We start from the raw sequence: 112,991 nt of genomic DNA, 5'->3' as shown, positions 1-112,991 counted from the left end.
GCGCGCGCATCCGCCGCATGCAGGAGGTCGTGTCGCGCCGGCGCGACACCGACGCACCCCTGCTCGCGGTCTGCCTCAGTCACCAGATCCTCGCCGACCGGCTCGGCATCGAGCTGGCTCCGCTCGATGCGCCCCACCAGGGGCTGCAGAAGACAGTGGACATCTTCGGGACACCCGCATCCATCGGCTTCTACAACACGTTCACCGCGCGCGTGGCCCCCGGAACCAGTCACGTCGCCGATGCCGAGGTGGCAGCCGACGCCGCTGGCGACGTGTATGCGCTGCGCGGCCCGCACTACGCGTCTGTGCAGGGGCACCTCGAGTCGATCCTGTCACGCGACGGCATGGACACTCTCGAACGCCTGGTCACGCACGCCCTGGCGTGATCACCGCGCCGCGCGTCGAGAGCCTCCGATGAGCCCTCACGCCGCGAGTTCGAGGTAGGGCTCCCAGCGCGGATCGGTGCGCTCAGTGCCGCGCACGGTCCAGTGCGCGCCCTGCGGCGGGCGGGGTGTCAGCCGCAGGTCCCACCCCATCTCCTGCGGCGTCTTATCGCCCTTCACGTTGTTGCAGCGCAGGCAGCACGCGACGAGGTTCTCCCACGAGTCGGCACCGCCGCGCGAACGTGGCAGGACGTGGTCGATCGTCGCCGCGGCCTTGCCGCAGTATCCGCAGCGGTGGGCATCGCGACGCAGCACACCGCGCCGTGTGACCGGCACCCGGCGTCCGCCGGGCAGTCGCACGTAGCGGGTGAGCAGGATGACGACGGGTCTGTCGTAGGAGCGTTGGGTGCCCCAGACGGGGTCCTCCTCCATGCGCTCGACGATCGTCGCCTTGTCGTTCATGACGAGCACGAGGGCTCGTTTGAAGGAGACGATCGCGAGCGGCTCGTAGCCCGCATTCAGCACCAATGTGCGCATTCCTCTGTCCTCTCGAATGGCCGGGACGGCTTCGCGGTATTCGATGTGGAAGCGCTGTCGAGCGCGTGAGGGCATGAAAAAAGGCGCTGTCTACAGACAGCGCCTCGGCGCCGCGGACATGCCGCGGCATCCGCTCGTGCAATGCCGAAGGACGAGCAATCCGAGCGCATCCATGGTGCGGATGCGTGGTGTGCTGCCCATCGGCTCTCCCTCGCTCTCTCAAGCGTTCCGGGTTCAGGCTAACGCACACGCCACCTGATGAGGCCCGCGAGCGGGCGAAACATCAGGTGGCGTGTCGAAGAACGGATGCCGCCGAGCGACGCGTGCGGTCTACGGAACGGGACCCGCGTTGGCGACGATCCACTGCAGCGGGTCGATCGTGACGCCGTTGAGGTGCACCTCGAAGTGGAGGTGGTTGGCGGTCGAGCGGCCGGTGCTGCCGACTGCGCCGATCTGCTGGCCGGCGGCGACGGTCTGGCCGACCTGGACCAGGCGGCTGCCGTAGATCATGTGGCCGTAGACCGTCGTGATGCGCTGGCCGTTGATGATCGAGTCGATGTAGATGCACACGCCGTATCCGCCGACGCTGTCGGCAGAGGTGCGGACCACACCGGCCGCCGCCGCGAAGATGGGGGTGCCTGCCGGGTCGAGCAGGTCGACGCCCTGGTGCTCGCCGCCGCGGGCGAGGTAGCCGTCGCCGATCTTCTGGACGTGGGCGAGCGGCCAGCGAACGGTACCGCTGCCGGGTGCGACCAGACCATAGTTGTAGTTCTTCGTCGCGGCGGGCGCTGCCGCCTTGGCCTTTGCGCGCGCGGCGGCCGCGGCTTCGGCCTTCGCCTTGGCGAGCTCCTCGGGAGTCGTCGCGGTGTAGGTGTCGCGCTGGACCGACGCCTCGGTCGCATTTGACGCGACGACCAGCGTCTGCGCGTCGCCCGCCGCGACCTGCTGCAGCGTCTTCGCGCTGGCGGTCGGCGTGAGTGCGCCGAAAGCGGGGATCGCCACCGTGGCGACGAGTCCGCCCACCATGGCGAGGACGAACACCGCCTTCAGCGGCTTTCGGACCCGACCCTTGCGCGGCGGGACCGCCGCGGCGGTCGCGCGCTCCGGCAGTCGGCTCGAGGGACGGTGCGCGGTCGTGCGCTCCGTCCGTCGGGTTCGGGTCAGACCGGTCTGGGAGTCTGCGTTCTCGTTCGACGGCGCTTGGATGTGCTCAGCCAAATTGTCCTCCGGCGCCTCTGCGCCGGAGCGCTGGCTCGTCAGCACTGTTGTGTCGGGGCACGAGGTGCGGGCTTCACCGCGCAGACGACGAGCCGGAGAGGCAATCCGTGCGGAGTCCGTCGGCGGGCTTCTCGCCTGTGGACTTCTTCACGCTACCCGATGGTAACGAATATGTCACGCTGGCGCCGATGATTGAGACGATCCAATACCGAACCGTGCTCAGTTCCTGTCATCCACGAGGAAGATGTGCGACGCGACCTCCACCGGAAGCTCGAGTGCCTCGTCGTTGTCGTCCATCTGGACGAGGACGTAACCCTCGCTGAACCGGAAGTCGCCGCGGGCCCCCGGCACGACCCCGGCGGATTTGAGCTGCTGCAGGAGCTCGGGGTCGACCTGAGCGGGCTCGGCGAGGCGTCGGACGACGCCCTCGATGGGCTCTCCGGCCTCGTTGAGCCGCCGCACGAGTCCGACGACCGCCGTGTGGTCGAACGGCAGCACGTCGTCGCCCAGCTGCTCGAGGCCGGGGATGGGATTGCCGTACGGGGACTCGGTCGGATGACCGAGCAGCTCGACGAGCCGGAGCTCGACCTGCTCGCTCATCACATGCTCCCAGCGGCACGCCTCTTCGTGCACGTAGGCCCAGTCCAGCCCGATGACGTCGCTGAGCAGCCGCTCCGCGAGCCGGTGCTTGCGCATGACGTCGACCGCCTTGTGGCGGCCGGAGGCGGTCAGTTCCAGCGTGCGGTCGTCGGACACGATGACGAGACCGTCACGCTCCATGCGTCCGACCGTCTGCGACACGGTCGGCCCCGAGTGGCCGAGGCGCTCCGAGATACGTGCGCGCAGCGGCACGATGTTCTCCTCCTCGAGCTCGAGGATCGTGCGGAGGTACATCTCGGTCGTGTCGATGAGATCGGTCATGGGGGCGGGGTCCTCCGCTCGCGGAACAGGCGCTCCCAGCCTATTCGACGCGCCACGCCCGGAGCTCTCGCCGGCGAGGCGTGCACCCCGTCACGAGCCGTCACGCGGACGGGGGGCCGGCATCCCTCGCTTTAGACTCGGGCCATGCCTGACGTGGAGATCCCCCTCGACCTGCTGCCCGCCGACGGACGCTTCGGGTGCGGCCCGTCGAAGATCCGCCCCGCCCAGCTCGAGGCGCTCGTGCGCCGCGCGGCGATCCTCGGCACCTCGCACCGGCAGGCGCCGGTGAAGGATCTCGTCGGCAGTGTCCGCGCGCGCCTGGCCGAGCTCTTCCGCGCTCCGGAGGGCTACGAGATCATCCTCGGCGACGGCGGATCGACCGCGTTCTGGGATGCCGCAGCCTTCGGCCTCATCGAGAAGCGCGCGCAGAACCTCGTCTCGGGCGAGTTCGGCGGCAAGTTCGCCGCCGCGGCCGCCGCCCCGTGGCTCGAGGCGCCGGACGTGCGCAAGGCCGAGCCGGGCACCCGCGCATCGGCCGACCCCGTCGAGGGCGTCGACGTGTACGCGTGGCCGCACAACGAGACTTCCACCGGCGTCGCCTCCCCGATCGTCCGGGTGCGGGGGGATGCGGGCGCCCTGACGGTCATCGACGGCACGAGTGCCGCGGGCGGCATCGACTTCGACGCGACCCAGATCGACGCCTACTACTTCGCGCCGCAGAAGAACCTCGGCTCCGACGGCGGCCTGTGGTTCGCGCTCGTCTCCCCCGCGGCGATCGAGCGCATCGAGCGCATCGCCGCGTCGGGCCGCTACATCCCGGACTTCCTCAGCCTCAAGAACGCGCTCGACAACTCGCGACTGAACCAGACGTTGAACACGCCGGCGCTCGCCACACTGCTCCTGCTCGACGACCAGCTCGAGTGGATCAACGGCAACGGCGGCCTCACGTGGGCGGACGCCCGCACGCACGAGTCGTCGCAGGCGATCTACGACTGGGCCGAGGCGTCCGCCGTCGCAACGCCCTTCGTCGCCGACCCGGGCGACCGCTCCCCCGTCGTCGCAACGATCGACTTCGACGACAGCGTTGATGCCGCCGCAGTCGCGAAGATCCTCCGCGCGAACGGCGTCGTCGACACGGAGCCGTACCGCAAGCTCGGCCGCAACCAGCTGCGCATCGCGACGTTCGTCTCGATCGAGCCGGACGACGTGCGGCAGCTCCTGCGCTCGCTGGACTACGTGCTCGACAACCGCTGAGCCCTGTGCGCGAGCGCCCGACGAGTCGATGACCGGCGGGTGCTCGCCCCGTTCTGCGCGCGGTGGTCCGGCCCATCGACGAGCCCGTCGATCACCTGCGGACGGAACGCACCGCGGCTTCCGCGCCCGGCGGCAGGCTGAGGAGCCTCAGTCCTCGTCGGGCTCTTCGTCCTCGTCGGACTCCTCGTCGTCGGACTCGTCCTCGTCGGATTCGTCGTCGTCGGACTCGTCCTCGTCGGATTCGTCGTCGTCGGACTCGTCCTCGTCGTCGAATACGTCCTCGTCCTCATCCTCGGCCACGAGATCGATGTCGACGCCGTCGATATCGCCGCCGTGCACATGCATGCCGGCGTCGACGGAGTCGTCGACATCCAGATCACCGTCGTCGTCCGAGTCGTCGATGTCCTCGTCGTCGGACTCGTCATCCTCGACGCCCGCGGCCACGCGCTCCGCCTCGAGGATCGCCTGCTGCGCCTGATAGTCGGCGAGCCGCACGGCCCACGGCACCCAGTCGGGCGCCAGCAGAGCGTCGTCGCCCGGAAGGAGTTCGACCTCGAGGACGGTCGGCTCCTCGTCCTCGACACGAGCGAGGCTCACGGTCCAGAACCAGCCGGGGTAGCCCGCAAGGCGGTTCGCGAAGCGCAGCGAGACCACGCCGTCGTCCTCGAGCGTGTAGCCCGCGGCATCCCCGACCGTCTCGGCCGGGGTGATCTCACGGAGGGCAGCAAGCGCGAGGTCGTGCGCGGCGAGCAGGCGCTCGTCGGCCACCCCGGGCTCAGGCCTCGAAGTCATCCGCGACCTTGCGCAGCACCGCCGCGATCTTCTTCGCCTGCCCGCTGTTGGGGTAGCGACCGCGACGCAGGTCTCCGCCGATGCCGTCGAGCAGCTTGACGAGGTCCTCCACGATGACGGCCATGTCGTCGGCCGAGGTGCGAGCGCGCTTAGCGAGGCTCACGGGGGCCTCCAGTACGCGCACCGACAGCGCCTGCGGACCGCGCTTGCCGTCGGCGATGCCGAATTCGACGCGCATGCCGGTCTTCACGGCCGAACCGGCGGGCAGGGCGGAGGCGTGCAGGAAGACGTCCTGGCCGTCATCCGAAGCGATGAAGCCGAACCCCTTCTCGTCGTCGTAGAACCTGACCTTGCCGGTGGGCATGCGAAACCTCGCTCGTGTCGGCCCGATGTGCGGGCAAAACGGGTAGGGGGAGTCCCACCCCGGGAAACCACAAGCCTACGGCACAGCACGCCCTCATCGCCCGCCACGGCGAGGCGTCGTGCAGAGGCGGGCACGCTAGGCTGATGCGGATGAGCACTGGCACCGGCGACAACGGACAGCGCGGCGGAGATCTCCCGGTCCGGCGCATAGACCGCATCCTCGCGTTCATGGCGCTCGGGCTCACCGTGCTCTCGATCGTCTGCTTCTTCGCCGTGATCCTCGCGCGGCCCGCAGGCGTCGTCGACTTCTCGCAAGGCCTCTGGCCGACCATCATCGTGATGCCGCTCATCGCCCTCCCGATCGCGTTCGTCCTGATCGTGGTGCTGCTCGTCATGAGCTTCGTGCGGCGCGCGCGTGCGAACAAGGCAGGCGGTCCTTCGGGCGGCTCCCGCGCGGGTCGGTGAGCGGACGGGCGTGGCGACGTGAACGACACGACCGACGCGCGCGCGCTCGCCACGTGGCTGTCCGAGAGGGATGATGCGGCTCTCGCAGAGCTGTTCCACCTCCGCGGCGTATCGACCACCTCCCCCTGGCACGACTTCTTCGATGCCGCCGAGGGCCTGCTGGACCCGGCATCCATCGATCGCGCCCTGGCCGCCGCTCCCCGCGACGAGCTCGTCTCGCTCGCAGCCGGCGGTGCCCCCGACCTCACCGCGCGCGCGCTGACACGATCGGACGGCGTTCCCTATGCCGCGGTCGCCGCGCGCGTCGCGGAGGCTCGCCGGGGCGCGCCGGACGCATTCGAGCCCGTGCCCCCGGCGACGGATCCCGCGCCGGCATCGGAACGGGATGCGGCGGCCGCCGCCGAGCGCATCTTCACGTCGCTCAGCGCCCTGACCGACATCGTCGCGGCGAGCCTCGACGCACCCGTCTCGACGACGGCCGCGGGCACAGTCAGCGCCACCGCTCGTCGGGCGCTCGTCGAAGGTCACGTCGTGGACGACGGCGACGCCCTCGACGACCTGCTGGCGCTCGCCGCCGATGCCGGCCTGATGCGCCCCGTCGAACGGGAGTGGCGGGTCACCGAGCGCGGCGAGCGCTGGCTCTCCCTTCCGGCTCTCGAACGCTGGGATGCGGGGGCCCGAGCGTACGCGGTGCAGCTGCCCCGCGGCCTCCGGTCCGTGAGGGGGTACCTGCCGTACGGCGGATGGACGGGCACCTACCCGCTCGACCCGACGTGGCCGCTGCGGGCTGCGACCCTCCGGCGCCGCGCCCAGCGCTGGGGCCTGCTCGCGGGCGACGCCGAGCCCGCGTGGGCGCGAGCCCTCCGACTCGAGGGGTCTCCCGACACCGCAGCGCTCGCGACGCTGCTCCCCGCCGAGATCGACAAGATCTACCTCCAGGCCGATCTCACCGCCATCGCCCCCGGCCCGCTGCGCTCCGACCTCGATCTGCGTCTGCGCGGCATGGCGGCCCGCGAGTCGCGGGCGCAGGCCTCGACGTACCGCTTCACCGAGGAGACCGTGGGCGGAGCCGTCGCCGCGGGCGAGACGGAGTCGTCGATCCGCGAGTTCCTCGGCGACCTCTCCCTGACCGGCATCCCGCAGCCCCTCGCGTACCTCGTCGAGCGCACCGCCGCACGGCACGGACTCGTCCGCATCGGAACAGACGCCGAGACCGGCCGGACCCGCATCGACAGCGCGGATGACGCGCTCCTGCGCGCGCTCGCGGTGGATCAGTCGGTGCGCTCCATCGGACTCGTCGAGACCGAGGACGGGCTCGAGACGCGCGTGCCCCGCGATGCCGTGTACTGGACCCTCGCGGACGCGCGCTACCCGGTCGTCGCGCTGGACGCCACGGGCTGTCCGGAACCGCTGCGCCGTCGCCGGCCCCTGCTGCCGGACGAGGCCGCAGAGCCCCTGGCGCACGCCTCGCTCGTCGCCGCCCTCCGGAAGAGCGCCGACACCGGCTCGGATGCGGCGTGGCTCGAGCGCGAGCTGGAACAGGCGGTGCGCGCGCGTGCGATCGTGATCGTCGACGTGCGCCTGCCCGACGGCTCCACTCGCGCCCTCACGATGGAGGCCTCCGGCCTCGGCGGCGGCCGCTTCCGCGGCCTGGACCGCGCGGCCGACGTCGAGCGCACACTCCCGGTGAGCAGCATCGCCGCCGTGCGCCACGCCCCTGTCGTCGAGAGCCCCGGCCGCTGAGCCGGTTCCGCTCCAACGCCAGGCGATCGGTGGGCCGGAGAGCCCGGCACAGCGGCCACCGGTAAACTCGGACGCTATGGCTGACGGACCGCTGATCGTGCAGAGCGACCGAACCGTGCTGCTCGAGGTGGCGCACCCCGATGCCGCGAGCGCGCGGCACGAGCTGGCGATCTTCGCCGAGCTCGAGCGCGCGCCCGAGCACATCCACACCTACCGCATCACGCGGCTGGGCCTGTGGAACGCCCGCGCGGCGGGACACGACGCGGAGGACATGCTCGCGACGCTCGACCGCTGGTCGCGCTTCCCGGTGCCGCCGTCGGTGTCGATCGACATCCGCGAAACCGTGAACCGGTACGGCCGGCTGGTGATGGAGCGTCTTCCCAAGAACGAGGACGGCTCGGGCGGCGAGCTCGTGCTGCGAGCGACGGATGCCGCGGTCCTGGCCGAAGTCTCCAAGAACAAGCGGATCCAGCCCCTCCTCATCGGGCACCCCTCCCCCGAGACGTATGTCGTGGATGCCTGGGCACGCGGCGCCATCAAGCAGGAGCTCCTGAAGATCGGCTGGCCGGCCGAGGACCTCGCGGGCTACACGCCGGGGACCCCGCATCCCATCGATCTGGACGAGGACGGGTGGCATCTGCGCCCGTACCAGCGCAAGGCGGTGGACACGTTCACCGAGGGCGGCTCGGGTGTCGTCGTGCTCCCCTGCGGCGCGGGCAAGACGCTCGTCGGCGCGGCCGCGATGGCCGACACGAAGACGACGACGCTCATCCTGGTCACCAACACGGTGAGCGCACGCCAGTGGCGCGACGAGCTGCTCAAGCGGACGTCGCTGACACCCGAGGAGGTCGGCGAGTACTCCGGGCAGACCAAGGAGATCAAGCCGGTCACCATCGCGACCTACCAGATCCTCACCGCGAAGCGTAAGGGCCAGTATGCGCACCTCGCCCTGCTCGACGCGCTCGACTGGGGTCTCGTGGTCTACGACGAGGTGCACCTCCTGCCGGCGCCGGTGTTCAAGCTCACCGCGGACCTGCAGGCGCGCCGCCGACTGGGCCTCACGGCGACGCTCGTGCGCGAAGACGGGCGCGAGGGCGACGTCTTCAGCCTCATCGGGCCGAAGCGGTTCGACGCGCCCTGGAAGGAGATCGAGGCGCAGGGCTTCATCTCCCCCGCCGCCTGCTACGAAGTGCGCGTCGACCTCCCGGACGGCGAGCGCCTGGAGTACGCGGCCGCGGCCGACGATGAGCGCTACCGGCTGGCGGCGACGGCACCGGCCAAGATCGACGTCGTGCGTCGCCTGGTGGAGCGGCACAAGGGTGAGCAGATCCTCGTCATCGGGCAGTACCTCGACCAGATCGACATCCTCGCTGAGGCGCTCGACGCGCCGAAGATCACGGGCTCGACCCCCGTCGACGAGCGCGAACAGCTGTACCACGCGTTCCGTGCGGGGACGGTCGACGTTCTCGTCGTGTCGAAGGTCGCGAACTTCTCGATCGATCTGCCCGAGGCATCCGTCGCCATCCAGGTGTCCGGATCGTTCGGGTCGCGCCAGGAGGAGGCGCAGCGACTGGGCCGGCTCCTTCGCCCGAAGCAGTCGAACCACACCGCGAGCTTCTACACGCTCATCGCCCGCGACACCGTCGATCAGGACTTCGCCCAGAACCGCCAGCGGTTCCTCGCCGAGCAGGGGTACGCGTACACGATCCTCGATGCCGATCGGATCACTGCGAGCGATGCACGCGTCGCGGTCGGGGTCAAGGCCGATCCCGCATAGCGAGTCGACACCCGACCTGCGGGAATGACGGACGGCCCGGCGCCGCAGCGCCGGGCCGTCCGCATCCATTCGGCCCTACTGCCCGGTGATGCGATCGAGCGGCACCGGCGAGTACGGGCTGTGGGCGGACAGGTACGCGGCGAACGCGTCGATGTCCAACCCGCCGTAGTAGACGTTCTTCGCACCGAGGAAGGTGCCGAAGTTGTCCCCGCCGCCGGCCAGGAAGTTGTTCGTCACAACCCGGTACGTGTCGCCGTCGACGAGCGGCTGCCCGTTCAGCATCACTGCGCTGTATTGGCCGGTCGCCGCCGAATACGTGTACGAGAAGCCGCCGCTCACCTGGAGGACCTTGCTCTGGGAGCCGGCATTCTTGCCGGTCCTCTGCTCGGTCAGCAGCTGCTTGATCTGCGCTCCGGTGAGGTCGAGCGAGACCAGGTAGTTGTTGAACGGCTGCACGGTGAACGCCTCCTCGAACGTCACGTCACCGGGAGCCTCACCCCACTTCGACTGCGCGTAGACCAGGTCGGCACGCACGCCGCCCGGGTTCATCAGAGCGATGACCGGCTTGGCGAACGAGCCCACGACGCTGGGATCCGCCAGCTGAGCGTCGGCGATGAGGTCGCCGAGCGGGGTCTCGCCGCCCGCGTTCGCCGTGCGCGTGACGTCGGTCGTGATGTGACCGATGACCTTGCTCGCAATGGGCTTCACGAGCTCGTTGTACTGATTGATGATCGCCGTCTCGGCCGCGTCCTTCGCGACGTTGCGCGTGACGAGCACGTTCTCGCTCTTCACCGACGTGCGCACGATGTCCTGTGTGCGACGGTCATACGTGAGGGTGGTGTCCGTGAAGAGGCGCCCGAACGAGGACGCCGACGTCACCATGCGGTCGTTGCCGGCAGGGTCCTTGATGTCGCACACGTACGGCTGGTGGGTGTGACCGGAGATCACCATGTCGATCGCGGGGTCGAGACCCTTCGCGATCGGGATGATCGGGCTCGTCGGGTCGAGCTCCGCGCCGTTCGCGCAGGCGGCGTCGTACGACGGGTTCACCGTGTAGGGCTTGTCGTCCGGCCCGTACCAGGTCTGCTGACCCGGCGTGCCGCCCTGGTGGATGAGCACCACGATCGCGTTGACGCCCTGGGCCTTGAGCACCGGCACGAGCGCGTTCGCCGTGGCAACCTCGTCCGCGAACTCGAGGCCCGCGACGCCGGAGGCCGTCACGATCGTCGGCGTGTCCTTCAGCGTCATGCCGATGAACCCGATCTTGGCGCCCTTGATGTTCTTGACGGTGTAGGCGGGGAGGATGGTCTGGTCCGTGCCGGCCTTGAAGACGTTGGCGGCGAGGTAGGTGAAGCTCGCGCCCGGGAACGAGCCGGTCGGGCACGAGTTCTGGTTGTTCATGCCGTCGCCGTCGTCGATGCAGCCGCCGTGGGCCATGCGCTGCAGCTCCTGGTAGCCCTCGTCGAACTCGTGGTTTCCGACGGCGGACGCGTCGAGCTTGAGCGCGTTCATCGCAAGGATCGTCGGCTCGTCGTGGAAGGCCCCGGACAGCAGCGGCGACGCACCGATCAGGTCGCCCGCCGCGACGGTCAGTGAGTACGGGTGCCCCACGCGCGCCTGAGCGAGATGCGTCGCGAGATACTCCACGCCCCCGACGCCGGGAGGGGTGAGCGAGTCGGTCGTGATGTCCGTCGGCTTGGTCGCGCCGGCCGGCAGGGCATGACCGGTGATCAATCGGCCGCTGGATCCGGTCGGCGCCTCCAGGTTGCCGTGGAAGTCGTTGAACGACAGCAGCTGGATGTCCATCGTCGGACCGTTCGGGGTGTTCGGCGGCTCCGGGGCGGCGGTCGCGGGCGAACCCGGGCCGGCGACTGCGAGGGCGACCGCGGTGGCCGCGACGACGGCGGCTCCGGCCAGTCTCATGGCCGATGTCTTGCGTGTGCGCACAGACTCATCTCCTTCTGCGAGCGGGGTGGCTCGCGGCATCCATGCACCTCTTATGGCGCATTCAGCAAAAACATAATCGACGGTGGGTGGCCGCGACAGGGGGGATGTGCTGACTGCGGGTGAACAGCGCGTCGCGGGTCAGCGCGGGGACCGCCGGTAGCGCAGGAACAGCTCGTCGCCGACGCGCCGCACATCGGCGAGCGCCATCCGCCGCTGGACCTCCAGTGCATGGTCATCGTGACCGATGCGCGGAGCCCGCCCCGCCACCAGCATCGGGCTGAGCGTCAGGCAGACCTCATCGACGAGATCCTCCCGCGCGAGTTCTCCGAACAGCGACGGGCCGCCCTCGCACAGGATGCGCCGACCCGCCGATTGCGCGAGCTGCTCGATCGCGTCGGCCAGATGGATGCCTTGGATGACGTCGGCGACCTCTGCGAGTGCTCGCACCCGGGCCGGCAGCGAATCGCGCATGGTCACGACGATCGGGCGCACGACGGCGCCCGTGAAGACGGGATGCTGCGCCGATATGCCCGCTGACGCCGTGAACACGGCGATCCGCGGCTGAGGCGCGAATCCCGAGGCCACGCGCCAGGCGGCATCCTCGTCGTCCACTCGCATGCCGCGGTATCCCTCCGCGATGACGGTGCGGGCGCCCACTGCCACGACATCCGCATGGGCGCGAAGCGCCTGCATCGTCCGCGTGTCGGCGTCGTCGCCGAGTCCACCGCTCCGACCGCCGACGGTTGCCGCACCGTCGATGCTCGCGATCATGTTCATCCGCAGATGAGGGCGAGAGCCGTCGGGCACGTCGTACATCTCCCGCAGGGCTTGGGCGGACGGACCTTCGGGCTCGTGGCTCACGAATTCCCCTCCGGGCGCGTGTTGTGCAGCAGGTACGCCGGCTCGCGCCATCCCTGGATCGCCTCGACCATGCGCATCGCGTCGACCGTCTCGCGCACGTTGTGCGCCCGGATGATGCGAGCCCCTCGCGTGGCGCACCACACGGCTGCGGCCAGCGACCCCGCCAGGCGGTCGCCACGCTCGCGGTCGAGGGTCTCGCCGACGAAGTCCTTGTTCGAGAGGGCGACGAGCAGCGGGTGTCCGAGGGATGCGAGCTCCCCGAGCCGACGCGTGAGCTCCAGTGAGTGCAGCGTGTTCTTGTTGAGGTCGTGGCCGGGATCGACGATGATGCGATCCTCCGCGACGCCGCGCGACACCGCGAGCGCGACCCGCTCTCGGAGGAACTCGGCGATCTCCGCGACGACGTCCTCGTAGTGGGGCTGGGGCAGCTGTGTCCGCGGGACCGCGCGGCTGTGCGCCACGATGAGCGCGACGTCCCCCGCGGCGACGACGTCCGCCATCCGGGGGTCCCTGACGCCGGTCGTGTCGTTGATGATCGCCGCGCCGGCCTCGATCGCCGCCTCGGCGACCTCGGGGTGGAACGTGTCCACGCTGACGAGCCCCCGCGGTGCGAGCGCGCGCACCACCGGGATGACGCGTGCGCACTCCTCCGCCACCGCAACGGGCGGGCCCGGGGCGAACTTCACCCCGCCGACGTCGACGATCTCGGCGCCGGCCCCGAATGCCGCCGCCCCGGCGGCCACGGCCGCTTCGAGGGCGAAAGTCGCGCCGCGGTCGTAGAACGAGTCGGGTGTGCGGTTCACGATCGCCATGACCGCGATGTGCCGGGTGAGATCGAGCTCGCGCCCGCCTCCTGCGCGCAGCACGAGGGCCGGGTCGGCGTCCCGCGTGCCGCCGACGGCGGCGAGAGGAGAGGTGGCGGGAGCCGTCATGCGACGAGCGTACCGAGCGGCACGGACGGATCGGCGAGGGCCGTGGCATCCAGCCTCTTCCCCGAGCGGATGAGCTCCTGCACGGTCTCGTTGACGTCCCACACGTTGACGTTCATTCCGCCGACCACGCGATCGTCGTCGACCCAGAACGCGATGAACTCGCGGCGCTCGAGGTCGCCGCGGATGACGAGGCGCGCCTGCGACATGAGCGGCGGGTAGCCGGACAGCTCCATCCCGAGGTCGTACTGATCGGTGTAGAAGTACGGGATGTGATCGAAGACGGCGTTCTGTCCGAGCATCGACCGCGCCGCCACAGGCCCCGCGTGCAGCGCGTTGGCCCAGTGCTCGCTGCGCAGGTGCTGCTGGATGACGGGGTGGTACGCGTTCGCCACGTCACCGGCGGCGAAGACGTCCGGAGCGCTCGTGCGCAGATTCGCGTCGACGAGGATGCCGTTCTGCACGTCGATGCCAGCGGCCTCTGCGAGTCCCGTGTTGGGCACCGCTCCGACGCCGACGAGCACGAGATCCGCGGGCACGATCTCACCGTCGACGACGACGCCGTCGGCCCGCGCCTCGCCCACGACGCGCTCCACGTTCACCGACATGCGCAGGTCGACGCCGTGCTCGCGATGCATGCGGGCGAAGACCTCGCCGAGTTCGGCGCCGAGGGCCGCGGCCAGCGGTACCGGGTCCCGCTCGAGCACTGTGACCTCGTTGCCGAGCCCCCGCGCGCTCGCTGCGACCTCCAGTCCGATCCAGCCGGAGCCGATGAGCACGAGCCGCCTCCCGCCGCCGCGCAGCTGCTCCGCCAGCGCCTTCGAGTCGTCGAGCCTGCGCAGGGTCATCACGCCGGGCAGGTTCGCCCCGGCGATGGGCAGGCGACGCGGGCTGGCTCCCGTCGCCAGCAGCACGGCGTCGTAGGTCAGCGCCTCGCCGCCGGCGAGCCCGAGCCTGTGCTCGGCGGGGTCGAGGACGATCGCGGGGGTCGATGTGCGCAGCGCGATGTCGTTGTCGGCGTACCACTCCGCGGGATGCAGGATGACGGCATCCAGCCCCTCTTCTCCCTGCAGGTAGCCCTTCGACAGCGGCGGGCGCTGGTACGGCGGATGCTGCTCGTCGGCGACGATCGTGACATCGCCGTCGAAGCCCTCTTCGCGCAACGTCTCGGCGGCGGATGCGGCGGCCAGCCCGCCGCCGACGATGACCAGATGGGTCACGATCTTCTCCCCTCGTCCAGGATCCTCCGGCGCAGCCCGTCATCCGTCGCGAGCGCGCCGCGGAACGCGGCGGTCTCGGTGACGGACTCCGCTGCCCGCACTCCGCGGATCGACATGCACAGGTGCTCCGCCCGCAGCACGACGCCGACGCCGCGCGGCAGGAGGACCGACTCGAGCTCGTCCGCGATCTGCGTCGTGAAGCTCTCCTGCACCTGAAGACCGCGCGCGTAGCGGTCGACGACCCGCGCGAGCTTGGACAGGCCGACGAGCCGCTCGTCCGGCACGTAGGCGACATCGGCCTCGCCGCGGAACGGCAGGAGGTGATGGGCGCACAGGGACGTGAACCGGATGCCGCGCACCACGACCAGATCGTCGTAGCCGGTGTCGTTGGCGAAGGTCGTCATGGCGAACGGCTCGGGCGTCGTGAGCTCGAGCAGGCCTTCGACCACTCTGCGCGGCGTGTCGCTGAGGTGCTCGCGGGCGATGTCGTGGCCGAGGGCGGTGAGGAGCTCGGCGACCGCCGCTTCGGCGCGATCGCGATCGATCGGGTCGTCGTCCAGCGCGTGGAGTGCGGTCGGTGTGGTCATGTCGCGTCCTCTCGTCCGTCCCAAGACTCCTGCCGTTTTCCTGACGCTAGGCCCTTCTGAAATTATTGTCAAGCATCTTGTTTTTAGAGTGGTACACTCCGGATATGCGTCTCCGCAACGATCTGGATGCGATCGGCGCCCTCGGCGATCCGGTTCGCCGACGGCTGTACCGGCTCGCCGCAGAGTCGGCCGAGCCGCTCACCCGGGACGCCGCCGCCGAGGCTCTCGGCATCCCGCGCAGCACGGTCGCCTTCCACCTCGGCCGCTTGGTCGACGCGGGCGTCCTCGAGGTCGACAGCAGACGGCCATCCGGTCGCAGCGGACCGGGAGCGGGGCGTCCCGCGCACGTCTACACGCCGGCGGCGGATGAGCTCATCGGATCGCTCCCCGAGCGCCACTACGAGCTGGCGGGCGAGCTGCTGGCCGCCGCCGCCGATCGCGCGGACGCCGAGGGGACCACTGTGCGCCGGGCGCTGGGCCAGGTGGCCCGCCGGGCAGGCGCCCGCTTGGGTGCGGCATCCGACGATCTCGAGGACGCCCTCACGATGTGCGGCTACGAGCCGCGCGACGACGGGGCCGGCGGGCTGACGCTCGAGAACTGTCCCTTCCATGTGCTCGCCCAGCGCTACACCGACCTCATCTGCACCGCGAATCTCACACTCGTCGAGGGGATGGCGGCGGGCGTCGGCGACGAGCGGACGCCCGTGCTCGAACCGCGGCCGACCCATTGCTGCGTCGCGATCCGCACCGCGCAGGCCACGGCATCCTGATCGGGGCGCACCGCACACGCTCCGGCGATGAGAGAGTGGACGCATGCGCATCGCCGTCACCGGTTCATCCGGAAAACTCGGGTCCGTCGTCGTCCGGGAGCTCCGTGCCTCCGGCCATGAGGTCATCGGATTGGATGTCGCGGGCCGGCGCGGACCCGGCTTCGTCCAGGTCGACCTCACCGACTACGGGCAGGTCGTCGACGCCCTCACCGCGGTGAACGACCGGCACGACGGCTTCGACGCCCTCGTTCACCTCGCGGCGATCCCCGCGCCCGGCATCCGTGCCGACGTCGCGACGTTCCACAACAACATGCCGGCGACCTTCAACGCGATGTGGGCCGCGGTGCGGCTCGGCATCCGTCGCATCGTCTACGCCTCGAGCGAGACGGTCCTGGGCCTTCCGTTCGACGTGCCACCGCCGTACATCCCGGTCGACGAGGAGTATCCGCCGCGTCCCGAGTCCGTCTACTCGCTCGTGAAGGTGCTCGAGGAGCGCATGGCGACCGAGCTCGTGCGCTGGCACCCAGACCTGTCGATCACCGCCCTGCGATTCTCGAACGTCATGTGGCCCGAAGACTACGACGCCTTCCCGTCGTACGACTCCGATGCGTTCCTGCGCAAGTGGAACCTGTGGGGCTACATCGACGCGCGCGACGGCGCGCAGGCGATCGAGCGGGCGCTGGATGCGGCCATCCCCGGGTTCGAGGCATACATCATCGCGGCCGCCGACACCGTCATGTCACGGCCCAATGCCGAGCTCGTCGCCGAGGTCTTCCCGGGCGTGCCGGTCCAGGGCGACCTCGGCGTGAACGCCACGCTGCTGTCGATCGAGAAGGCCCGCCGTCTCCTCGGCTACTCGCCGCAGCACTCCTGGCGCGACGATCGCGCGGAATAGTCCGCACGGGCCCGCGCGGCGCGCATCCTCCCTTCTCCTGCCCGGACCTGGCATATTGGGTCCATGACCGCTCCGCGCATCCTCGTCGTCGACGACGAACCGAACATCCGCGACCTGCTGATCACCAGCCTGAGATTCGCCGGCTATCAGGTTCGCGCCGTCTCGAACGGCGCCCAGACGATCTCCGCCGTCCTCGAGGAGGAGCCGGACCTGATCATCCTCGACGTCATGCTGCCCGACATGAACGGGTTCAGCGTGACCAAGCGGCTCCGCGGCGCCGGCTACACGGCGCCGATCCTCTTCCTCACGGCGAAGGACGAGACCGAGGACAAGGTCGCGGGCCTCAACGCGGGCGGCGACGACTACGTCACGAAGCCGTTCAGCCTGGACGAGATCGTGGCCCGCATCCAGGCGATCCTGCGCCGCACGATGCAGGCGGATGAGGAGTCGGTCATCCGCGCGGGCGAGCTGACGATGGATCAGGACACGCACGACGTCTTCGTCGGCGACGCCTCGATCGACCTCAGTCCGACGGAGTTCAAGCTGCTGCGCTACCTGATGCTGAACCCGAACCGCGTGCTGTCGAAGGCCCAGATCCTCGACCATGTGTGGGAGTACGACTTCAACGGCGATGCGGGCATCGTCGAGAGCTACATCTCATATCTGCGACGTAAGATCGATCCCCTGTCGACCGAGCCGCTCATTCAGACGAAGCGCGGCTTCGGCTACATGCTGAAGGCGGGCAAGACCGCCTGAGACCTTGGGAGCGGAGTCGGTGGCTGCCGGATCGGATGCGGTCACCCGCGGGTGGCGCGGCGTCAGCCTGCGCGCCAAGGTCACCGGGGTCACCGTCGGCATCCTCACCATCGGCCTGCTCGTCGCGGGCACCGGCACGCTGTTCTTCCTTCGCAGTGCGCTGCTGAGCGGGATCGACACCTCGCTCAAGCCACTCGCGAGCGCCAACGCGCTTGCACCGCTCGTGAAGGTCAACACCAGCACGACGCCGCCGACCTTCACTCCCGCATCGTCCGTCTCGGGCATCGACTACTTCGTCGCGCTCTACGACGCGCAGGGCATCCTCAGGATCACCGCGGGCGGCAACGGCCAGCCCGAGCCGGTCTTCCCGGACACCTACCCGCTCGACAAGGCGTACATCAATCAAGAGGACGTCTTCACGCTGCAGAGCTCCTCCGGCGGTCCTGACTACCGGGCGATGGTGTCGGTGCAGGAGATCGGGGACTCACGCTCGCTGTACACCCAGCTGGTGGCGCTGCCCACGGCGCCGGTCACGAAGGTCGTGACGTCCTTCCTCGGGATCTATACGCTGCTCGCCTTCGTGATCCTCATCGCCGGTGCCCTCGCGACCCGATGGCTCGTGACACTCACCTTCCGAAGTCTCGGTCAGGTCGAGGCGGCCGCCGACTCCATCGCGGCGGGAGACTTCAGCCAGCGCCTCACCGACATCGAGCCGAGCACGACGGAGGTCGGCCGCCTGAAGATCGCCTTGAACGCGATGCTCGTGCACGTCGACGACGCGATCTCGCAGCGGGACTCCTCGGTGCGTCAGATGCGGCGGTTCATCGGCGACGCGAGCCATGAGCTGCGCACGCCGCTCGTGACCGTCCGCGGCTATGCCGAGCTGTATCGCATCGGTGCGATCGACGGTGAGGAGGCCACCGGCCAGGCGATGGAGCGCATCGAGAAGGAGGCGATCCGCATGGGCGTCCTCGTCGAGGACCTCCTCGCCCTCGCCCGCCTGGACGAGACGCGCGACGTCGTCATCACCGCCGTCGACCTGCGCCCGATCGCGCGCGACGCGGCCATGGACATCCACGCGACATCGCCCGCGCGCGTGGTCACCGTCACGGATTCCACGGCGGCGGCATCCGGATCGTCCGCGCCCAGTGCGACCGAATCGGTCGAGATTCCTTCGGTGCCGCCCCGCGGCGCGACAGCCCGGGCGCGTGCCGGCGCCACGCTGTCGCGTCTGCGCCGTCGTGGGCGCCCGACACCGTTCGCACCGGAGCCGGCCGAGCTCGTCGCTCCGTCGCAGGAGCCCATCGTGCTCGCCGACGAGAACCAGGTGCGCCAGGTCGTCGCGAACCTCCTCGGCAACGCCCGCCGCTACAGCGCCGACGATTCTCCCCTCGAACTGCGAGTGGGTGTGGATGCGGCGGACGGCACGGGCTGGATCGAGGTCATCGACCACGGCGACGGCATCCCCGAGCAGATCCGGGAGCAGATCTTCCAGCGCTTCTGGCGCGCCGACACCTCGCGCACGCGCGAGACCGGCGGCTCGGGGCTCGGTCTGTCGATCGTGGCCTCGATCGTCGAGACGCTGCACGGCACGGTGTCGGTGGACGACACGCCAGGTGGCGGGGCGACGTTCCGCGTGGCCCTGCCGCTCGCCCCGGTCGCCCCCGAGGCGCACGCCGACATCGACACGCAGCCGGTCACGCAGCCGGCGGTCGACCGCGCCTGAGTCTCCTCCCCCGGCAGGAGACTCGCGCCACTGCTCCCCAGGGCCCCTTCCGGCGAGTGGATGCCGCATCCCCCCGCCTAGCGTGGGGGAACTGCATCCCCATCCTGAAGGAGCCTGAAGTGATCTTCTCCGTCGACAGCGAGCAGGTGCTCGCCGCTACCACCGCCGCTCGCGGCACAGCCGACCGCCTCGAGGCCGAGGCCTCGGCGATGCTCGTGCAGCTGACGCAGCTGCAGGGGTCGTGGACCGGCGTCGCCGCGGCGGCGTTCCAGGACGTCATCGACCAGTGGCGCGTCACGCAGCGGCAGGTGGAGACATCCCTCGCCGCCATCACGCAGGCGCTCGCCGCTGCCGGCCGGCAGTACGCCGACACCGAGCAGGCGGCGGTGGGGCTGTTCCGGTAGGCGCGACCCGACGCTCACCCGGAAACGACGGATGCCCCGACCCGGAAGGGTCGGGGCATCCGTGCGAGTGGATCAGAAGTCCATGCCACCGGTCGGGTCGGCCGCCATGGCGGCAGCCTTCTCCGGCTTCTCCGCGACGACCGCCTCGGTCGTCAGGAACAGGCCCGCGATCGATGCGGCGTTCTGCAGCGCCGAACGGGTGACCTTCGCCGGGTCGATGATGCCCTGCGCGAACATGTCGCCGTACTCGCCAGTGGCTGCGTTCAGGCCGTGACCCGTCGGAAGCTCAGCGACCTTGTGCGCCACGACGCCCGGCTCGAGGCCGGCATTGAGAGCGATCTGCTTGAGCGGAGCCTCGATCGCGACGCGGACGATGTTCGCACCGGTCGCCTCGTCGCCCGACAGCTCGAGCGAGTCGAGGGCCTTCTTGCCCGACTGGATCAGCGCGACGCCACCGCCGGGGACGATGCCCTCCTCGACGGCCGCCTTCGCGTTGCGGACGGCGTCCTCGATGCGGTGCTTGCGCTCCTTGAGCTCGACCTCGGTCGCCGCACCCGCCTTGATGACGGCCACGCCGCCGGCGAGCTTGGCGAGACGCTCCTGGAGCTTCTCGCGGTCGTAGTCGCTGTCGGTGTTCTCGATCTCGCGGCGGATCTGGGTCACGCGACCCTCGATCTGAGCGACGTCACCGGCACCCTCGATGATCGTGGTCTCATCCTTGGTGATGATGACCTTGCGCGCCCGGCCGAGCAGGTCGAGGGTGGTGTTCTCGAGCTTGAGACCCACCTCCTCGCTGATGACCTGGCCGCCCGTGAGGATCGCGATGTCCTGCAGCTGCGCCTTGCGGCGGTCGCCGAAGCCGGGAGCCTTGACGGCGACCGACTTGAAGATGCCGCGGATCTTGTTCAGCACGAGAGTCGCGAGCGCCTCGCCCTCGACGTCCTCGGCGATGATGACGAGCTCCTTGCCGTCCTGGATCACCTTGTCGACGACGGGCAGAAGATCCTTGATGTTCGAGATCTTCGAGTTCGCGATGAGGATGTACGGGTCCTCGAACACCGCCTCCTGGCGGTCGGGGTCCGTGACGAAGTAGGGGTTGATGAAGCCCTTGTCGAAGCGCATGCCCTCGGTGAGCTCGAGCTCGGTGCCGAAGGTCTGCGACTCCTCGACGGTGACGACGCCCTCCTTGCCGACCTTGTCGATCGCCTCGGCGATGAGCTCGCCGATGGTGGGGTCTGCGGCCGAGATCGAAGCCGTGGCAGCGATCTCCTCCTTGGACTCGACCTCCTTGGCGCTTGCGAGCAGCTCGGCGGTGATGGCCGCGACGGCCTTCTCGATGCCCTTCTTGAGCGAGATCGGGTCGGCCCCGGCGGCGACGTTGCGCAGACCCTCGCGAACGAGCGCCTGAGCGAGGACCGTCGCGGTCGTGGTTCCGTCACCGGCCACGTCGTCGGTCTTCTTGGCGACCTCCTTGACGAGCTCGGCGCCGATCTTCTCGTACGGGTCGTCGAGCTCGATCTCCTTGGCGATCGAGACGCCGTCGTTCGTGATCGTGGGGGCGCCCCACTTCTTCTCCAGCACGACGTTGCGGCCGCGCGGGCCCAGGGTCACCTTGACCGCGTCGGCCAGGGTGTTCAGGCCGCGCTCGAGGCCGCGACGGGCCTCCTCATCGAAAGCGATGATCTTTGCCATGTGTGTGTCGTCCCTCCCGGACGGTGGCTTGCGATTTAGCACTCCCAGAACGCGAGTGCTAAACCTCATTCTGGCACTCGACCCATCCGAGTGCAAGCCAACGCCGGGCGTCACGCCACGCGGCGACTCAGGGGGCGTCAGGCGACGACGCGCACCGCTTCCGCCTGCGGGCCACGCTGACCGGAGCCGACGGAGAACTCGACCGCCTGCCCCTCCTCGAGCACGCGGTATCCGCTCATCTCGATGTTCGAGTAGTGGACGAATACGTCCTGGCCGTCGGGGATGGTGATGAATCCATATCCCTTCTCGGCGTTGAACCACTTCACGGTGCCCTGGGTCATGCGCTTCTCCTTGCTGGCAGAACCCGTTCATCGTATGAGCGCGCGGATGCCGCGAACCGCCGACCTGCGCCTTGTTGACGCGCCGGAAGCCAACTGTTCACAGGCCCGAAACAAAGGACTACTTCGAGGGACTGGCCTTCGCGCCCGATGCCCGGTCCATGCCGACGACGACCGCGAGCTGTTTCGCCTCCGGGTCGTTCGCGGGCTGGTACGTGTCGCTCTGCGCGACCTGTGCGCCGCCGATCGCCTGCGCGAGCCCGCGGGCAGCGCCCTCGTCGGCCGGGAGCGCGTAGTACACGGTCGTCTTCTCGAACCCGGTGGTGCCGGCGTCCCCCGCCTGAACGTTCTCGGGCTTCCAGCCGGCGGCGACCACCTGCTGCTTGACCGACGCGGCCAGGCCTGCCTGGCCGGTGGCGTTGAGCACGAGCACCGTGTACGACGGGTCGACCACAGGCGTCACACTGGGTGCGGCGACAGCGGTCGGCGACGGAGACGGCCCGAAGCTGATCTTGCCCGAGGCGATCAGCGTGCCGAAGATGCCCGCCCCCACCAGGACGACCGTCGCGAGGGCGGCCCACGTGAAGACGAGCCAGCCGCTCATGTGGGGGTTCTCCGCGCGGTGCGCACCTACCCGGCCGGTGTCGTCGGGGAGCGAGTCGAAGCGGTCCCGCGGCTGGCTCGGATTGGGCATCCCACGATGCTAACCGAACCGCCGATGGAGGCGTGCTCAGGGATGCGTGTCAGCCCGCGCCGCCGACGCGGGCGGCGCGAGAGTCGCGTCGGGCGTCCCGCAGCCGCCGGAGTCGCTTGACCAGCAGGGGGTCGTGGGCCAGCGCGTCGGCGGACTCGATCAGGTGGCCCAGCAGCTGGTAGTAGCGTGCGGGCGTCAGATCCAGCTCGGTTCGGATCGCCTCCTCCTTCGCGCCGCCGTGTCGCTGCCACGAGGCCTCGAAGGCCAGCAGATCGCGATCGCTGTCGGGAAGGGGCATCCCCATACGGTAGCCGCGGGATGCGCGGACCCTCGGCAGAGCGCGCCGCTACCCCGAGACTCGCCACTCGACGAATCCGCCGAGGGGATCCACGGCCGCCACCGCCTCGCCGTCGAGCGCCAGCACGAAGGACTCGGACGGCCACGTCGCCATCTCGATGGGGGCGCTCCACCCGTCGTGCAGGGCGGGCGCGTCCAGCGTGATCCAGCGGCCGGCCGCCCGCGCCGATTCGATGATCCGACGGCGACCGGTGAACGGCACGTGCGCGAGCACGCCCGGGGTGGTGACGACGAGTGTCGCGTGCGCCGGAGCCTGCGCGGCCGCCGCGCCGAGGATCTCCGCGGCGTCGCCCTCGAAGAGGAGCGGCGGCTCGCTCGCCGCGATGTCGAGGGCGTCGCGGATGCGGTCCGCCCTGCCCGTCTCGCCCGGCCACACCAGCGTCTCGAGCCAGCGTCGGTCGTCGCGATCCCTCGCGTCCAGAGGCGAGAGGTCGATTCCGGCGCGCCACACGACCTCGGGCAGGCGCAACTCCGGTCGACCCGGGCCGCGCAGGCGGGATTCCAGGACGACGCTCGAGCCGCCGGGCGGCTCGAGGGCGATCACCTCGCCGTCATCGAGCCGGAAGGCGTACGCGTACCGATCGGGATACAGGCACAGGCCGGCGCTCGCGCCGACCTCGAGCAGCGCGATCGGCCCCTCGATGAGCGAGAGCGCGGGCAGCAGCGCGGCGCACCGCAAAGGCTCGTTCGTCTGGACGCTGCGGCGCTCGCATTCCACGACGACGGCGTCCGCATGCGCGATGACCCAATCCCGCCAGGCCGTCGTGTCGGTCTCGGGCGCTCCGAGCAGGCGCATGACGGCGAACACCAGGGGCGGCTGGCGCCGGGTGTCCGGGATGCGGGCGAGGACGACGGCGAGGGCGGGATCGGATGCCACGGCCTCCGCCCAGCGGGCGTACAGCGCTGACCGCCCCGGCGCCTCATCCCGGGCGAACCGCGCATACCTTTCGGCGACCGCATCCCTCACACTCACGGCACCATTCTGGCGAACGCTCGGAACACTCCCCTGCCGACTCGGGTTGAATGGGTATGGCTGAAGGGATTGCCATGACCTACGACGTGACCAAGTCCGACGCGCAGTGGCGCGAGGAGCTCTCACCCGAGCAGTTCGCGGTGCTGCGCCAGGCGGCGACCGAGCGCCCGTGGACCGGGGAGCTGCTCGACGAGAGCCGCGACGGCTTCTACACCTGTGCCGCCTGCGGCGCCGAGCTCTTCAAGAGCGGCACCAAGTTCGACTCGCACTGCGGGTGGCCCAGCTTCTACGAGTCGGTGCGGCCGGAGGCCGTCGAGCTCATCGAGGACCGCACTGCCGGGATGGTGCGCACCGAGGTGCGCTGCGCGAGCTGCGGCTCGCACCTCGGCCATGTCTTCCCCGACGGGTTCGGCACACCCACGGGCGACCGGTACTGCATGAACTCCCTCGCCCTCGAGTTCACCCCCGAGTCCTGAGCCTGCGGGGTCCGAGTGACAGGCGCTGAACCACCCCGCACCGTCGTCGTCACCGGCGCCGGCACCGGGATCGGCCGCGCGACGGCGCGCGCGTTCCTCGACGCCGGCTGGGCGGTGGCCTTGGCGGGCCGCACCGTGGAGACCCTGGTCGAGGCAGGGGCGCAGCATCCACTCGCCCTTCCCGTCGTCGCGGACGTGACGGATGTCGACTCCGTCCGCAGGCTGTTCGCCTCGGTCGTCGAGCGCTTCGGCCGGGTCGACGTCGTCTTCAACAACGCCGGAGTCCCGGGACCGACCGGCGCGGTCGACGAGATCGATCCCACCGCGTGGGAGCGCACGCTGGCGGTCAACGTCACGGGTGCGATGCTCGTGGCCGCCGAGGCGGTGCGCACGATGAAGGCGCAGACGCCGCAGGGCGGGCGCATCGTGAACAACGGCTCGATCGCCGCCCACCGTCCGCGTCCGCGCACCGTCGCCTACGCCGTCTCCAAGCACGCCCTGGCGGGCCTCACGCGGTCGATCGCACTCGACGGACGCCCGTTCGGCATCACGTGCGGGCAGATCGACATCGGGAACGCGGCCACCGACCTGCTGGCGGATCTCGGCGAGGGCCGCGGCTTCACGCAGCCGGACGGCAGCATCCGTCCCGAGCCCGTGTTCGACGTCGCCGACGCCGCGCGCGCGGTCGTCCTGATGGCCGAGCTGCCTGCCGACGCGGTGATCGGCTCGCTGATTCTCACCGCGGCCGGGATGCCCTTCGACGGCCGCGGCTGACGGCCGGGCGCGACCGATCAGCTCGGGTGCACCCCGAACGCGACGGCGAGCTTCTCGATCTTCTGCGCGCGACCGAGGCGGGGCAGGTCGCTGCCGTCGCGGATGACGCGGCCGCGGCTCTCGAAGTCGGCGAGGAAATCGAGCGCCCAGGCGACCTCGCTCGGCGTCGGGCTGATGACCTCGTTGATGACGGGCGCCTGATCCGCGGAAAGGCAGAGCTTGCCGGTCATCCCCATCGAGACCGTGATCGCGGAGTGCTCGCGCAGCGTCGGCATGCTGTTGCCCACGGTCGGCCCGTCGATCGGGCCCGGGAGGCCGCCGACGCGGCTCGCGATCACGAGGCGTGCCCGCGGGTACGCCATGGCCTCGGCGTCGGCGCTCATGCCGGTGTCACGTCGGAAGTCGCCGCTGCCGAAGGCGAGGCGGAAGGCGCCGCGCGCCTTGGCGATGTGCGCGGCATCCTCCATGCCCACCGCCGACTCGATGAGGGCGACGACGGGCACCGTGCCGCCGAGACGGTCGAAGGACGAGGTGACCTGGTCGGGCGTCTCGGTCTTGGCGAGCATGATGCCGAGCAGGGACGGGATGCCGGCGAGCACGGCGAGGTCGTCGCTCCAGAACGGGCTCGACACGTCGTTGACACGGACCCACGCGCGGCCGCCGGCGCGCAGCCAGTCGGCCACATCCCGGCGGGCCTTGGGCTTGTTAGAGGGGTCGACGGCGTCCTCGATGTCGAGCACGACGGCATCGGCGCGGGACGCCGCATTCTCGTCGAACAGGTCGACGCGTGTGCCGGGGACGAGCAGCCAGGAGCGGGCGATCGCGGGGTCTACAGGCCGATGCGGCGCCGTCGGCCGCGTCGCTGAGACGAGCGTCCTCAGGTCGTCGGAGCTGTCGAGCCTCTCGGGGCCGCTGCCGTAGGGGTCTGCCGACATCACTCACTGCTTCCGTCTGGTGGAATAAGAATTCTGTATACCGAACTACGGTACCACTCGGCGAATTTCGGGATCAGGACTCGCCGGATCCACGCGCCCGTACCCGCCTACAGCGGGCGCTCGCGAGAGCGCATCGCGAGTTCCGCGCCGGGAGGCGCATCGGTCGCCTCGTCATGCGAGCGTCTGCCAGCCTAACGCGGGCACCCCGCCCGGCGAATCCCCGCGCCTCATGGATGGTATCGGCCGCCCCTCACCCGATGGTCGCGCCGCCGGAGGTCACCCCGCGCCGAGCGCGGCCGGTCCCCCGGCGCCGCCGACGACCTGGAACTCGCGGCCGCACTGCGCGCACACCCATCCGCCTTCGACGTCGCGCAGCACAGTGTCGTCGTCCGGACAGCGCGGGTGGACAGCCTCGCCGAGCTGGATGGGGGTGTCGAACATCGCGGGACCTCCGTCAGGTTCGGTGGTTCAACTATGCGGGCGGCCGGACGTGCGCCGAGATGTATGAGAGCACTCTCACCGAGCGTCCGCGGACGGGGACTTCGGGACCAGGTCCGCCGACGCTCTAGACTCGATCCCTGGAGTCCGGATCTCCGGGCCTCGCCGACTTGGCGCAATTGGTAGCGCACCGTACTTGTAATACGGGGGTTACGGGTTCGAGTCCCGTAGTCGGCTCAGATCACGGCGTCGGAGTCGACGTGGGCGTCGGCGTCGGAGTCGGCGCCGTCGACTTGTAGTAGCTGTTGCTCGCGATCGTCAGCACGAACTGCGCGAACTCGGCTGGGTCGTCCAGTGCACCCATGTACGGCGTGCCGTTGACGAGCACGAGCGGCGTCCCCGTGAGGGTGACGCCCTTCGTGTCGGGGACGCCGGACACCGCGCGGTCGGTCACTGCCTTGACCCACCCGGCATAGGCCTCGTTCTGGATGCACGATCGCACGGCCTTGGGGTCACTCGCGCCGGACGCCGCCGCGAGGTCGGCGAGCGCCGCATCCGTCAGTCCGTCCGAGTCGGCGGACGGCTGCTTCACGAGCAGCTCGTTCGCATAGGCGAAGAACGAGTCCGGCGAGTGCGTCGCGACGCAGGCCGCCGCGCTCGCGGAGCGCAGGGAGTACTTGGTGCCGTTCGACTTCGCGGTCAGCATCGCCACGGGGTAGTACGTGAGCTTCGCCGCGTCCTCGGTGACCCATTTCTTGAGCTGCTGGACGTTGGCCACCTGGAACTCGCGTGCACCGGCCGACAGGAAGTCGACGTAGACGCGGATGTCGACAGGGGCGGCCGCGGAGGCGGAGGGCGACGACGTCGGTGTCGGCGTGTCTGCCGCCGCCGGTGTGGGGGTCGGGGTGGGCGTGGCGCCGGAACCCACCTGGCCGGCCGTGCTCGCGATGCCCGCGACACTCGTGATGTGGAATCCGTCGTTGCTGAGGTTCTGCGGCTGCGCCTGCGGCTTGGCGGCGGTGGACGCGAACGCCCAGGTCACGGATGCGGCGAGAGCGGCGACGAGGACGACGATGCCGGTGACGATCCAGGCGCGCCGCGCTCGGCGTGCACGAGTCTGCTTGGCCTGGACCTGCTGCGCCTTCTCGCGCACCGCCTCTCGGCGCTGGCTCGAGGGGGTGTTCGAAGAACCGTCGCTCGACATGAAACCTCTTGAGATGCGGGCGCCGGGGCTGTCCCGGCGAGGGTCGCGCACGGGCGGGCGACCGACGTCGATGCTAGTAAGACAGGCTGAGAAATGCCCAGACGTGAGGTGCGAAGGGCCGCAGTCCGCCACGCTCAGCCGGACGTGCCATAATGACGCAACGCCCGAAGACGGGCGCGCGGGCAGCGCCCCGCCTCATCCTCACTACGGATCGTCCGGCACGTACCTGCCGGTGAAGGAGAAGAAAATGGCCACGGTCACGTTCGACAACGCAACCCGCCTCTATCCGGGCGGCAACCGTCCCGCGGTCGACAAGATCAGCCTCGAGGTCGGAGACGGCGAGTTCCTCGTCCTCGTCGGTCCCTCCGGCTGCGGCAAGTCGACCACCCTGCGCATGCTCGCCGGCCTCGAAGAGGTCAACTCGGGCCGCATCCTCATCGGCGACCGTGACGTCACGGACATTCCGCCGAAGGACCGCGACATCGCGATGGTGTTCCAGAACTACGCGCTGTACCCGCACATGACCGTCGCCGAGAACATGGGCTTCGCTCTGAAGATCGCCGGCGTCGGCAAGGAGGAGCGCGCCGCGCGCGTCCTCGAGGCCGCCAAGCTCCTCGACCTCGAGCAGTACCTGACACGCAAGCCGAAGGCCCTCTCGGGCGGCCAGCGTCAGCGCGTCGCCATGGGCCGTGCGATCGTCCGCAACCCGCAGGTCTTCCTCATGGACGAGCCGCTGTCGAACCTCGACGCCAAGCTGCGCGTCCAGACCCGGACTCAGATCGCGTCCCTCACGCGCCGCCTCGGCGTCACCACGGTCTACGTCACGCACGACCAGACCGAGGCGCTCACCATGGGCGACCGCATCGCGGTGCTGAAGGACGGCGTCCTGCAGCAGGTCGGCAACCCGCGCGAGCTGTACGCAGCCCCGAAGAACGTGTTCGTCGCCGGCTTCATCGGCTCGCCCGCCATGAACCTCTTCACGACCGACGTCGTCGACGGCGGCGTGAAGTTCGGCCAGTCGACCGTCGCGGTCGAGCGCGAGGCTCTGGCGAACGCCGGGTCGCAGGTCACGATCGGCGTCCGCCCCGAGGACATCCAGGTCTCGACCTCGCCGGTCGAGGGCCTCGAGGTCGTGGTCGACCTCGTCGAGGAGCTCGGCGCCGACGGCTACCTCTACGGCCACTCGGAGATCAACGGCAAGCGCACCGACATCGTCGCGCGTGTCGACGGCCGCAACCACCCGAACGCCGGCGAGACGGTCCACCTGACGCCGACGCCGCACCACATCCACCTGTTCGACCTCGAGTCGGGCGAGCGCCTCGGCACGAAGGCCGTCGCCTCGGCGTGACACGCGAACGACTCGGCGCGGGCGGGATTCACGGATCCCCCCGCGTCGTGTCGTTTCCGCCCGCCCCCACGGAGCCCCCATGCCGGACGCCCTGAGCATCACCGCAAGCGCCATCGATCCCGGCCTCCTCGCCCTCCCGTGGTCGACGACGCTCGCCGACTGGCCGAAGCGCGACATCGTCTACCTGCCCAAGGGCATCTCGCGCCACCTCGTCCGGTTCGCGAACCTGTCAGGCCACGTCGTCGCCATCAAGGAGACCACGGAGGAGATGGCGCGTCGCGAGTACGAGATGCTCGGCAATCTGCATCGCCTCGCCGTCCCGTGCGTCGAGCGGGTGGCGGTGATCGCAGGGCGGACGGATGTCGAGGGAGAGCCGCTGGCCGCCGCCCTCGTCACCGCACACCTGCGCTTCTCGCTCCCCTATCGCGCCCTGTTCACCCAGGTCCTGCGTCCCGACACCGCGACCCGCCTCGTCGACGCCCTCGCCGTGCTCCTCGTCCGGCTGCACAACGTCGGGTTCTTCTGGGGCGACGTGTCGCTGTCCAACACGCTCTTCCGACGGGATGCCGGCGCCTTCGCCGCCTACCTCGTCGACGCCGAGACCGGCGAGCTGCACGAGACCGGCCTGACCAAGGGCCAGCGGGCCCACGACCTCGAGATCGCGCGCACGAACATCGCCGGCGAGATCATGGACCTCGAAGCCGGGGGGCGCCTGGAGCGCGGCGTCGACGCGATCGAGATCGCTGACGGCATCATGTCCGCGTACCACTCGCTGTGGGCTGCGCTCACCGATCAGGAGACGTTCGCGGCGAACGAGGCGTGGCGCATCACCGAGCGTGTGCAGCGCCTCAACGACCTCGGCTTCGACATCGGCGAGATGTCGATCCAGGCGACACCCGATGGCACGAGGGTCTCCATTCAGCCGAAGGTGGTGGATGCGGGGCACCACCAGCGGCGCCTCCTCCGCCTGACGGGACTCGACGTCGAGGAGAACCAGGCGCGGAGGCTGCTGAACGACCTGGACGAGTATCGCGCCCGCGCGGGACGCCGCGGCGACGACGAGGAGATGGTCGCGCACGAATGGCTGAGCCGCGTGTTCGAGCCGATCGTGCGCGCCATCCCCTTCGATCTGCGCGCGAAGCTCGAGCCAGCCGAGGTGTTCCACCAGATGCTCGAGCACCGCTGGTACATGTCGCAGGCCCAGGGCCGCTCCGTGCCTCTGGCGGAGGCGCTCACGAGCTACATCGACGAGGTGCTGCGCCACCGGCGCGACGAGGCGACGATCATGGGGCCGCCGACCGAGACGGTGACGATCCCCGTCGTCGGCGGCGACCAGCTCGGGGCGGACGACGACGACGAGGATGCGATCGACTGGCGCGACCTCGTCTGAGTGCTCCAGCCAGTCGGGTCAGTAGCCGACGGTGAACCGTTCGCGGCGGTGCGCGCCGTTCTCGATCTCGTCGACGACCGCGATGGCGAAGTCGGCGCCGGAGATGTAGGACGTGCCTTCGGAGTCCTCGACGACGACCTCGCCGCCGTCGCGGTACGAGCCCGTGCGTTCGCCCGGCTCCCACGAGCCGAAGACCTTCGGCGGGTGCACGAGGAACCAGTCCAGGCCCGGCTCCGACGCCTGCAGCAGCTCGAGGGATGCGATGCCGACCTCCGCCTCGTGCTTGTACTGCTCCGGCACGCCCAGGTCGTAGAGGCGCGGGCCATCGGGCGCGGACAGGCTGCCCATGGCGCCGCCCACCACGCCGAGCCGGGTCGTGGTACCGGTGAGGCGCTCAGCGAGGGCCTGCAGCGCATCCGGCACGGCATCCGCCATGTCTCCGCGGGGTGCGACGGTCGAGATGACCGCGTCCGCCCCGTCGAGCTGATCGGCGATGCCGTCGAGGTCCAGGATCGATCCCTCGACGTACTCGACGCCGGCCGTCCTCTCGACGGGCGGGTTCCGTGCGATCGAGACCACCTCGTGTCCGCGCGCGGCCGCCTCAGCGGCGATGTGACTTCCGGCGTATCCGGTGCCCCCCAGGACGATGATGCGTGCCATGGTGTGTCTCCTCCCGCCGCCCGGGTGGCGGCATCCTGAGGAGTCAACGCGTGCGCGTGGCCGGCATTCCGCGTATTGCGCTCTGTGTCAGAAGGCCGTGCGGACGCGGACAGGATTCACGCGCTGCGAGCGCTCCGCGGCTTCTCGATCTCATCGACGACGGCCACCTCCAGATCGATCCCGCTGATCGACCTCTGGCCCGACGCATCCGTGATCGTCCAGCCGTTCTCGGACGACGTGGGCTCGTCCGCAACCCAGCCCTCGAATCCGCCGGACGGGTGGACGTGGAACCAGTCCAGCGACGTGCCCATGGACTGCAGGTCGTCGAGGATGCCGAGCGACTCCAGCGCCTCGGGCAGGTAGTCGCCGGCGACCGACGGCAGGTCGACGATGCGCTCGCCGCTTCCGGTGACGAGGCTGCTCACGGCGCCCCCGACGACGCCGAGGCGCACGTCCTCCGGCAGCGTCGAGACGAGTGCGGCGATGTTGGGACGGACGAGCCCCGCCATGTCTCCGCGCGCCGGAACAGCGGACACGACGACGTCGACTCCCACGATCTGAGCGAGCAGATCGGGGACATCGGTCAGCGACCCCTCGATGTACATCGCCCCGTGCAGACGCTCCGATGGGACGCGGCGGGCGATCGAGAGGACCGTGTGCCCGCGGCGCACCGCTTCGGCGACGATCTGGCGCCCCGCGTACCCCGATCCTCCGATGACGGCGATGCGTGCCATGTCCTGCCTTTCGACGTGTGGCGACTCAGCTCGCGCGCATCGTCGACACCTGGTACAGGGCGACGGATGCGGCGATGCCGGCGTTGAGCGATTCGGTGACGGCGGAGATCGGGATGGACACGATCTGGTCGCACGTCTCGGTGACGAGCCGCGACAGGCCCTTTCCTTCCGAGCCGACGACGATCACGACGGGACGATCGGCCAGCTCGAGGCTCGGCAGCGAGACGTCGCCGCCGCCGTCGAGCCCGAGGACGAACACGCCCTGCTTCTTGAGCTCCTTGAGGGTCGTCGTGAGATTGGCCGCCATGGCGACCGGGATGCGGGCGGCTGCGCCGGCGCTGGTCTTCCAGGCTGCCGAGGTCACGCCCGCGGACCGGCGCTGCGGAACGATCACGCCCTGCCCGCCGAAGGCGGCGGTCGAGCGGATGATCGCACCGAGGTTGCGCGGATCGGTCACACCGTCGAGCGCGACGAGGAGTGGCGTCTCCCCCGTGTCGACGATCTTCTCGAGGAGGTCCTGCGGGTGCGCGTACTCGTACGGCGGCACCTTCAACGCGACACCCTGGTGGACGCCGTCGAAGCCGGCCATCCGATCGAGCTCGGGCCGGGTCACCTCGAGCACCGGGATCTCGCGATGGCTCGCGATCGACAGCATCTCCCTGACGCGGTCGTCCATCTCCACACGCTGCGCGACGTAGAGCGCCGTGGCGGGGATGCGGGCGCGCAGCGCCTCGAGCACCGAGTTGCGGCCCGTCACCGTCTCGGTGTCGTCGGCCGCCTTCGAGCGCGGCGTGCGGTTCACGTCGCCGCTCTTCAGTCCTCGACCCTGTCGAGCGGTGCCACCCGCCGCGACGTAGCGCTCCTGGGCGGCCTTCCGCTTGCCGGCGACGTGCCAGCCGCGATCCTCCGCCTTCGGGGTCGGCCCCTTGCCCTCGAGCGCCTTGCGGCCGTTGCCGCCGCTGCCCTTGGTGGCACCCTTCTTCTTGCTGTTGCCCGCTCCGGGGCGTCCAGGCTTAGTCATTCAATAAGCTCCAATGCGTTCCGTCGGGGGTGTCCTCCAGCGCGATGCCCGCCAATGCGAGAGCATCGCGGACTCGGTCGGCAGCCGCCCAGTCCTTCGAGGCGCGCGCCTCGGCGCGGAGGACGATCATCGTCTGCACGAGCGCGTCGAGAGCGGATGCCTCGGCATCCGACCCCTCCGTCTGCCACTGCTCGTCCGCGGGATCGAGTGCCAACACGCTGAGCATCGCCGTGACGTCACGGAACGCGGCATCCGCCTCGTCCCGGTCGCCCACGTCGAGCGCCGTGTTGCCGGCGCGCACCCGCTCGTGCACCACCGCGAGCGCCTGCGGCACATTGAGGTCGTCGTCGAGCGCGGCGGCGAAGGCATCCGGCACGGTCGCGACGAACTCGACCTCGTCCGACGCCGCCGTGATCGCGCGGCCCGCGCGCTCGAGGAAGGTGCCGATGCGGTCGAGTGCCGCTTCGGCCTCGTCGAAGGTCGTGGGCGTGATGTCCAGGCTCGAGCGGTAGTGCGCGGCGCCCAGGGCGTAGCGCACCACGAGCGGGTCACGCTCGGCGAGAAGCTCATCGGCGAGGATGAAGTTGAACAGCGACTTGGACATCTTCTGCCCGCCGACCGTCACGAGGCCGTTGTGCACCCAGTAGCGCGCGAACGCGTCGCCCGCCGCCGTCGATTGAGCCAGTTCGTTCTCGTGGTGCGGGAAGCGCAGGTCGAGTCCGCCGCCGTGGATGTCGAATTCGGGGCCGAGGTAGCGGCGGCTCATCGCCGAGCACTCGATGTGCCAGCCGGGGCGTCCCGCGCCCCAAGGCGACTCCCACGTCGCGGAGTCGGGCTCGTCGGCCTTCGCGCCCTTCCACAGCGCGAAGTCGCGGGGGTCGCGCTTGCCCCGAGGATCGGCGTCGCCCGCGGGCTCCATCGCATCCACCGACTGGTTCGTGAGCTCGCCGTAGGACGGCCAGGCGCGGACGTCGAAGTAGACGTCTCCGGAGCCGTCCGGGGCGACGTAGGCGCGTCCCGCCTCGATGAGGCGGGCGATCAGCTGCTGCATCTGCGGGATGGATGCCGTGGCCCGCGGCTCGTACGTGGGAGCCGCGATGCCGATCGCGGCATACGCGCGCGAGAACTCGAGCTCCATGCGATACGCCAGAGCCCACCACGGCTCCGTATCGGTGGCGTTGGCGAGCACCTTGTCGTCGATGTCCGTGACGTTGCGGACGAACGTCACGCGTCCGAAGCGGTACTCGAGCCAGCGACGCAGCAGGTCGAACCCCAGCGCACCGCGGAGGTGCCCGATGTGCGGCCCCGACTGCACCGTTGGCCCGCAGACGTACATGCTCACGTTCTCCGCGTCGAGCGGCACGAACTCGCGCAGCTCCTGCGCTTTGGTGTCGTAGAGGCGGAGAGTCACCGCACCAGCCTACCGGCGGCACGTGCCGCCGCCCGGGTGTTTCCTGGGCGGTATCCTCCCGGTTGTGACCGAAAGACCGCCGATCGTGATCCGCGTCGACGACCTGTCCAGCCAGGACGTGCGTGCGCTCGTCGCCGCCCACCTCGACGGCATGCACGCGTCGTCGCCCGTGGAGAGCGTCCATGCGCTCGGCCTCGACGCGCTGCGCGGCCCCGGCGTGACCGTCTGGTCCGCGTGGATCGACGGCGAGCTCGCCGGCATAGGTGCGGTCAAGACACTCGACCGGGAGCGGGCCGAGCTGAAGTCGATGCGCGTCGAGGACGCCTTCCTGGGGCGGGGCGTCGGCCGGGCGGTGCTGCGGCACATCATGGCGGATGCGGCGGCGCGCGGCATCCGGTCGCTGTGGCTCGAGACCGGGACGACGCCGGACTTCGATCCGGCACGGCGGCTGTACGAGAGCGAGGGCTTCGCGTACTGCGGACCCTTCGAGGGCTATGTGGAGGACCCGTTCTCGGCCTTCATGACCCGCGCCCTCTGAGTCAGGCCGGGAGCACCAACGCCACGGCGAAGACCGACACGCCCTCGCCGCGGCCCGGGAACCCGAGTCCGTCGGTGGTGGTCGCCGCGACGCTGACCGGTGCGCCGAGCGCCTCGGAGAGCACCTGCTCCGCCTCGGCGCGCCGCGCCGAGAACCGCGGCCGGTTCGCCTGCACCTGCACGGCGACATTGCCGATCCGCCACCCCGCCTCGCCGAGGAGCGCCCGCGTGCGAGCCAGGAACACGTCCGCGTGCGCACCGGCGTAGTCGGGGTGATCGGTGCCGAAGTGCATCCCGATGTCGCCGAGCCCCGAGGCCGACAGCAGCGCGTCGACGATCGCGTGGCCGATCGCGTCTCCGTCCGAGTGTCCCGACAGCGCCCGCTCCCCCGGCCACTCCAGGCCCCCGAGCCACAGCGCGCCGTCGCCGCCGTAGGCGTGCACATCGGTGCCGACGCCGACGCGGGGCACGTGCGGCATCGGAACGGCACGGGCGGGCAGCGGCTCGCCCACGAGCCCCCGCGCCCGCTCGAGATCCTCGGGCGTCGTGATCTTGAACGACCGCGCGTCGCCCTCGACGGTCCGGACGCGATGACCGGATGCGGCGACCACCGCGGCGTCGTCGGTGTAGTCCTCTCGCGCCGCGCGGTATGCGGCAACCAGGATGTCGCGGCGGAAACCCTGCGGCGTCTGGGCGGCTGCCAGTTCGGAGCGATCGACGCCCTCGACGATCGCGTCCGCATCCACGCGCTTGATGGTGTCGACGACGGGCAGGACAGGCACGGCACCCCAGCCCGTCGCATCCACGGCGGCGATCACGCGCGCGAAGACGTCCGGCGGGGTGAGGGCGCGGGCGGCATCGTGCACCAGCACGACCTCGACGTCGCCCCAGACAGCGCCCAGGCCCGCGGCGACCGACTCCTGCCGCGTCGCCCCGCCCGTCACGACCGTTACGAGCTCACGTGGGCCGGCGGCCTCGGCATCCGTCAGGGCATCGCCCTCACGACCCGCGGGCGCGACGACCACGACCTGCGCCGTCGGCGCCGCGAACACGTTGTGAAGCGCATGACGGAGGATCGTGTGCCGGCCGAGACCGACGAACGCCTTCGGCGCCTCAGCGCCGAGGCGCGTCCCAGAGCCTGCCGCCACGACGATGACCGCGATGCGCGGCACGGGAGTGATGCTCACACCCCGAATCTAGGGCACGAGGGTCGCGGGGTCCGGTTCGGATCCACGCAGCGTCGGCATCCGTTCATGGCAGAGACATAGGCTTCCCTGCCCATCTCCACGGCGCCTCCTGGGGCCGTGCATCGGATCGGCCGAGCGTTCGCTGGGGCCGCGCGTGTGCACTGGTCCCATCGCAGAGTCCTAGGACAGGGGGCACCACTTTGAACACCGCACATCGCCGGCTCGCCGGCTGGATCGCCGGAGGCGTCGCCGCGGCCGTGCTGTGCACCGGAGGCATCGCCATCGGCACCACGGCCGCGCAGGCGGCCAGCGCATCCGCATCGGCCACCGCATCGGTCGCGAGCGCCGACTACTGGTGGTACGGCGGCCAGGCCTCGAACGCCGGCGACAACGGGTACGGGTACGGCTACGGCGACAACGGGTACGGGTACGGCGGATTCGGAGGGTACGGCGGAGGCTCGTCATCCGGCGGCTCGTCCGGTACCACCACGACCACGGCGACGGCCGCCCAGCAGACAGGCGTCGTCGTCATCGACACCGTGCTCGCCTACGACCAGGCCCAGGCTGCCGGGACCGGCATCGTGCTCTCCGGCGACGGCGAGATCCTCACCAACAATCACGTCATCGCAGGGGCCACGAGCATCCAGGTCACCGTCCCGTCGACGGGCGCCACGTACACCGCCACGGTCGTCGGCACGGATGCGACCGACGACATCGCCGTCCTCAAGCTGCAGAACGCGTCGGGCCTCGCCACCGCGAAGCTCGACAGCGGCGGCGGCGTCTCGACCGGCGAGGCCGTGACCGCCGTCGGCAACGCGGGCGGCACCGGCACGCTCGTGCAGGCGAGCGGATCGGTCACCGGCACGGGCGCGTCCATCACGACCCAGGCCGAGGGATCGGCTCCCTCCGAGAACCTCACGGGTCTCATCGAGACGGATGCGGGCATCCAGGCGGGCGACTCCGGCGGCCCGCTGTACGACAGCCAGGGCGAGGTGGTCGGCATCGACACCGCCGCATCCTCGAACACTGCGGTCCCGGACGGCTACGCCATCCCGATCGCCACGGCGCTGTCCATCGCGCGCGAGATCGAGGCCGGCCACTCCAGCTCGACGATCACGATCGGCACACGCGCATTCCTGGGCATCGGCCTGTCGGACCAGGGCGGCTCCTCGCCGGCGTCGGGTGCGGAGATCGCGCAGGTCTACGACGGCACACCGGCCGCGGATGCGGGGCTCGCCGCGGGCGATGTCGTCACGGCCGTCGACGGTGCGACGATCTCGTCGAACGACGACCTCTCGAGCGCGCTGGCCCGGCACCGGCCCGGCGACACGGTGACCATCGTGTGGGTCGACCAAAGCGGCGCATCGAAGAGCGCCCCGGTCAGGCTGGCCAGCGGGCCGGCCGCCTGAGCGTCGGCGGCAGAGCTCCGACGGCGCGCAGGCGCACGAAAGGGCGCCAGGAGGATCGACCTCCTGGCGCCTTCGTCGTCTTAAGAGGCGAGGACCTCATCGAGGACCAGGCCGGCCTGCTCCTCGTCGGTCTTCTCAGCCAGAGCCAGCTCCGACACGAGGATCTGACGTGCCTTTGCGAGCATGCGCTTCTCACCCGCGGACAGTCCGCGGTCCTGGTCGCGACGCCACAGGTCGCGGACCACTTCGCTCACCTTGATGACGTCACCCGACGCGAGCTTCTCGAGGTTCGCCTTGTAGCGGCGCGACCAGTTGGTCGGCTCCTCGGTGAACGGCGCGCGCAGCACGTCGAAGACCCGCTCGAGCCCCTCTTTGCCGATCACGTCGCGAACCCCGACAAGATCGACGTTGTCGGCCGGAACCTCGATGGTGAGATCGCCCTGAGTGACTCTGAGCTTGAGATAGACCTTCTCTTCGCCCTTGATGACGCGAGTCTTCACTTCGGCGATCGTTGCGGCACCGTGATGCGGATAGACGACCGTCTCGCCAACCTCAAAAAGCATGGAGTTATGTCCCTTCGGCTAATCAAGATTACCACAGGGCTCATGCGCTAAGGTTCGCGGCCGCACCCTCAGCGCCTGCACGGTGCTGGATGCCGCGTGCCCCTAGAATGCTTCTGAAGCCGTGAGTCCGCTAGGAGGAACCGTGAAATCGCGCCTCATCGCGTCCATCGCCGTCGGCGCAGCAGTCATCCTCGGAGCAACGGGCTGCAGCATGATCTCGCCGCAGACGACGACGGTCCCCTACTCGCCGTCGGACGGCATCAACGTGCCCGATGTGCCGGGCGCTCCGCTGCTGGTGCGCAACGCGCTCGTGATCACCAACGCGGGCGCCGCAGGCAACCTCGTGGCCGCGATCGTGAATCAGACCGACCGTGACGAGACGCTCACGATCAACATCTCCGACACCTCGGTCTCGAAGACCGTCGATGTCCCCGCGAACTCCACGGTGAGTCTCGGCGCGCAGGACACGCCGGCCCTGACGCTGGCCGTCCGCACGAAGCCGGGCGCCACTGTGCTCATGGAGTTCCAGTCGGGCGACGCCCAGGGCGTGAAGGTCCACGTGCCGGTCCTCAACGGCACTCTGCCGTACTACTCGACGCTGGTGCCCACGCTGCCGCGTCCGTCCGCCTCGGGCACGGCGAGCCAGGCTGCAACGCCCAGCCCCTCCCCGACTCCGTAGTCGTCCCGGTTCGTGCACGAAGGCCCGCGCTGCCGCGCGGGCCTTCGTACATGAACGGGACTGTCAGCCTTCGAAGCGGTACCCGAGGCCGCGCACGGTCACGAGGAGCACCGGCTCGCCGGGGTTCTGCTCGATGCGGGAGCGGATGCGCTTGATGTGCACGTCGAGGGTCTTCGTGTCGCCGAAGTAGTCGGTCCCCCACACCCGGTCGATCAGCTGACCGCGTGTGAGCACCCGACCGGCATTGCGCATCAGCACCTCGAGCAGCTCGAATTCCTTCAGCGGCATGGCGATCTCCTCGCCCTCGACGGCGACCGTGTGGCGATCGATGTCGAGCGTCACACGACCCCCCGACAGCACCCGCTCGTCGAGATCGGCCTCGAGGCTCGCACTGCGGCGCAGCACCGCCCGCATGCGCGCGAGCAGCTCTCGGGCCGAGTACGGCTTCGTGACGTAGTCGTCCGCGCCGAGCTCGAGCCCCACGACGATGTCCACCTCGGAGTCCTTGGCGGTGAGCATGATGATCGGCGTGCTCGAGGTCGCACGGATCTGCCGGCACACCTCGGTGCCCGGCATCCCGGGCAGCATGAGGTCGAGCAGGACGATGTCGGCGCCGCGCTCGCCGAACGCGTGGAGGGCGGTGGGGCCGTCATCGGCGATCTCGACCTCGAACCCCTCACGTCGGAGGAGGTAGGCGAGCGGGTCGGCGAGGTCTGGCTCGTCCTCGACGAGAAGAACGCGGGTCATACGGTATCTCCCTGTGCGGTGGTGCTGTCGGCCGTCGGGCGGGACATCTCGGCTGCGCCCTTCGCCTTGGCGGGGCTCTTCACCGAGCCGGCGTTCTTGCCCATGGCGGACGTGCCGGCGCCGGACTTTCCGCGCTTGCGATGCGTCGCGTCGCTGTCGGGGGCGTCGATCCGCGGCAGGCGGATCGTGAACGTGGATCCACGACCCGGACGCGACCAGAGAACGACCTCGCCCCCGTGGCGCTGCGCCGCGTACTTCACGATCGACAGGCCGAGGCCGGTGCCGCCGGTGCGGCGCGAACGCGCCTGGTCGGCGCGGTAGAAGCGCTCGAACACGCGCTGCTGGTCGGCCTCGGCGATGCCGATGCCACGGTCGGTGATCGCGATCTCGACGATGCCGTCGACCGAGCGAACGCCGACTCCCACCGTGGAACCGTGCGGCGAGTACGCGATCGCGTTGGCGATCAGGTTTCCCACCGCCTCGCTCAGCACCTGGGCGTCGCCGCGGACGTAGAGGCCGCGTTCACCGCCGCGATGCACGTCGACGCCGGCGGACGCCGCCTGCACGGCGTGCGCCTCGACGGCCGAGGCCACGACCTCGTCGACGGCGAGGTCGCGGGCGTCGGTGAGGTCGTCCGAAGCCTGCAGGCGCGAGAGATTCATGATGCGGGACGTGAGAAGCCCCAGGCGCGCCGCCTCGGCCGTCAGCCGCGAGGCGAAGATCCGCACCTGCTCGGGGTCGTCGGAGGCGGACTCGATCGCCTCCGCCAGCAGGCTCACGGCTCCTACCGGCGTCTTCAGCTCATGGCTCGTGTTGGCGACGAAGTCGCGGCGCATCTCCGCAACGCGCTCCCGCTCGGTGATATCGCGCAGGACGGCCAGGACGAGCTTGGGCGAGATCTCCATCATCCGCACCGCCACGAGCCGCGCCTCGCCGAGCGAGTTGCCCCGCCGGAGGCGCAGCGTGCCTGTCACCGCGAGGTGGGTGTCCCGAGCCTCCCGCGCGAGCGCGCGCAGCTCGTCGGAGGGAAGGAGGGCGGCCTCGGTGACGCCGAACTCCCGGGTCGCGGCTGAGGATGCGCGCACGGTGCCCGACGCGTCGACGAGAGCGGCCGCGTCATCCATCGCCGCGATGATCTCCCGCGCGCCCTCCGGCACGAGCTGGGAGATCTGGGCCTTGGCGCGATCGCGCGCACGCAGCAGCGCGACGATCGCAGCCACGATGCCACCCCCGACGAGGAGCCCCGTGACCAGGGCGAGCAGCGTGAGCTGCGTCGAATCCATGCCTCCAGCGTAGGGGTCGGCATCCGTCGCACCCGCCCCGCGCAGCCGATGCCGAGGCCGCCCGGCGACTGTTCACCGGCGCGGCACCGTACGTTAACCTTGGGCGGCGAGGATCGCCCTCGCGCGCGGTGCATCCGTGCGCAGAGCCAGAAGGGTGCCGCAATGCGCGAAGTCTTCCACCAGTCCCTCGAAGATGTCCAGAGCCGCCTGGTCGAGATCGCCGAACTCGTGACGGTGGCGATGGAGAAGGCCACCGAGGCCTTCAGCACGGGGGATGTGGCTCTCGCCGAGGAGGTCATCGACGAGGACAGCATCATCGACGAGAAGGCCGTCGAGCTGGACGAGCTCGCGATCGAGATCCTCGCCCGCCAGCAGCCGGTCGCCCGCGACCTGCGCATCGTCGTGACCACGCTCCGTGTCAGCGCCTCGCTCGAGCGCATGGGCGACATCGCCGAGCACATCGCCCAGCTGACGCGCATGCGCTTCCCCGAGCGCGCCATCCCGAAGGGGCTCAAGGGCACGTTCCGGCGGATGGGCGAGCTGGACGTGGAGGTGGCGCGCACGCTCACGCAGCTGCTGCGCACCCAGGACCTGGAGCTCACCGAGACGATCCGCAACAGCGACGACCAGATCGACGAGCTGCATATCTCCGTGTTCGAGAAGGTGCTCAGCGACAGCTGGAGCGGAGAGGCGGGTGCGACGGTCGACGCGACCCTGGCCAGCCGCTACCACGAGCGCTTCGCCGACCACGCGGTGAACATCGCGAAGAAGGTCGTCTACCTCGCGACCGGCGAATGGAACCCGGACACGGACACGATCACGATCATCACCGAGCAGAGCGGCGCCCCGAGCGCGCCCGGTGACGCCGCCCAGACAGCCGACGAGGGCTCGCGGCCGGGCGTCTGATCCCGAGCACGCGACGAGGCGCCGCATCCCACGGGATGCGGCGCCTCGCGCTTGGTCGGGTTACTTGGCGCCCTGTGCCGCGACGGCGGCCGCACCGGCGGCGGCGGCCTCGGGGTCGAGGTACTCGCCCGCGCCGATGGCGTTGAGGTCCTCATCCAGGCGATAGACGAGCGGGATGCCGGTCGGGATGTTGAGCTCCGCGATGTCGTCGTCGCTGATGCCCTCGAGGTGCTTGACGAGCCCGCGCAGCGAGTTGCCGTGCGCGGTCACGAGGACCGTCTTGCCGGCGCGCAGGTCGGGGACGATCTCGCCCTCCCAGTAGGGCAGCAGCCGGTCGATGACGAGCTTGAGCGACTCGGTGCGCGGGATCTCGCCGTCGATGTCGGCATAGCGCGGGTCGTTCACCTGGCTGAACTCGCTGTCGTCCGGCAGCGGAGGCGGCGGCACGTCGAAGGACCGGCGCCACAGCTTGAACTGCTCGGGACCGAACTCCTCGAGGGTCTGCGCCTTGTCCTTGCCCTGCAGGGCGCCGTAGTGACGCTCGTTGAGGCGCCACGAGCGCTTCACCGGGATCCACAGCCGGTCGGCGGCGTCGAGTGCGATGTCCGCGGTCTGGATCGCACGGCTGAGCACGGACGTGTGCAGGATGTCGGGGTGCAGCCCGGACTCGGCGAGCAGCTGCCCGCCGCGCGCGGCCTCGGCCTTGCCCTGCTCGGTGAGTCGCACATCGACCCACCCCGTGAACAGGTTCAGCTGGTTCCATTCGCTCTGCCCGTGACGCAGCAGGATCAGGGTGTGGGTCATGCGATCCATGCTAGCGACGAGGGATGCCGCGCCCCTGCCGGCCCGTCACGGCCTGACATGATGGGCGCATGGGTTCGGGACCGGTCGGGCGCGTCACGCGCGGCACGACCGGCACCAATCGCCTGCGCCGCGTGGACCGCTGGATCGCCCGGCATCCCGCATTCCGCCGCGCGGAGCCGCGGCCGCTCGTCGTGGATCTCGGCTTCGGTGCGAGCGCTGTGACGGCGCTCGAGCTCGAGGCGCGCCTGCGTGCTGTGCGCGACGACGTCGAGGTGCTCGGGCTGGAGATCGAGCCCGAGCGCGTCGCCCGCGCCCGCGCGCAGCTCGACGAGGTGCGCGCCGGCAGCACGCCCTTCGCCCGGGATGCGCACGTCTCGTTCGCGCTCGGCGGCTTCGAGGTGCCCGCGTCCCAGCCGCCGCTCGTCGTCCGCGCCCTCAATGTCCTGCGCCAGTACGACGAGCAGGACGTCCCCGATGCGTGGCGCCGGATGTCGTCCCGGCTCACGGCCGAGGGGATCCTCGTGGACGGTACGTGCGACGAGATCGGTCGCGTCTCGACGTGGATCGAGGTGGGAGCGGATGCGGCCCCCCGCACGCTGTCGGTCTCGCTCCGCCTCGCGGGGCTCGAGCATCCGTCCATCGCCGCGGAGCGACTGCCGAAGGCCCTCATCCACCGGAACGTCCCGGGCGAGCGGGTCCACACGTTCCTGTCGGCGCTCGACCGCGAGTGGGACCGCGCGGCCGCCGTTGCGCCGTTCGGACCGGTGCACCGGTGGCGCACGGCGCTCGGCGCTCTCGTCGCGGACGGATGGCCGCTGCGCGATCGCGCGCGCTGGCGCCTCGGAGAGGTCACCGTGCCGTGGGACGCGGTGGCGCCCGCCTGATCCTCGCCGTCCGCGAACCCGCATCCATTTCCCGAGCCCGCATCCGATTCCCGCGAATCGAGTGCGGGCTGGGGATTCGAATGCGGGCTCGCGGACGACGGGGGTCAGATGTGCGGGAGGACTGCGCGGGCCTCGGCGCCCGGCATCCCTGTCGCGGTCAGGAGGTCGACCGCCATCGGGCGCAGGGCCGTGATGAGGTTCTGGTCGCCGACCGGCCCATCCGGGAGGATCGCGACGGGGTCCAGCCGCGATGCCACGGCGATCACGGCCTCGCGCGCCGCCGGCTGCTGCGCGATGTCGTCGAGGCTCTCGTCGACGATCGCCGTCGCCCGCATGAGCTCCGCCACGAGGTCCGCGAGCAGTGGGCGCGGCTGCCCGTCCTCGCACGAATACACCGCGCGGCGGGCGACGACGCGCAGGTTGCGGGTGGCGAAGTCCATCGACTGCAGCATCACCCGATGTCGCTGCAGCTCCGGACGGTGGGGGCGCAGCCACGGCGAGAACGCGGCGACGGCCAGACCGGAGTCGAGGGACGTCCGCCAGTCGTCGACGCGAGGGGCGATCGCCCGCGCCTTCTCGAGGGCACGACCGGCGCGCAGGACGTCACCGCGGCGGAGTGCCTGCACGAGCGTCGAGGCCGCGCCTCCGGCCGCGGCGAAGACGGCGTGGCCGTCCCGCACCTCCTCCCGGCGCGGATTGCGCGGGATGAGCGCCGTCGCCACGAGGGCCGCGATGCCGCCGACGATCCCGTCGATCAGACGCGAGAAGGGCTGGGTCGTCGGCAGCGTCATGACGATGACGGCCTGCATCCCGGCCATGATCGCGAAGGGCGGATACGCAGAGAGGAACCGCGCGACCACGAGCGTCACGGCGAGAGTCAGTGCGAGCTGCCACCATCCCGGCCCGGCGACCAGCACGAAGGCGTCGGCGATGAGGACGCCGAGGAGCATCCCGATCACCGTCTGCAGCACCCGCTTGGGCCGGGCGTCCCGGACCAGTCCGAGGCTCGAGATCGTCACGGTGGCCGCGAGCAGCGGCGCCGGGTGACCGAGCACATACCGCGAGAACGCCCACGCCGCCGTCGCGGCGACGGTGATCTGCACGATCGCGATCGCCGAGTCGCGCAGCCGCAGCGCGTTCGGGCGCAGGTCGAGCCGCGCGCGCCAGCCGGTCGGCACCGCAGCCGTCAGCGGCGCCGTCTCGTTCCCTCCCCCGCTCACCGGCCCACGGCGGTCACGCGCGGCGGCCGAGTCTCGGGATGCGGGGCACCCCCGCTGTCGCGCCCGCCTCCGGCGGCACGATCACGCGCTGAGCGGCGGCCACCGGGCCCTCCGCCGTGTCCACGACGAGCTCGCCGTCGACCGCGGCCGACCGGCGGATCACCGCGAGCGCGATCGGCCCGTCCTCGTAGTGCAGCGCGGCCGAGGTCACCACGCCGACGATCGTGTCGCCGGCACGCACCTCGTCACCGCGAGCAGGCACGACGCCGTCGAGGTGCAGGGCGACGACGCGCCGCGGCGGGTGACCGAGGTTGTGCACCTTCGCCACGGTCTCCTGGCCGCGATAGCAGCCCTTGTCGAGATGGACTGCAGTGCGCATCCAGTCGAGCTCGTGGGGCAGCGTGCGGTCGTCGATGTCGGTGATGCGGGGACGCCAGGCCGCGACACGCAGCGCATCGGCCGCCACGCCGCCCGCGAGCGCACGCTCGCCGCGCGCGGCGGACGCCGCCAGCTCGGCGATCCGCTCGACGGGGACGATCGCCTCGGCCCAGTCGCGACCCGGATGGTCGTCGGCGTCCGCATACCCCCAGCCGCCGGCGGACACACCCGGCCAGGGGTCGCGCCACACGACCGGCGCCCCGAGGGCGTCGACCGCATCCTCCGTGCCGCCGACGACGGCGAGGTCGTCGCGCATGCGCGCTTCCACGCGCAGACGGAACCGCATCTTCATCAGCCACGCGAGCAGGTTGTCCGCGTCGGCGACGTCGGAGATCAGCCAGGTCGTCTCGCCGTCATCGACCACTCCGGCCGCATGCTCGACATGCCCCTGCGGGTCGAGGATCAGCAGCTCCGTGGAGTCGCCCGGGGTGAGCCGGGTCAGTGCCTGCGACGACAACGAGTCGAGCCAGCTGAGCCGGTCCTCCCCCGTCACCGTCAGCACCCTGCGGTCGCCGAGAGGCGCGAGCGCGGCGCCGGAGGCCAGCGCGCGCTGCTCGGCCAGCGGGTTGCCGACGTGCGTCAGGACGCCGTCCTCGACGATCGCGCCGGGGACGGCCGCCAGGGCGGCGACGACGTCGGTCGCGGGGCCCGCACTCATGCCGCCGGTGGCTTCGGACGACACGCCCGCCGCGGCGGGAGAGGTGGGAGCCATCAGTCGACCCGTGCCAGGCGTGCCGAGGCGTGGGCGGCCAGCTCGTGGCCGAGGGCCGCGACATCCCACGCCCACAGCAAGTGGCCGTCGACGAGGCCGTACATGCGGGTCGCGGCGGCGTACGCGCGCGCCTGGGCCGGGCGGACCACAGCATCGGTCGCGATGTCGATCCGGGGTCCCGAGATCTGCCCGAGGTACAGCTCGCTCACCCCGTCGGAGTGGACGATGGCGGCCTCGATGTCGAATCCGCCCTGCGGCGTGCGCAGCAGCTCGACGTCGTCCACCGTGCGAGTCGGCGACGCGCCCGGCGCGGGCAGCAGGCCGGGACCGGCATCCCCGTCCAGAGTGGGGCGGACCAGCCGCCAGAAGCCGATCTCGGCGACCAGCGGCGTGCGCTGCTCGTCGTCGACCCGGCCGGCCGCGCCGTCGCCGATCAGCCACGCGTTCGCGGAGTAGTTCAGGTAGTCGCCGCCGTCGTGGCTGAAGCTCACGCGATGCGCGAACGACCCGGTGAAATGCCGCTCCGCCGTGTCGTAGTCGATCACGCCGGTGCCCTCCCAGATGCCGATGAGCCACGACAGCGGAGCGAGGTCGGCGGGAAGGTCGGTGGGAAGGTCGATCACGACGACTCCCCGATCAGCGCTGGCCGCGGTACAGGTTCTTGATCACGACGCCCGCGGTGAACAGGATGGCGAGCGATGCAAGCGCCAGAAGCCCGACGAAGAAGAGTTCCAGAGCGACGAGGTCCATGCGACAACTCTAGACCGGAACGACGGAGGCCAGTCCGAAGGCGATTCCGATGATGCCGAGGACGAGGAGCGCCCCGACCACGCTCATCGCGACACGGCGCAGGAACCCGTCGGGACGGCCGACGGAGAGCTGCACCGCGAACGATGCGATGATGACGGCGCCGAGGACGATCGTGAGCCACGCCGCCCGCCACCCGGGAGGCGCGAAGATGCCGACCGCGATGCCCGCGACGGCCGCCGCCGCCCAGACGCCGATGATGCCGCCGAGGGTGCTGCGCGGCACGAGCGGAGGAGTCGACATGATGCCCATTGTCGCGCACGCGGCGGCCCGCCGCATCCCGACGCCGTCGCATGCGGGGGCCGCACCAATATGATGAGGACACGGTGCCCGCCGGTCCGGGAGGTTCTTTGGCACAGCTCTTGGTCTTCAGCTCCGCGCCCGGCGGGAGCCTCGCGTTGCCGGCGCTCGAACTTCTGAGCCACCGCGTCCGCCAGATTCCCGCCCAGACCGCACAGCTCGCGAGCGCGCCCGGCGCCGACGTCGTCTTCATCGACGGCCGCAACGACCTCGCGCAGGCGAAGGCATTGTGCCGCATCCTGGCGACGACGGGACACGAAGCGCCGGTCCTCCTCATCGTCACCGAGGGCGGCCTCGCCGCCGTCACGAGCGAGTGGGGCGTCGACGACGTCGTGCTCGTGAGCGCCGGGCCGGCCGAGGTGGATGCGCGCATCCGGCTCGCGATCGGGCGCGCCTCGGCGGCGGCCTCGGCGGACACGAGCATCCAGACCAGCGGCATCACGATCGACGAGGGGTCGTACTCGGCCAAGGTCGGCGGGCGCGCCCTCGACCTCACGTACAAGGAGTTCCAGCTCCTCCACTTCTTCGCGACGCACCCGTCGCGCGTCTTCACGCGGGAGCAGCTGCTGAGCGAGGTGTGGGGCTACGACTACTTCGGAGGCACCCGCACCGTCGACGTGCACGTGCGGCGCCTGCGCGCGAAGCTCGGCGACCTCGAGCAGCTCATCGGCACGGTGCGCAACGTCGGCTACCGCTTCAACGTGCACGAGGAAGAGCCCATCGCGGGCTGATTCCCGCCGGTCACCCGCGCGTCGCAAGCGCCTGCAATGATGTTGGGATGATCGAACCCGAGGTGCTCGATGCCGGTCTCGGCGACGCGGACGACGACGATTTCGACCTGGAGGAGGCGTTCGACTCCGAGCTGCCCGAGAACCGCTACCTCGACCGCGAGCTCAGCTGGCTGGCATTCAACCAGCGCGTCCTCGAACTGGCCGAGGATCCCGCGCTGCCCGTGCTCGAGCGCGCCAGCTTCCTCGCGATCTTCGGCAGCAACCTCGACGAGTTCTTCATGGTCCGCGTCGCCGGCCTGAAGCGCCGCATCATCACGGGCCTCGCGATCCCGACGAACGTCGGCCGCTCCCCCCAGGACGTCCTGGCCGACATCTCGGCGGAGGCGCACCGCCTGCAGCTGCGGCACGCCGATGCCTGGCAGAACCTCGTGCGGCCGGCGCTGGCGGAAGAGGGCATCCGCATCATCACGTGGGATGAGCTCACCGACGGCGAGCGCGACGACCTGTACCGCTACTTCCAGACGCAGGTGTTCCCCGTCCTGATGCCCCTGGCCGTGGATCCCGCGCATCCCTTCCCCTACATCTCCGGTCTCTCGCTGAACCTCGCGATCCGCATCCGCAACGCGCGCACCGGGCGCCAGGAGTTCGCGCGCCTCAAGGTGCCGCCGATGCTGCCCCGCTTCGTCGAGGTGGCCCGCACCGAGGAGGGCGTCAGGTACCTGCCCCTCGAGCAGCTCATCTCCAACAACCTCGGCGACCTCTTCCCTGGCATGGAGGTGCTCGATCACCATGCGTTCCGCCTCACCCGGAACGAGGACGTGGTCATCGAGGAGGACGAGACGGAGAACCTCATCCAGGCGCTGGAGGCCGAGCTGCTCCGCCGCCGCTTCGGGCCGCCCATCCGCCTCGAGGTCACGGACGACATGGATGACGTGACCCTCGACCTCCTCATCAACGAGCTCGACATCACCGAGCAGGAGATCTACCGCCTCCCCGGCCCGCTCGACCTGCAGGGCCTCTTCGACCTGTCGCGCGTCGACCGGCCCCACCTGAGGTTCCCGCCCCACGTGCCGACCACGGCGCTCGCCTTCCAGCCGGGCGACAACAACGAGCGCGCCGACATCTTCACCGCGATCCGCAAGGCGGACGTGCTCGTGCACCACCCCTACGAGTCGTTCGCGACGAGCGTCCAGCTCTTCCTCGAGCAGGCGGCCAAGGACCCGCACGTGCTGGCCATCAAGCAGACGCTGTACCGCACATCCGGCGACAGCCCCATCGTGCAGGCGCTGATCGACGCGGCGGAGGCGGGCAAGCAGGTCCTGGCGCTCGTCGAGGTCAAGGCGCGTTTCGACGAGGCGGCCAACATCGTCTGGGCACGCAAGCTCGAGAAGGCGGGCGTGCACGTCGTCTACGGCCTCGTCGGCCTGAAGACGCACTGCAAGCTCGCCCTCGTGATCCGCGAGGAGGACGGCATCCTCCGCAGCTACAGCCACATCGGCACGGGCAACTACAACCCGAAGACGAGCCGCGTCTACGAGGACTTCGGCCTGTTCACCGTGGACGAGCAGGTCGGCCGCGACCTCACCCGGCTGTTCAACGAGCTCAGCGGCTACGCGATCGAGAAGAAGTTCAAGCGGCTCCTGGTCGCCCCCCTGCACCTGCGGAAGGGACTGCTCCGGCAGATCGAGCGGGAGCGCCGCAACGCGCTCGCCGGCAAGGAGTCCGGCATCCGCTTCAAGGTCAACTCGATCGTCGATGAGCAGATCATCGACGCTCTCTACCGGGCGAGCCAGGCGGGCGTTCCCGTCGAGGTCTTCGTGCGCGGCATCTGCGGACTCAAGCCCGGAGTGGAGGGCCTGAGCGAGAACATCAAGGTGCGCAGCATCCTGGGCCGCTACCTGGAGCACTCCCGCATCTTCGCGTTCCAGAACGACGGCGACCCGCAGGTCTACATCGGCAGCGCGGACATGATGCACCGCAACCTCGACCGCCGCGTCGAGGCGCTCGTGCGGGTGACCGCGCCGGCGCACATCAAGGAGCTCGAGGACCTGTTCACCGTCGCGATGAGCGACGCGACGAGCTCGTGGCACCTGGGGCCCGACGGGGAGTGGACGCGGCACCGCATCGACGACGAGGGCGCGCCGCTCGTCGACCTGCAGGACCGGACGATGCGCGCCGTGCACCGTCGGCGCCGCGCGCGGGCGGTGCGATGACGGATACCGCTGTCTACGCCGCCGGCGGCGTCGTGTGGCGCCGGGTCGACGGCAAGCTGCTGATCCTCGTGATCCATCGCACGGCGTACGCCGACGTCACCCTCCCGAAAGGAAAGGTCGACCCGGGCGAGACGCTGGCGGAGACCGCGGTGCGCGAGATCCTCGAGGAGACGGGCATCCGCGTCGCGCTCGGCATCCCGGTGGGCGTCTCGAGATATCGGATGCCGAGCAAGCGTCAGAAGATCGTGCACTACTGGGCGGCCGAGGCGACGGAGGACGCCATCCGCTCCTCCGTGTTCGTGCCGAACAAGGAGATCGCGGCACTCGAGTGGGTCACCCCCAAGCGCGCCCGCGGCTACCTGAGCTACCCGGTGGACGTCGAGATCCTCGAGAACTTCCTCAAGATCGTGGGCGACGGCGTTCTGGAGACGTTCCCCCTGGTGGTGCTGCGGCACTCGCGCTCCGTGCCACGGGAGGGGTGGAAGCAGTCCGACGCGCAGCGTCCCCTCAGCGCGCGGGGTGCACGCCAGGCCAAGTCGCTCACCGGCCCGCTGCAGGCCTTCGGCGTGCGCAAGATCATCTCGAGCGACGCCGTCCGCTGCGTGACGACGGTCACCCCCCTCGCGGCAGCCACGGGCCGACGCATCGAGCGGACGCCGATGCTCAGCCAGGACGCCTGGGAGAAGGGTGAGGCCGACGTGCGGGCCGTGATCGGCAAGCGCGTGCGCAAGCGCACGCCCGTCGTCCTGTGCAGCCACGGCCCGGTGCTGCCCGACATTCTCAGCGAGATCGCCCTCGCCACCGGCACTCTGCGCGGCTCGTACCTCGGCAGCGCCTCGGCTCTCGAGATGGGCGCGTTCTCGGTCGTCCACCTTTCGGCCACGAACCCCGGCTCCGGAATCGTCGCGATCGAGACGCACGAGCCGAAGGACTGAGCCTCGGGGATGCCGGCACTCCATGACCTGCGCATCGCGTGGCGGCCTGTGCCTTCCGCCTCATCCCGACGCGAGGCCGCGTGGGCGCTGCTGCGGGAGCTCGTGGGCGACGTCCCTATCGCCAACCCCTGCCCGTTCTGCGGCGGCCCGCACGGCCCCGTGCAGCTGCCCGGATCGCCCTGGCGCGCGAGCGTGTCGTACACCGGCGGTCTCGCCGTCGTCGGCGTCATCCCCCTGACGGGCGTCAGCGCCTTCGGGCTCGATGCGGAGGCGGGCGATGCCGGCATCCGTGCATGGACGCGGGTCGAGGCCGCATTGAAGGCCGACGGCCGGGGCCTGCGGGTCGATCCGGAGTCGGTCGACGTGACCGAGGACGCGGACGGGTGGATCGCGGTGGTGCCAGGTCCGGGCACCGAGCCGTCGCGGGTCTATCGCGGACGGGATGCGGCGGCCCCCGACGGCGTGCTCATCAGCGTCGCCGTGCGCGAGACCGCCGACAGGTAGCAGTCACGGCAGCGCCGGGAGCGGCAGGCGGTCGATCCAGTCCTCCAGCAGGCCGCTCTGCCCCGTCCCCGCGACGAGGGTACGGAAGTCGTCGGTCGTGACGAGCCTGTGCCGGTGCTCTCGGGCCCACGCCCGGAGGAGGTCGAAGAACGCCGCATCCCCGATCGTCGCGCGCAGGGCGTGCAGCGTCAGGGCACCGCGCTTGTACACGACGTCGTCGAACATGCGGTCGGGCCCCGGGTCGGTGAGAAGCAGATCCTGCGGCAGGCTCATGAGGCGCGAGTGGTGCCACCGCGCGAGGTGGCCTGCAGTCACCCCACCGGAGGCCTCGGACCAGATCCACTCGGCGTAGCAGGCGAAGCCCTCGTTGAGCCAGATGTCCTCCCAGCGCGCGAGGCCGACGCTGTTGCCGAACCATTGGTGGGCGAGCTCGTGGGCGACGAGGCGATGGGACGCCGCATCCAGATGATTCGCGCCGAAAGTGGCGAGGCCCTGCGCCTCCAACGGGATCTCGAGCTCATCGGGCGTGACGACGATCGTGCACGCCTCCTGCGGGTACGGGCCGAACGCGTCGCCGAAGACCACCAGCATGCGCGGAACCTGGGCGAACGCCGCGCGCACGCGCGCGTCGATCGCGGCGGGATGCACGAGTGTGATCGGCACGGGCCCCGCCAGGGGCGTCTCGCGGTACACGCCGATGTGAGCGGCCACGAGGTAGGACGCCGTCGGAACGCGGGACTCGAACACGGCGGTCGTGAGGCCGCCCGCGCGGCCCGCCGAGATGCGCCGGCCGGTCGCGATCGGGGTGTACGGCGCATCCGTCCGCAACGTGATGCGGTACTGGGCGCGGTCATCGGGCCGGTCGTTGCACGGGAACCAGGTCGGCGCGCCGATGGGCTGCGACGCCACGAGCGCGCCGTCCTCCAGCTCCTCCCAGCCGAGCGCGCCCCAGCGCGTGCGTCGAGGGCCCGGTGCACCGGCGTACACGACCTCGACTGAGAACGCCTCGCCCGCTGCGAGCGGCGCGGGAGGCCTCACCTGCAGCGCGCGCTGCCCCTGGCGGAAGGTCGTCCGACGGTCGCCGTCGACGCGCACGCGCGTCGCCCGCAGGCCGACCAGGTCGAGCGAGAACGATCGCACGGGCTGCGCGGCGACGGCGTTGATGATCGCACGGCCCTCGAGACGGTTCACGCGCACGCGATACGACAGGTCGAGCTCGTACGACTCCACGTCGAAGGTCGGGTCGCCGCTCTGCGGCGTGTACGGGTCGCTCACGACGACTGGTAGGAGCGGACCTTCACGGCGCGCCACGGACCGATCGGGTTGCCGCTCCATCTGCTGCCCACGGGGACCGTCTCGCCGCGCATCACGAGGGAGGCGGGGCCGACGGTGGCGTGGGCGCCGATCACGGCGGCGGGCAGGATCACGCTGTGCGGGCCGAGGGTCGCTCCGGCCTCGAGTTCGACGGCATCCATGCTCATGATTCGATCATGGAACAGGTGGGTCTGCACCACACATCCACGATTGACCGTCGCGCCGTCGCCGAGGGTGACCAGATCGGGCTCCGGCAGCCAGTAGCTGTCGCACCAGACGCCGCGGCCGATCGTGGAGCCGAGGCTGCGGAGCCAGATCGCGAGGGCCGGTGTGCCGGTCGCCGAGCGCGCGAACCAGGGCGCTGCGACCATCTCGGTGAACGTGTCCGACACTTCGGTGCGCCACACGAAGCTCGACCAGAGCGGCTTCTCGCCGGCGCGGATGGGGCCGACGACGATCCACTTCACCGCCGTCGACACGGCGGCGGCCACAGCGCCCGCGGCGAGCATCACGAGCCCGGAGAGCAGCAGCGCCCACCAGGGACCGATCGTCTCGACGAGCGCGGCGAGCGCGAACAGCACCAGAAGGCCGATCGCGCACGTGACGAACACCGGGATGACACGGCACAGCTCCCACAACGACCGCGCGACCCTGAGCTTCACGGGCGGGTGATAGGTGCGCGCGTCGTCGCCCGCGGCCGACAGCCGCCGCAGGCGCACCGCCGGCGAGCCGAGCCACGAGGACCCGGGCTTCGCCTTGACCGGGGCGGAGGAGAGCACCGCGACGAGTCCATCGCGCGGGACACGGTGACCGGGGGCGGCCATCCCGGAGTTCCCGAGGAATGCGCGCTTGCCGATGCGCACAGGGCCCACGCGCATCCAGCCCGCGTGCAGCTCGTACGAGGCGACCATCGTGTCGTCGGCGAGGAAGGCGCCGTCCTCGATGTGCGTCATCGACGGGATGAGGAGGACGGTGGATGCTTCGACGTCCCGGCCGACCTCGGCGCCCAGCATCCGGAGCCAGACGGGCGTGAAGAGGCTCGAGTACAGGGGGAAGAGGATCGTGCGCGCGGAGTCGAGGAGGCGCTCGGTGGTCCACGCCTGCCAGGCGACGCGGCTGCGGATCGGATACGTGCCGGCGCCGAGTCCGATCGACATGAGCCGCACGAGCACGATGACGAGCACTGCGAACACGGCGCCGACGACGAGCGTCGCCGGGATCAGCCACACGAACGCGCGACCCATCGCCTCGCCGAGGTCGACCGACCCGCGCATCCCCATCGCGAGCACCAGCGCGCCCGCGGCGAACGACGCGAGCGGCAGCAGGGCGAGCACAACGGCCGACACCGCGTATGCGTACAGCCACCGGGTGCGATGCGGCGGGCGCTCCGCCGGCCAGTCGACGGCCGTCCCACCCACCCGCTCCGCGGGCGAGCCGGCCCACGTCTGGTCGGCCCGCACGCGACCGAACACGGCGGATCCGGGGGCGATCTCGGCACGGCGGCCGATGCGAGTGCCCGGCGCCAGGGTGCTGCGGGCGCCGACGGTCGTCTGCGAGCCGATGCGGATGCCGCCGACGCGCAGGACGTCGCCGTCGATCCAGTAGCCGCGCAGGTCGACCTCGGGCTCGACCGATGCGCCGTCCCCGATCTCGAGCATCCCGGTGATGGGCGGCAGGGTGTGCATGTCGACGTCGCGGCCGATCCGGGCGCCCAGCGCCCGGGCGTAGTACGTCACCCACGGGGCTCCGGCGAGGCCCACGGCATCCACCTGATCTGAGATCTGCTCGGCCAGCCACAGCCGCATGTGCACCGCACCGCCGCGAGGGTAGTCGCCCGCGGCGAGGCCGCCCAGCAGCAGGCGCGCGGCGATGACCGACAGCGTCATGCGGCCGAACGGCGTGGCGAAGATCAGCAGGCCGATGACGATCGCCCACCAGGGCGCCGACGGGAGCGCCTCGAAGCCGGGCACGAGCCGCAGCAGCGAGCTCGCGGTCAACAGGTAGAGCAGCCACCGGACACCGGTGAGGATGAACAGCGGGATGCCGGCGAGCGTCTGCACCCACTGAGTGGTGCGCGGGGTGGGTGCGGGACGGTGGAACGCGACCTCGTCCTCGGAGTCGAGGAACGGGCCGAGGGCCTTCGCCATCGCACCCAGACGCGGCACGTCGTAGATGTCGGCGACGGAGAACTCCGGCACCTTCACACGCAGCCGGGAGACGAGCTGCGCGGCGGCGAGGGAGCCTCCCCCGAGGTCGAAGAAGTCCGCCTTGCGGTCGGGGACGGGAAGACCCAGCACCGCCCGCCACTGCTCGGCGAGCCACGCCTCGGCCGGGCTGAGTCCGGGCGCCGGCGCCTCGACGCCGGGGAGCGGCCACGGCAGCGCCGCGCGATCGACCTTGCCCGACGTCCGCACGGGAAGCTCGTCGACGACGGCCAGCAGCGGAACGATCGCCGCCGGGAGCCGCTCGGCGAGCTGCGCGCGGGCGGCCGCGCGATCGAAGCCCGACCCCTCCCCCGAGGCGACCGCGAGATAGCCGACGAGCACCGGAACGCCCGCCTCCGTCGTGCGCACGGCCGCGGCTGCCCCGCTCACCCCGGGCAGGTCCTGCAGGGCGGACTCCACCTCCCCGAGCTCGATGCGCCGGCCGCCGACCTTCACCTGGTCGTCCGCGCGCCCCTGGAAGATCAGTCCCTCAGGCTCGTATCGCACGAGGTCGCCGGAGCGATAGGCGCGCTCCCATCCGAGCTCGGGCATCGGGGCGTACTTCTCGCGGTCCTTCGCCGGGTCGAGGTAGCGCGCGAGTCCGACACCGCCGATGATCAGCTCGCCGGCCTCGCCCGGCGCCACACGCCGGCCCCCGGCATCCACCACGGCCAGTGCCCAGCCGTCGAGGGGAAGGCCGATCCGCACGGGACCGGCGCCGTCCATCAGCGACGCGCAGGCGACGACCGTCGCCTCCGTCGGCCCGTAGGTGTTCCACACCTCGCGACCCTCGGAGACGAGGCGGGCCGCGAGCTCCGGGGGAACCGCCTCCCCGCCGAAGATGAGCAGGCGCACGTTCTCGATCGACTCCCCCGGCCACATCGCCGCGAGAGTGGGAACTGTGGAGACCACCGTGATGCCCTGGCGGATGAGCCACGGGGCGAGGTCCTCGCCCGATCGAACGAGTGCGCGCGGCGCCGGCACGAGGCACGCGCCGTGGCGCCATGCGAGCCACATCTCCTCGCAGGAGGCGTCGAACGCGACCGACAGGCCGGCCAGCACCCGGTCGCCGGGGCCGAGCGGGGCATCCCGCAGGAAGAGTCCCGCCTCCGCATCCACGAACGCGGCCGCCGACCGGTGGGACACGGCCACGCCTTTGGGCACGCCGGTCGAGCCGGACGTGAAGATGATCCAGGCGTCGTCGTCGGGCGTCGGCGACTCGACCGCGGGGGCGGCGCGCGTGCTCGGATGCGGTGACCGCCCGTCGAAGATCGGAGACACGACATCCTGGGACGCGACGCCGGCTGCATCGTACGCAAGCGGGGTGTAGACCCCGCCGGCGCCGATGATGCCCCGCACCTTCGCCTCGCCGAACACGAGGCGCGCGCGCTCGTCGGGGTCGTCCGCATCCACCGGGACGTACGCCGCGCCGGCGGCGATCACCCCCAGGATCGAGACGTAGAGCTCCTTGGCACCCGACGGCACCCGCACGCCGACCCGGTCGCCGCGCCGGACGCCCGCAGCCTGCAGCCGCTCCGCCGTGCGGCCGACGGAGGCCATCAGCTCGCGATAGCTGAGGACGACGGAACCGTCATCGATGGCGGATGCCTCGGGATGCCGACGGGTGGTGTCGCGCAGGATCTCGACGAGGGTGCGCGGCGGGGGCGCGGCATCCGTCCGGTCCAGGTCCCCCTGGTCGTCCTCGGCGGCAGAGGCACCCGGCGCGGCGGCGATCACGTCAGGAGAGCAGCTCTATGAGTCGCGCCTTGCTCAGGCGCGAGTACCCCGTGAAGCCCGCGTCGCGGGCACGGGCGCGCAGCTGGGCGACCGTGAGCGATGCGAGATCCGACTCGGCACCGGCCGCGACCATCTCCTCGACCACCTCCTCGAGGGCCGCCTCCTCGACGGCCTCCTCGAGCGCCTTCTCGAGCGCGGCCTCCTCGACGGCCTCCTCGAACTCGGCCTCCGCAACGGCCTCCTCGAGAGCCCGCTCCAGTCCGGCGTCGTCCAGCACCGTCTCGAGGGCGATCTCCTCGAGCTGTGCATCGATGGCCGCCTCGACGGCGGCGGCCTCCAGGATCTCCTCGAGGACCACCTCATGCACGACCTCCTGGAGCACGCGGTCCAGTTCCTCGTCCGTCACCGCCTCATCGAACTCCACCTCGACCACGACACCGGTCGGCGTCTCGACCTTCCTCGATCTGTTCGCCTTCTTCGCGTCCTTCTCGGCGGCCTTCCGAGCCGCTTTCGCGGCGGCTCCGGCCTTCCGTGCCTTCTTCGCGGCCTTCGCCTCGGCGCGCGCAGCCTCCGCCTTGCGCAGCGCCTTGTCCGTCGCCGCCAGGACGCGGTCGGTGGCTTTCTCTGCCTCCTTGCGCACACGCTTCGGACGCCTGCGGACCGCCTTCTTCGACGTGTCCGCGATGTCGAGCGCATCGGATGCCGCGGAGCGCAGCTTCTTCGCCTGAGGACGCGGGAGGCCCCTGGCCACCTTCTTCGCGGTCGTCGCGGCGCCTGCCGCGTCTTCCAGCGCGTCGAACGCCTTCCGCTGTGCCTTCGTCGTCTTCGCCATGGCGCATACGCTAGCGGAGCGACGTCGCCGGTTCGAGAGGGTTGCACAACCGGAATCCGCATTTCTCACGGTGCCGAAAATCCGCGCCGTAGCGCGGTCGTTCACCTTCCGTTCACCGGCACGGCGGACTCTGGTAAGAGTGCGTGTCTACCGTCCAGTTCAGCCCTGCACCGGGCGACCACTGCAACTGTGAAGGACTTCGAATGAAGATCAACCGAATCGCGCAGGTCGGCGCGATCGCTGCCATCGCGGCACTCGCTCTCGCGGGCTGCTCGTCGAGCCCGAGCAGCAGCGGCTCCACGTCGGGCACCAGCGCCTCGCCGACGGACGCGGCGGTGAGCGTCACGCTCGACACGAGCCTCACCGGCACCATCGCAGCCGGCGGTTCGAGCGCCCAGGCCAACGCCCAGGCCGCGTGGACGGCCGCCTACACCGCCTCGGTCAAGGGCGTCACGGTCAACTACGACAAGTCGCAGGGCTCCGGCGGCGGCGTGACCAACTTCCTGAGCGGCGCGTACGACTTCGCCGGCTCCGACGCCCCGCTCTCGGCCGACGAGACCGCGAAGTCGAAGACCCTCTGCGCCCCCGGAGGCATCGACATCCCGATCTACCTCGACGGCGTCTCGATCATCTTCAACGTCCCCGGCGTGAAGAGCCTGAAGCTGAGCGGTGCGACCATCGCGAACATCTTCAACCTGAAGATCACCGACTGGTCCGACCCGGCCATCACGCAGGACAACGGCACGGCCCTCCCGGCGGGCCCGATCACGACCGTGGCCCGCTCGGACGGCTCGGGCACGACCGCGAATTTCACGAACTACCTCGCCGCGACGCAGTCCGCGACGTGGCCGTACCCGGCGGGCAAGCAGTGGCCGGTCAGCGGCAACGTCTCGCTGCAGAAGGGCGGCTCGGGGGTCGTCGCGACCGTCAAGGCGGGCACCGGCACCATCGGCTATGCCGACCACTCGGCGATCGGCGACCTGACCGCGGCCTCGATCGTCCAGGACGGCACCGCCATCGCGTTCAGCCCCGAGGCCGTCGCGAAGACGTACTCGCTGACTGCGGTCGACGCGTCGAACGGCGTTCCGGGTGACCTCTCGAAGAAGTTCGACTACTCGAAGCTGACCGCCGAGACCTACCCGATCCCGCTGCTGTCGTACGCCGTGACGTGCAGCACCTTCAAGGACTCGAAGCAGGCCACGCTGACGAAGTCCTACCTCGGCTACGTCGCCAGCACACTCGGCCAGCAGATCTCGGCGAAGAACGCCGGCTCCGCTCCCCTGCCGAACGAGGCACTCGCCCAGGCGCAGACGTCGATCGACGCCATCAAGTAAATCCCGTCCGGTCCGGCGGTCGCGGCACACACTCGTGTCGCGGCCGGCGGGCCGGATCTCCTCGTTCCGACGACGCTCCCGGGCCCGGTGGGCCCCGGGAGCATCGTCGCGACACTGAACCCGACAGGAAGATCCAGATGCGACTCGAGAAGGCCGTCCATGGCTGACACCGCGATCCGGCCACCGGCTCCCGCTGCCGATTTCCGCGCGCGCGGAAGTCGCCTGGGCGACCGCGTGTTCCTCGGACTCTCCGCCACCTCCGCGTCCCTGATCCTCGTGATCCTCGCGGGCGTGGCGATCTTCCTCATCATCCAGGGCATTCCGGCGATCACCGCGAACTGGCCCGCCACCAAGGAACTGGCGGCCATCCAGAACCCGGCCGGCACTCCGTGGCCGAGCTTCTGGGCGTATGTGGGCCCGCTCCTGTGGGGGAGCATCTTCTCGGGACTCATCGCGATCGTCCTCGGCGCACCGGTCGCGATCGGCATCGCGCTGTTCACCTCGCACTACGCGCCCCGCCGCATCGCCGGCGCACTCGGCTATATCGTCGACCTGCTCGCGGCCGTCCCGTCCATCGTCTTCGGCCTCTGGGGCATCATCGTCATCCGACCGCTGCTCCTGCCGCTCTCCGACTTCCTGAACACCTACCTCGGCTGGATTCCGCTCTTCGCGGGCCCGGTCTCCAGCACCGGCTCGACGATGCTCGCGGGCGGCGTCGTACTCGCCGTGATGATCCTGCCGATCGTGACCTCGATCACCCGCGAGATCTTCCTGCAGACGCCACGTCTCCATGAGGAGGCGGCTCTCGCGCTGGGCGCGACCCGCTGGGAGATGATCCGCCTCGCCGTGCTCCCGTACGCGCGCAGCGGCATCGTGTCGGCGACGCTGCTCGGCGTCGGCCGGGCGATCGGCGAGACGATGGCCTTCGCGCTGATCGTCTCCCCGTCGATCGGCTACTTCTGGACGATCCTCACCGAGGGATTCAACTCCCAGACGACCGCCGCCAACATCGTCAACAACTGGGGCGTCGCCACCGAGATCCAGCGCTCGGCGCTCATCGGCACCGGCCTCATGCTGTTCGTCATCTCGTTCGCCGTCAACTTCCTGGCGCGCTACATCATCTCCGCCAGCGGTCCGGACGCGAAGCGACGCGCCCGGAAGCCGAAGAAGGCAGGAAAGCCCGCATGAGCGCTCCCACCTCGACCACCTCCACGCGTCCTCCGACGAGCCGTCCAGCGGCGAGGAAGGACCTGACCGCCGGTCATCTCCCCCGCTTCATCGAGCCGATCCTGCTCGTGATCGTCGCGGCCGTCGTCGCGCTCGTGCTGTTCGTCATCACTCAGCACCTGAACATCGCGGTCTGGCTCGTCTTTACCGCGGTCGTCTACCTGATCGCCATCGGCATCAGTTCCTCGGTCGTGGAGAGCCGCCGCAAGGCCACTGATCGGGTTGTGCGCGGAGTCGTCACCTCGTTCTTCCTCCTCGCCCTCGCACCGCTGGTCTCCACCCTGTGGACGGTCATCAGCAAGGGCATCGGCATCCTGAGCTGGCAGTTCATCACCAGCGTCGGCGGGTCGAGCTTCAACCCGCAGACGCTGACGGTCACGTACACCCCGGGGGCGTGGCAGGCGATCGTCGGCACGTTCATCATCACCGGCATCGCGACGATCATCTCCGTCCCGATCGGCGTGCTGACGGCCGTCTTCCTGACCGAGTACTCGCTGCCGAGCAACCCCATGCGGCGCGCGATCACCTTCCTCGTGGACGTCATGACGGGCATCCCGTCGATCGTGGCCGGCTTGTTCGCCTTCTCACTGGCGACGGTGATCGTCGGGCCGAAGGCGTTCAGCGGGTTCTCGGCATCCATTGCCCTGTGCGTCCTGATGATCCCGATCGTCGTGCGGTCGACGGAGGAGATGATCCGGCTCGTCCCCTCCGATCTGCGCGAGGCCTCGCTGGCGCTCGGGGTCCCGAAGTCGAACACGATCCTTAAGGTCGTGCTGCGCACGGCGGCGAGCGGTATCGTGACCGGCATCGTCCTCGCCGTCGCGCGTGTCGTCGGCGAAACCGCTCCGATCTTCATCGCGGCGAGCTTCACCGACAACTTCAACGCCAATCCGTTCAGCGGGCCGATGCAGACCCTGCCGGTCATGGCGTACACCGGATGGGCCTTCCCCGGGAAGGACATCGCGGCCTCTCAGGCGCAGGCATGGGGTGCGGCGCTGCTGCTCGTCATCCTCGTCGTCATCTTCAACCTCATCGCCCGCCTCGTCGCGAAGATGTTCGCGCCGAAGGCCCGCTAAGCAAGGAAGGCACCCGGTGTCGAAAAGCATCGAAGTCAAGGATCTGAACGTCTACTACGGCGACTTCCTCGCCGTGGAGGGCGTCTCCATGGACATCGAACCGCGCAGCGTGACAGCCTTCATCGGACCGTCCGGCTGCGGCAAGTCCACATTCCTGCGCACGCTCAACCGCATGCACGAGGTCATCCCCGGCGCGCGTGTGGAGGGCGAGGTCCTCCTCGACGGCGACGACCTGTACGGCGCGAACGTCGACCCGGTCGCCGTCCGCCGCGACGTCGGCATGGTGTTCCAGCGCCCGAACCCGTTCCCCACGATGTCGATCCGCGACAACGTGCTCGCGGGTGTGCGACTGAACTCCAAGCGCATAGCGAAGTCCGACGCCGACGCCCTCGTCGAGAAATCCCTCAAGGGCGCGAACCTCTGGAACGAGGTCAAGGACCGCCTCGAGAAGCCGGGCGCCGGCCTCTCCGGCGGCCAGCAGCAGCGGCTGTGCATCGCACGTGCGATCGCCGTCTCGCCCGATGTGCTCCTCATGGACGAGCCGTGCTCGGCCCTCGACCCGATCTCGACCTACGCGATCGAGGAGCTGATCGAGGAACTCAAGGAGCAGTACACGATCGTCATCGTGACGCACAACATGCAGCAGGCATCCCGCGTCTCGGACAGGACGGCGTTCTTCAACATCGCCGGCACCGGTAAGCCCGGAAAGCTCATCGAGTACGGCGACACCCGCACGATCTTCACGACGCCCACGGTGCAGGCGACGGAGGACTACGTGTCGGGCCGCTTCGGGTGATCGCTCGGGGCCGTTCGTGACGGATGCCCCTCGGCCGATGGCCGAGGGGCATCACTGTCCCCAGCAGAACTAGCCGTCGAGTCCGATCCGGATCCCGGCGAACAGCGGGTTCACCTTCGCGTCACGCGTGCTGAGCGGGGCGAGGTGGTAGGACTTCTCGATCGTCGCGAGGATCGAAGTCGTGTCGTACTGCGTGTGGTCGACACCGGATGCCGCGAACTTCGCGCTCACGAGGAGAGCGGGGATGCGGGTTCCCGGGCCCCACTTGTCGACGATGGGCGGTGCGACGTGATCGGCCTGGCCGCCGAACTCGTCGTAGGTCACGACGACGAGCGTGCTCCTCGCGTCCGGCCCCGTCGTGATCGTCTTCAGCAGGTCCACCAGGTGGTCGCTGCCGTCCGGCTCGCTCGCGTATCCGGGGTGCTCGTTCTCCTCGCCGTACGGCTTGACGAAGCTGACGGTGGGCAGGGTGCCGTTCTTCGCCGAAGCGATGAAGTCCGTCTCATCCTGCAGGTGGTCGCGGCCGGGCTGACCGGGCGCGTAGGCGGCGAAGTAGTTGAACGGCTGGTGGTGGTACTGGAAGAGCGGGCCCGGGGTGCTTCCTGGCGCCGTCGCTTGGGCCCAGCCGCCCGAGTACCACTTCCACGAGATGCCCGCGGCCGTCATCCGGTCGCCGATGTTCGGGTACTTGGTGTCGTCGATGAGGGGCAGCTGGGCGCCGCCTCCGTGCGGTGCCGACGACGGCTGGATCGTGTTGACGGCGAAGTTTCCGCACGCTGCGGGGTAGTCGTTGCCGCCGTTCGGGCACGCCACCGTCCACTGCGTGTTCTTCACCGGACCCGTGGGCGTGTACTGCGGGTACTTCGCCGGCATGCCGTTGCTGTCGAGGACCGAGTTGTTGACGCTCGGCGTCGTGTCCAACGGCGTCCGTGCGGCGATCAGCCACTGGTGGTTGAGGAAGGAGCCCCCGAACGCCGCCTGGAAGAAGTCGTCGGCGAGCACGTAGTTCGGGGCGCCCGCGCTGTGCAGGTACTGGTAGATCGGCAGCTTGGTGGTGTCGTACTGCCCCTGGGTGAGCCCCACGGCATCGGAACCGGTCGTGTACCGGTTCATCAGGCCGCCGTTCTGCTGGTACTGCTCCTCGTAGAAGCGGTGCACCAGGTCACGGGTGCAGCCACCCGGCAAGCCGGTTCCCTTCAGAACACCGCTTGGCGCGAAGACGCCCGGGACGGGGCACGTCGTGTCGGTCGGCGCGATGTAGTCGTCGATCGTGAAGGTGTGGTTCGTGAAGGCGCTCGCGATGCCGTGCGCCGCATCCGTGCAGCTCGCAGCGAGCGGCGGGGACGTGAGGTTCACGTCGACCTGTGGCAGGCAGCCGTAGGTGGATCCGTCCTGCGCGACCTGCGGGACGCTCTGGGTGCCGTTGACCTCCTGGCCGTTCACCGACCCCCACCCGCCGTACAGGTTGTCGAACGAATGGTTCTCCTCGTAGATCACGACGAGGTGCTTGAACCCGCCGGGAATGGTCGAAGGCTGGCCGTTGCCGGAGGATCCTCCAGCGTCGCCGACAGCGGCCGCCGCCGGCATGACGGCACCCGCCAGCGCGAGCGCGGCGATCGTGGCGAGGACGGTGAAACGCTTGGACACGGGACGGCCTCCTGAGGGTGGGTCCTGGGCGACGGCATCAGCGCCGTGCGTCCGCTGGTCGCTTCTCTGCGAAACGTCGTGGCGATCGCCGAGATTACGCCGAGGCACCCACCGGGGCAAGGGGGTGTCGCCGGTCGGTTCCGACGCGTCAGTCGCGCGGGCTCAGGAGGTAGTCGTTCAGTGCCGCGGTGAGCGTGGCGTCGACGGCGAGAGGCCGGCCGTCGATGCTCCGGATGGGGGCCGCGAGCCGCACGCTCGACACCAGCCACGCGGCATCCACATGTTCCAGCTCGGCCGCGGGGATGGACTCGTACGCCGTCTCGAACCCGAGTTGCTCGAGACGGTCGAAGAGGCTCAGCTGGGTCGTGCCGTGCAGGATGCCGGCCCCCGGCGCCGGCGTCGTGAACCGGTCGCCCCTGCGCAGGATGACCGACGACGTCGGGCCCTCGAGCACGATCCCGTCCGACGACACGAAGATCGCGTCATCCGCCCCGCGACGGTGCGCTTCGCGGATCGCAGCCATGTTGACGGCGTACGAGAGGGTCTTGGCTCCGAGGAGCAGCCACGGCGCGCGATCGGGCGCCCCGCTGTCCAGTCCACGGTCGAGCGTGACGACATGGATGCCGTCCGTGCGGGCGGAGCGGAAGTCCGCGGCTTCGGTCGCCGTCACCCACGCGGTCGGAGCCGGGCCGTGCTCGATGCCCCGGCTCAGGATGAGCTTGATCACCGACTCCCCCGCGGGACACTCGGCCGCCGCACGCGCGACGGCCTGCTGCCACTGCAGCCGATGCGGCACCGGAAGGTCGCAGAGTCCGGCGGAGTGCGCCAGACGCTCGAGGTGAGGGGTGACCTCCTGGGCATGCCCGTCGACGACGCCGATCGACTCGAAGATGCCGTCGCCGCGCTGCGTGCTGAGCTCGCCGACGCTGAGCGCCGGGGCCGCCGGGTCGACGACGGTGAACGTCTCGGAGAAATCGGTGCGGGAATCGTCGGATGCCGCGGGCTGGATCATGAGCGCGAAACGCCAGGTCATGACTTCGAGCCTAGGGCGGGAATGCGCCGGGCCACCGGTCCGTTAGACTGTAGCGGCCGGGCCGCAGTAACCCCGGGCTCCATCTTCTGCCGCTCCGAGCGGCCTTGCGCCGAGAGGCGTTCTGCGGCCCGGCATTATTCTTGCCCTCCCCCGGGAGGCCTCAGCGGCGGAGCGGCAGGAGCGTCGCCGCTCTGTGCGGCCCGCCCTGCTGTGTTCGCGTCAGGTGAGGGAGTCCCGCCGCCAGAGGGCGGCGCACGACGTGAGGTCCTCCGCGTACGTCGAGAGCCGCAGAGCGCGCGTGGTGAGCGTCGAGGCGCGCTCCGGCTCGGTCGGCTCGTAGTCGTCGGCCAGGTGCGTCGCGCCCCCGGCCTGCACACGGCAGAACGCCGCCGCGCGGTCGAGGGCGACGGCGAAGTCGCCGTCGAAGAGTCCGCGCATGATCATGTCGATGAGCGCGACCAGCTCGTCCGGCCCCGCGGGACTGGGAGCGCCCGCGATCACCTCGTCCGCGGATCTCAGCTCCGCGCGGCCGCGGGCGTAGAGCAGGGCGGCGGTGTGGGGATCGTCGTGGATCATGAGCTGGAGCAGGTACAGCCGCCACAGCGCACCGGGAAGGGACCGGGCGGGCGAGCGCGACCACAGCTCGGCGATGTCGTCGATCCCGTGCTCGGTGGTGTACGACACGAGCCGCTCGACGGTCCCCGCATCCGGATCCGCCCGGACACGCGCCAGCAGGGCCGCCGCCGTCGAATGCGCGACCCGCGACACCTCGGCGGGGTCGTCGGCGGCGAACAGCCGATCGAAGAGCTCGGCAGGACGCCGAACCGGCTTGTGGTACTCCCGGGATGGATCTGTCATCCGCTCCAGGGTACCGGCGGGCTCGGGTCACGCGGCCGAACACCCGCCCTCCGCGCACGGAGGACGGGCGCGAAGCCGCGGCGGTCAGGCGGCCTGGTTGATGCGGATGTGGTTGCCCGCAGGGTCACGGAACGCGCAGTCGCGCGGCCCCCAGGGCTGGACCTTGGGCTCCTGCAGCACCTCGGCGCCGGCCGCGCGCACGCGCTCGAACGTCGCGTCGAGGTCTGTCGTGTTGAACACGATCGGCCCGGGGCCCGACCCCTTGACGACGAGGCGCTGCAGCGCGTCGCCGTCCTCCGGCGAGCGCCCGGCGCCGGGGTCGGAGAGAACGAGCATGAGACCGGGCTGGCCCGAGAAGCCGAGCGACACCCAGCGGTGGCCGTCCGAGGAGACGTCGTTGACGAGCTCGAGCCCGAGCGCATCGCGGTAGAAGTCGATCGCCGCGTCGACGTCGTCGACCGTCAGCGGGCTGTAGGAGAGGCTGATGTCTGTCATGCCCGCAACGCTACGAGGATGCGGACACGGATGCTTCTCCGATCCTGCTCAGCCCGAACGGCATCGGCCGCGTCAGCACCATCGCCATGCATGACGGCATCGCCTCCACGGCCTCGTGGGGGCGCGCACGATAGGCGCTGGGCGTCTCCCCGACCAGCCGCGTGAAAGTCGAGCTGAACGAGCCGAGGGAGGTCGCACCGACCGCGGTGCATGCATCCGTCACGCTCATCCCGTCGCGCAGCAGCGCCATCGCGCGCTCGATGCGCCGTGTCATCAGGTACGCGTAGGGCGTCTCGCCGTACGCGGTCTTGAACTCACGGCTGAAGTGCGCCGGCGACATCAGCGCCGCAGCGGCCATGGTCGGGACATCGAGCGGGTCGGCGTACTGCCGGTCCATGAGGTCGCGGGCCCGTCGCAAGAAGCGCAGGGTCTCGACTGACTGCGGCGGATTCCCCGGGGACGCTGAATCGGATGCCACCTTCCGAGCGTAACCGGCGCGGCAGATCATGTGTCCACCCGGGGAGCGCGCATGGCACGAGAGCGCCAGTTGTCTCCCCCGCGCTCGAGGGTCACGATCGCGTGGCAGTTCCGGCAGCGCACATCGCACTTCGCGATCTCCTCTTCGAGCCGCGCACGTCCATGGCCGTCCGCCACCAGCCGCATGACATCAGCGCTCTTGACACTGCCCGGCCGATGGTCGAAGTCGAGGACGCGGAGGTCGCCGTTCCCGCAGTCCACGCACGGGTGCTCGCGCAGGTACGTCGTCAGGAACACTTTCGACTCGGCCCGGCGCTTCGCAGTGCGCTCGGCGATCACGCGAACATGTTTCTCACGGTTCTGTGCGTAGTACCGGCGGGATGCCGCGCGGTTGCACTCACGGCAGACCTCTTGAAGGCCGTCCGGGCGGGCGGCCTTTCGGTTGAACCCGGTCAGTGGCTTAGACTCCTGACAGGTGCCGCACACCTTTTCGGGTGCTGCCGGCCCCCGTAGCTCAGAGGCAGAGCAACCGGCTTTTAACCGGTGGGTCGAGATATCGTAATTCTCCGGGGGCACACGTCTGTTCTAACCGGCACCACTGACATGCGTCGGCGATTCGAACATCTCCCCTACGCGTTGAGCTCCTCGAGGACGACGGAGAGCTCGTCGCCGAAGGCGCATTCGAGCAGCTCCTCCACGTTGCGGCCGTGCTTGAGTTCGAGCGGGAGGCCCGACGCGATCAGGGTGTTGATCAGCATGCCCTGGGCCATGAAGGCCATGGCCTCCTCGGCGGGCATCACGTCGCGCAGCCGGTCGTAGATCCGCATGAAGCCCGCGCGGGCGACAGGCCCGATGCCCGCGTCGTGGCCGAGGATGAATCCCTGCATGAGCGAGAGCAGCACGCCGCGGTCGGTCTTGACGAGCGAGACGTACGCGTCGCCGATGAACGGTCGGAAGTCCTCCGTGCCCTCCGGAGCCGCCGCGATCGCGGCGTTGAAGGCGAGCAGGATGCGCGCGCACGTGCGCTGCAGCACATCGATGAAGAGCTGCTCCTTCGACCCGAAGAGCCGGAGCACGTAGGGCTGGCTGATCCCGGCCTGGCGCGCGATGCGGTCGGTCGTGGCGCCGGCGTACCCCTGCTCGCCGAAGACGCTCGCGGCCGCCTCGAGGATCTGCTCGCGCCGCTCCGTCGCGGGGATGCGGTCCGATGTGGAAGCCATGCTTGACATGTTATCAGTCGATAGCTACATTCGTCCAAGTAAGTAATCAGTCAATTACCACAACCTTCATCGCATCCCGTGATCACCCTGACGAAAGGCTCGTCATGTCACCCTCCGCCCGCCGCATCCCGGTCTGGATCGCCGTGGTCGCGGCATCCCTCCCGATGTTCATGTCGACGCTCGACAACCTCGTCGTGACCAACGCTCTGCCCGCGATGCGCGCCGACCTCGGCGCATCCATCGAGCAGCTCCAGTGGTTCGTGAACGCGTTCACGCTCGCCTTCGCGTCGTTCATCCTCGTGGCCGCCGCCCTGGGCGACCGGCTCGGCCGCCGCACGGTGTTCCTCGTGGGGATCGCGGTGTTCGCCGGTGGCAGCATCCTCGCCGCGCTCAGCACGACGCCCGAGATGGTGATCGCCAGCCGCGCGATCCAGGGCCTCGGCGCTGCCGGAGTCATGCCACTGTCGCTGACGCTCCTCGCCGGGAGCGTGCCGGCGCGTCTGCGACCCGCGATGATCGGCATCTGGGGCGGTGTCGCCGGTCTCGGCGTCGCACTCGGACCCCTCATCGGCGGAGCAGTGGTCGAGGGCTGGAACTGGCAGGCGATCTTCTGGATCAATGTCCCCGTGGCGGTCATCGCCCTCCCCCTCGCGCTCCTGGCGCTGCCGAACAGCCGGGGCGCGCGCGTCGGCATCGACATCCTCGGTGTGCTCCTCGCGGGACTCGGCGTGCTCGCGGTCGTCTACGGCATCGTGCGCGGCAACGACGCGGGCTGGGACAGCCTCGAGATCGTCGGCTCGCTGAGCATCGGCGCGCTGCTGCTCATCGGCTTCGTCCTGTGGGAGCTGCGCGCCCCCGCACCGCTCCTCCCCCTGCGGCTTTTCCGCGACCGCAGCTTCACGGTGGCGAACATCGTGGGACTCGCGTTCAGCTTCGGGATGTTCGGGTCGGTGTTCATCCTCATCCAGTTCCTCCAGGTGGTGCAGGGCGCCTCGCCGCTGCAGGCCGGGCTGCAGACCATGCCCTGGACCCTCGCCCCGATGTTCATCGCCCCCCTCGCGGGCTTCCTCGCCCCCCGGATCGGCACTCGGGCCCTCATGGTCACCGGCCTGACGATGCAGACGGCCGCCCTCACGTGGATGGCCCTCGTCATGAGCGCGGATGTCGCGTACCTGGAGCTCGTACCGCCGTTCCTGCTCGCCGGGGTCGGGATGGCGCTGGTGTTCGCGCCGATGTCGACGGCGGTGCTCGCCCACATGCCGGAGGTCGATCACGCGAAGGCGACCGGCACCAACTCGACGCTGCGCGAGGTCGGCACTGCATTGGGGGTCGCCGCGCTCACCGCGGTCTTCCTGGGCGCGGGCGGCCAGCTGACCCCGACGGGATACGTGGATGCGGCGGCGCCCGCGATCCTCACCGGAGCGGCCGTGCTGGGCCTCGGCGCGATCGCGGCGCTCTTCCTGCCCGCAGGCCGCGGCACGGCCGTGGTGCACGATGCGGGAGTGGACGAGGCAGAGGCCGGGTCTCCCTCCGTCCAGGAGCCGGTCGCAATCGGCTGAACGGACCGGCCGCGGGACCGTCGGGTCTCAGGCGCCGCCGGCGGTGACGATCGCGTCGGTGACGAAGCCCGCGAGCAGGCCGATGAGCACGCCGTAGGCCACGAGATCGCCGCGGCGGGCTCGCATCCCGATCCCGATCATCTGCAGGACGACGTAAAGGATCGAGCCGGCCGCCAGCGTGAGGAACAGCACGCTGACGACGTCGCTGATGAAGAATGTGCCGACCCACGTGCCGAGAACGGTGGGGCCGCCGCCGATGAGCGCGAGGAGCAGCAGCAGCGCCCACGAGGGGATGCGACGGTGCCCGTGCTCGTCGACGTCGGCGGCAAGGGGTGCGACGATGCCGAAGCCCTCCGTGGCGTTGTGCAGGGCGAAGCCGATCACGAGCACGATGGCCAGCTGCAGCTCGCCGGATGCGGCGGACTGGCCGATGGCGAGGCCCTCCGCGAAGTTGTGGAGGCCGATCCCGACGGCGATCATCAGCGCCAGGCGACGCGGCGACAGATGCTCGTCTCCGGAGCGGCGCACCATCCAGCGCTCGTACCAGGTGAGCCCGAGAAGCCCGATCGCGAGGCCGCCCGCGAACAGCACCCCGAGCCCGAGGACGGATCCCACATCGCCCTTGCCCCCGTGCAGGTCGCCGAGTCCCGCGTCGATCGGCTCCCACGCGTGTGCGAGGACATCCCAGAAGATGAAGAGCAGGATGCCGGCCGCGATCGCGTTCAGCATCGTCCGCAGGCTCGGCGCAGTGGAGCGCATGCGGCCGAGCGGCATTCCGAGGACGATCGTCGCGCCGGCGACGAAGCCGAGCAGCAGGACGGCGGGCAGGGGCATACACGCTCCGATCGGGGGTTAGGCGAGCCTCAGCTTACTGGGTGCGCAGATGTGCCCCTGACGGGCTGCATCCAGCTTGAGACCACCGTCCGCAGTCGGAAGGCGTCGAACTCAGGCGGGTTCTGAAGAGCTGACGAGCTCTGCCCCCGCATGCGCGAGCTCCGCGAGGGCCGCCTCGCTCGACGCGGGTGCGACGCCCGCGACGAGGTCGGTGAGGATGCGGACGTGCCTGCCGTGCGAGATCGCATCGAGCGCCGAGGCGCGCACGCAGTAGTCCGTCGCGAGGCCCGTGACATCCACATCCACGATGCCGTGCGCATCAAGAAGCTGCTCCACGGTCTCGCCGGCATCGGTGACGCCCTCGAACAGGGAGTAGGCCGGCTTTCCCTGACCCTTCTTGACGTGATGCGTCACGGCGGCCGTATCCAGTTCGGGGTCGTACTCAGCGCCCGCCGTCCCGGCGACGCAGTGGACCGGCCACGAGTCGACGAGATCCGGCGTCTCCGAGAAGTGCCCGCCATTGTCGTTGGTCGCGTCGTGCCAGTCCCGGGACGCGATGATGAGGGCGTAATCGCCCGAATGCCCCCTCAGGAAGTGTGAGATCCCGGCCGCGACGGCATCGCCGCCCACGACCGCGAGCGCACCCCCCTCGGTGAAGTCGTTCTGCACGTCGACGATGAACAGCGCCTTGCCCATACCTCGAGGGTAGGCCCGCAGAGGCCGATGCGGCCATCCTGTCTCGTTGCGGGCACCGCCCGCCGCGGCTCCGACGTCCACCCCACAGCGCGCGGGACTTTCGCCCCTGATGCCGGAGGACGTTTCGCGCTGAGATGTCTTCCGCGCGTGCGGATCGGCCGCCGAGGACGAGAGGGATTGGACCATGTCTGACACGCAGATGCTGCTCGTGGCGGGCTACCGCGATGTCGAGGTGGCCGAGACCGAGTTCCGAAGTCTTGCGGACAAGGTGCGAGCCAAGGAACTGCCGAGCCAGGGGATGATCCTCGTCGGGAGGGATGCCGACGGCAAGCCTCGACTGATGGACATCGGCAACCACGTCGGTCGTCGCGGGGCGGCCTGGGGCGGTGGCGCGGGCGTCCTGGTGGGGCTGCTCGCCCCACCCATGCTGGGTGCGGCGGCGGTGGGCGCAGCCGCGGGGGCCTTGGTCGGCCACTTCGCCGGCCACAAGCTGACCGCGACCATTCAGGAGCAGGTGGGGGCGGCGCTGAAGGCGGGCACGGCCGTGATCATCGGCGTGTTCCCGGCCGCCTCTCGCCTCGACGTCGAGCGAGCCCTTCCCGGCTCGCTCCTCACCTCGGTGGTCGAGAGCGACGAACGCGGTATCGATGAGCTGAAGGCCAAGCTGGCCGAGGCGATGGGCAACATCAGTCCCGATCGCAGCGTGCTGCCCATCCCTGACCGCCGCTTCAGCGGCGTCGCGGGTCGGACGATCGACGAGTCCATGGGCGACTGGAGCATCGTGGCTCCGCCGAAAGCACCCGAGGGCGCCCCGAACATCCTCCTCGTCCTCATCGACGACGCGGGCTTCGGGGGACCCGACACCTTCGGCGGCAGCATCCGTACGCCGAACCTCACCCGCGTGCAGCAGCAGGGCATCACCTACAACCGGTTCCACGTGACCGCAGTCTGCTCACCGACCCGCGCTGCGATGCTGACCGGTCGCAACCACCACCGAGTGGGCATGGGCGGGATCGCCGAGTTCCCTGCGCCATTCCCCGGATACACCGGGATCCGCCCCCGTTCGTGCACGGCACTGCCGCGGATCCTCAAGGAGAACGGCTACATCACCGGCGGGTTCGGCAAGTGGCACATGACGCCGGGGCACGACATGGGTGCAGCAGGCTCGTTCGACCACTGGCCGACGGGATGGGGGTTCGACCATTGGTGGGGCTTCCTGACGGGGGCCGCGGGCCAGTACGACCCGATCATCACGCAGGACAACTCGACCCTCGGCGTTCCGGAGGGCCGGGACGGGGAGCTGTACTACTTCCCCGACGACATCACCGACAAGGCGGTCGAGTGGCTGCACGCGGTCCGCGCGCAGGATGCCGAGAAGCCCTGGTTCGTCTACTACTCGACCGGCGCGACCCATGCCCCCCACCATGTCGCGAAGGAGTGGGCGGACAAGTACGAGGGTCAGTTCGACGACGGCTGGGATGCGTACCGCGAGAAGACCCTCGAACGGCAGAAGAGGCTCGGCATCGTCCCGGCCGACACCGAACTCACCGAACGCCCCGCGGCGTACCCCGCCTGGGACAGTCTGACGGATGCGGAGCGCAAGCTGTACGCCCGCCAGATGGAGGTCTTCGCCGGGTACTCGGAGAACGCCGACTGGAACGTCGGCCGGATGCTCGATGCGGTGGAGGAGATGGGCGAGCTCGACAACACCCTGGTCATCTACATCTGGGGCGACAACGGTGCCTCGATGGAGGGCACCGTGACCGGCTCGTTCAACGAGACCACGTTCTTCAACGGCGTGGTCCTCGACGCCGAGGAGCAGTTCGCGATGATCGACAAGTACGGCGGCCTGGAAGAGCTCGGCGGCTTCCACACCGCCCCGCACTTTGCGGCGGCCTGGGCGCACGCGAACAACGCGCCCTACCAATGGGGCAAGCAGATGGCCAGCCACCTCGGCGGGACGCGCGACCCGATGGTCGTCTCGTGGCCGCAGAGGATCGCCGGGGGTGGTGACCTGCGGACACAGTTCACCCACTGCATCGATATCGTCCCCACGATCCTCGACGTCATCGGACTGCCGGAGCCCACCATCGTGGACGGGATCGAGCAGGAGCCGATGGACGGCACCAGCTTCGCCTACACCTTCGACGCGCCGGAGGCCGCCGAGCGGCATACGGTCCAGTACTTCGAGATGTACGGCAGTCGCGCGATCTACAAGGACGGCTGGTGGGCCTGCACCAAGCTCGACAAGCTGCCCTGGGACTTCTCACCGGCCACGCTCTCGAGGTTCGGCCCCGGCAGCGGCTGGGACCCGGGCCAGGATCGCTGGGAGCTCTACTACCTGCCGGAGGACTTCTCCCAAGCCCACGATCTGGCGGCCGACAATCCCGACAAGGTCTCGGAACTGGTCCGGCTCTTCTGGGCCGAGGCCGAGCGCAACCGCGTCCTGCCCCTCCTGGGCGGGTTCGCGGTGTTCTTCGGGATCCTTCCCCCGATGCCGACCCAGACCCGGTTCGCATTCGCCGGGGACGTCCAGAACATCCAGACCACGCAGATCCCGCGGATCATCGGTCGCTCGTATGCCATCGAGGCGGACGTGCACGTGCCCGAAGAGGGCGCCGAGGGCGTGCTCGTCGCCTTCGCCGACTTCATCGGCGGGTTCGCCCTGTGGGTCGACGGGAACGGGCTGCTGAACCATACGTACCAGTACCTCGGCATCGACACCTACCGGCAGACGTCGACGGAGCCGATCCCCACAGGCGACGTCACACTCAAGATGCTGTTCGACGCCGACAGGATGACCCCGGGCACCGGCGGGCACGTCACGCTGTGGGCTGACGACCGGCAGATCGGGGAGGGAGAGATCCCGCGCACGGTCTCCCTGATCTTCACCACATACGCGGGGATGGACATCTCGCGGGACAACGGCGGCGTCGTCGACCTCGATTACGAGGATCGGGCGCCCTACGCCTTCACCGGCACCGTCCGCAACGTCGTCTTCGACCTCGCGCCCCACGCCCACGACGACGACCTCGCCCTGCACGAGGCCACCGCCCAGGCGGCACTCGCCCACGGGGCAGCCGGCTGACGAGCCTCCGCGCGGGGGCTGAGGGCGCCTCTCGTTCGACACCGACGCGTCGACCGGCACGGAGATCTCGCGCTGTCCGCCGACAGTGCGGGATGACGACGAAGCCCCCGCCGAGGCGGGGGCTTCGTGTGGGAGCCGCTTTGGGGAATCGAACCCCAGACCTATTCATTACGAGTGAATCGCTCTGCCGACTGAGCTAAAGCGGCCTGTGCTCCGCGCTGCGAGGCACGAGTAACGATCTTACACTGCGGCCGTACGGACACGAAACCGAGCTGGGCCCGTCACCCGCAGCGCAGCCCATCCTTCGGCACGGTCCCCTTGATGAGGTAGGCGTCGATGGCGGTGTCGACGCACGCGTTGCCCTTGTTGTAGCCGGTGTGCCCCTCGCCCACGCGCGTCACAAGCACGCCCGAGGACAGCTGATCGGCCAATGACACCGCCCACGCGTAGGGCGTCGCCGGGTCGTTGGTCGTCCCGACGACGACGATCGGGGCGGCGCCGTTCGCGGCGATCTTCCCGGGCTTGCCCGTCGCCGGGTGCGGCCAGCTGTCGCAGATGTTCACGTCGGGGTTCGACCAGTACGGCGCGATCGTGGGAGCCTTCGCCTTCAGCTCGGCCTGAGCGGCATCCTTCTCCGCCTGCGTCGCGTCATTCGGGTAGTCCATGCACTGGTAGGTGTTGAACGCCTCGAAGAGGTTGTCGCTGTACGTGCCGTCCGAGCTCCGGTTGTAATAGAAGTCCGCGAGCTGGAAGGCGACGTTCGGGTCGCCGGCGAGCACATCCTTGAGCGCTGCGGTGAGGTATTTCCAGCTGTCCTGCGAGTACAGCGCCGCGACGATCCCGGTCATGAGCGAGTCGGCGCCGAGGAAGCGGCCGTCGTCGTTCTTCAGAGGCTTCGCATCCACGCTCGCCAGCAGCGTCCCGAGATCCGCCATCGCATCGTCCACCGTGCCGCGGAACGGGCACCCGCTCTGCCTGAGACAGTCCGCCATGTACGCGCGCAGCGCCGACTCGAAGCCGACGCCCTGCGTGACGCCCGACTGCAGCGACGACACGGATGGATCGACGGCGCCGTCGAGCACGAACCGCCCCACCCGCTCGGGGTAGAGGTCGGCGTATGTCGCGCCCAGCAGCGTGCCGTACGAATAGCCGAGGTAGTCGAGCTTCTTGTCCCCCAGGACCGCCCGCAGGACGTCCATGTCGCGGGCGGCGTTCTCGGTCGTGATGTACTTCAGGATCCCGGTGCTGTTCTTGTCGCAGGCATCGGCGAACCTCTTGTTGTTCGCCTGCAGCTGCGCGTCCCACGTGGCGCTGCCGCGCGTTCCGCTCGGGATGTCGAACAGGTACGAGTCCATGTCCTTCGCGTCGAGGCACACGACCGATGTCGATGCGCCAACGCCGCGCGGGTCGAATCCGACCACGTCGTAGGCGTTCTCCACCGACTTGTCGACGGCCGTGCTCATGCCGTCGCGCACGAACTGCACGCCGCTCTCCCCCGGGCCGCCGGGGTTGGTGACGAGCGACCCGATTCGGGACGATGACGGCGCGAGGTGCCGGATCAGCGCCAGCTTCAGGTCGGCCTTCGACGGGTTCTGCCAGTCGAGCGGGACCTTGATGTCCGCGCACTCGAAGCCCTGGCCGCACGACGTCCAGTCCACGTGCTGGCCGTAGTACGGCAGCAGATCGTCCGAGATCCCGGCCGTGTCGGGGGACGCCGTGACGCCCTTCGTCGGCGCTGCCTCCGACGGGATCATCGAGTACAGACATCCCGACAGGGCGATGGATGCAGCGGCCAGGCCGGCGATGATCGCCAGCACTCGGGTTCGTGTTCTCACAGCGTCCTCCCGCTCGCGACGGTCACGAGCAGACTCTCCAGGGCAAGGGCGGGGGCGACGTTCTGCTCGAGATTGCGGCGCGTCAGCGCGATCTTGTCGAGCACGGTCAGGGTGCGCTGCGGGCTCCATGACCCGGCGAGCGTCTCGAGCTCGGGTGCGAGCTCGGCGTTCACGAGGTCGTGACGGCCGTACTGCAGGACGACGACGTCGCGGAACATCGACTGCAGGTCGGTGAGCACGCGGTCGATGCCGTCGCGGAGGCTGCGCGTCGCGCGCCGCTTCTGCTCCTCCTCGAGGGCGTTCAGCTGCGAGCGGACCGCGGGCGGCACGGCCGCTCCCTCGGCGACGCCGACCATGCGCAGCAGCTCCGCACGCTCGGCCTCGTTGCGCTCGAGGGTCAGGGCGTCGGCGTCATCCTTCGCGGCCTTGGCGATCTCGCCGGCCACATCGACCGCGTCACCGACGCCGCGTACGCGGAGGACGCCGCGCAGGGTGAGATCGCGGCGGTCGCGGGCCGCGGCATCCGTCGCCAGACGCTGGGCCATGCCGATGTGCCGCTGCGCGTGACGGGCCGACTGCTCGGCGACGAGGGGGTCGGCTCCCGTGCGCTGCACGATGAGGGAGGCGACGTCGGCGACCTCCGGCTCGCGCAGGCGCAGCGTCCGCACGCGCGAGCGGATCGTCGGCAGCAGATCGGCGTCGCTCGGCGCGCAGAGCACCCACACGGTGCGCTCGGGCGGCTCCTCGAGGGCCTTCAGGAGGACGTTGGAGGTGCGCTCGGTCATGCGGTCGGCGTCCTCCATCACGATGACGCGGTAGCGGCCGAGGGACGGCGCGAAGTAGGAGCGCTCGACGAGGGCGCGCGCATCCTTGATGGAGATGATGACACCCTCGGTGCGCAGCGCCGTGAGGTCGGGATGCGTGCCCGAGAGGACCTGGTGCATCGTCCGCTCGTCGCCCTCCTCGGCGATGAGGGCGGCGGCGAACGCGTGCGCGAGCGTCGAGCGACCGGAGCCTGGCGGACCGGTGATCAGCCACGCATGCGTGAGGTTCGCGGGGTCGGATGCGGCGGCCGACAGCTGCGCGACAGCATCGGCCTGCCCCCACACCTCGCCCCACGGCAGCGTGGAAGGCGCGGTCGCGGGGGCCGTGGCATCCATGCTGTCCACCCTAAACGGGGCCGCCTACACGCCCGATGTGAGCAAGGTCTCGATTCGGTCGCGGACCGCGGCGGCGAGCTCCCCCGGAGGGGCGGATGCATCGAGCACGAGGAAGCGCTCCGGCTCCGCCGCGGCGAGCCCCAGGAAGGCTTCGCGCACTCGGCCGTGGAATTCCGCCTGCTCGGCCTCCAGCCGGTCGAAGGGCTTGGCGTCGGCGTCGAGGCGATGCCGGGCGACGTCATGATCGAGGTCGAGAAGGACGGTGAGGTCGGGCAGCAGCCCCTCGGCAGCCCACACCGACAGCCCCCGGACGTCGTCGGCGCCGAGCACACGACCCGTGCCCTGGTAGGCGACGGACGAGTCGAGGTAGCGGTCCTGGATGACGATCTCGCCGCGCTCGAGCGCCGGCCGGACCACCGTGGCGACGTGGTGCGCTCGATCCGCCGCGTACAGCAGCGCCTCGGCGCGCGGGGCGATCTCGCCGCGGTGATGCAGGACGATGTCGCGGATCAGCTCGCCGACCTCCGTTCCGCCCGGCTCGCGCGTGCGCAGCACGGTGTGGCCGGCGGCCGTCAGCCACTCTTCGAGCAACCGCGCCTGCGTCGACTTGCCGACCCCGTCGCCACCCTCGAACGTGACGAAGAGACCCGTCACTTCTTCGTGCTCTTCGCAGGCGTGCGCGTCGTGCGGGTCGTGCGCTTGGGTGCCGGCCCCTTCGCGCGCTTGTCCGCGAGCAGCTGGACCGCCCGGTCGAACGTCACCTCCATCGCGTCCTCGCCGCGGGGGATCGTCGCGTTCGTCGTGCCGTCCGTGACGTAGGGGCCGAAGCGGCCGTCCTTGAGCTTGATCGGCTTGCCGCTGACCGGGTCGTTGTCGAACTCCTTGAGCGCGCTCGACGCCCGGCGGGCCCCGTACTTCGGCTCGGCGAAGCGCGCGAGCGCCTGGTCGAGTGTGATGGTGAAGATCTGGTCCTCGCCGTCGAGCGAGCGCGAGTCCGTGCCCTTCTTGACGTAGGCGCCGTAGCGCCCGTTCTGGGCGGTGATCGGCTCACCCGACTCCGGGTCGGTGCCGACGGTACGCGGCAGGTCGAGGAGCTTGAGGGCCGTGTCCAGGTCGATGGTGTCGACCGACATCGTCTTGAAGAGGGATGCCGTCCGCGGCTTCGGCGCGGCCGCCTTCTTGGCCGTGCGCTTCTTCGGGGCGTCCTCGATCTCGCCGGTCTCGCGGTCTGCGGCGTCCGGATCGACCGGATCCTCCTCCTGCACATAGGGCCCGAATCGGCCGTCCTTCACGACGACGATCTTGCCGTTGGCCGGGTTCTCGCCGAGGACGCGGTCGCCGGCGACGGGGGCGTCGATCAGCTCCTGGGCCCGCGCCGCCGTCAGCTCGTCCGGCGCGAGGTCATCCGGGACGTTGACCCGGCGCGGCGTGGCGTCGGGGTGCTGCGGGTCCGACACCTCGAGGTACGGGCCGTACTTGCCGAAGCGCAGGGTCGCGACGTCGCTGATGCGCGTCGAGTTGAGCTCGCGGGCGTCGATCTCGCCGAGGTTGTCGACGACGGTGCGCAGGCCCACCTGGGAATCGGAACCGAAGTAGAAGTCCTGCAGCCACGCGACGCGCTGCTGCTCACCGCGGGCGATCGCGTCGAGGTCGTCTTCGAGCGCTGCCGTGAAGTCGTAGTCGACGAGATCGGCGAAGTGCTGCTCGAGAAGACGCACAACGCTGAAGGCGAGCCAGCTCGGAACGAGCGCCTGACCCTTCTTCGTGACGTAGCCGCGGTCGAGGATCACATCGATGATGCTGGCGAACGTCGACGGACGGCCGATGCCCTTCTCCTCCAGCGCCTTCACGAGGCTCGCCTCCGTGTAGCGGGGCTTCGGAGTCGTCGTGTGGCCCTTTGGCTCGACCTCGCGCATCCGGATCTCGTCGCCGATCGCGAGCTGTGGCAGCGACTGGTCGTCCGAGCGATCCGCATCGCTGCGCTTCTCGTCCTTGCCTTCCTCGTAGGCCTCCAGGAAGCCTTTGAAGGTGTAGACGGTGCCGGATGCGGTGAACTCGGCGAGCTCGCCGGCGGCGTCGACCGCGAGCGTGATGGTCGTCGTCTCGTACTTCGCGTCGGCCATCTGGCTGGCGACCGTGCGCTTCCAGATCAGGTCGAAGAGCCGCAGCTCGTCACGATCGAGCTCGCCGGACACCTGCGAGGGCGTGCGGAACTCCTCGCCCGACGGGCGGATCGCCTCGTGCGCCTCCTGCGCGTTCTTGCTGTTGCTGCGGTACACACGGGGATTCAGCGGCACGGCCTTCTCGCCATAGAGCTTCACGGCCTGCGCTCTCGCCGCCTGCACCGCCTGCGTGCTCAGGGCGGTCGAGTCGGTGCGCATATAAGTGATGAAGCCCTTCTCGTAGAGACGCTGGGCGACGCTCATCGCGTGCTTCGCGCTCATCGAGAGCTTGCGGCCCGCCTCCTGCTGCATGGTCGAGGTCGTGAAGGGTGCTCGCGGGCTGCGCGTGCCGGGCTTCGCCTCGACGTTGGTGACGGATGCGAGGCCCACGGCCTCGACGGCGGCGGCGAGCGCACGCGCCCGCTGCTCGTCCAAGACGAGCACCGCCCGCTTCAGCACACCGGCGTCGTCGAAGTCGGTGCCGCGGGCGAGCGGGGCGCCGCCGACGCGGGCCAGGCGCGAGGTGAACGAGCTCTCCGCGTCGGGATCGCCGGGCGACCGCTTGACGGCGAGCGCTTCGAGGTCCCAGTATCCGGCAGGGACGAATGCCATGCGCTCGCGCTCGCGGTCGACGACGAGTCGCGTCGCGGCGGACTGCACACGACCGGCGGATGTGCCCTGCTGCACCTTCATCCACAGCACCGGCGACACGTCCCACCCGTACAGGCGGTCCAGGATGCGCCGGGTCTCCTGCGCGTCGACGAGGGCGAGATCGAGCTCGCGCGTGTTGTCGACGGCGGCACGGATCGCGTCCTTGGTGATCTCATGGAACACCATGCGCTTCACGGGGACCTTGGGCTTCAGCACCTGCAGCAGGTGCCATGCGATGGCTTCGCCCTCGCGGTCCTCATCTGTCGCGAGGAGGACCTCGTCGGCATCCTTCAGCGCACGCTTGAGCTCCGCGACGGTCTTCGTCTTGCGGGCGTTGACGACGTAATAGGGGTCGAACCCGTTGTCGATGTCGATCGAGTACTTGCCATACGCGGCCTTCTTCTCGGCCGGGATGTCCTTCTTGTCGGCCAGGTCGCGGATGTGGCCGACGGAGCTCAGCACCTCGTAGCCGTCTCCCAGATAGCCCTGGATGGACTTCATCTTGGTGGGCGACTCGACGATGACGAGCTTCTTGCCTTGTGCCACGGGTTCCCCTCTTCTGTCGAAGCACACCATACACACGAGTTCCTGGGAGCGGCACAGCCGTTCGCTCAGCGGGAACCTGCATCATCGCGCGTCGGGCGGGCCCGCGCGCGCCGACGCACGTGCCGCCAGGGCGCCGAACGGCACCCGCACGGACACCGTCGCGATCAGTCCATCGACGTCGCACGCGGTGAGCTGCGCACCCGCGCGCTCGGCCACGCGCTGCGCGAGGACGCACGACGAGTCCTCTCCCGGGACGGCGACGGCTCCGGATGCCACGTCCGCCGCTGCCAGAGCCGCCGCGTCCGCCGCGGAGGCCGCCCGCTGGCCCGTCGCCGACGCTGCGCCCACCGCCGCGAGACCGAGACCGAGCGCGGCGGACACCCCGAGCACCCCCACGACAAGCACCGTTCCAGCCATCGGTCAGCCGTCCGACGGTGCGGCGCCGGGCACCGCGCTCTCGGCGCCGTCATCCCACGCCGCCTCGTCCAGCGCGCACGAACGCGCGCGCAGCTCGACGCCGATGAGCGGCGCTCCGGCCGGCGCGGTGGCGGTGACGCAGACGAGCCCGGCATCGCGGGAGACGGATGCCGTCCCGCCGACGTCGACGACCAGCGCCGCACCTCGGTCGGCCTCGCCGCGGCCGGCGAGACGGGCGGCGTCGGCGGCCGCATCCTGCAGCCTGACCTGATGCCCGCACGCCGCGAGGATCGTCGCACCGAGAGCGAGGACCAGCACCGCCGCCGGCAGGGCGATCGCGAACTCGGCCGTGACCGATCCGCGGTCGCCCAGCCGGACGCTCATGCTCCGCTCATGCCACGGTGAGCGCGCGGCGCACGAGGTCGGTGAGGATTCCGCGCACCTCGTCGCTGCGCATGATGACGACGAGGAGTCCCGCGAAGGCGACGGCAGCCATCGTCGCGACAGCGTATTCGGCGGTCGCGGCTCCGGTCTCGTCGCCGAACAGCTGTGCAGCGCGGCGCCGCGTCAGCGGAACCGGTGCGGTCGGGTGGGTCTTGGGCATTGCTCTTCCTTTCGGTCGTGGGCACTGAAGGGTCTGGAACTGCGGCACGTCAGAGGTCGATCGAGGTGGTGCCGAGAACGCTCAGCAGCATGGGCGCGACGCCCAGCAGCAGGAACGCGGGCAGCGTGCACACCCCGAGCGGAACAAGCAGGTGCGATGCGAGCTTCGCGGCACGCAGCCGCCCCTCGGTGCGCGCTCGATGCCGGGCGAGAACCGCTGACGCGCGCAGCAGCTCGACCGCGGGAACGCCGGCATCCCGCGACAGCGCGAGGATGTCGGCATCCGCGTGAGCAGCATCGCCCGATGCCGGCTCATCGATACCCGCAGACGCCACCGCGGTCCCGACGATCTCCCGCGCGCGCTCGACCGACACGCCGCCGCGCAGCGCGATCGCGCTGAGCTCGGCGCGCAGTCCCGGCACCCCCTCGGGGGCGGTCGCCCGGCGGACGAGGCGCGCCGACCAGCGCCGCGCCCCCACCATGCAGAGCAGGCCCGCAATCGCGCACAGCCAGCCGGCGGGGCTGCCCGCGAGGACGGAGACGGTGTCGAACCCGAGGGCGGAGCCGAGGGCGAGGGCCACCAGAGGCAGCCACGCCATGAGCCGCGCCGTGCCCGCGGGCTCGGCGAGGGTGACGCGCACCTGGTCCGCCGTCTCCTGCGCGTCACGAAGCGCCGCCGCGATCGCGCGGAGGCTGTCGGCGAGCGGGGCTCCGACTGCGGCCGACACGGCCCATGCCGCCCCCACCGCGCGCCACGCCCCGCCGAGCTCGGCGATCGCCGCTGGGGAGAGGGGCTCCGCGGCCGCGCCGGCGCGGACGTGCGGCCACGCCCGCGCAGCGGGCACGCCGGCCTCGAGCAGCACTGCGAGCCGCAGCACAGCATCGGCGGTCTCGGCATCCCGTTCGCGTCTCTCGGTTCGCCCGCGACCGAACAGGCGCGCACCGCTCAGTCGGGACACGGCACCTCCTCGATCGCGAGCCGGTCGCCGTCGAGCGCCGGTCGGCCCATGCCCACGAGACGGCGTCGGCCCGATGCGTCCCGTTCCACATGCAGGACCCAGCCGATCGCGCTGACGACCTGCCGGGCGAGGGCGCGATCGTCGAGCCCTGCGAGCGCTCCCAGAGCTTCGAGCCGCGCCGCCACGTCGCGGATGCCGTTGGCGTGCACCGTGCCCGCTCCCCCGTCGTGCCCGGTGTTGAGCGCGGAGAGGAGGTCGCGCACCTCCTCTCCACGACACTCGCCGAGCACGAGCCGGTCCGGACGCATCCGCAGGGCCTCGCGGACGAGGCGCGCGAGCCCCACCCCACCGACGCCCTCGAGATTCGGCTGTCGGGACTCGAGCCGCACGTGATGCGGGTGGTCGATGCGCAGCTCGGCGACGTCCTCGATCGTCAGGATGCGATCGGTGGAGGCCGCGCTCCCGAGCAGCGCCGCGAGCAGCGTGGTCTTGCCCGCGCCGGCGGCGCCCGTGACGAGGAGGTTCTGACGGGATTCGACGAGCTCCCGCAGGACGGCGCCCGTACGCGGTCCGAACATCCCGCGTCCCTGCAGCTCGTCGAGGACCGCACGGCCGAGTCGCGGGATCCGCAGCGAGACCAGCGTGCCGTCGGGCGAGATCGGCGGCAGGACCGCGTGCACGCGGATTCCGTCCTGCAGACGGACGTCGACGCACGGCGAGCTGTCATCGACATGCCGGCCGCCGAGGGAGATCAGGGAGACCGCGAGAGCGCGCACATCCGACTCGCTGGCGCGCCAGCGCGTGTCGCGCTCGGCGCCGTGACCGCGGTCGACGTACAGGCCGTCGGCTCCGTTGACGAAGATGTCGGTGACCTCGGGATCATCGAGCCAGACCGCGAGGGGCGCGAGCGCGGGATGGCGGGATGGGGGCGGGGACGGCGCATCCGCCACGGGCTCGAGAGGTGCGCGCTCCGCACGAACGGGGATGAAGGCCAGCCCCGCGGGGAACGGATCCTCGGCCGCGGGGCGCGGACGCCAGGGCTCGTGCTCGCGGGATGCGCGAGCGAGCGGCTGGATCGAGAGGGGCCGCGGCACGACGGCGGGGCGCGGCGCGTTCGACCCGGGGCGAGGGACGACGACGAACGGAGCGGACATGTGGACGACGGTAGGTTCCGCAGAGACCACGACGCCCCCGCCTCCGCCCGCCGGTGGACACGGATACAGGGCATCCGGTTGGGGAGGAGAGACGAATGGGAGCGTGCCCAAAAAAGGTGGGCGGCATCCCATGGGGGGAATGGGATGCCGCCACGCGCAGCGCCCGAATCGGGGGGGGTTTACCGGGAGCTGCAATGCCAGAATCGATGTTCGGCCGGAGTCGAGCTTACGCAACATTCGGCAACCGTCCAAACGATTTCCCAGCTCGCCGGTGATATATCGGCTATCGATCCGGTGAGAGTGCCACCCACTATCGGAGGTAGTCGGCTGTGAACCGCGGGGTTAGAGTGACCCCGTCCCCGCACGACGGCCCCCGTCCGCGGCATCCCCCGGTTCCGCCCGCGAAGGAGCGTGCTCATGAGCAGCCAGATCGACCATCTCCTCGACGAATCCCGACGATTCGCGCCGAGCGCCGAGTTCGCCGCCGAGGCGATCGCCACCGAGGAGCTGTACAAGCGCGCCAAGGCCGACCGCCTCGGCTTCTGGGCCGACGAATCGCGCGAGCTGCTGACCTGGTCGAAGCCCTTCACCCAGACCCTCGACTGGTCGAACCCCCCGTTCGCGACCTGGTTCGCGGACGGCGAGCTGAACGTCGCCTACAACTGCCTCGATCGCCATGTCGAGGCCGGCAACGGGGACCGGGTCGCCTTGCTGTGGGAGGGCGAGCCGGGCGATTCGCGACGCATCACCTATGCGGAGCTGACCGATGAGGTCAAGCGGGTCGCGAACGTCCTGACAGACCTCGGCATCGGTGCGGGCGACCGCGTCGCGATCTACCTCCCGATGATCCCCGAGGCCGTCGCCGCGATGCTCGCCGTCGTCCGCGTCGGTGCGATCCACTCCGTCGTCTTCGGCGGCTTCTCGGCCGACAGCCTCCGTGCGCGCATCGACGATGCGGGCGCCAAGCTCGTGATCACCGCCGACGGCGGCTACCGCAAGGGCAAGGTCTCGGCGCTGAAGCCCGCCGTCGACATGGCGCTCGCCGATCGCAACGGATCGGGCGTCCAGGAGACCGTGGAGCACGTGCTGGTCGTCAAGCGCGGCGGCAACGACGTGGAGTGGACCGCGGGCCGCGACGTCTGGTGGCACGAGGTCGTGCCGCAGGCGTCTGCCGAGCACGAGGCGCGCGGCTTCCCCGCCGAGAACCCGCTGTTCATCCTCTATACGTCGGGGACGACCGGGAAGCCCAAGGGCATCCTCCACACGTCCGGCGGCTACCTCACCCAGGCCGCACTCACCCACAAGTACGTGTTCGACCTGCACCCCGAGACCGACGTCTACTGGTGCACGGCCGACATCGGGTGGATCACCGGCCACTCCTACGTCGTCTACGGTCCGCTCGCCAACGGCGCGACGCAGGTGCTGTACGAGGGCACACCCGACACGCCGCATCCCGGCCGGTGGTGGGAGGTCGTCGAGAAGTACGGCGTCACAATCCTCTACACGGCGCCGACGGCCATCCGCTCGTTCATGAAGATCGGCCGCTCGGTGCCGAAGAAGTTCGACCTCTCGAGCCTGCGGCTGCTCGGCTCGGTGGGTGAGCCGATCAACCCGGAGGCGTGGATCTGGTACCGCAAGGTCATCGGCGACGATCGCACCCCCGTCGTCGACACCTGGTGGCAGACCGAGACCGGCGCGATCATGGTCTCCGCCCTCCCGGGCATCACCGAGACCAAGCCCGGCTCGGCGCAGGTCGCCCTCCCCGGGATCTCGATCGACGTCGTGGACGATGCCGGCGTGCACGTCGGCAACGGCAACGGCGGGCTCCTGGTCATCACCGAGCCGTGGCCCAGCATGCTCCGCGGAATCTGGGGAGACCCCGACCGCTACGTCCAGACGTACTGGGAGAAGTTCGCCGACAAGGGCGGCTACTACTTCGCGGGCGATGGCGCTCGACTGGACGACGACGGCGACGTGTGGCTGCTCGGTCGAGTGGACGACGTCATGAACGTGTCCGGCCACCGCCTCTCGACAGCCGAGATCGAGTCGGCGCTCGTGGCGCACGAGGCCACGGCCGAGGCCGCCGTCGTCGGCGCCTCGGACGAGACCACGGGCCAGGCGGTGGTGGCGTTCGTCATCATCAAGGAGAGCTACCTCTCGGAGCACACGCCGGAGGGCCTCGCCACACACCTGCGCATCTGGGTCAGCGAGCAGATCGGCCCGATCGCCCGCCCCCGCGACGTCTACATCGTGGGTGAGCTGCCGAAGACCCGCTCAGGCAAGATCATGCGGCGTCTGCTGCGCGACGTCGCGGAAGGCCGCGAGGTCGGCGACACCACCACCCTCGCCGACACCGCGGTCATGTCGGTGATCAGCGCCCAGGTGAAGTAGTCCGAGACGCAGAACGCCCCCGCCTCGGCGGGGGCGTTCTGCGTAGGAACGTCAGACGGCGACCGTGAAGACGACCTCGACCTCGACCGGGCTGTCGAGCGGCAGCACGGGCACGCCGACAGCGGAGCGCGCGTGGCGGCCGGCATCCCCGAACACATCGCCCAGCAGCTCGCTGGCGCCGTTGATGACGCCCGGCTGCCCCGTGAACTCGGGGATGGATGCGACGAACCCGGTGACCTTGAGCACTCCGGTGAGGTTGTCGACTCCCCCGACGACGGATGCGGCGGCGGCGATCGCGTTGAGCGCGCTCAGCCGCGCGTACTCCCGCGCGTCGGTGGGAGCGATCTGGTGGGAGCCCTCGCCGACCTTGCCGGTTGCGGGGAGAACTCCGGCCACCAGGGGCAGCTGTCCGGCGGTGTAGACGAGGTCGCCGTGCCGCTTCGCGGGCACGTAGGCGCCCGCGGGGGTCGCGACCGTCGGCAGGTCGATGCCGAGCTGGGCGAGGTTCTCAGAGACGGTCATGGTCAGTTCCCTTCGAACTGCGTGGCGGCCTGGGCCGCGGCATCCAGTCCCGCATTCGCGGCGCCACCGCCGACCGGGCGCTTCAAGTAGGCGACGAGCCCGCCCTCGGGACCCGTCACGACCTGGACGAGCTCCCAGCCCTGCTTGCCCCAGTTGTTGAGGATGGCGGCGGTGTTGTGGATGAGCAGAGGGGTCGTGAGGTATTCCCACGTGATCATGAGGGGCTCCTAGCCTTCGGTCCCCGAGCCTGTCGAGGGGCGGAAAACGGGGCCGTGCGTCAGTCTTCGCACAGGTAGCTCCCCTACGATCAACCCTATGCCTGAATCGAAACGGACGGGTACTGGCGTGCTCGGGGGCCTCGCGGGACTCGTCGGCCTGAGTGCGGTGGCCGGCATCCTGGTCGCGACTGCGGTCACCCCCGCCATCGCGGTGACGGGAGCCGCCACGTCGAACGCGATCACGATGTTCGACAACCTGCCTGCTTCGCTCAACATCCAAGCGCTGATGGTGCCGACAACGCTCTACGCGAAGGACCCGAACACGGGCCAGTACGTGGAGATGACCAAGTTCTACGACCAGAACCGCAATCCGGTGAAGTACGACCAGATCGCACCCGTGATGTACGACGCCCTCCTCTCGAGTGAGGACCCGCGATACTACCAGCACGGCGGCATCGACATGATGGGCACGGCCCGCGCCATCCTGTCCAACATCAAGGGCGGCGCGAACACCCAGGGCGGTTCGTCGATCAGCCAGCAGTACGTGAAGAACGTGCTGGTCCAGCAGTGCTACAGCACGGTCGACCAGACCGATTACAAGAAGGACAAGAAGTCCTCGGCCGAGGACAAGCGCGCAGCGGCGCTCCAGCAGTGCTATACGGATGCGACGAACTCATCGGGCCCCGCTGGCATCCAGCGCAAGCTCCAGGAGATGCGCTACGCGATCGCGCTCGAGCAGAAGTACTCGAAGAAGGAGATCCTGCTCGGCTACATGAACATCGCCAACTTCGGCGGCACGACATACGGTGTGGACGCGGCTGCGCAGCGGTACTTCGGCATCCCCGCAAGCCAGCTGAACATCTCTCAGGCGGCGATCCTCGCCGGCATGGTGCAGAACCCCAACCTCTACCGCATCGACCTGCCCGACAGCAAGGCGAACGGTTCTGCCAACCACTACGCCGAGACGAAGAAGCGCGAGTCGTATGTCCTCGGACGTATGAAGCATGACGGCAAGATCACGCAGGCGCAGTACGACGAGGCGATCAAGGCGCCGATCGATCCGCACATCACGACGCCGACCACCGGGTGCCAGGCCGCCGGCAGCGCCGCATACTTCTGCCAGTACGTGGTCTCCGTCATCCAGAACGACCCCGCTTTCGGGTCCACGTCGCAGGAGCGCCAGGCCGCCTTGCGGCAGGGCGGCCTCAAGATCTACACGACCCTGGACTGGCGCCTGCAGAACGCCGCCCAAGATCAGTTGACGAAGTCGGCGCCCGCCACCGTCAACAAGGACTGGACCTATGGTTCGGTCATCACGAACGAGGAGACGAGCACGGGCCGCGTCCTGTCCATGGCGCAGAACACCACGTTCTCGAATGATCCGAGCCCGCAGCCGGGTCAGACCAGCGTCAACTACGCGGCCGACTGGAAGTACGGCGGATCCAGCGGCTTCCAGCCGGGATCGACGTTCAAGCTGTTCACGCTGCTCGATTGGCTCGAACAGGGCCACTCGCTGAACGAAACGCTCAACGGCACCTTGAACGTCATCAGGAACTTCAAGAACTCGTGCACCGGCAATATCACCGGAACGAAGATCCAGAACTACGGCGGTGGCAGCGCTGGCGGCTATGTGGGAACGCCGATGCGGTTCACGAGAGACTCGCTCAACACCGGCTTCTTCGCCATGGCGGCGAAGCTCGACCTCTGCGATATCGCAAAGGACGCCGCGAAACTCGACGTGAAGAACGCGAAGGCCGACCCCAACACGCACAGCGACGCCATCCAGATGGCAGTCCAGAACTCGATCATCGGCAACGCGCAGAACGTGTCCCCCGTGACGATGATGAGCGCCTTCGCGGCCGTCGCCAACGGCGGAGTGCAGTGCACCCCCAAGCTGATCGACAAGGTCACGGACTCGGCGGGCAACGACCGGCCCATCCCGCAGACCACGTGCACTCAGAAGGTCGACCCGCAGATCGCCGCGACCGCGGCATACGCACTGCAGGGCGTCATGAACTCCGGCGGCACCGGTTCGCTCGGAAACGCCGGCGACGGAACCCCCGTCATGGGCAAGACCGGTACCAACGAGGGCACCCAGACCTGGCTCATCCAGTCGAGCACGGCGGTGACCACCGCGGTGTGGTCGGGCGTGGCGAACGGCCAGGACAAGGCCGATGCGAACGTCACCAAGACGCGCAACAGCCACGGCGTTGCGCTGAACCAGATCCGCTACTCGATGTCCAAGGCCGTGCAGAAGGTCGCGAACCAGCTGTACAAGGGGGCGAAGTTCCCGGCCCCCGACCAGGATCTGTTGAAGACCGTCATGGTCGACCTGCCCAACGTCGTGGGCATGACCCAGGATCAGGCGACCCAGACGCTGCAGGATGCCGGCTTCGATGTCCAGGTCGGTCAGCCGGTCCCGTCGAACCTCCCGCAGAACACGGTCGCCGCACAGAACCCGGGCGCCGGCAAGACGGCCTCGGGGACGACGGTCACGATCTCACTGAGCACCGGCACGGGCGCCACGATTCCGGTGGACATCATCGGCAAGAAGCTCAGCGATGCTCAGGCCGAACTGCAGCAGGCCGGCTTCACCAAGGTCAACCCGCAGTGCGTGGCGACACCCGGCGGCCAGGGCACGGTCCTCACCTCCGATCCGGCTCCGGGCACAGCGGCAGACACGAGCCAGACCGTCACCCTGACTTACCAGAAGGACAAGTGCGGTGGCGGCCCCGGCGGAGGCGGGGGCAACGGCTGATGCCCTCCCCTGCACGCACCGCCCTCGCCGCTCTCGGAGCGGTGGGGGCGGTCGGTGTCGGCGCCGCAGTGTGGGGCATCGGCATCGAGCGCTACCTCTTCACGATCCGTCGCCATGAGCTGCGCATCCTTCCCGGCGGCGCCGATCCGATCCGCGTCCTGCACATCTCCGACGCCCACATGGCGCCGTGGCAGCACCGCAAGCAGGACTGGATCGCGTCCCTCGCCGGCCTCCGCCCCGACGTCATCGTCAACACGGGCGACAACCTGGGCCACGCGAAGGGGCTGGAGGGACTGCGCCGTGCTTTCGCACCGCTGCGCGGCATCCCCGGCGTCTTCGTGCACGGATCGAACGACCACGCCGCGCCTGCGCCGCGGAACCCGCTGCTCTACTTCGCCGGGCCGTCGAAGATCAAGCGCGCGCCCGAGCCGCTCGACACCGACGCCCTCGACGACTACCTGACCGACGACCTCGGCTGGCGTCCGCTCAACAACACGGCGACGACGATGGATGCCGCGGGCCTCCGCATCGCCGCCTTCGGCGTCAGCGACGCCCATCGTCACTGGGACAAGCTCGACGTGCTGCCGGGGGCGCTCGCATCCCTCGATCTGTCCGATGTGGAGCTCACGCTCGGCGTGACGCACGCGCCCTACCAGCGCGTGCTGAACGACTTCATCGACCTCGGTGCCGACGCGCTCTTCGGCGGGCACACGCACGGCGGCCAGGTGCGCATCCCGGGCTCCTCGAAGGCGCTCGTGGCGAACTGCGACATCCCGCTCGACCAGGCGCGCGGCCTGTCGACCTGGTCGCACGGCGGCCGCACGGTGCCGCTCAACGTGAGCGCCGGCATCGGCCACTCGATCTACGCGCCGGTGCGATTCGGATGCCGCCCTGAGGCGTCGCTGATCACGCTCCTCCCCCGCCGCTGAGGTCAGCTCTCACGCAAACGTGACCCATACGGCGGGTCGTATGCACTCGACACACAGACTCGCGGCATAGCGTCGAAGACGTGACGAACAACATGCCGTCCACCCGCAAGCGCCACCTCGGGGGCGTCCTCGGGGGGCTCATCGGCGTCGTCGCACTCAGTGCGGTGGCGGGACTCCTCGTCGCGGCCGCGGTGACCCCCGCCATCGCAACGGCGAGCACGGCGGCCAGCAGCGCCATCAACGCGTTCGACAATCTCCCGAGCGAACTGCAGATCGAACAGCTGCAGCTGCCGACGACGATCTACGCGAAAGACCCCAACACCGGTCAGTACCAGGAGATGACCCGGTTCTACGACCAGAACCGCGTTCCGGTCACGTGGGACCAGGTCGCGCCCGTGATGTACGACGCCATCCTCTCCAGCGAAGACCCCCGGTTCTACCAGGAGGGCGGCGTCGACCTGATCGGCACGGCGCGAGCCCTCGTCTCGAACCTCAAAGGTCAGAGCAACACCCAGGGCGGCTCGTCGATCAGCCAGCAGTACGTCAAGAACGTGCTCGTGCAGGACTGCTACTCCGCCGTCGACGAGAAGACGTTCAAGGCCAAGGGGAATCTCACCGCGCAGCAGCAGAAGGATGCGGCGCTCCAGGACTGCTACACCGAGGCCACCAATGCCAGCGGAACGGCCGGATACACCCGTAAGCTGCAGGAGATGCGCTACGCCATCGCGGTGAGCCAGAAGTACTCCAAGAACGAGGTGCTGCTCGCCTACCTGAACATCGCGAACTTCGGCGGCACGACCTATGGCATCGAGGCCGCATCCGAGTACTACTTCGGCATCCATGCCAGCCAGCTGAACCTCGATCAGGCGGCGACCCTCGCCGGCATGGTCCAGAACCCCAACACCTTCCGGATCGACCAGCCGAACAGCAAGGCGAACGGGAGCGCCAACGGCTACGCGCTGACGAAGCAGCGCCAGGAGTACGTCCTGGGACGCATGCAGACCCTCGGCAGGATCACGCCGGCCCAGTACACGCAGGCGATGAAGGATGCGATCACCCCGAAGATCACGCCGGCGGTGACCGGGTGCGCGCGAACCGCGGCTCCGTATTACTGCGCGTACGTGAAGTCGATCGTGATGTCCGACCCGGCGTTCGGCGCGACCCAGGCGGACCGCGACCAGGCGCTCCGCCAGGGCGGCCTCAAGATCTACACGACGCTCGACTGGCGGCTGCAGAACGTCGCCCAGGCCACCGTCTCTCAATTCGCACCGCAGACGGTGTCGGGCTTCGGCTACGGATCGGCGATGGTCAATGTGCAGCCCGGTACGGGCAACGTGCTCTCGATAGCGCAGAACACCACGTATACGGATGCGACGAATCCACCCCCTGGATCGAGCGGCATCGTGTACGCGGGCGACGCGCGGCAAGGCTCGGGTGGCTTCCCCGCAGGATCGTCGTTCAAGCTCTTCACCCTGCTCGACTGGCTCGAGACGGGCCATACGCTCAGCGAGACGGTGAACGGCACAAAGCGCGTCATCCCGAAGCTGATCAACTCGTGCCAGGGCAACTGGATCAACTATCACAACGAGACGACGCCCAACTTCGGCACCGAGGGCGACGGCTTCATCGGAACTCCGCTGCAGTTCACGACCAAGTCGCTCAACACGGGATTCATCGGCATGGCCCAGCAGCTCGACCTGTGCGGCGTCATGCATGACGCGAAGAAGCTGGGAGTCACCCACACCGACGGCTCGGACGTCAAGATGACCAATGAGTCGTCGATCATCGGGACGAACGAGGTGTCGCCGATCGCGATGGCTGCCGCCTACGCGGCGATCGCCGACAACGGCGTGTTCTGCCAGCCCAAGGTCATCACCCAGGTGACCGACGCGCAGGGCAAGGACCTGCCGATCCCGCAGCGAACGTGCACGCAAGTGGTGGATCCCGGCGTCGCGGCCACCACGCAGTGGGCTCTCCAGACGGTGATGCACCCGGGCGGCACCGGCGCGCAGGGCAACCCGAACGACGGAACGCAGGTGTTCGGCAAGACGGGGACGAACAATGGAAACCAGACCTGGCTCATCGAGTCGAGCACCGCGATGACCTCGCTCGTGTGGTCCGGGACTGCGAACCCCTACGGTCACCCGGACTCGATCGACCTGTTCAAGGTCTGGAACGCGCAGCACATCGATCTCGCCAGCATCCGCTACCCGATGGTGGCGCAGCTTCAGCGCGCCGCCGACCAGTTCTACCCGGGTGGCGCTCTGCCGCCGCCCGTGCCCACCATGGTGGCCGCTGCGGCTCCGCCGCCCGCGCCCGTCGCCCCGGCGCCCGCACCGGGCACCAGCAACGGCGGCGGTGGCGGCACGGGCGGTGGCGGTACTGGAGGCGGGGGTGCCGGCGGAGGTGGAACCCAGACGCCTCCTGCCCACAAGCATCACTGACGTCCCCGGATGCCGAGACGGCCGGCCGGAGGCATCCCTTCGATTTCTGCCGACGCTCGGTATCGGTTAGACTCGGAGGGTTGTCAGCGGGGTGTGGCGCAGCTTGGTAGCGCGCTTCGTTCGGGACGAAGAGGCCGCAGGTTCAAATCCTGTCACCCCGACAGCAGAAGGGCTCCGCCGCGAGGTGGAGCCCTTCGTGTAAGCCCGAAAGGATCCCTTGATGCCTCGTCTCGTCGCCTTCGACCTCGACGACACCCTCGCCCCCAGCAAGGCCGCGATCGACCCCCGCATGGGCGACCTCCTGGTCGCGCTCGCGGAGCGCGTCGACGTCGCGATCATCTCCGGCGGACAGCTGCAGCAGTTCCGCTCGCAGGTCGTCGAGCAGCTGCCGGATGCCGAGGCATCCACTCTCGCGAAGATCCATCTGCTGCCGACGTGCGGCACGCAGTACTACCGCATCGGTCCCGACGGCATCGAAACGGTGTACGCGCACGCGCTGACCGAGGACGAGAAGGCGGCGGCGCTCACCGCCGTCGAAGAGGAGGCCAAGCGCCTCGGCTTCTGGGAGAGCGAGACGTGGGGGCCGATCCTCGAGGACCGCGGGTCGCAGATCACCTTCTCCGCGCTCGGCCAGCGGGCTCCCATCGGGGCGAAGTCCGCGTGGGACCCGACGGGCGCGAAGAAGAACGCGCTCCGCGCGGCCGTCGCCGCGCGGCTGCCTGAGCTCGAGGTGCGCTCCGGCGGATCGACCTCGGTCGACATCACCCACCGCGGCATCGACAAGGCCTACGGGATGCAGCAGCTTGCCGACGCGACCGGCATCCCCCTCGACGACATGCTGTTCGTCGGCGACCGCCTCGACCCCGACGGCAACGACTACCCGGTGCTCGCCCTCGGGGTGCCGTGCCAGGCCGTGGAGGGCTGGGAGGACACCGTCGTGTTCCTCGAGGGACTCATCCCCACCCTCTGATCAGCCCGTGACCGCGGGCGCGGCGGCGCTCTGGCCGACGGGCACGAGGCGCGTGAGCTGCGTCACATGGCGCGGCTCCAGCTCGGCGAGCGTCGAGACGCCGAGCAGGCGCATCGTGCGGACGATCTCGCTGCGCAGGATGTCGATCGTCCGGTCGACGCCTGCACGACCGCCCGCCATCAGCCCGTAGAGGTACGCGCGGCCGATCAGGGTGAACTTCGCGCCGAGCGCGATGGATGCGACGATGTCGGCGCCGTTCATGATGCCGGTGTCGACCATGACCGTCGCGTCCTTCCCGACCTCGCGCACGACCTGCGGCAGCAGGTGGAACGGGATCGGAGCTCGGTCGAGCTGGCGGCCGCCGTGGTTCGAGAGCACGATGCCGTCGACGCCGAGGTCGACGAGGCGCTGGGAGTCGGCGACGTTCTGGACGCCCTTGACGACGATCTTGCCCGGCCACAGATCGCGGATGATCGCGAGGTCGTCGTAGCTGATCGTCGGGTCCATCGCCGCATCCAGCAGCTCGCCCACCGTGCCGCCCGTCGTCGAGAGCGACGCGAACTCGAGCTTGGGGGTCGTCAGGAAGTCGATCCACCACCACGGGCGCGGGATCGCGTTGACGATCGTGCCGAGCGAGAGCTGCGGCGGGATCGAGAAGCCGTTGCGCTTGTCGCGCAGGCGCGCACCGGCGACGGGCGTGTCCACAGTGAACATGAGCGTGTCGAAGCCGGCGGCCGCGGCGCGACGGGCGAGGCCGTACGAGATCTCGCGATCGCGCATGACGTAGAGCTGGAACCAGTTGCGGCCGTGCGGGTTCGTCGCCTTCACGTCCTCGATCGAGGTCGTCCCGAGCGTCGAGAGCGTGAACGGGATGCCGGCAGCCGCCGCCGCGCCCGCACCGGCGACCTCGCCCTCGGTCTGCATGAGGCGTGTGAACCCGGTCGGAGCGATGCCGAAGGGCAGGTCCGACGGGCCGCCCAGGATCTCGACGGACGTGTCGACGTCCACGGCAGGACGCAGGATGTCGGGGTGGAACTCGATGTCGCGGAACGCCTGGCGGGCCCGCTCGAGCGACAGCTCGCCCTCGGCCGCACCGTCGGTGTAGTCGAAGGCGGCCTTCGGCGTACGGCGTTTGGCGATGGTGCGCAGGTCGTCGATCGTCAGCGCCGAGCTGAGGCGGCGCCTCGTGCCGTTCAGGTCGATCTTCTTGAACTGCATCAGCTCGAGCAGCTCGGCGGGGTTCGGAAGCTGGCGGGTGACCATGACGGGCCTTTCATGCGGGGAGGTCGGCGGGCAGCGTCGGCGCGGCGGAGAGGCCGGTCTGCGCGTAATAGCCCGTGATGTGTTCATGGACGAGGCGGCGAGCAGATGCGGCATCCCCCCGCTCCACGGCGGCGACGATGTCGCGGTGCTCGCGGCGCAGGCGATCGGCGGTGGCATCCCAATCCGGAACGCGCTCGGCGCCCGCGCGCACGTACGACTCGATGGCGGTGCGGAGCCCCGCCATCATCGCGGCCACGACGACATTGCCGGACGCCTCGGCGAGGGCGACGTGCAGCTGGGCGTCGAGCGCGAGGAACTCCGCAGGCGTGAGGGCGCCCGCATCCATCGCATCCAGCACCTCGTGCACCGCGTCGAGCTCTCGCGGGGATTCCTCGGCGAGGGCGCCGACGACCGCGCTCTCGAGGATGATGCGGGTGCTGACGACGTCCGGGAGCGGGAAGCCCTGTGCGGCGACCTGAAGGCGCAGGAGGGCGGACATGCCGCCGGAGGGCGCGGCGACAACGATGGCGCCGGATGCGGGTCCCGACCCGGTCGCGGTGCGGATGAGGCCCATGACCTCGAGCACGCGCAGCGCCTCGCGGACGCTGGAGCGACCGACACCGAGGCTCGCAGCGAGCTCGCGCTCGGGCGGCAGGTGGTCTCCGGGGCCGAGGCGCCCGTCGAGCAGGTCGGCCTCGATGTGCTCGAGCACGAGCCGCCAGGCACGGGTCGGCGCAGCCGTCATCGGGAACCTCCTCGTCGCGTGCTTCCCGGGAGTGTGGTCCGACCACAGTATCACCTGTGGTCAGACCACGCCATCGGGGCTCCGAACACTAACCTGAATCGCGTGCAGCCCGTCATCGTCGTCCTCCTCCTCGCCCTGACCGTCTCGGCGTTCTGCTGGATCGCCTCGCTGATCACGAAGGACACGTCGTGGGTCGACCGCATCTGGTCGATCGCGCCCGTGGCCTACGTGTGGATCTTCGCGGGGGCGGCGCTCATCGAGGGCCGGGATGCCGGGCGCCTGCTCGTCATGGCCGTGCTCGTCACGCTGTGGGGTGCGCGCCTCACGTTCAACTTCGCACGCAAGGGCGGGTACAGCGGGGTGGAGGACTACCGCTGGGCCGTGCTGCGGGGCCGCATGAAACCCTGGCAGTTCCAGCTGTTCAACCTCTTCTTCATCGTGCTGTACCAGAACGCGCTGCTCGTGCTGATCGCCCTTCCCGCGTGGATGGCCTGGCTGCATCCCATCGGGTTCACCGGCTGGGACACACTGTTCGCGGCGCTCTTCCTCGGCTCCCTCGTCCTCGAGACGCTCGCCGATCAGCAGCAGTGGGAATTCCACCGGGCGAAGGCGGCGGCCGGAGGCCGGCTCGAGCCGGGGTTCCTCACGACGGGCCTCTTCCGCTGGAGCCGGCATCCGAACTTCTTCGCCGAGCAGGCCCAGTGGTGGATGCTGTACTGCCTCGGCGCGACGGCCGCCGTGACCTCGGGGCTCGGCTTCTGGGGCGGTGCGGTCAACCCGACGATCGTCGGTCCGATCCTGCTCAGCGTCCTCTTCATCGGCTCGACGAGGTTCACGGAGTCGATCTCGTCGTCGAAGTACCCCGCCTACGCCCAGTACAAGCGCACGACGTCGATGCTCATCCCGTGGCCGCCGAGGCGGTCTCGCGCCGAGGTGGCCTGATCCGGTTCAGCCCAGGCGGCCGCCGGATTCGCGGAGGTAGCACTCCGCGCACAGCGACTCGTACGTCACCTCGGCGCCGTCGATCGCGACCTGGTCGCCCTCGAACACGAAGCGGCCGTCGACGAGCCGCGCGTTGAACAGCGCCTTCCGGCCGCAGCGGCAGATCGTCTTGAGCTCCTCGACGCTGTGCGCGATGTCGAGCAGACGCCGCGACCCCGGGAAGGCGTGCGTCAGGAAATCGGTGCGGATGCCATAGGCGAGCACCGGGATGCCGTCGAGCACGGCGATCCGCAGCAGGTCGTCGACCTGCTCGGCGCTGAGGAACTGCGCTTCATCGACGAGGAGGCAGGCGACATCGGCCGGCGGCCGGCTGAGACCGGCGAGTTCGTCATGCGTGTAGCGCACGCGCGCGTGGTGCTCGGCGAACAGGTCACGGGCATCGTCATCCGGCCCGATCGTGAAGTCGACCTTGCGTGAGACGCCGAGGCGGCTCTCGATCTGGTCGGCGCCCTTCGTGTCGATGAGCGGCTTGGCCAGCAGGACACGCTGACCCCGCTCCTCGTAGTTGTACGCGGCCTGCAGGAGTGCGGTGGACTTGCCCGAGTTCATCGCGCCGTAGCGGAAGTACAGTTTGGCCACCCGCCGATTCTACGGAACCTCAGGCGGTGAGCTGGAGCTCCCCGGCCGTCTCGGCCATCGTCTCTCTGGCGAGTTCCGGGTCGGCGTTGAGCTTCCGGCCCAGGGTCGGGATCAGTTCCCGCAGCGTCGGCTCCCAGCCCGGGTACTCGTCCGGGAAGCAGCGCTCGAGCAGGTCGAGCATGATCGGCACGGCGGTGGAGGCACCCGGCGAGGCTCCGAGCAGGCCGGCGATCGAGCCGTCCTTGGCGGCGACGACCTCGGTGCCGAACTGGAGTTTGCCGCCCTTCATCACCTGGGCGCGCTGGCCCGCCTGGAGCAGCTTCCAGTCGCCGTCCTTGGCGGTCGGGACGAAGGCGCGCAGGCTGTCGACCTTGCGGCGGTGGTTCTTCGCCAGCTCACTGACGAGGTACTTGATGAGGGGGAAGTTCGTGAAGCCGACCTTGAGCATGCTGGCGAGGTTGCTCGGCCGCACCTGGCCGACGATGTCCCACCAGGAGCCGTTCTTCAGGAACTTGGGGCTGAAGGTCGCGAACGGGCCGAACAGCACCGAGGTCTCGCCGTCCACGACGCGCGTGTCGAGGTGCGGAACCGACATCGGCGGAGCGCCGACGGATGCCTGGGAGTACACCTTCGCCTTGTGCTGCTGGACGATCGCGGGGTCGCTCGTCATCAGCCACTGTCCGCCGATCGGGAAGCAGCCGTAGCCCTTGATCTCGTCGATGCCGGAGTTCTGCAGCAGCTTGAGGGCCCAGCCGCCGGCGCCGACGAACACGAAGCGCGCGCGGACCTGTCCGGGGGCCCGCCCGATCGAGTTGCGGTACTTGACGAGCCACGAGCCGTCGCTCTGCTTCTTGAGGCTGCGCACCTCGCGGTTCTTGACGACGTTCACGCCGCCGTCGCGGAGGTTGTCCATCAGCTGGTGCGTGAGAGCGCCGAAGTCGACGTCTGTGCCGGCGGGAACGCGTGTCGCAGCGAAGGGCTCGCCCTTGCGGCGCTTCTGCATGAGAAGCGGCGCCCAGGTGTTGATGACGCGGGAGTCCTCGCTGTACTCGATTCCCGCGAACAGCGGCTGGGACTTCAGCGCCTCGTAGCGCTTCTTGAGGTACGCGACATCCTTCTCGCCGCGGACGAAGGTCATGTGAGGGGTCGAGTTGATGAACGTCGTCGGCGCGTCGAGCACACCGCGCTCCACCAGCGTCGACCACAGCTGGCGGCTCAGCTGGAACTGCTCGTTGATCGAGATCGCCTTGGCCGGGTCGACCGACCCGTCGGGCCCCTCGGGCATGTAGTTCAGTTCGCACAGCGCGGCGTGGCCGGTGCCGGCGTTGTTCCACGCGTTGGAGCTCTCCAGTGCGACATCGTGCAGCCGCTCGTAGACGGCGATCTTCCAGTCCGGCTGGAGCTCGTGGATGAGCGTTCCCAGGGTGGCGCTCATGATGCCACCGCCGATGAGGAGGACGTCTACGGTTTCAGTCACCCGTCAATTCTAGGCGTGCGCTCGACACCGTCCTGTTCGCCGCAGTGGCGGGTGAGGACCGCCTCACCGTCCACGGCGTACGAGCGCTCAGCTGACCGCGGTGAGCTCTGCGCCGACGATCTCGGCGATCTGCACGGCGTTGAGCGCCGCGCCCTTGCGCAGGTTGTCGTTGCTGATGAACAGCACGAGGCCCTTGCCCTCGGGAGCCGACTGATCGGCCCGGATGCGACCGACGTAGGTCGGGTCCGTGCCGGCGGCCTGCAGGGGCGTGGGCACCTCCTCGAGCTTCACACCCGGGGCCGAAGAAAGCAGCGCGCGAGCGCGGTCCGGCGTGATGTCGCGGGAGAACTCGGCGTGGATGCTGAGCGAGTGACCGGTGAAGACCGGCACGCGCACGCACGTTCCCGCGACCCGGAGATCGGGCAGCTCGAGGATCTTGCGACTCTCGTTGCGGAGCTTCTTCTCCTCGTCGGTCTCGTTCTCGCCGTCGTCGACGAGGTTGCCCGCGAACGGGATGACGTCGAAGGCGATCGGGGCGATGTACTTCTCCGGCTGCGGGAAGTCGAGCGCCGAGCCGTCGCGCGCGAGCCGCTCGACGTCGCCCTGGGCGAGGACGCCCTCGACCTGGCCGAGCAGCTCCTGCACGCCCGCGATGCCGGAGCCGCTGACGGCCTGGTAGGTGCTGACGATCAGACGCTCGAGCCCGGCCTCACCGTCGAGCACCTTCAGCACGGGCATCGCGGCCATCGTGGTGCAGTTGGGATTCGCGATGATGCCCTTGCGCGCCTCGGCGATCGCGTGCGGGTTGACCTCGCTCACGACGAGCGGGACGTCGGGGTCCATGCGCCAGGCACTGGAGTTGTCGATCACGATGGCGCCGGCCTCGGCGAAGCGCGGTGCGTGCGCGCGGCTGCCGGTCGCACCTGCGGAGAAGAGCGCGATGTCGATGCCCGCGAGATCCGCGGTCGCGACGTCTTCGACGATCACCGCATGCCCCTGGAAGACGACGTCCGAGCCGGCGGAGCGGGCGGTGGCGAAGGCGCGCAGCTCGCGCACCGGGAAGCCGCGCTCCTCGAGGATGTCGAGCATCGCGCCGCCGACCTGGCCGGTGGCGCCCACGACGGCGATCGACAGGCCGGAATCGGAGATGCGGGTCATGGAAGGCTCCTCGGGGAGTCGCGGGCCGCGCAGCAGCGCAGCGATCGGGATGCGCCGGCGCTGGCGTTGTCGCGATTCTACCGGCGCCCGTGGGCGCCCGGCCGCCGTGTGTCGGGCCGTGACGCAGTCGGGGCGGAGCGCGTCAGACGCTCAGCGTCCCGTGCCGGCATGGACCACGGCATCCGCATCGCCGTCGAGTCCGTACGCGGTGTGCACGACGCGCGCCGCCTCGGCGAGCTCGTCGCCGCGCACGACGACGGAGATCCGGATCTCGGAGGTCGAGATCATCTCGATGTTGACGCCCGCGATGCTCAGAGCCTCGAACAGCGTCGCCGAGACACCGGAGTGCGTGCGCATGCCCGCGCCGACCACCGACAGCTTGCCGATCTGGTCGTCGTGCACGAGGCTCTCGAAGCCGATCTCGGCCTGCTCGCCCGCGAGGGCCCTGAGCGCCATGGATGCCTCGGACTTCGGCAGCGTGAAGGAGATGTCGGTGCGCCCGGTCGCCGCGGCCGACACGTTCTGCACGATCATGTCGACGTTGGCGCCGGACTTCGCCACGATCTTGAAGATCTCCGCGGCCTTGCCGGGGACGTCCGGGACGCCGATGATGGTGACCTTCGCCTGGCCCAGGTCGGTCGCGACTCCCGCGACGATCGGCTCTTCCATGTGCTCTCCCTGTGCAAGGAGCTCGGCGCGGCGGCTGTCGATGACGAGGGTGCCGTCGCTCGAGCTGAACGTGGAACGCGCGTGGATGAGCACCCCATGGCGGCGGGCGTACTCCACGGCGCGGATGTAGAGGACCTTCGCCCCGTTCGCGGCGAGCTCGAGCATCTCCTCGCTCGAGATGCGATCCAGCTTGCGGGCCTTCGGCACGACGCGCGGGTCGGCGGTGAAGATGCCGTCGACGTCGCTGTAGATCTCGCAGACGTCGGCCTCGAGCGCGGCCGCGAGGGCGACGGCGGTCGTGTCGGAGCCGCCGCGGCCGAGCGTCGTGATGTCACGGGTGTCGCGGTTGAAGCCCTGGAAGCCGGCGACGATGACAATCGCGCCCTCGTCGAGAGCCTCGCGCAGGCGCACCGGCGTGACATCGACGATGCGCGCGGCGCCGTGCGTGGCGTCCGTGATCATGCCGGCCTGGCTGCCGGTGAAGGAGCGTGCCTCGAAGCCCATCGAGTGGATCGCCATCGCGAGCAGCGCCATCGAGATGCGCTCGCCGCTCGAGAGCAGCATGTCCAACTCGCGGGGAGCCGGGATGGGGGCGACCTGCGAAGCGAGATCGAGGAGCTCGTCGGTCGTGTCGCCCATGGCGCTCACCGCGACAACGACATCGTGCCCGGCGCGGCGCGTGTCGACGATGCGCTTCGCGACGCGCTTGATGCTCTCGGCGTCGGCGACGGACGAGCCGCCGTACTTCTGGACGATCAGCGCCACAGTGGAACTCCCGGGAATCGCGGCGGTGGACGAGGACCGCCGGATTCGATTCTACGGATGCGGCGGCATCCCCTTCGCCACGTGACGAGGCTCGGCCACCGCCGTTCAGGCCTGCGGCAGCTCGGTCACGTCGGGCGGTGGACCGAGGTCTCCGGAAGGCCTCGCGCGCAGCACTCCCCCGGTCGCGGCGAGCCAGCAGCCGATGAGCACGACGGGGAACCCGATGAGCAGGCCGAGCGTCAGCGGCTCGCCGAGGATGACGGCGCCGAGCGCGATCGCGACGACGGGATTCACATAGGTGAAGAGGGGCGCGCGGGCCGGGCCGACCAGCGAGATCAGCGCGAAGAAGGCGATGAACGCGAGGGCCGTGCAGAAGACGGCGAGGGCCAGGAGCGACACAGCACTGCGCACGCTCGGAAGTCCGCGCTGGGTCAGCAGCCCGATCGGCAGGTAGAAGAGGCCGACCGCGGCGAGCGAGATCGTGACAGAGCCGAGCGCGGGGACGTTGTGCAGCTTGTGCGCGACGACGAAGGGAGCGGTCGCATAGCAGACGGCGACGAGCAGCACCTCGCCGATCGCGATGAGCGCCCGCGGGCCGCCCGAGGCGAGGCCCGGTCCTCCGACGATGATCGCGACGCCGATGAATCCGACGATGAGCCCTGTGAGCCGGACAGGGCGCAGCATCCCCCGATCGCCGCCGAAGAACGCGATGATGGCGGCGAAGAGCGGCACCGTCGCCACGAGGAGTCCCGTGAGGCCCGACGGGATGGTCTGCTCGGCGTGGCCGAGCAGCAAGAACGGCCCGGCCATCTCGATCGCGCCGAACAGCAGCACCCACGGCCAGTGCGCGAAGGCGGCCTTGAGAGCGCCGCTGCGGATCGCGAAGGGCAGCAGGATGAGCGCGCCGATGAGCGTGCGCCCCGCGACCATCGCCGCCGGCGAGATGGTCTCGACGGTGACGCTGATGAACAGGTACGGCACGCCCCACAGCACGGCCATCGTCGCGTAGAGCCACCACGCGCGGGCGCTCACCGTGTGCTGCGGGGTCATATGGAGCGGCGTCCCTCGAAGGCGCGGCCGAGCGTGACCTCGTCGGCGTACTCCAGGTCGCCGCCGACCGGAAGACCCGAGGCGAGCCGCGTGACCGCGATCTCGAGCGTGTGCAGCAGCCTGCTGAGGTAGGTCGCGGTCGCCTCGCCCTCGAGGTTGGGGTTCGTGGCGAGGATCACCTCCTGGACCGTGCCGTCGGCGAGACGCTGCATCAGCTGCGCGATGCGCAGATCGTCGGGGCCGATGCCCGCGATCGGGCTGATCGCGCCGCCCAGGACGTGGTAGAGCCCGCGGAACTCCCGCGTGCGCTCGATGGCGGCGACATCCTTCGCGTCCTCGACGACACAGATGAGCGTCTGGTTGCGGCGCGGATCACGGCAGATGGCGCAGCGGTCCTGCTCCGAGACGTTGCCGCAGATCTCGCAGAATCGCACCTTGTCGCGCACCTCGGCGAGCAGCTGCGCCAGGTGGGAGACGTCGAAGTTCGGGGTCTGCAGGATGTGGAACGTGATGCGCTGCGCCGACTTCGGCCCGATGCCGGGGAGGCGCCCGAACTCGTCGATCAGGTCCTGCACGATGCCGTCGTACATCAGGAGAACCTCGTGGCGGACTCGTACGTCTCTTCGCGGACGAAGGTCGCGCCGAGCACCTGACGGACGACGGCCTCTCCGTAGCGCTGCACGCCGTCGGCGCGAGCGGTCACGGTGGGTGCGAGGCGCGGTGCCACGATCGTCGGGATGCCATCGTCGGGCGGAGGCGGCGGCGCATCCTCGTCGTCGTACGCAGGAGGCTCGTCCATGGACGGCACGACATCGCCGGCCGGCAGCACGTCGCCCTCGCAGGCGATCGTCGCGGTGGCGGTACGGGCGGACGCCTCGTCCGGATCGTCGTCGACGGCGAGGGGTCGGCCGGGGCCGGACGATTCGCTCGCGGGTCCGCTCGACGGGATGGGCGCGACGGCCCATTCGGTGACGGCGGCGGATGCGGACGCCTGACGCTCGGGGGTTGCGGAGCGCCGCTCCGCGGGGCGCGCGGGCTCGGTCGTTCGTGTGGCAGTGGCCGGGGCTGCGGGCGCGCCGGCTCCGCCGTCGGCGGGAGGCGAGGGTGTGCGCGGACCGGATCCGCCGGTGCCGCCTCCCGGACCGTCAGGAGCCGGGTCGTCGTCCATTCGTGCGAGGTACTTCACTGTGACGCCTGTGACCCCGCGGATCGCGGCCCGCAGCGCCTCGCTCGGACCGCCGTCGGCCGAGCGCTGCTTGAACCGGTTGAGATCGCCGGCGCTGCGGAAGGCCAGCGTCAGGACGTCGCCGTCGCGGAAGTCGGCCACGCTGGCGGCCGAGGCGACGAGCCATGCGGAACGGCTGATGCGCTCGAGCCGGGCGAGGACGTCGGGCCACGACTCACGCAGCCGTTCCACGGTCAGTGGACCGGTCGGCGCCCCCGCGGCGGGCACGGGCGTGTCGTCTGGCTGCGCTCGCTCGACTGCCGGAGACGGCGTTTCGACGGCTTGCGCTCGCTCGAGGGCCGGAGACGGCGTGTCCTCAGGCTGCGCTCGGTCGACGACCGGAGACGATGCGACGACCGGCTGCGCTTGCTCGACGACCGGAGACGGTGTGACGACCGGCTGCGCCGGCTCGGCAACCGGAGACGGCGTGTCCACCGGCTGCGCCCGCTCGACGACCGGAGGCTGGGCACCTGCTTCGGCCGCCCCCGCCGGGCCGCCGTGGGCGAGCACGCGGGCCACCATCAGCTCGAGCTGCAGGCGCGGCGATGTCGCCCCGGTCATCTCGTCCAGGGTCGCGATCACGAGGTCGGCAATGCGCGACAGGCGCTCGGAGCCGAACCCCGCGGCCTGGCGCGACATCCGCTCCAGCTCGTCCGCGGGCACGCCGCGCATCACGCTGGCCGCACCCGCTCCCGTCGCCGCGATGACGATGAGATCGCGCAGGCGCTCGAGCAGGTCGTCGACGAAGCGGCGCGGGTCCTGCCCGGTCTGCACGACCCGGTCGATGGCGGAGAAGGCTGCGCTCGCATCCTGACCCGCGAAGGCGTCGACGACCTCATCCAGGAGCTCGCCCGGTGTGTAGCCCAGCAGCGCGACGGCTCGGGCGTACCGCACGAGGATGCCGCCGTCGTCGGACTCGTCCGATCCGGCGATCAGCTGGTCGAGGAGCGACAGCGTGTCTCGCGGAGAACCTCCCCCGGCGCGCACGACGAGCGGGAGGACCCCGGACTCCACCCGGACACCCTCGGTCTCGGCCAGCTGCGCGACATAGTCGAGCATGGCGCTGGGCGCGACGAGGCGGAACGGGTAGTGGTGCGTGCGCGAGCGGATCGTGCCGATGACCTTCTCGGGCTCGGTCGTGGCGAAGATGAACTTGACGTGGTCCGGCGGCTCCTCGACGAGCTTGAGCAGCGCGTTGAACCCCTGCGGCGTCACCATGTGCGCCTCGTCGAGGATGAAGATCTTGAAGCGGTCGCGGGCCGGGGCGAAGATGGCACGCTCGCGCAGATCGCGGGCGTCGTCGACGCCGTTGTGGCTCGCCGCGTCGATCTCGACGACGTCGAGCGATCCCCCGCCGCCGCGGCCGAGCTCGATGCAGCTGTCGCACTTTCCGCACGGGACGTCGGTCGGACCCTCGGCGCAGTTCAGGCACCGTGCGAGGATGCGCGCCGACGTCGTCTTGCCGCAGCCGCGCGGCCCCGAGAACAGGTACGCATGACCGACCCGGTCGCTGCGCAGCGCCGTCATGAGCGGCTCGGTCACCTGCGCCTGGCCGATCATCTCGCCGAACGTCTCGGGACGGTAGCGGCGATACAGAGCGGTGGTCACCCGACCAGCCTACGGCGTGGCTCGGACAGCCGGATCGAGCCCTTCAGTCGTCCGCCGCGGTGTCGATGAACCCCACGTCGTCGATGATCGGAATGGCCGACGTGACCGTCGGAACCGACGCCGACAGCAGCGTTCCGTCCTCACGCCGTGCCGACGAGAAGCGGTCGTGCGACGGTCGTCCCACGATGACCGGCCCTTGCCCCTGAAGGGGGATCACGATCTGGTCGCCGCCCTCGACGGTGTGCATGACCCCGCGCACCTCGAAGGTCACCGGGGCTCCCGCATCCGCCCGAACGTGCAGCGCGTCGCGCTCCACGCGGATGTGCAGCTGCGTGCCGTGCCACTGCATCGCGTACTCGAGGTGGTCCCACTGGAACGGCAGGCGCGGATCGAACGACAGCTGGCCGAAGTGGTCGCGCATCCCCCCGAATCCGCTGACGAGAGCGGACCAGACGCCGCCCGCAGACGCGACGTGGACGCCGTCCGACGCGTTGTGGTGCAGATCCGCGAGGTCGACGAACAGGGCCTGGTGGAAGTACTCCAGCGCCAGATCCTGGTACCCCACCTCGGCAGCGAGGATCGACTGCACGACCGCGGACAGCGTCGAGTCGCCGGTCGTCAGCGGGTCGTAGTAGTCGAAGTCGGCGTGCTTCTGCTCGCGCGTGAAGTGGTTGCCCTGCAAGAACAGGGCGAGCACGACGTCGGCCTGCTTGAGCACCTGGTACCGGTAGATCACCAACGGGTGGAAGTGCAGCAGCAGCGGCCGCTTGCCGGCCGGCGTGTTCTCCAGGTCCCAGACCTCGCGCTCGAGGAACACCTCGTCCTGGGGATGGATGCCGAGCGCCTCGCTGTACGGGATGTGCATCGCCTCGGCGGCCATCTCCCACGCGTCCGGCTCGGCCGGGTCGAGGTGCAGGCGTGCGACGAGCCGCCGGTACATCTCCCCGTCCTGCTCGGCCAGCTCCCGCACGGTGCGGGCGGCGTAGCGCAGGTTGAACCGCGCCATGACGTTCGTGAACATGTTGTCGTTCACGACGGTCGTGTACTCGTCGGGACCCGTCACACCGTGGATGTGGAACGTGCCGACGTCGTGGACCTCGCGCCAGAAGCCGAGCGTCGCCCACAGACGCGCCGTCTCGACGAGGATGTCGACGCCCTCGGCCTCGAGGAAGGCCTCGTCTCCGGTCGCACGGACGTACTTCGCGAGCGCGAAGGCCACATCGGCGTTGATGTGGTACTGCGCGGTGCCGGCCGCGTAGTACGCGGAGGCCTCCTCGCCGCTGATGGTGCGCCACGGGAACAGCACGCCGGCCTCGTTGAGCATCGACGCCCTGCGCCGGGCGGCGGGCAGCATGAGGTAGCGCATGCGCAGGGCGTTCCGCGCCCAGAGGGGCGTGGTGTAGGAGAGGAAGGGCACCACATAGATCTCGGTGTCCCAGAAGTAGTGGCCGCTGTATCCCGACCCCGTGACGCCCTTTGCCGGCACTCCCATGGAGTCGGCGCGAGCCGCGGCCTGCGCCAGCTGGTAGAGGCACCATCGCGTCGCCTGCTGCACATCGGGGCGGCCGCCGATCCGCACGTCCGATCGGGCCCAGAAGGCGTCGAGCCACGCACGCTGCCGGTCGAACAACCGGGACGCGTCCTCCGTGGCAGCGCGATCCAGCACACGACGACCACGGTCGACCAGCTCCCGGGCGGGAACGCCGCGGGACGTGTGGTACGCGACGAGCTTGCGGACCCGGACGGGCACGCCGGCCTTCGCCTGCACCCGGAAGACGTTCTTCGCGATGTCAGGCTCGACGAGTTGGCGCGCGGTGTAGACGTTGTCGGTCTCGATGACGTGGTCGGCGACCACGGCGATCGTCATCCCGGATCGCGTCACCCGATAGCTGAGCGCCGAGCGGGGCCCGTCCTGCCAGAACTCCTGGGGCTGCAGCACGCGCTCGCGAATGCGCTCGGCCTTGCGCGGGTCGAAGGTCGCCGCACCCGTGCGGGCGGGAGCGGCGCCGCCGTACACGTCCTCGCCGTCCTGACGGTTGACGAGCTGGCAGCTGATCGTGACCGGCGCATCGGCATTCAGCACCGTGACGTCGAGCTGCATCACCGCCAGGTGGCGCTCCTCGAACGAGACGAGGCGCTCGTAGTCGACGAGCACGTCCTTCCCGGATGGCGTGCGCCAGATGAGGTGGCGGCGCATGACGCCGTCGCGCATGTCGAGCACGCGCTCGTACTCGAGGAGCTCGTCGACGTCGAGCGACAGCGGCTCGTCATCCACGTACACGCGCATGACCTTGGCGTCCGGCGCATCCACGATCGTCTGACCGACCTCGGCAAGGCCGTAGGCGTTCTCGGCGTGCTGGATGGCGAACGTCTCGTGGAAGCCGTTGACGAACGTGCCGTGCTCGTGGGCGAACCGGCCCTCGGGGTGGTTCCCGCGCAGGCCGAGATAGCCGTTGCCCACGGCGAAGAGCGTCTCGGTGACGCCGGCGTCGTCCGGTGAGAACGCGGTCTCCACCAGGCGCCACTCGTCGACGGGGAAGCGGTCGCGATCGATCATCATGCCTTCCGGATATGGGTGACGGGGTGCGATTGTCGAGGTGCGGGTGCTCAGGCGGTGAACGCGTCGAGATCGGAGACGACCACGGTGGCCCCCGCGGCAGACAGCGCGTCCGCACCGACGCCGCGGTCGACGCCGACGACGATGCCGAAGCCGCCGGCGGCCGCCGACTGGACGCCGCTGATGGCGTCCTCGACGGCGGCGCTGTCGGCAGGGTCGACGCCCAGGCGCCGCGCCGCGAGAAGGAAGATGTCGGGGGCCGGCTTCGAGGCCAGGTGCTCGTGCGCGGCGACGACGCCGTCGACGACCACCGGGAAGCGATCGCGGATGCCGGCGGCCTGCAGCACCTCCTCGGCGTTCTTCGAGCTGGACACCACGGCGACCGGCACGTCCGCAGCCGCGAGCGCGTCGAGCAGTCGCAGCGACCCCGGGAAGGGCGCGATCCCCTCATTGCGCAGGATGGCGGCGAACTCCGCGTTCTTGCGATTGCCGACGCCGCACACGGTCTTGGCATCCGGCGAGTCGGACGGGTCGCCCCAGCGCAGCTCGACGTCGCGCGACCGCAGGACGGCGGCGACGCCCTCGTAGCGCGTCCGCCCGTCGAGGTGCGTGTAGTAGTCCGCGGTCGTGTAGGGCGGCGTGATGTCCCACTCGTCGAACAGTGCCTCGAACAGTGCCCGCCAGGCGCGCATGTGCACCTCCGCCGTCGGCGTGAGCACACCGTCCAGATCGAACAGCACAGCTCGGGTGGCGGTCAGATCGGGAAGGTCGATGCTCGTCACGAAGCCTCCTGAAGGTGGGATGCGGGGAGCCCGCGGTACGTCCGCATCCAGGCTAGTCCGGGTCGCGCGCGACGTGTCAGCGCGGACCCGCACGGCCCGCGACCTCCAGTGTCTGCTGGGCGATCTCGAGCTCCTCGTTCGTCGGCACGACGAGGACCGTCACCGCCGAGGCATCCGTCGAGATCACGCGCGTGCCGCGCTCGCGGCTCGCGTTGCGCTCGGTATCCAGCTCGACTCCCGCGAAGCCGAGCGTCTCGAGGGCCGCCGCGCGCACCGGCGCGGCGTTTTCGCCGACTCCCGCGGTGAAGGAGATGACGTCCACTCCGCCGAGCTGCGCGATGTAGGCGCCGGCGTACGCGCGCAGCCGGTGCACGTAGACGTCGAACGCGAGGACCGATGCGGCATCCCCCCGCTCGACGCCCGCGAGCACGTCGCGCATGTCCGACACGCCCGCGATGCCCTTGAGGCCGCTGCGGGTGTTGAGGAGCGCGTCGAGGTCGTCGATGTCCATGCCGTCGCGACGGGCGAGCTGGAAGAGCAGCGCGGGGTCGATGTCGCCCGAGCGCGTGCCCATCACGAGGCCCTCGAGCGGGGTGAAGCCCATCGAGGTGTCCACCGAGCGTCCGCCGTCGATGGCCGCAGCGGACGCGCCGTTGCCGAGGTGGAACACGATCTGGCGCAGGCTCTCCAGCGGACGCCCCAGGAACTCGGCGACGACCTCGCTGACGTACTTGTGGCTCGTGCCGTGGAACCCGTATCGCCGGATGCGGTGCTTCTCGGCGACCTGCGCGTCGATCGCGTAGGTGTACGCGGCGGGCGCGAGGGTCTGGTGGAACGCCGTGTCGAACACGGCGACGTGCGGGATCTCGGGGAACGCGGTGCGGGCGGCGACGATGCCGGCGAGGTTGGCCGGGTTGTGCAGCGGCGCCAGCACCGACAGCTCGTCGATGTTGATCTCCACCAGAGGGGTGATGAGCGTCGGCGCGAAGAACCGCGCTCCGCCGTGCACGACCCGGTGTCCCACGGCGATCGGTTCGAGCTCCGGCCCGTTCGTCCTGAACGCGTCGAGCATCGCGGTGAACGCGGCGTCGTGGTCGGGCACCGGCAGCTCGTCGCGGTACGTCGCGTCGAGGAACGCAGCGCCCTCGGCGGCGCCGCGCACCGTGTGAGCGAGCATCCCGTGCTCGTGTCCGATGCGCTCGATGAGGCCGGTCGCGAGAACGCCCTCGGTGTCCATGTCCAGCAGCTGGTACTTGAGCGACGACGAGCCGCTGTTGATGACGAGGACCGGGGTCATCGAGCCTCCTCGGCCGTCTGGGCGGCGTCGCCCTGGGCTTGGATGGCCGTGATGGCGATCGTGTTGACGATGTCCTCCACGAGCGCGCCCCGGGAGAGGTCGTTGATGGGCTTTGCGAGACCCTGCAGCACCGGGCCGATCGCCACAGCGCCGGCCGACCGCTGCACCGCCTTGTAGGTGTTGTTGCCCGTGTTGAGGTCCGGGAAGACGAACACCGTGGCGCGCCCCGCCACAGCGGACCCCGGGAGCTTCGCCTTCGCGACCGCCGCGTCGGCCGCCGCGTCGTACTGGATCGGGCCCTCCACGGGCAGGTCGGGCTCCCGCTTGCGCACGAGCTCCGTGGCCTCGCGCACCTTGTCGACGTCGGCGCCCGAGCCGGATTCGCCCGTGGAGTACGACAGCATCGCCACGCGCGGCTCGATCCCGAACTGGCGAGCCGTGGCGGCGGACGAGATCGCGATGTCGGCGAGCTGGATGCTCGTCGGGTCGGGGATCACGGCGCAGTCGCCGTAGACCAGCACCCGGTCCGCGAGCGCCATGAGGAACACCGAGGAGACGACGGAGACCCCTGGCTTCGTCTTCACGATCTCGAAGGCGGGACGGATGGTGTGCGCCGTGGTGTGGGCGGCGCCGGACACCATGCCGTCCGCGAGGCCCATGTGCACCATGAGGGTGCCGAAGTACGAGCCGTCCGTCACGGTGTCCGCGGCGCGCGCGTGCGTCATCCCCTTGTGGGCGCGCAGGCGCGCGTACTCGGTGGCGAAGCGGTCGACGAGCACAGGATCGAAGGGGCTGACGACCCTGGCCGCGCGGATATCGATGCCGAGCTCGAGCGCCCGGTGGCGCACCTCGATCTCCTCGCCGAGGATCGTGAGGTCGGCGATCCCCCGCGCGAGCACCGTCGCGGCGGCGCGCAGGATGCGGTCGTCCTCGCCCTCGGGCAGCACGATGTGGCGGCGATCGGTGCGCGCCCGCTCCATGAGCCCGTACTCGAACATGAGCGGCGTGACGACGTCCGCCTGGGCGAGGCCGAGCAGCCGGACGAGTTCCGCGGTGTCTACGTGCTCGTCGAACATCCGCAGGGCCGTCTCGTAGCGCTGCTGCGATTCGGCCGCGAGACGGCCGCGAGCGCGCATGACCCGCGTCGCCGTGTCGTAGGTGCCGAGATCCGCGCGGAGGATCGGCAGGGGCGAGTCGAGGCCGTCGATGAGCCGCTGGATCTCGTCGGGCAGCGCGAACGGCCCGTTGAGCACGATGGCGGCGAGCGAGGGGAAGGTGCCGGAGGAGTTCGCGAGCAGGGTGGCCAGGAGCACCTCGGTGCGGTCGGCCGCGATGATCACGACCGCGCTCTCCTGAAGCCGCGGCAGGACGTTGACCATCGACATCCCCGCGATGACGACCGTGAGGACCTCGCGCGTGAGGAGCTCCGGGTCGCCGCTGACGAGCTCCCCGTCGACCGCACGCATGACGTCCCGCACCGACGGGGCCACGAGCAGCCGGTCCTCGGGAAGCGCCCAGACGGGTCGGTCCGACCCACCGCCCGGCCCCGTCGCCACCACGGCGCCGACGGAAGCCACGAGCTCCTCGAGCCGCTCGGGGTCGGCGCGGTTCACCACCACACCGAGCAGATGGGCCCGCTCGTGTGCGAGCTCGGTGAGGGCGCTGGCCGCGAGCTGGGCGACCTCCGATGGCGTGCGCGGGACCGTGGTGCCCAGCTGCTCGGGCACCTCGCCGTTCTGCGCGCGGCCGCCGAGCACGAGCAGCACCGGCACGCCGAGGTTCACCGCGATGCGCGCGTTGTAGCCCAGCTCGGCCGGGCTGCCCACATCCGTGTAGTCGCTGCCGAGCACGACGACCGCGTCGCACTGCGCCTCCACGGCCTTGAAGCGCTCGACGATCCCGGCGAGGGCGGACTCGGGATCGGCACGAACCTCGTCGTAGGTCGCGCCGATGCACGCCTCGTAGGGCAGGTCGACGCCGTCGTGGTCGAGCAGCATCTCCAGGACGTAGTCGCGCTCGCGCGTCGAGCGCGCGATCGTGCGGAAGATCCCCACACGCGGGGTCGTCCGCCGCAGGACGTCGAGCACGCCGAGGGCGATCGTCGACTTTCCCGAGTGGCCTTCCGCGGATGTGATATAGATGCTCTGCGCCACGGCGCCAGCCTACGCGGGTGGCCACGGGACGACCGGGAAAAGCAAGGAGGCCGCGGGAAAAGTAAGACTCTCCGCGAACCCGGCAGAGCCCGGTTACCCTTGCTACGTTTCCGTCCTGGGGGAGTTGGCCTGGATGCCGCCTCGCGGAGAGCTTCCGACAGTCTACCGTGAGCTCGACCCGCTCAATGACGCGCGGCATTACGATCGATTAACCGAGCGCCGACGCTCGCCCACGGGAGGGCTCATGGCAGGCACCCTGAAAAGCACCGAACCGATCACCGACGCCTCGTTCGCGCAGGCGACCAACGCGATCCTGGACGTCGTGGGGCGCGTGATCGACGGGAAGCCCGAGGCGGTGCGATTCGCTCTCACGGCGCTGCTCGCCGAGGGCCACCTGCTCATCGAGGACGTTCCCGGCGTGGGGAAGACGATGCTGGCGCGTGCGCTGGCGGCTTCTGTGGATGCGACGGTGCGCCGCATCCAGTTCACGCCCGACCTGCTGCCCGGCGACGTGACGGGCGTGAGCGTCTACAACCCCGTCGAGCACGAGTTCGAGTTCAAGCCGGGCGCCGTCTTCGCGAACATCGTGATCGCCGACGAGATCAACCGCTCCTCCCCCAAGACGCAGTCCGCCCTCCTGGAGGCGATGGAGGAGGGCCAGGTCACGGTCGACGGGCGCTCGCATCTGCTGGCGGAGCCCTTCCTCGTCGTCGCGACCCAGAACCCGCTCGAGATGGAAGGCACGTACGCCCTCCCCGAGGCGCAGCGGGACCGGTTCATGATGCGCATCTCGATGGGATATCCGGATGCCGCGGCCGAGGCCCTCATGCTCCGCCAGCGCGACACCGTCAACCCGCTCGACGAGATCCGGCCCGTCGTGTCGTCGGCGCGCGTCCTCGACCTCATCGGCTGGGTGCGCGCGGTGCACGTCTCGCCCGCCATCGAGGAGTACGCCGTGGCGCTCGCGCAGGCCACGCGCGTGCACCCCGAGCTGCGGCTCGGAGCGAGCCCCCGCGCGACGCTGCAGCTCGTGCGGGCGGCGAAGGTGCGCGCGGCACTCGACGGCCGCGGTTTCGTCATCCCGGACGATGTCACCGCTCTTCTCATCCCGGTGTTCGCGCACCGGCTCATCGCGGCGCGCGGAACCGGGGCGGCGCGCTCGCGGTCGAGCGACGGCATCGCCGAGACGCTCGAGCAGATCGCGGCATCCGTGCGGGTGCCGATCGCCTCGCGGCGCTGACGCGACGCGGGACTCCGGGGGTTCGGAATGCGGAAGGCGTGGCCACTGACGGCTCGGGGAACCGGGGCGCTGCTGCTCGCCATCCTGTGCTTCGTGGCGGCCGTGCAGCTGGGGCTCATCGAGCTCGTCTACTTCGGCGTCCTCCTCATCGCGGTCGACGTCGCCGGCTTCGCCACTCTCTACCTCGTGCGCCACAGCGAGAGCGTGACGCGCACTCTGACGCCCGACATCCCGTCGGTGGGCGGCGAGATGCGGGTCATGGTGCACATGGACGTCCGCTCCCCGCTGCCGACCGCGGCAGGGACGTGGCGCGATGCCCTGCCACGCGGCATCACCGGCGTCGCCCACGGCGGCCTCCCCGCGATCGGGTCGGGGCTCTCGGGCGGAGACCGCAAGGTGGAGTTCACGTACGCCGTGACGGTC

Annotated in this window: 104 protein-coding genes, 4 tRNA genes and 1 other RNA gene (2 of these 109 running past the window's edge); 40 read left to right on the top strand and 69 right to left on the bottom strand. The window is 70.0% G+C overall.

All coding sequences use genetic code 11. From position 1 onward, the window contains the following. A protein-coding gene (locus tag AC0NZN_RS03645) for an anthranilate synthase family protein (RefSeq protein WP_474590904.1) crosses the window boundary here: on the top strand, positions 1 to 386 show its final stretch. 1,573 nt of this gene lie to the left of the window's left edge; 386 of the gene's 1,959 nt are visible here — the last part of the coding sequence; its start codon lies off the left edge, out of view; its stop codon occupies positions 384 to 386. Positions 387 to 422: 36 nt separating this feature from the next. On the opposite strand, the gene AC0NZN_RS03640 is transcribed toward AC0NZN_RS03645, so the two are convergent. The 3 genes from AC0NZN_RS03640 to AC0NZN_RS03630 all read right to left on the bottom strand — a co-directional run bounded on the left by AC0NZN_RS03640 (position 423) and on the right by AC0NZN_RS03630 (position 3,059). Beyond that, complete coding sequence (locus AC0NZN_RS03640; RefSeq protein ID WP_474590903.1) at positions 423 to 920, bottom strand: HNH endonuclease; 498 nt, start codon at positions 918 to 920, stop codon at positions 423 to 425. Between the two features lie 330 nt (positions 921 to 1,250). Beyond that, entirely contained in the window at positions 1,251 to 2,138 is an 888-nt protein-coding gene (locus tag AC0NZN_RS03635; protein WP_474590902.1) for a M23 family metallopeptidase, read from the bottom strand. Between the two features lie 219 nt (positions 2,139 to 2,357). Beyond that, the gene (locus AC0NZN_RS03630; protein ID WP_474590901.1) at positions 2,358 to 3,059 is read right to left on the bottom strand and encodes an iron-dependent transcriptional repressor DtxR; all 702 of its coding nucleotides are present in this window, start codon (positions 3,057 to 3,059) and stop codon (positions 2,358 to 2,360) included. A gap of 144 nt (positions 3,060 to 3,203) precedes the next feature. On the opposite strand from AC0NZN_RS03630, the gene serC reads away from it, so the two are divergent. Then, positions 3,204 to 4,313 carry a phosphoserine transaminase gene (gene serC, locus AC0NZN_RS03625; protein WP_474590900.1) on the top strand — a complete coding sequence of 370 codons (1,110 nt, stop codon included), beginning with the start codon at positions 3,204 to 3,206 and terminating at the stop codon, positions 4,311 to 4,313. Positions 4,314 to 4,460: 147 nt separating this feature from the next. Here the strand turns inward: serC and AC0NZN_RS03620 are convergent, their stop codons facing one another. Together AC0NZN_RS03620 and AC0NZN_RS03615 are read right to left on the bottom strand one after the other, a co-directional pair. Beyond that, a complete protein-coding gene (locus AC0NZN_RS03620; RefSeq protein ID WP_474590899.1) occupies positions 4,461 to 5,105 on the bottom strand; it encodes a DUF3027 domain-containing protein in 645 nt (214 codons plus the stop codon). Next, complete coding sequence (locus AC0NZN_RS03615; protein WP_474590898.1) at positions 5,089 to 5,469, bottom strand: cold-shock protein; 381 nt, start codon at positions 5,467 to 5,469, stop codon at positions 5,089 to 5,091. Before AC0NZN_RS03615 ends, AC0NZN_RS03620 begins: the two co-directional genes overlap by 17 nt. 149 nt (positions 5,470 to 5,618) lie before the next feature. Here AC0NZN_RS03615 and AC0NZN_RS03610 point away from each other — a divergent pair, with 149 nt between their 5' ends. From AC0NZN_RS03610 to AC0NZN_RS03600, 3 genes are all read left to right on the top strand, one after another. Continuing rightward, complete coding sequence (locus AC0NZN_RS03610) at positions 5,619 to 5,933, top strand: multidrug ABC transporter ATPase (RefSeq protein ID WP_474590897.1); 315 nt, start codon at positions 5,619 to 5,621, stop codon at positions 5,931 to 5,933. Between the two features lie 18 nt (positions 5,934 to 5,951). Next, positions 5,952 to 7,676: a helicase-associated domain-containing protein gene (locus tag AC0NZN_RS03605; protein ID WP_474590896.1), complete on the top strand. Its 1,725-nt coding sequence runs from the start codon at positions 5,952 to 5,954 to the stop codon at positions 7,674 to 7,676. A gap of 76 nt (positions 7,677 to 7,752) precedes the next feature. Continuing rightward, positions 7,753 to 9,453 (top strand): DNA repair helicase XPB, encoded by a 1,701-nt coding sequence (locus tag AC0NZN_RS03600; protein WP_474590895.1) that lies wholly within the window; start codon positions 7,753 to 7,755, stop codon positions 9,451 to 9,453. A 75-nt stretch (positions 9,454 to 9,528) separates the two neighbouring features. Here AC0NZN_RS03600 and AC0NZN_RS03595 read toward each other — a convergent pair whose 3' ends face one another. The 5 genes from AC0NZN_RS03595 to folE all read right to left on the bottom strand — a co-directional run bounded on the left by AC0NZN_RS03595 (position 9,529) and on the right by folE (position 14,997). Beyond that, a complete protein-coding gene (locus AC0NZN_RS03595; protein WP_474590894.1) occupies positions 9,529 to 11,376 on the bottom strand; it encodes a bifunctional metallophosphatase/5'-nucleotidase in 1,848 nt (615 codons plus the stop codon). 162 nt (positions 11,377 to 11,538) lie between these two features. After that, positions 11,539 to 12,261: a dihydrofolate reductase family protein gene (locus tag AC0NZN_RS03590; protein ID WP_474590893.1), complete on the bottom strand. Its 723-nt coding sequence runs from the start codon at positions 12,259 to 12,261 to the stop codon at positions 11,539 to 11,541. After that, a complete protein-coding gene (folP, locus tag AC0NZN_RS03585; RefSeq protein ID WP_474590892.1) occupies positions 12,258 to 13,193 on the bottom strand; it encodes a dihydropteroate synthase in 936 nt (311 codons plus the stop codon). Before folP ends, AC0NZN_RS03590 begins: the two co-directional genes overlap by 4 nt. Beyond that, entirely contained in the window at positions 13,190 to 14,410 is a 1,221-nt protein-coding gene (locus tag AC0NZN_RS03580) for an NAD(P)/FAD-dependent oxidoreductase (RefSeq protein ID WP_474590891.1), read from the bottom strand. The genes folP and AC0NZN_RS03580 overlap by 4 nt, the downstream gene beginning before the upstream one ends. After that, the gene (gene folE / locus AC0NZN_RS03575) at positions 14,407 to 14,997 is read right to left on the bottom strand and encodes a GTP cyclohydrolase I (protein WP_474590890.1); all 591 of its coding nucleotides are present in this window, start codon (positions 14,995 to 14,997) and stop codon (positions 14,407 to 14,409) included. Before folE ends, AC0NZN_RS03580 begins: the two co-directional genes overlap by 4 nt. A gap of 104 nt (positions 14,998 to 15,101) precedes the next feature. Here folE and AC0NZN_RS03570 point away from each other — a divergent pair, with 104 nt between their 5' ends. The 5 genes from AC0NZN_RS03570 to AC0NZN_RS03550 all read left to right on the top strand — a co-directional run bounded on the left by AC0NZN_RS03570 (position 15,102) and on the right by AC0NZN_RS03550 (position 19,548). Then, positions 15,102 to 15,767 (top strand): helix-turn-helix transcriptional regulator, encoded by a 666-nt coding sequence (locus tag AC0NZN_RS03570; protein WP_474590889.1) that lies wholly within the window; start codon positions 15,102 to 15,104, stop codon positions 15,765 to 15,767. Positions 15,768 to 15,810: 43 nt separating this feature from the next. Beyond that, a complete protein-coding gene (locus tag AC0NZN_RS03565) occupies positions 15,811 to 16,662 on the top strand; it encodes an NAD-dependent epimerase/dehydratase family protein (RefSeq protein ID WP_474590888.1) in 852 nt (283 codons plus the stop codon). Positions 16,663 to 16,725: 63 nt separating this feature from the next. Next, positions 16,726 to 17,418: a response regulator transcription factor gene (locus tag AC0NZN_RS03560; protein WP_474590887.1), complete on the top strand. Its 693-nt coding sequence runs from the start codon at positions 16,726 to 16,728 to the stop codon at positions 17,416 to 17,418. Between the two features lie 19 nt (positions 17,419 to 17,437). Then, complete coding sequence (locus AC0NZN_RS03555; RefSeq protein WP_474590886.1) at positions 17,438 to 19,144, top strand: sensor histidine kinase; 1,707 nt, start codon at positions 17,438 to 17,440, stop codon at positions 19,142 to 19,144. Between the two features lie 119 nt (positions 19,145 to 19,263). Continuing rightward, positions 19,264 to 19,548 carry a WXG100 family type VII secretion target gene (locus AC0NZN_RS03550; protein WP_474590885.1) on the top strand — a complete coding sequence of 95 codons (285 nt, stop codon included), beginning with the start codon at positions 19,264 to 19,266 and terminating at the stop codon, positions 19,546 to 19,548. 72 nt (positions 19,549 to 19,620) lie between these two features. On the opposite strand, the gene groL is transcribed toward AC0NZN_RS03550, so the two are convergent. The 5 genes from groL to AC0NZN_RS03525 all read right to left on the bottom strand — a co-directional run bounded on the left by groL (position 19,621) and on the right by AC0NZN_RS03525 (position 23,602). Continuing rightward, positions 19,621 to 21,240 carry a chaperonin GroEL gene (groL, locus tag AC0NZN_RS03545; RefSeq protein ID WP_474590884.1) on the bottom strand — a complete coding sequence of 540 codons (1,620 nt, stop codon included), beginning with the start codon at positions 21,238 to 21,240 and terminating at the stop codon, positions 19,621 to 19,623. Positions 21,241 to 21,377: 137 nt separating this feature from the next. Then, positions 21,378 to 21,581 (bottom strand): cold-shock protein, encoded by a 204-nt coding sequence (locus AC0NZN_RS03540; RefSeq protein ID WP_320941544.1) that lies wholly within the window; start codon positions 21,579 to 21,581, stop codon positions 21,378 to 21,380. 118 nt (positions 21,582 to 21,699) lie between these two features. Then, complete coding sequence (locus tag AC0NZN_RS03535) at positions 21,700 to 22,272, bottom strand: LytR C-terminal domain-containing protein (protein WP_474590883.1); 573 nt, start codon at positions 22,270 to 22,272, stop codon at positions 21,700 to 21,702. Positions 22,273 to 22,321: 49 nt separating this feature from the next. Next, positions 22,322 to 22,570, bottom strand: coding sequence for a DUF3263 domain-containing protein (locus AC0NZN_RS03530; protein ID WP_474590882.1), 249 nt, complete (start codon positions 22,568 to 22,570; stop codon positions 22,322 to 22,324). 48 nt (positions 22,571 to 22,618) lie between these two features. Next, the gene (locus tag AC0NZN_RS03525) at positions 22,619 to 23,602 is read right to left on the bottom strand and encodes a DUF2332 family protein (protein WP_474590881.1); all 984 of its coding nucleotides are present in this window, start codon (positions 23,600 to 23,602) and stop codon (positions 22,619 to 22,621) included. Between the two features lie 74 nt (positions 23,603 to 23,676). Between AC0NZN_RS03525 and msrB the strand changes: the two genes are divergently transcribed. Together msrB and AC0NZN_RS03515 are read left to right on the top strand one after the other, a co-directional pair. Further along, on the top strand, positions 23,677 to 24,078 hold the full coding sequence (msrB, locus tag AC0NZN_RS03520; RefSeq protein WP_474590880.1) for a peptide-methionine (R)-S-oxide reductase MsrB: 402 nt from the start codon (positions 23,677 to 23,679) through the stop codon (positions 24,076 to 24,078). A gap of 15 nt (positions 24,079 to 24,093) precedes the next feature. Next, positions 24,094 to 24,852, top strand: coding sequence for an SDR family oxidoreductase (locus AC0NZN_RS03515; RefSeq protein WP_474590879.1), 759 nt, complete (start codon positions 24,094 to 24,096; stop codon positions 24,850 to 24,852). A 17-nt stretch (positions 24,853 to 24,869) separates the two neighbouring features. Here the strand turns inward: AC0NZN_RS03515 and AC0NZN_RS03510 are convergent, their stop codons facing one another. Together AC0NZN_RS03510 and AC0NZN_RS03505 are read right to left on the bottom strand one after the other, a co-directional pair. Further along, positions 24,870 to 25,787, bottom strand: a complete 918-nt coding sequence (locus tag AC0NZN_RS03510) for an HpcH/HpaI aldolase/citrate lyase family protein (RefSeq protein WP_474590878.1) — start codon at positions 25,785 to 25,787, stop codon at positions 24,870 to 24,872. A 276-nt stretch (positions 25,788 to 26,063) separates the two neighbouring features. After that, positions 26,064 to 26,228 carry a hypothetical protein gene (locus tag AC0NZN_RS03505; protein WP_474590877.1) on the bottom strand — a complete coding sequence of 55 codons (165 nt, stop codon included), beginning with the start codon at positions 26,226 to 26,228 and terminating at the stop codon, positions 26,064 to 26,066. A gap of 161 nt (positions 26,229 to 26,389) precedes the next feature. Here AC0NZN_RS03505 and AC0NZN_RS03500 point away from each other — a divergent pair. Next, positions 26,390 to 26,462, top strand: a tRNA-Thr gene (locus AC0NZN_RS03500). 4 nt (positions 26,463 to 26,466) lie between these two features. Here AC0NZN_RS03500 and AC0NZN_RS03495 read toward each other — a convergent pair. Then, a complete protein-coding gene (locus AC0NZN_RS03495) occupies positions 26,467 to 27,429 on the bottom strand; it encodes a DsbA family protein (RefSeq protein ID WP_474590876.1) in 963 nt (320 codons plus the stop codon). Between the two features lie 247 nt (positions 27,430 to 27,676). Here AC0NZN_RS03495 and AC0NZN_RS03490 point away from each other — a divergent pair, with 247 nt between their 5' ends. Both AC0NZN_RS03490 and AC0NZN_RS03485 read left to right on the top strand, forming a co-directional pair. After that, on the top strand, positions 27,677 to 28,777 hold the full coding sequence (locus AC0NZN_RS03490) for an ABC transporter ATP-binding protein (RefSeq protein WP_474590875.1): 1,101 nt from the start codon (positions 27,677 to 27,679) through the stop codon (positions 28,775 to 28,777). Positions 28,778 to 28,856: 79 nt separating this feature from the next. Next, positions 28,857 to 30,167, top strand: a complete 1,311-nt coding sequence (locus AC0NZN_RS03485; RefSeq protein WP_474590874.1) for a DUF4032 domain-containing protein — start codon at positions 28,857 to 28,859, stop codon at positions 30,165 to 30,167. A gap of 18 nt (positions 30,168 to 30,185) precedes the next feature. Here AC0NZN_RS03485 and AC0NZN_RS03480 read toward each other — a convergent pair whose 3' ends face one another. The 4 genes from AC0NZN_RS03480 to cysS all read right to left on the bottom strand — a co-directional run bounded on the left by AC0NZN_RS03480 (position 30,186) and on the right by cysS (position 33,993). Next, positions 30,186 to 30,827 (bottom strand): NAD(P)-dependent oxidoreductase, encoded by a 642-nt coding sequence (locus tag AC0NZN_RS03480; protein WP_474590873.1) that lies wholly within the window; start codon positions 30,825 to 30,827, stop codon positions 30,186 to 30,188. Between the two features lie 116 nt (positions 30,828 to 30,943). Further along, positions 30,944 to 31,561, bottom strand: coding sequence for an NAD(P)H-binding protein (locus AC0NZN_RS03475; protein WP_474590872.1), 618 nt, complete (start codon positions 31,559 to 31,561; stop codon positions 30,944 to 30,946). A 25-nt stretch (positions 31,562 to 31,586) separates the two neighbouring features. Then, entirely contained in the window at positions 31,587 to 32,582 is a 996-nt protein-coding gene (gene rlmB, locus AC0NZN_RS03470; RefSeq protein WP_474590871.1) for a 23S rRNA (guanosine(2251)-2'-O)-methyltransferase RlmB, read from the bottom strand. Beyond that, positions 32,575 to 33,993, bottom strand: a complete 1,419-nt coding sequence (gene cysS, locus AC0NZN_RS03465) for a cysteine--tRNA ligase (RefSeq protein WP_474590870.1) — start codon at positions 33,991 to 33,993, stop codon at positions 32,575 to 32,577. Before cysS ends, rlmB begins: the two co-directional genes overlap by 8 nt. Before the next feature lie 64 nt (positions 33,994 to 34,057). Here cysS and AC0NZN_RS03460 point away from each other — a divergent pair, with 64 nt between their 5' ends. Continuing rightward, positions 34,058 to 34,531, top strand: a complete 474-nt coding sequence (locus AC0NZN_RS03460; protein WP_474590869.1) for a GNAT family N-acetyltransferase — start codon at positions 34,058 to 34,060, stop codon at positions 34,529 to 34,531. 1 nt (position 34,532) lies between these two features. Here AC0NZN_RS03460 and ispD read toward each other — a convergent pair whose 3' ends face one another. Next, the gene (ispD, locus tag AC0NZN_RS03455) at positions 34,533 to 35,717 is read right to left on the bottom strand and encodes a 2-C-methyl-D-erythritol 4-phosphate cytidylyltransferase (RefSeq protein ID WP_474590868.1); all 1,185 of its coding nucleotides are present in this window, start codon (positions 35,715 to 35,717) and stop codon (positions 34,533 to 34,535) included. A 200-nt stretch (positions 35,718 to 35,917) separates the two neighbouring features. Between ispD and AC0NZN_RS03450 the strand changes: the two genes are divergently transcribed. Beyond that, complete coding sequence (locus AC0NZN_RS03450) at positions 35,918 to 37,126, top strand: S1C family serine protease (protein ID WP_474590867.1); 1,209 nt, start codon at positions 35,918 to 35,920, stop codon at positions 37,124 to 37,126. Between the two features lie 80 nt (positions 37,127 to 37,206). On the opposite strand, the gene AC0NZN_RS03445 is transcribed toward AC0NZN_RS03450, so the two are convergent. After that, positions 37,207 to 37,689 (bottom strand): CarD family transcriptional regulator, encoded by a 483-nt coding sequence (locus AC0NZN_RS03445; RefSeq protein ID WP_286290289.1) that lies wholly within the window; start codon positions 37,687 to 37,689, stop codon positions 37,207 to 37,209. 142 nt (positions 37,690 to 37,831) lie between these two features. On the opposite strand from AC0NZN_RS03445, the gene AC0NZN_RS03440 reads away from it, so the two are divergent. Then, positions 37,832 to 38,368 carry a DNA modification methylase gene (locus tag AC0NZN_RS03440; protein WP_474590866.1) on the top strand — a complete coding sequence of 179 codons (537 nt, stop codon included), beginning with the start codon at positions 37,832 to 37,834 and terminating at the stop codon, positions 38,366 to 38,368. Between the two features lie 63 nt (positions 38,369 to 38,431). On the opposite strand, the gene AC0NZN_RS03435 is transcribed toward AC0NZN_RS03440, so the two are convergent. Next, positions 38,432 to 39,115: a response regulator gene (locus tag AC0NZN_RS03435; RefSeq protein ID WP_474590865.1), complete on the bottom strand. Its 684-nt coding sequence runs from the start codon at positions 39,113 to 39,115 to the stop codon at positions 38,432 to 38,434. Further along, on the bottom strand, positions 39,112 to 40,398 hold the full coding sequence (locus AC0NZN_RS03430; protein WP_474590864.1) for a sensor histidine kinase: 1,287 nt from the start codon (positions 40,396 to 40,398) through the stop codon (positions 39,112 to 39,114). The genes AC0NZN_RS03435 and AC0NZN_RS03430 overlap by 4 nt, the downstream gene beginning before the upstream one ends. 162 nt (positions 40,399 to 40,560) lie before the next feature. Between AC0NZN_RS03430 and phoU the strand changes: the two genes are divergently transcribed. Beyond that, entirely contained in the window at positions 40,561 to 41,304 is a 744-nt protein-coding gene (phoU, locus tag AC0NZN_RS03425) for a phosphate signaling complex protein PhoU (protein WP_474590863.1), read from the top strand. 60 nt (positions 41,305 to 41,364) lie between these two features. On the opposite strand, the gene AC0NZN_RS03420 is transcribed toward phoU, so the two are convergent. Then, positions 41,365 to 42,117 (bottom strand): phosphoglyceromutase, encoded by a 753-nt coding sequence (locus AC0NZN_RS03420; RefSeq protein WP_474590862.1) that lies wholly within the window; start codon positions 42,115 to 42,117, stop codon positions 41,365 to 41,367. A 59-nt stretch (positions 42,118 to 42,176) separates the two neighbouring features. Between AC0NZN_RS03420 and AC0NZN_RS03415 the strand changes: the two genes are divergently transcribed. Continuing rightward, positions 42,177 to 42,992, top strand: a complete 816-nt coding sequence (locus AC0NZN_RS03415) for a class I SAM-dependent methyltransferase (RefSeq protein ID WP_474590861.1) — start codon at positions 42,177 to 42,179, stop codon at positions 42,990 to 42,992. 104 nt (positions 42,993 to 43,096) lie between these two features. On the opposite strand, the gene AC0NZN_RS03410 is transcribed toward AC0NZN_RS03415, so the two are convergent. The 4 genes from AC0NZN_RS03410 to AC0NZN_RS03395 all read right to left on the bottom strand — a co-directional run bounded on the left by AC0NZN_RS03410 (position 43,097) and on the right by AC0NZN_RS03395 (position 46,412). Further along, positions 43,097 to 44,212: an FUSC family protein gene (locus AC0NZN_RS03410; RefSeq protein WP_474590860.1), complete on the bottom strand. Its 1,116-nt coding sequence runs from the start codon at positions 44,210 to 44,212 to the stop codon at positions 43,097 to 43,099. Between the two features lie 13 nt (positions 44,213 to 44,225). Beyond that, positions 44,226 to 45,308, bottom strand: coding sequence for a CAF17-like 4Fe-4S cluster assembly/insertion protein YgfZ (gene ygfZ / locus AC0NZN_RS03405; RefSeq protein WP_474591258.1), 1,083 nt, complete (start codon positions 45,306 to 45,308; stop codon positions 44,226 to 44,228). A 53-nt stretch (positions 45,309 to 45,361) separates the two neighbouring features. Continuing rightward, positions 45,362 to 45,985 (bottom strand): nitrobindin family protein, encoded by a 624-nt coding sequence (locus AC0NZN_RS03400; RefSeq protein ID WP_474590859.1) that lies wholly within the window; start codon positions 45,983 to 45,985, stop codon positions 45,362 to 45,364. Between the two features lie 136 nt (positions 45,986 to 46,121). Then, positions 46,122 to 46,412, bottom strand: coding sequence for a hypothetical protein (locus AC0NZN_RS03395; RefSeq protein WP_474590858.1), 291 nt, complete (start codon positions 46,410 to 46,412; stop codon positions 46,122 to 46,124). Between the two features lie 107 nt (positions 46,413 to 46,519). Here AC0NZN_RS03395 and AC0NZN_RS03390 point away from each other — a divergent pair, with 107 nt between their 5' ends. The 4 genes from AC0NZN_RS03390 to AC0NZN_RS03375 are packed head-to-tail and all read left to right on the top strand — an operon-like array spanning position 46,520 to position 50,852. After that, a complete protein-coding gene (locus AC0NZN_RS03390) occupies positions 46,520 to 47,200 on the top strand; it encodes a winged helix-turn-helix transcriptional regulator (RefSeq protein WP_474590857.1) in 681 nt (226 codons plus the stop codon). A gap of 47 nt (positions 47,201 to 47,247) precedes the next feature. Next, positions 47,248 to 49,413: an RNA degradosome polyphosphate kinase gene (locus tag AC0NZN_RS03385; RefSeq protein WP_474590856.1), complete on the top strand. Its 2,166-nt coding sequence runs from the start codon at positions 47,248 to 47,250 to the stop codon at positions 49,411 to 49,413. Further along, positions 49,410 to 50,348 (top strand): NUDIX hydrolase, encoded by a 939-nt coding sequence (locus tag AC0NZN_RS03380; RefSeq protein ID WP_474590855.1) that lies wholly within the window; start codon positions 49,410 to 49,412, stop codon positions 50,346 to 50,348. Before AC0NZN_RS03385 ends, AC0NZN_RS03380 begins: the two co-directional genes overlap by 4 nt. A gap of 9 nt (positions 50,349 to 50,357) precedes the next feature. After that, complete coding sequence (locus tag AC0NZN_RS03375) at positions 50,358 to 50,852, top strand: chemotaxis protein CheY (RefSeq protein ID WP_474590854.1); 495 nt, start codon at positions 50,358 to 50,360, stop codon at positions 50,850 to 50,852. A gap of 3 nt (positions 50,853 to 50,855) precedes the next feature. On the opposite strand, the gene AC0NZN_RS03370 is transcribed toward AC0NZN_RS03375, so the two are convergent. From AC0NZN_RS03370 to AC0NZN_RS03360, 3 genes are read right to left on the bottom strand one after another with little or no spacing between them, the layout of a single operon-like run. Then, positions 50,856 to 52,127 (bottom strand): M1 family metallopeptidase, encoded by a 1,272-nt coding sequence (locus AC0NZN_RS03370; RefSeq protein ID WP_474590853.1) that lies wholly within the window; start codon positions 52,125 to 52,127, stop codon positions 50,856 to 50,858. Continuing rightward, positions 52,124 to 56,104: a Pls/PosA family non-ribosomal peptide synthetase gene (locus AC0NZN_RS03365; protein ID WP_474591257.1), complete on the bottom strand. Its 3,981-nt coding sequence runs from the start codon at positions 56,102 to 56,104 to the stop codon at positions 52,124 to 52,126. Before AC0NZN_RS03365 ends, AC0NZN_RS03370 begins: the two co-directional genes overlap by 4 nt. Positions 56,105 to 56,108: 4 nt before the next feature. Then, entirely contained in the window at positions 56,109 to 56,939 is an 831-nt protein-coding gene (locus AC0NZN_RS03360) for a hypothetical protein (RefSeq protein WP_474590852.1), read from the bottom strand. 203 nt (positions 56,940 to 57,142) lie between these two features. Here AC0NZN_RS03360 and AC0NZN_RS03355 point away from each other — a divergent pair, with 203 nt between their 5' ends. From AC0NZN_RS03355 to pstB, 4 genes are all read left to right on the top strand, one after another. Beyond that, a complete protein-coding gene (locus AC0NZN_RS03355; RefSeq protein ID WP_474590851.1) occupies positions 57,143 to 58,273 on the top strand; it encodes a phosphate ABC transporter substrate-binding protein PstS in 1,131 nt (376 codons plus the stop codon). Positions 58,274 to 58,432: 159 nt separating this feature from the next. Further along, entirely contained in the window at positions 58,433 to 59,461 is a 1,029-nt protein-coding gene (gene pstC, locus AC0NZN_RS03350; protein WP_474590850.1) for a phosphate ABC transporter permease subunit PstC, read from the top strand. Next, positions 59,458 to 60,576, top strand: a complete 1,119-nt coding sequence (gene pstA / locus AC0NZN_RS03345) for a phosphate ABC transporter permease PstA (protein ID WP_474590849.1) — start codon at positions 59,458 to 59,460, stop codon at positions 60,574 to 60,576. Before pstC ends, pstA begins: the two co-directional genes overlap by 4 nt. Before the next feature lie 16 nt (positions 60,577 to 60,592). Beyond that, positions 60,593 to 61,372 (top strand): phosphate ABC transporter ATP-binding protein PstB, encoded by a 780-nt coding sequence (pstB, locus tag AC0NZN_RS03340; protein ID WP_474590848.1) that lies wholly within the window; start codon positions 60,593 to 60,595, stop codon positions 61,370 to 61,372. A gap of 69 nt (positions 61,373 to 61,441) precedes the next feature. Here the strand turns inward: pstB and AC0NZN_RS03335 are convergent, their stop codons facing one another. The 6 genes from AC0NZN_RS03335 to AC0NZN_RS03310 all read right to left on the bottom strand — a co-directional run bounded on the left by AC0NZN_RS03335 (position 61,442) and on the right by AC0NZN_RS03310 (position 66,221). Continuing rightward, the gene (locus AC0NZN_RS03335; RefSeq protein ID WP_474590847.1) at positions 61,442 to 63,019 is read right to left on the bottom strand and encodes an alkaline phosphatase family protein; all 1,578 of its coding nucleotides are present in this window, start codon (positions 63,017 to 63,019) and stop codon (positions 61,442 to 61,444) included. A 148-nt stretch (positions 63,020 to 63,167) separates the two neighbouring features. Beyond that, positions 63,168 to 64,052 (bottom strand): aminodeoxychorismate lyase, encoded by an 885-nt coding sequence (locus tag AC0NZN_RS03330; RefSeq protein WP_474590846.1) that lies wholly within the window; start codon positions 64,050 to 64,052, stop codon positions 63,168 to 63,170. Positions 64,053 to 64,271: 219 nt separating this feature from the next. After that, on the bottom strand, positions 64,272 to 64,910 hold the full coding sequence (locus AC0NZN_RS03325; RefSeq protein ID WP_474590845.1) for a DNA-directed RNA polymerase subunit beta: 639 nt from the start codon (positions 64,908 to 64,910) through the stop codon (positions 64,272 to 64,274). A gap of 84 nt (positions 64,911 to 64,994) precedes the next feature. Beyond that, positions 64,995 to 65,405, bottom strand: a complete 411-nt coding sequence (locus AC0NZN_RS03320) for a VOC family protein (RefSeq protein ID WP_320941587.1) — start codon at positions 65,403 to 65,405, stop codon at positions 64,995 to 64,997. Between the two features lie 10 nt (positions 65,406 to 65,415). Then, positions 65,416 to 65,802, bottom strand: a complete 387-nt coding sequence (locus AC0NZN_RS03315) for a helix-turn-helix transcriptional regulator (RefSeq protein ID WP_320944186.1) — start codon at positions 65,800 to 65,802, stop codon at positions 65,416 to 65,418. 107 nt (positions 65,803 to 65,909) lie between these two features. After that, positions 65,910 to 66,221, bottom strand: a complete 312-nt coding sequence (locus AC0NZN_RS03310; protein WP_474590844.1) for a hypothetical protein — start codon at positions 66,219 to 66,221, stop codon at positions 65,910 to 65,912. A gap of 164 nt (positions 66,222 to 66,385) precedes the next feature. Between AC0NZN_RS03310 and AC0NZN_RS03305 the strand changes: the two genes are divergently transcribed. After that, positions 66,386 to 66,457: transfer RNA gene (locus tag AC0NZN_RS03305), tRNA-Lys, on the top strand. Positions 66,458 to 66,511: 54 nt separating this feature from the next. Here the strand turns inward: AC0NZN_RS03305 and AC0NZN_RS03300 are convergent. Next, the gene (locus AC0NZN_RS03300) at positions 66,512 to 67,102 is read right to left on the bottom strand and encodes a TetR/AcrR family transcriptional regulator (protein WP_474590843.1); all 591 of its coding nucleotides are present in this window, start codon (positions 67,100 to 67,102) and stop codon (positions 66,512 to 66,514) included. 104 nt (positions 67,103 to 67,206) lie between these two features. Between AC0NZN_RS03300 and AC0NZN_RS03295 the strand changes: the two genes are divergently transcribed. Then, positions 67,207 to 68,661: a DHA2 family efflux MFS transporter permease subunit gene (locus AC0NZN_RS03295; protein ID WP_474590842.1), complete on the top strand. Its 1,455-nt coding sequence runs from the start codon at positions 67,207 to 67,209 to the stop codon at positions 68,659 to 68,661. A gap of 27 nt (positions 68,662 to 68,688) precedes the next feature. Here AC0NZN_RS03295 and AC0NZN_RS03290 read toward each other — a convergent pair whose 3' ends face one another. Next, on the bottom strand, positions 68,689 to 69,495 hold the full coding sequence (locus tag AC0NZN_RS03290; RefSeq protein WP_474590841.1) for a ZIP family metal transporter: 807 nt from the start codon (positions 69,493 to 69,495) through the stop codon (positions 68,689 to 68,691). 111 nt (positions 69,496 to 69,606) lie between these two features. After that, positions 69,607 to 70,191, bottom strand: coding sequence for an isochorismatase family protein (locus AC0NZN_RS03285; protein ID WP_474590840.1), 585 nt, complete (start codon positions 70,189 to 70,191; stop codon positions 69,607 to 69,609). Between the two features lie 184 nt (positions 70,192 to 70,375). On the opposite strand from AC0NZN_RS03285, the gene AC0NZN_RS03280 reads away from it, so the two are divergent. Further along, positions 70,376 to 73,279: an arylsulfatase gene (locus tag AC0NZN_RS03280; RefSeq protein WP_474590839.1), complete on the top strand. Its 2,904-nt coding sequence runs from the start codon at positions 70,376 to 70,378 to the stop codon at positions 73,277 to 73,279. 133 nt (positions 73,280 to 73,412) lie between these two features. Here AC0NZN_RS03280 and AC0NZN_RS03275 read toward each other — a convergent pair. The 10 genes from AC0NZN_RS03275 to AC0NZN_RS03230 form a co-directional block, all read right to left on the bottom strand. Next, a tRNA-Thr gene (locus AC0NZN_RS03275) sits at positions 73,413 to 73,485 on the bottom strand. A 75-nt stretch (positions 73,486 to 73,560) separates the two neighbouring features. Beyond that, positions 73,561 to 75,033 (bottom strand): alpha/beta hydrolase, encoded by a 1,473-nt coding sequence (locus AC0NZN_RS03270; protein ID WP_474591256.1) that lies wholly within the window; start codon positions 75,031 to 75,033, stop codon positions 73,561 to 73,563. Positions 75,034 to 75,110: 77 nt separating this feature from the next. Continuing rightward, complete coding sequence (locus AC0NZN_RS03265) at positions 75,111 to 76,274, bottom strand: DNA polymerase III subunit delta' (protein WP_474590838.1); 1,164 nt, start codon at positions 76,272 to 76,274, stop codon at positions 75,111 to 75,113. A gap of 24 nt (positions 76,275 to 76,298) precedes the next feature. Beyond that, complete coding sequence (tmk, locus tag AC0NZN_RS03260) at positions 76,299 to 76,928, bottom strand: dTMP kinase (RefSeq protein ID WP_474590837.1); 630 nt, start codon at positions 76,926 to 76,928, stop codon at positions 76,299 to 76,301. Beyond that, the gene (gene topA / locus AC0NZN_RS03255; protein ID WP_474590836.1) at positions 76,925 to 79,633 is read right to left on the bottom strand and encodes a type I DNA topoisomerase; all 2,709 of its coding nucleotides are present in this window, start codon (positions 79,631 to 79,633) and stop codon (positions 76,925 to 76,927) included. Before topA ends, tmk begins: the two co-directional genes overlap by 4 nt. 81 nt (positions 79,634 to 79,714) lie before the next feature. Next, positions 79,715 to 80,050, bottom strand: a complete 336-nt coding sequence (locus AC0NZN_RS03250; RefSeq protein WP_474590835.1) for an Rv3654c family TadE-like protein — start codon at positions 80,048 to 80,050, stop codon at positions 79,715 to 79,717. A 3-nt stretch (positions 80,051 to 80,053) separates the two neighbouring features. Then, positions 80,054 to 80,434, bottom strand: a complete 381-nt coding sequence (locus AC0NZN_RS03245) for a TadE family type IV pilus minor pilin (protein ID WP_474590834.1) — start codon at positions 80,432 to 80,434, stop codon at positions 80,054 to 80,056. 7 nt (positions 80,435 to 80,441) lie between these two features. Beyond that, positions 80,442 to 80,654, bottom strand: coding sequence for a DUF4244 domain-containing protein (locus AC0NZN_RS03240; RefSeq protein ID WP_474590833.1), 213 nt, complete (start codon positions 80,652 to 80,654; stop codon positions 80,442 to 80,444). A gap of 49 nt (positions 80,655 to 80,703) precedes the next feature. Beyond that, positions 80,704 to 81,612 carry a type II secretion system F family protein gene (locus AC0NZN_RS03235; protein WP_474590832.1) on the bottom strand — a complete coding sequence of 303 codons (909 nt, stop codon included), beginning with the start codon at positions 81,610 to 81,612 and terminating at the stop codon, positions 80,704 to 80,706. Beyond that, complete coding sequence (locus AC0NZN_RS03230; RefSeq protein WP_474590831.1) at positions 81,600 to 82,766, bottom strand: TadA family conjugal transfer-associated ATPase; 1,167 nt, start codon at positions 82,764 to 82,766, stop codon at positions 81,600 to 81,602. The genes AC0NZN_RS03235 and AC0NZN_RS03230 overlap by 13 nt, the downstream gene beginning before the upstream one ends. Positions 82,767 to 83,183: 417 nt before the next feature. Between AC0NZN_RS03230 and acs the strand changes: the two genes are divergently transcribed. Then, complete coding sequence (acs, locus tag AC0NZN_RS03225) at positions 83,184 to 85,157, top strand: acetate--CoA ligase (RefSeq protein WP_474590830.1); 1,974 nt, start codon at positions 83,184 to 83,186, stop codon at positions 85,155 to 85,157. A 51-nt stretch (positions 85,158 to 85,208) separates the two neighbouring features. Here acs and AC0NZN_RS03220 read toward each other — a convergent pair whose 3' ends face one another. Together AC0NZN_RS03220 and AC0NZN_RS03215 are read right to left on the bottom strand one after the other, a co-directional pair. Continuing rightward, positions 85,209 to 85,679 carry a RidA family protein gene (locus AC0NZN_RS03220; protein ID WP_474590829.1) on the bottom strand — a complete coding sequence of 157 codons (471 nt, stop codon included), beginning with the start codon at positions 85,677 to 85,679 and terminating at the stop codon, positions 85,209 to 85,211. Positions 85,680 to 85,681: 2 nt separating this feature from the next. Then, positions 85,682 to 85,897: a DUF4177 domain-containing protein gene (locus AC0NZN_RS03215; protein WP_474590828.1), complete on the bottom strand. Its 216-nt coding sequence runs from the start codon at positions 85,895 to 85,897 to the stop codon at positions 85,682 to 85,684. Between the two features lie 97 nt (positions 85,898 to 85,994). On the opposite strand from AC0NZN_RS03215, the gene AC0NZN_RS03210 reads away from it, so the two are divergent. The 5 genes from AC0NZN_RS03210 (at position 85,995) to AC0NZN_RS03190 (ending at position 92,998) form a co-directional block, all read left to right on the top strand. Continuing rightward, a complete protein-coding gene (locus tag AC0NZN_RS03210) occupies positions 85,995 to 88,655 on the top strand; it encodes a transglycosylase domain-containing protein (protein ID WP_474590827.1) in 2,661 nt (886 codons plus the stop codon). Continuing rightward, on the top strand, positions 88,655 to 89,584 hold the full coding sequence (locus AC0NZN_RS03205) for a metallophosphoesterase (RefSeq protein ID WP_474590826.1): 930 nt from the start codon (positions 88,655 to 88,657) through the stop codon (positions 89,582 to 89,584). Before AC0NZN_RS03210 ends, AC0NZN_RS03205 begins: the two co-directional genes overlap by 1 nt. An 80-nt stretch (positions 89,585 to 89,664) precedes the next feature. Continuing rightward, positions 89,665 to 92,028, top strand: a complete 2,364-nt coding sequence (locus tag AC0NZN_RS03200) for a transglycosylase domain-containing protein (RefSeq protein ID WP_474590825.1) — start codon at positions 89,665 to 89,667, stop codon at positions 92,026 to 92,028. Positions 92,029 to 92,115: 87 nt separating this feature from the next. Further along, positions 92,116 to 92,189, top strand: a tRNA-Pro gene (locus tag AC0NZN_RS03195). 59 nt (positions 92,190 to 92,248) lie between these two features. Further along, positions 92,249 to 92,998 (top strand): HAD-IIB family hydrolase, encoded by a 750-nt coding sequence (locus tag AC0NZN_RS03190; RefSeq protein ID WP_474590824.1) that lies wholly within the window; start codon positions 92,249 to 92,251, stop codon positions 92,996 to 92,998. Here AC0NZN_RS03190 and AC0NZN_RS03185 read toward each other — a convergent pair whose 3' ends face one another. Further along, positions 92,999 to 94,261 (bottom strand): alpha-hydroxy acid oxidase, encoded by a 1,263-nt coding sequence (locus tag AC0NZN_RS03185; protein ID WP_474590823.1) that lies wholly within the window; start codon positions 94,259 to 94,261, stop codon positions 92,999 to 93,001. It lies immediately after the preceding gene. A 10-nt stretch (positions 94,262 to 94,271) separates the two neighbouring features. Further along, positions 94,272 to 95,006 (bottom strand): FadR/GntR family transcriptional regulator, encoded by a 735-nt coding sequence (locus AC0NZN_RS03180; RefSeq protein WP_474590822.1) that lies wholly within the window; start codon positions 95,004 to 95,006, stop codon positions 94,272 to 94,274. Positions 95,007 to 95,108: 102 nt separating this feature from the next. Here AC0NZN_RS03180 and AC0NZN_RS03175 point away from each other — a divergent pair, with 102 nt between their 5' ends. Continuing rightward, entirely contained in the window at positions 95,109 to 95,948 is an 840-nt protein-coding gene (locus AC0NZN_RS03175) for a DUF1295 domain-containing protein (protein WP_474590821.1), read from the top strand. A gap of 6 nt (positions 95,949 to 95,954) precedes the next feature. Here AC0NZN_RS03175 and AC0NZN_RS03170 read toward each other — a convergent pair whose 3' ends face one another. The 12 genes from AC0NZN_RS03170 to ffs form a co-directional block, all read right to left on the bottom strand. Beyond that, the gene (locus AC0NZN_RS03170) at positions 95,955 to 96,587 is read right to left on the bottom strand and encodes a thymidine kinase (protein WP_474590820.1); all 633 of its coding nucleotides are present in this window, start codon (positions 96,585 to 96,587) and stop codon (positions 95,955 to 95,957) included. Between the two features lie 19 nt (positions 96,588 to 96,606). Continuing rightward, positions 96,607 to 98,064 (bottom strand): malate dehydrogenase (quinone), encoded by a 1,458-nt coding sequence (gene mqo, locus AC0NZN_RS03165; RefSeq protein ID WP_474590819.1) that lies wholly within the window; start codon positions 98,062 to 98,064, stop codon positions 96,607 to 96,609. Positions 98,065 to 98,151: 87 nt separating this feature from the next. Beyond that, positions 98,152 to 99,222, bottom strand: a complete 1,071-nt coding sequence (locus AC0NZN_RS03160; protein ID WP_474590818.1) for an aspartate-semialdehyde dehydrogenase — start codon at positions 99,220 to 99,222, stop codon at positions 98,152 to 98,154. A 150-nt stretch (positions 99,223 to 99,372) separates the two neighbouring features. Beyond that, positions 99,373 to 100,656 carry an aspartate kinase gene (locus AC0NZN_RS03155; RefSeq protein WP_474590817.1) on the bottom strand — a complete coding sequence of 428 codons (1,284 nt, stop codon included), beginning with the start codon at positions 100,654 to 100,656 and terminating at the stop codon, positions 99,373 to 99,375. Positions 100,657 to 100,761: 105 nt separating this feature from the next. Next, entirely contained in the window at positions 100,762 to 101,706 is a 945-nt protein-coding gene (locus tag AC0NZN_RS03150) for a DMT family transporter (RefSeq protein ID WP_474590816.1), read from the bottom strand. Then, positions 101,703 to 102,296: a recombination mediator RecR gene (recR, locus tag AC0NZN_RS03145; protein WP_474590815.1), complete on the bottom strand. Its 594-nt coding sequence runs from the start codon at positions 102,294 to 102,296 to the stop codon at positions 101,703 to 101,705. The genes AC0NZN_RS03150 and recR overlap by 4 nt, the downstream gene beginning before the upstream one ends. Further along, on the bottom strand, positions 102,296 to 104,539 hold the full coding sequence (locus AC0NZN_RS03140) for a DNA polymerase III subunit gamma and tau (RefSeq protein WP_474590814.1): 2,244 nt from the start codon (positions 104,537 to 104,539) through the stop codon (positions 102,296 to 102,298). The genes recR and AC0NZN_RS03140 overlap by 1 nt, the downstream gene beginning before the upstream one ends. 43 nt (positions 104,540 to 104,582) lie before the next feature. Continuing rightward, positions 104,583 to 107,096: a glycoside hydrolase family 65 protein gene (locus tag AC0NZN_RS03135; protein ID WP_474591255.1), complete on the bottom strand. Its 2,514-nt coding sequence runs from the start codon at positions 107,094 to 107,096 to the stop codon at positions 104,583 to 104,585. Between the two features lie 50 nt (positions 107,097 to 107,146). Further along, positions 107,147 to 107,878 (bottom strand): HAD family hydrolase, encoded by a 732-nt coding sequence (locus tag AC0NZN_RS03130; RefSeq protein ID WP_474590813.1) that lies wholly within the window; start codon positions 107,876 to 107,878, stop codon positions 107,147 to 107,149. Positions 107,879 to 107,954: 76 nt separating this feature from the next. Further along, positions 107,955 to 109,175 carry an acetate kinase gene (locus tag AC0NZN_RS03125; RefSeq protein WP_474590812.1) on the bottom strand — a complete coding sequence of 407 codons (1,221 nt, stop codon included), beginning with the start codon at positions 109,173 to 109,175 and terminating at the stop codon, positions 107,955 to 107,957. Beyond that, on the bottom strand, positions 109,172 to 111,328 hold the full coding sequence (gene pta, locus AC0NZN_RS03120; RefSeq protein ID WP_474590811.1) for a phosphate acetyltransferase: 2,157 nt from the start codon (positions 111,326 to 111,328) through the stop codon (positions 109,172 to 109,174). Before pta ends, AC0NZN_RS03125 begins: the two co-directional genes overlap by 4 nt. 59 nt (positions 111,329 to 111,387) lie before the next feature. Continuing rightward, an RNA gene (gene ffs / locus AC0NZN_RS03115) (signal recognition particle sRNA small type) lies at positions 111,388 to 111,484 on the bottom strand. An 88-nt stretch (positions 111,485 to 111,572) separates the two neighbouring features. On the opposite strand from ffs, the gene AC0NZN_RS03110 reads away from it, so the two are divergent. Beyond that, a complete protein-coding gene (locus AC0NZN_RS03110) occupies positions 111,573 to 112,568 on the top strand; it encodes an AAA family ATPase (protein WP_474590810.1) in 996 nt (331 codons plus the stop codon). Positions 112,569 to 112,595: 27 nt separating this feature from the next. Then, positions 112,596 to 112,991: the 5' end (the start) of a DUF58 domain-containing protein gene (locus tag AC0NZN_RS03105; RefSeq protein ID WP_474590809.1), read on the top strand. 840 nt of this gene lie beyond the right edge of the window; 396 of the gene's 1,236 nt are visible here — the first part of the coding sequence; it begins with the start codon at positions 112,596 to 112,598; its stop codon lies beyond the right edge, outside the window.

Source organism: Microbacterium sp. sgz311019 (assembly GCF_056135325.1).
The sequence above is the reverse complement of the archived record's forward strand: the minus strand, read 5'-3'. Positions and strand labels throughout refer to the sequence as shown.

What these genes read in the sequence shown, in the direction of transcription:
- AC0NZN_RS03320 (WP_320941587.1), bottom strand. Translation starts at nt 65,405, where the DNA reads ATGACAGACATCAGCCTCTCCTACAGCCCGCTGACGGTCGACGACGTC.
- ygfZ (WP_474591258.1), bottom strand. Translation starts at nt 45,308, where the DNA reads ATGAGTGCGGGCCCCGCGACCGACGTCGTCGCCGCCCTGGCGGCCGTC.
- AC0NZN_RS03110 (WP_474590810.1), top strand. Translation starts at nt 111,573, where the DNA reads ATGGCAGGCACCCTGAAAAGCACCGAACCGATCACCGACGCCTCGTTC.
- AC0NZN_RS03285 (WP_474590840.1), bottom strand. Translation starts at nt 70,191, where the DNA reads ATGGGCAAGGCGCTGTTCATCGTCGACGTGCAGAACGACTTCACCGAG.
- AC0NZN_RS03330 (WP_474590846.1), bottom strand. Translation starts at nt 64,052, where the DNA reads ATGACCTGGCGTTTCGCGCTCATGATCCAGCCCGCGGCATCCGACGAT.
- AC0NZN_RS03490 (WP_474590875.1), top strand. Translation starts at nt 27,677, where the DNA reads ATGGCCACGGTCACGTTCGACAACGCAACCCGCCTCTATCCGGGCGGC.
- AC0NZN_RS03205 (WP_474590826.1), top strand. Translation starts at nt 88,655, where the DNA reads ATGCCCTCCCCTGCACGCACCGCCCTCGCCGCTCTCGGAGCGGTGGGG.
- AC0NZN_RS03480 (WP_474590873.1), bottom strand. Translation starts at nt 30,827, where the DNA reads ATGGCACGCATCATCGTCCTGGGGGGCACCGGATACGCCGGAAGTCAC.
- AC0NZN_RS03280 (WP_474590839.1), top strand. Translation starts at nt 70,376, where the DNA reads ATGTCTGACACGCAGATGCTGCTCGTGGCGGGCTACCGCGATGTCGAG.
- pstC (WP_474590850.1), top strand. Translation starts at nt 58,433, where the DNA reads ATGGCTGACACCGCGATCCGGCCACCGGCTCCCGCTGCCGATTTCCGC.
- folE (WP_474590890.1), bottom strand. Translation starts at nt 14,997, where the DNA reads ATGACCACACCGACCGCACTCCACGCGCTGGACGACGACCCGATCGAT.
- AC0NZN_RS03150 (WP_474590816.1), bottom strand. Translation starts at nt 101,706, where the DNA reads ATGACCCCGCAGCACACGGTGAGCGCCCGCGCGTGGTGGCTCTACGCG.
- AC0NZN_RS03620 (WP_474590899.1), bottom strand. Translation starts at nt 5,105, where the DNA reads ATGACTTCGAGGCCTGAGCCCGGGGTGGCCGACGAGCGCCTGCTCGCC.
- folP (WP_474590892.1), bottom strand. Translation starts at nt 13,193, where the DNA reads ATGACGGCTCCCGCCACCTCTCCTCTCGCCGCCGTCGGCGGCACGCGG.
- AC0NZN_RS03250 (WP_474590835.1), bottom strand. Translation starts at nt 80,050, where the DNA reads ATGGCTGGAACGGTGCTTGTCGTGGGGGTGCTCGGGGTGTCCGCCGCG.
- AC0NZN_RS03180 (WP_474590822.1), bottom strand. Translation starts at nt 95,006, where the DNA reads ATGACGGCTGCGCCGACCCGTGCCTGGCGGCTCGTGCTCGAGCACATC.
- msrB (WP_474590880.1), top strand. Translation starts at nt 23,677, where the DNA reads ATGACCTACGACGTGACCAAGTCCGACGCGCAGTGGCGCGAGGAGCTC.
- AC0NZN_RS03300 (WP_474590843.1), bottom strand. Translation starts at nt 67,102, where the DNA reads ATGGCTTCCACATCGGACCGCATCCCCGCGACGGAGCGGCGCGAGCAG.
- AC0NZN_RS03190 (WP_474590824.1), top strand. Translation starts at nt 92,249, where the DNA reads ATGCCTCGTCTCGTCGCCTTCGACCTCGACGACACCCTCGCCCCCAGC.
- AC0NZN_RS03435 (WP_474590865.1), bottom strand. Translation starts at nt 39,115, where the DNA reads ATGACCCGCGTTCTTCTCGTCGAGGACGAGCCAGACCTCGCCGACCCG.
- AC0NZN_RS03540 (WP_320941544.1), bottom strand. Translation starts at nt 21,581, where the DNA reads ATGACCCAGGGCACCGTGAAGTGGTTCAACGCCGAGAAGGGATATGGA.
- AC0NZN_RS03535 (WP_474590883.1), bottom strand. Translation starts at nt 22,272, where the DNA reads ATGCCCAATCCGAGCCAGCCGCGGGACCGCTTCGACTCGCTCCCCGAC.
- AC0NZN_RS03375 (WP_474590854.1), top strand. Translation starts at nt 50,358, where the DNA reads ATGCCGGCACTCCATGACCTGCGCATCGCGTGGCGGCCTGTGCCTTCC.
- AC0NZN_RS03245 (WP_474590834.1), bottom strand. Translation starts at nt 80,434, where the DNA reads ATGAGCGTCCGGCTGGGCGACCGCGGATCGGTCACGGCCGAGTTCGCG.
- AC0NZN_RS03595 (WP_474590894.1), bottom strand. Translation starts at nt 11,376, where the DNA reads ATGAGACTGGCCGGAGCCGCCGTCGTCGCGGCCACCGCGGTCGCCCTC.
- AC0NZN_RS03395 (WP_474590858.1), bottom strand. Translation starts at nt 46,412, where the DNA reads ATGTCGACTCCTCCGCTCGTGCCGCGCAGCACCCTCGGCGGCATCATC.
- AC0NZN_RS03215 (WP_474590828.1), bottom strand. Translation starts at nt 85,897, where the DNA reads ATGATCACGTGGGAATACCTCACGACCCCTCTGCTCATCCACAACACC.
- phoU (WP_474590863.1), top strand. Translation starts at nt 40,561, where the DNA reads ATGCGCGAAGTCTTCCACCAGTCCCTCGAAGATGTCCAGAGCCGCCTG.
- pstA (WP_474590849.1), top strand. Translation starts at nt 59,458, where the DNA reads ATGAGCGCTCCCACCTCGACCACCTCCACGCGTCCTCCGACGAGCCGT.
- AC0NZN_RS03380 (WP_474590855.1), top strand. Translation starts at nt 49,410, where the DNA reads ATGACGGATACCGCTGTCTACGCCGCCGGCGGCGTCGTGTGGCGCCGG.
- serC (WP_474590900.1), top strand. Translation starts at nt 3,204, where the DNA reads ATGCCTGACGTGGAGATCCCCCTCGACCTGCTGCCCGCCGACGGACGC.
- AC0NZN_RS03640 (WP_474590903.1), bottom strand. Translation starts at nt 920, where the DNA reads ATGCGCACATTGGTGCTGAATGCGGGCTACGAGCCGCTCGCGATCGTC.
- AC0NZN_RS03615 (WP_474590898.1), bottom strand. Translation starts at nt 5,469, where the DNA reads ATGCCCACCGGCAAGGTCAGGTTCTACGACGACGAGAAGGGGTTCGGC.
- AC0NZN_RS03315 (WP_320944186.1), bottom strand. Translation starts at nt 65,802, where the DNA reads ATGGACCGGCAGTACGCCGACCCGCTCGATGTCCCGACCATGGCCGCT.
- rlmB (WP_474590871.1), bottom strand. Translation starts at nt 32,582, where the DNA reads ATGACTAAGCCTGGACGCCCCGGAGCGGGCAACAGCAAGAAGAAGGGT.
- groL (WP_474590884.1), bottom strand. Translation starts at nt 21,240, where the DNA reads ATGGCAAAGATCATCGCTTTCGATGAGGAGGCCCGTCGCGGCCTCGAG.
- AC0NZN_RS03485 (WP_474590874.1), top strand. Translation starts at nt 28,857, where the DNA reads ATGCCGGACGCCCTGAGCATCACCGCAAGCGCCATCGATCCCGGCCTC.
- AC0NZN_RS03415 (WP_474590861.1), top strand. Translation starts at nt 42,177, where the DNA reads ATGGGTTCGGGACCGGTCGGGCGCGTCACGCGCGGCACGACCGGCACC.
- AC0NZN_RS03230 (WP_474590831.1), bottom strand. Translation starts at nt 82,766, where the DNA reads ATGTCCGCTCCGTTCGTCGTCGTCCCTCGCCCCGGGTCGAACGCGCCG.
- AC0NZN_RS03430 (WP_474590864.1), bottom strand. Translation starts at nt 40,398, where the DNA reads ATGGATTCGACGCAGCTCACGCTGCTCGCCCTGGTCACGGGGCTCCTC.
- AC0NZN_RS03570 (WP_474590889.1), top strand. Translation starts at nt 15,102, where the DNA reads ATGCGTCTCCGCAACGATCTGGATGCGATCGGCGCCCTCGGCGATCCG.
- AC0NZN_RS03630 (WP_474590901.1), bottom strand. Translation starts at nt 3,059, where the DNA reads ATGACCGATCTCATCGACACGACCGAGATGTACCTCCGCACGATCCTC.
- AC0NZN_RS03270 (WP_474591256.1), bottom strand. Translation starts at nt 75,033, where the DNA reads ATGATCCCGTCGGAGGCAGCGCCGACGAAGGGCGTCACGGCGTCCCCC.
- AC0NZN_RS03220 (WP_474590829.1), bottom strand. Translation starts at nt 85,679, where the DNA reads ATGACCGTCTCTGAGAACCTCGCCCAGCTCGGCATCGACCTGCCGACG.
- AC0NZN_RS03385 (WP_474590856.1), top strand. Translation starts at nt 47,248, where the DNA reads ATGATCGAACCCGAGGTGCTCGATGCCGGTCTCGGCGACGCGGACGAC.
- AC0NZN_RS03610 (WP_474590897.1), top strand. Translation starts at nt 5,619, where the DNA reads ATGAGCACTGGCACCGGCGACAACGGACAGCGCGGCGGAGATCTCCCG.
- AC0NZN_RS03185 (WP_474590823.1), bottom strand. Translation starts at nt 94,261, where the DNA reads ATGGTCACCCGCCAGCTTCCGAACCCCGCCGAGCTGCTCGAGCTGATG.
- AC0NZN_RS03420 (WP_474590862.1), bottom strand. Translation starts at nt 42,117, where the DNA reads ATGGATCGCATGACCCACACCCTGATCCTGCTGCGTCACGGGCAGAGC.
- AC0NZN_RS03510 (WP_474590878.1), bottom strand. Translation starts at nt 25,787, where the DNA reads ATGTCGGCAGACCCCTACGGCAGCGGCCCCGAGAGGCTCGACAGCTCC.
- AC0NZN_RS03495 (WP_474590876.1), bottom strand. Translation starts at nt 27,429, where the DNA reads ATGTCGAGCGACGGTTCTTCGAACACCCCCTCGAGCCAGCGCCGAGAG.
- recR (WP_474590815.1), bottom strand. Translation starts at nt 102,296, where the DNA reads ATGTACGACGGCATCGTGCAGGACCTGATCGACGAGTTCGGGCGCCTC.
- AC0NZN_RS03295 (WP_474590842.1), top strand. Translation starts at nt 67,207, where the DNA reads ATGTCACCCTCCGCCCGCCGCATCCCGGTCTGGATCGCCGTGGTCGCG.
- AC0NZN_RS03355 (WP_474590851.1), top strand. Translation starts at nt 57,143, where the DNA reads ATGAAGATCAACCGAATCGCGCAGGTCGGCGCGATCGCTGCCATCGCG.
- AC0NZN_RS03600 (WP_474590895.1), top strand. Translation starts at nt 7,753, where the DNA reads ATGGCTGACGGACCGCTGATCGTGCAGAGCGACCGAACCGTGCTGCTC.
- AC0NZN_RS03475 (WP_474590872.1), bottom strand. Translation starts at nt 31,561, where the DNA reads ATGGCACGCATCGCCGTCATCGGAGGATCGGGGTACGCGGGGCGCCAG.
- AC0NZN_RS03560 (WP_474590887.1), top strand. Translation starts at nt 16,726, where the DNA reads ATGACCGCTCCGCGCATCCTCGTCGTCGACGACGAACCGAACATCCGC.
- AC0NZN_RS03530 (WP_474590882.1), bottom strand. Translation starts at nt 22,570, where the DNA reads ATGCCCCTTCCCGACAGCGATCGCGATCTGCTGGCCTTCGAGGCCTCG.
- AC0NZN_RS03210 (WP_474590827.1), top strand. Translation starts at nt 85,995, where the DNA reads ATGCCTGAATCGAAACGGACGGGTACTGGCGTGCTCGGGGGCCTCGCG.
- AC0NZN_RS03160 (WP_474590818.1), bottom strand. Translation starts at nt 99,222, where the DNA reads ATGACCCGCATCTCCGATTCCGGCCTGTCGATCGCCGTCGTGGGCGCC.
- AC0NZN_RS03505 (WP_474590877.1), bottom strand. Translation starts at nt 26,228, where the DNA reads ATGTTCGACACCCCCATCCAGCTCGGCGAGGCTGTCCACCCGCGCTGT.
- AC0NZN_RS03565 (WP_474590888.1), top strand. Translation starts at nt 15,811, where the DNA reads ATGCGCATCGCCGTCACCGGTTCATCCGGAAAACTCGGGTCCGTCGTC.
- AC0NZN_RS03265 (WP_474590838.1), bottom strand. Translation starts at nt 76,274, where the DNA reads ATGGATGCCACGGCCCCCGCGACCGCGCCTTCCACGCTGCCGTGGGGC.
- AC0NZN_RS03290 (WP_474590841.1), bottom strand. Translation starts at nt 69,495, where the DNA reads ATGCCCCTGCCCGCCGTCCTGCTGCTCGGCTTCGTCGCCGGCGCGACG.
- AC0NZN_RS03135 (WP_474591255.1), bottom strand. Translation starts at nt 107,096, where the DNA reads ATGATCGATCGCGACCGCTTCCCCGTCGACGAGTGGCGCCTGGTGGAG.
- AC0NZN_RS03125 (WP_474590812.1), bottom strand. Translation starts at nt 109,175, where the DNA reads ATGACCCCGGTCCTCGTCATCAACAGCGGCTCGTCGTCGCTCAAGTAC.
- AC0NZN_RS03360 (WP_474590852.1), bottom strand. Translation starts at nt 56,939, where the DNA reads ATGGCGAAGACGACGAAGGCACAGCGGAAGGCGTTCGACGCGCTGGAA.
- acs (WP_474590830.1), top strand. Translation starts at nt 83,184, where the DNA reads ATGAGCAGCCAGATCGACCATCTCCTCGACGAATCCCGACGATTCGCG.
- AC0NZN_RS03325 (WP_474590845.1), bottom strand. Translation starts at nt 64,910, where the DNA reads ATGACAGATCCATCCCGGGAGTACCACAAGCCGGTTCGGCGTCCTGCC.
- AC0NZN_RS03240 (WP_474590833.1), bottom strand. Translation starts at nt 80,654, where the DNA reads ATGCCCAAGACCCACCCGACCGCACCGGTTCCGCTGACGCGGCGCCGC.
- AC0NZN_RS03445 (WP_286290289.1), bottom strand. Translation starts at nt 37,689, where the DNA reads ATGCTTTTTGAGGTTGGCGAGACGGTCGTCTATCCGCATCACGGTGCC.